This window comes from Parasaccharibacter sp. TMW 2.1888 (genome assembly GCF_023167265.1).
Lineage (GTDB): Bacteria > Pseudomonadota > Alphaproteobacteria > Acetobacterales > Acetobacteraceae > Bombella > Bombella apis.
This window is the reverse complement of the sequence record NZ_CP030979.1, coordinates 1,883,045-1,995,071: the sequence shown is the minus strand read 5'-3', so window position 1 is coordinate 1,995,071 and position 112,027 is coordinate 1,883,045. Positions and strand designations below refer to the sequence as shown.

The 112,027-nt window shown below is 54.8% G+C and carries 118 protein-coding genes and 3 tRNA genes (2 of these 121 cut by a window edge); 71 read left to right on the top strand and 50 right to left on the bottom strand.

Going from position 1 to position 112,027, the window contains the following annotated elements; all coding sequences use genetic code 11:
* On the bottom strand, positions 1-61 hold the 5' end (the start) of the coding sequence (nusB, locus tag DTQ13_RS09120; RefSeq protein ID WP_154981445.1) for a transcription antitermination factor NusB. It extends 422 nt beyond the left edge of the window; only the first 61 of its 483 coding nucleotides appear in the window; its start codon is at positions 59-61; its stop codon lies off the left edge, out of view.
* Entirely contained in the window at positions 58-537 is a 480-nt protein-coding gene (nrdR, locus tag DTQ13_RS09115) for a transcriptional regulator NrdR (protein WP_043560151.1), read from the bottom strand. Before nrdR ends, nusB begins: the two co-directional genes overlap by 4 nt.
* Before the next feature lie 151 nt (positions 538-688).
* Between nrdR and DTQ13_RS09110 the strand changes: the two genes are divergently transcribed.
* Complete coding sequence (locus DTQ13_RS09110) at positions 689-1,198, top strand: copper chaperone PCu(A)C (RefSeq protein WP_248460646.1); 510 nt, start codon at positions 689-691, stop codon at positions 1,196-1,198.
* Positions 1,199-1,209: 11 nt separating this feature from the next.
* Here the strand turns inward: DTQ13_RS09110 and recQ are convergent, their stop codons facing one another.
* The 4 genes from recQ to cydD all read right to left on the bottom strand — a co-directional run bounded on the left by recQ (position 1,210) and on the right by cydD (position 6,955).
* Complete coding sequence (gene recQ / locus DTQ13_RS09105) at positions 1,210-3,054, bottom strand: DNA helicase RecQ (RefSeq protein ID WP_248461254.1); 1,845 nt, start codon at positions 3,052-3,054, stop codon at positions 1,210-1,212.
* 41 nt (positions 3,055-3,095) lie between these two features.
* Positions 3,096-3,512: an OmpA family protein gene (locus DTQ13_RS09100; protein WP_043560156.1), complete on the bottom strand. Its 417-nt coding sequence runs from the start codon at positions 3,510-3,512 to the stop codon at positions 3,096-3,098.
* Positions 3,513-3,623: 111 nt separating this feature from the next.
* Positions 3,624-5,261, bottom strand: a complete 1,638-nt coding sequence (cydC, locus tag DTQ13_RS09095) for a thiol reductant ABC exporter subunit CydC (RefSeq protein ID WP_248460645.1) — start codon at positions 5,259-5,261, stop codon at positions 3,624-3,626.
* Positions 5,258-6,955, bottom strand: a complete 1,698-nt coding sequence (gene cydD, locus DTQ13_RS09090; protein WP_248460644.1) for a thiol reductant ABC exporter subunit CydD — start codon at positions 6,953-6,955, stop codon at positions 5,258-5,260. Before cydD ends, cydC begins: the two co-directional genes overlap by 4 nt.
* A 133-nt stretch (positions 6,956-7,088) precedes the next feature.
* Here cydD and DTQ13_RS09085 point away from each other — a divergent pair, with 133 nt between their 5' ends.
* A complete protein-coding gene (locus tag DTQ13_RS09085; protein WP_248460643.1) occupies positions 7,089-8,903 on the top strand; it encodes an ABC-F family ATP-binding cassette domain-containing protein in 1,815 nt (604 codons plus the stop codon).
* Positions 8,904-8,955: 52 nt separating this feature from the next.
* On the opposite strand, the gene DTQ13_RS09080 is transcribed toward DTQ13_RS09085, so the two are convergent.
* Positions 8,956-9,378, bottom strand: coding sequence for a superinfection immunity protein (locus DTQ13_RS09080; protein ID WP_248460641.1), 423 nt, complete (start codon positions 9,376-9,378; stop codon positions 8,956-8,958).
* Between the two features lie 47 nt (positions 9,379-9,425).
* On the bottom strand, positions 9,426-10,406 hold the full coding sequence (locus DTQ13_RS09075; RefSeq protein ID WP_043561244.1) for a Gfo/Idh/MocA family protein: 981 nt from the start codon (positions 10,404-10,406) through the stop codon (positions 9,426-9,428).
* 155 nt (positions 10,407-10,561) lie between these two features.
* Between DTQ13_RS09075 and secD the strand changes: the two genes are divergently transcribed.
* Positions 10,562-12,100, top strand: a complete 1,539-nt coding sequence (gene secD / locus DTQ13_RS09070) for a protein translocase subunit SecD (protein WP_192848197.1) — start codon at positions 10,562-10,564, stop codon at positions 12,098-12,100.
* Positions 12,101-12,105: 5 nt separating this feature from the next.
* A complete protein-coding gene (gene secF / locus DTQ13_RS09065) occupies positions 12,106-13,035 on the top strand; it encodes a protein translocase subunit SecF (RefSeq protein WP_248460640.1) in 930 nt (309 codons plus the stop codon).
* An 82-nt stretch (positions 13,036-13,117) separates the two neighbouring features.
* On the opposite strand, the gene DTQ13_RS09060 is transcribed toward secF, so the two are convergent.
* Positions 13,118-13,456 carry a hypothetical protein gene (locus DTQ13_RS09060; RefSeq protein WP_248460638.1) on the bottom strand — a complete coding sequence of 113 codons (339 nt, stop codon included), beginning with the start codon at positions 13,454-13,456 and terminating at the stop codon, positions 13,118-13,120.
* Complete coding sequence (mscL, locus tag DTQ13_RS09055; RefSeq protein WP_043560173.1) at positions 13,453-13,905, bottom strand: large conductance mechanosensitive channel protein MscL; 453 nt, start codon at positions 13,903-13,905, stop codon at positions 13,453-13,455. The genes DTQ13_RS09060 and mscL overlap by 4 nt, the downstream gene beginning before the upstream one ends.
* Positions 13,906-14,145: 240 nt before the next feature.
* Here mscL and rpmE point away from each other — a divergent pair, with 240 nt between their 5' ends.
* The 4 genes from rpmE (at position 14,146) to DTQ13_RS09035 (ending at position 16,876) form a co-directional block, all read left to right on the top strand.
* Entirely contained in the window at positions 14,146-14,373 is a 228-nt protein-coding gene (gene rpmE / locus DTQ13_RS09050) for a 50S ribosomal protein L31 (RefSeq protein WP_043560174.1), read from the top strand.
* Positions 14,374-14,615: 242 nt separating this feature from the next.
* Complete coding sequence (locus tag DTQ13_RS09045) at positions 14,616-15,227, top strand: DUF1013 domain-containing protein (RefSeq protein ID WP_248460637.1); 612 nt, start codon at positions 14,616-14,618, stop codon at positions 15,225-15,227.
* A gap of 21 nt (positions 15,228-15,248) precedes the next feature.
* Complete coding sequence (gene purE, locus DTQ13_RS09040) at positions 15,249-15,743, top strand: 5-(carboxyamino)imidazole ribonucleotide mutase (protein ID WP_248460635.1); 495 nt, start codon at positions 15,249-15,251, stop codon at positions 15,741-15,743.
* Positions 15,740-16,876, top strand: coding sequence for a 5-(carboxyamino)imidazole ribonucleotide synthase (locus tag DTQ13_RS09035; RefSeq protein WP_043560180.1), 1,137 nt, complete (start codon positions 15,740-15,742; stop codon positions 16,874-16,876). The genes purE and DTQ13_RS09035 overlap by 4 nt, the downstream gene beginning before the upstream one ends.
* Here the strand turns inward: DTQ13_RS09035 and DTQ13_RS09030 are convergent, their stop codons facing one another.
* Together DTQ13_RS09030 and DTQ13_RS09025 are read right to left on the bottom strand one after the other, a co-directional pair.
* On the bottom strand, positions 16,877-17,515 hold the full coding sequence (locus tag DTQ13_RS09030; protein WP_248460634.1) for a RadC family protein: 639 nt from the start codon (positions 17,513-17,515) through the stop codon (positions 16,877-16,879).
* A gap of 5 nt (positions 17,516-17,520) precedes the next feature.
* Positions 17,521-18,144 carry a JAB domain-containing protein gene (locus DTQ13_RS09025; RefSeq protein ID WP_248460632.1) on the bottom strand — a complete coding sequence of 208 codons (624 nt, stop codon included), beginning with the start codon at positions 18,142-18,144 and terminating at the stop codon, positions 17,521-17,523.
* A gap of 99 nt (positions 18,145-18,243) precedes the next feature.
* Between DTQ13_RS09025 and DTQ13_RS09020 the strand changes: the two genes are divergently transcribed.
* Genes DTQ13_RS09020 through DTQ13_RS09010 form a run of 3 tightly spaced genes read left to right on the top strand, consistent with a single transcriptional unit; the run spans position 18,244 to position 23,182 of the window.
* Positions 18,244-20,457 (top strand): ATP-dependent helicase, encoded by a 2,214-nt coding sequence (locus tag DTQ13_RS09020; protein ID WP_248460631.1) that lies wholly within the window; start codon positions 18,244-18,246, stop codon positions 20,455-20,457.
* A gap of 17 nt (positions 20,458-20,474) precedes the next feature.
* Positions 20,475-21,380: a 50S ribosomal protein L11 methyltransferase gene (locus DTQ13_RS09015; RefSeq protein WP_043561252.1), complete on the top strand. Its 906-nt coding sequence runs from the start codon at positions 20,475-20,477 to the stop codon at positions 21,378-21,380.
* Positions 21,381-21,412: 32 nt separating this feature from the next.
* A complete protein-coding gene (locus DTQ13_RS09010; RefSeq protein WP_248460629.1) occupies positions 21,413-23,182 on the top strand; it encodes an aminopeptidase P family protein in 1,770 nt (589 codons plus the stop codon).
* Positions 23,183-23,261: 79 nt separating this feature from the next.
* On the opposite strand, the gene DTQ13_RS09005 is transcribed toward DTQ13_RS09010, so the two are convergent.
* Positions 23,262-23,486, bottom strand: a complete 225-nt coding sequence (locus DTQ13_RS09005; protein WP_043560191.1) for a DUF3126 family protein — start codon at positions 23,484-23,486, stop codon at positions 23,262-23,264.
* A 140-nt stretch (positions 23,487-23,626) separates the two neighbouring features.
* Here DTQ13_RS09005 and DTQ13_RS09000 point away from each other — a divergent pair, with 140 nt between their 5' ends.
* Positions 23,627-24,322 carry a hypothetical protein gene (locus DTQ13_RS09000; RefSeq protein WP_227431435.1) on the top strand — a complete coding sequence of 232 codons (696 nt, stop codon included), beginning with the start codon at positions 23,627-23,629 and terminating at the stop codon, positions 24,320-24,322.
* Between the two features lie 53 nt (positions 24,323-24,375).
* Here the strand turns inward: DTQ13_RS09000 and DTQ13_RS08995 are convergent, their stop codons facing one another.
* Genes DTQ13_RS08995 through DTQ13_RS08980 form a run of 4 tightly spaced genes read right to left on the bottom strand, consistent with a single transcriptional unit; the run spans position 24,376 to position 30,721 of the window.
* On the bottom strand, positions 24,376-25,071 hold the full coding sequence (locus tag DTQ13_RS08995; protein WP_043560193.1) for a pyridoxine 5'-phosphate synthase: 696 nt from the start codon (positions 25,069-25,071) through the stop codon (positions 24,376-24,378).
* A 19-nt stretch (positions 25,072-25,090) separates the two neighbouring features.
* Positions 25,091-26,095, bottom strand: a complete 1,005-nt coding sequence (pdxA, locus tag DTQ13_RS08990; protein WP_248460627.1) for a 4-hydroxythreonine-4-phosphate dehydrogenase PdxA — start codon at positions 26,093-26,095, stop codon at positions 25,091-25,093.
* 17 nt (positions 26,096-26,112) lie between these two features.
* Complete coding sequence (locus DTQ13_RS08985) at positions 26,113-27,528, bottom strand: M20/M25/M40 family metallo-hydrolase (RefSeq protein WP_248460626.1); 1,416 nt, start codon at positions 27,526-27,528, stop codon at positions 26,113-26,115.
* The gene (locus tag DTQ13_RS08980; protein WP_248460624.1) at positions 27,521-30,721 is read right to left on the bottom strand and encodes a glycosyltransferase; all 3,201 of its coding nucleotides are present in this window, start codon (positions 30,719-30,721) and stop codon (positions 27,521-27,523) included. Before DTQ13_RS08980 ends, DTQ13_RS08985 begins: the two co-directional genes overlap by 8 nt.
* Before the next feature lie 237 nt (positions 30,722-30,958).
* Here DTQ13_RS08980 and DTQ13_RS08975 point away from each other — a divergent pair, with 237 nt between their 5' ends.
* The 4 genes from DTQ13_RS08975 to DTQ13_RS08960 all read left to right on the top strand — a co-directional run bounded on the left by DTQ13_RS08975 (position 30,959) and on the right by DTQ13_RS08960 (position 32,788).
* A complete protein-coding gene (locus DTQ13_RS08975) occupies positions 30,959-31,291 on the top strand; it encodes a hypothetical protein (RefSeq protein ID WP_043560207.1) in 333 nt (110 codons plus the stop codon).
* Between the two features lie 12 nt (positions 31,292-31,303).
* The gene (gene pyrF, locus DTQ13_RS08970; RefSeq protein ID WP_248460623.1) at positions 31,304-32,023 is read left to right on the top strand and encodes an orotidine-5'-phosphate decarboxylase; all 720 of its coding nucleotides are present in this window, start codon (positions 31,304-31,306) and stop codon (positions 32,021-32,023) included.
* Complete coding sequence (locus DTQ13_RS08965) at positions 32,020-32,673, top strand: phosphoribosylanthranilate isomerase (protein WP_248460622.1); 654 nt, start codon at positions 32,020-32,022, stop codon at positions 32,671-32,673. The genes pyrF and DTQ13_RS08965 overlap by 4 nt, the downstream gene beginning before the upstream one ends.
* Positions 32,674-32,697: 24 nt before the next feature.
* Positions 32,698-32,788, top strand: a tRNA-Ser gene (locus tag DTQ13_RS08960).
* A 96-nt stretch (positions 32,789-32,884) separates the two neighbouring features.
* Here DTQ13_RS08960 and nfsB read toward each other — a convergent pair.
* Positions 32,885-33,541 carry an oxygen-insensitive NAD(P)H nitroreductase gene (nfsB, locus tag DTQ13_RS08955; RefSeq protein ID WP_192848184.1) on the bottom strand — a complete coding sequence of 219 codons (657 nt, stop codon included), beginning with the start codon at positions 33,539-33,541 and terminating at the stop codon, positions 32,885-32,887.
* 359 nt (positions 33,542-33,900) lie between these two features.
* On the opposite strand from nfsB, the gene bfr reads away from it, so the two are divergent.
* The gene (gene bfr / locus DTQ13_RS08950; protein ID WP_081563135.1) at positions 33,901-34,395 is read left to right on the top strand and encodes a bacterioferritin; all 495 of its coding nucleotides are present in this window, start codon (positions 33,901-33,903) and stop codon (positions 34,393-34,395) included.
* A gap of 37 nt (positions 34,396-34,432) precedes the next feature.
* Here bfr and DTQ13_RS09255 read toward each other — a convergent pair whose 3' ends face one another.
* Positions 34,433-34,696 (bottom strand): (2Fe-2S)-binding protein, encoded by a 264-nt coding sequence (locus DTQ13_RS09255; RefSeq protein ID WP_227431460.1) that lies wholly within the window; start codon positions 34,694-34,696, stop codon positions 34,433-34,435.
* Between DTQ13_RS09255 and DTQ13_RS08945 the strand changes: the two genes are divergently transcribed.
* The 3 genes from DTQ13_RS08945 to gpmA all read left to right on the top strand — a co-directional run bounded on the left by DTQ13_RS08945 (position 34,644) and on the right by gpmA (position 37,386).
* The gene (locus DTQ13_RS08945) at positions 34,644-35,096 is read left to right on the top strand and encodes a hypothetical protein (RefSeq protein ID WP_248460621.1); all 453 of its coding nucleotides are present in this window, start codon (positions 34,644-34,646) and stop codon (positions 35,094-35,096) included. The genes DTQ13_RS09255 and DTQ13_RS08945 overlap by 53 nt on opposite strands.
* 51 nt (positions 35,097-35,147) lie before the next feature.
* Positions 35,148-36,443: an MFS transporter gene (locus tag DTQ13_RS08940; protein WP_081563132.1), complete on the top strand. Its 1,296-nt coding sequence runs from the start codon at positions 35,148-35,150 to the stop codon at positions 36,441-36,443.
* A gap of 190 nt (positions 36,444-36,633) precedes the next feature.
* A complete protein-coding gene (gpmA, locus tag DTQ13_RS08935; RefSeq protein ID WP_081563131.1) occupies positions 36,634-37,386 on the top strand; it encodes a 2,3-diphosphoglycerate-dependent phosphoglycerate mutase in 753 nt (250 codons plus the stop codon).
* Positions 37,387-37,456: 70 nt separating this feature from the next.
* Here the strand turns inward: gpmA and DTQ13_RS08930 are convergent, their stop codons facing one another.
* Complete coding sequence (locus DTQ13_RS08930; protein ID WP_248460620.1) at positions 37,457-38,758, bottom strand: LTA synthase family protein; 1,302 nt, start codon at positions 38,756-38,758, stop codon at positions 37,457-37,459.
* A gap of 387 nt (positions 38,759-39,145) precedes the next feature.
* Between DTQ13_RS08930 and DTQ13_RS08925 the strand changes: the two genes are divergently transcribed.
* The 4 genes from DTQ13_RS08925 (at position 39,146) to DTQ13_RS08910 (ending at position 44,066) form a co-directional block, all read left to right on the top strand.
* Positions 39,146-40,270: a hypothetical protein gene (locus DTQ13_RS08925; protein ID WP_248460619.1), complete on the top strand. Its 1,125-nt coding sequence runs from the start codon at positions 39,146-39,148 to the stop codon at positions 40,268-40,270.
* Entirely contained in the window at positions 40,263-41,627 is a 1,365-nt protein-coding gene (locus DTQ13_RS08920) for a capsule biosynthesis protein (RefSeq protein ID WP_408863027.1), read from the top strand. The genes DTQ13_RS08925 and DTQ13_RS08920 overlap by 8 nt, the downstream gene beginning before the upstream one ends.
* Position 41,628: 1 nt before the next feature.
* Positions 41,629-42,858 carry a glycosyltransferase family 1 protein gene (locus DTQ13_RS08915; RefSeq protein ID WP_248460618.1) on the top strand — a complete coding sequence of 410 codons (1,230 nt, stop codon included), beginning with the start codon at positions 41,629-41,631 and terminating at the stop codon, positions 42,856-42,858.
* 248 nt (positions 42,859-43,106) lie between these two features.
* Positions 43,107-44,066 (top strand): glycosyltransferase family 1 protein, encoded by a 960-nt coding sequence (locus tag DTQ13_RS08910; protein ID WP_248460617.1) that lies wholly within the window; start codon positions 43,107-43,109, stop codon positions 44,064-44,066.
* Here the strand turns inward: DTQ13_RS08910 and DTQ13_RS08905 are convergent.
* From DTQ13_RS08905 to DTQ13_RS08880, 6 genes are read right to left on the bottom strand one after another with little or no spacing between them, the layout of a single operon-like run.
* On the bottom strand, positions 44,042-45,337 hold the full coding sequence (locus tag DTQ13_RS08905) for a glycosyltransferase family 1 protein (protein ID WP_248460616.1): 1,296 nt from the start codon (positions 45,335-45,337) through the stop codon (positions 44,042-44,044). The genes DTQ13_RS08910 and DTQ13_RS08905 overlap by 25 nt on opposite strands.
* Positions 45,338-45,352: 15 nt before the next feature.
* Entirely contained in the window at positions 45,353-46,960 is a 1,608-nt protein-coding gene (locus tag DTQ13_RS08900) for a glycosyltransferase family 32 protein (RefSeq protein WP_248460615.1), read from the bottom strand.
* Position 46,961: 1 nt separating this feature from the next.
* Positions 46,962-48,176, bottom strand: coding sequence for a glycosyltransferase family 32 protein (locus tag DTQ13_RS08895; RefSeq protein WP_248460614.1), 1,215 nt, complete (start codon positions 48,174-48,176; stop codon positions 46,962-46,964).
* A 22-nt stretch (positions 48,177-48,198) separates the two neighbouring features.
* Positions 48,199-48,867: an ABC transporter ATP-binding protein gene (locus DTQ13_RS08890; RefSeq protein WP_284438450.1), complete on the bottom strand. Its 669-nt coding sequence runs from the start codon at positions 48,865-48,867 to the stop codon at positions 48,199-48,201.
* Between the two features lies 1 nt (position 48,868).
* On the bottom strand, positions 48,869-49,693 hold the full coding sequence (locus DTQ13_RS08885; RefSeq protein ID WP_248460613.1) for an ABC transporter permease: 825 nt from the start codon (positions 49,691-49,693) through the stop codon (positions 48,869-48,871).
* 7 nt (positions 49,694-49,700) lie between these two features.
* Positions 49,701-50,948, bottom strand: coding sequence for a capsule biosynthesis protein (locus DTQ13_RS08880; RefSeq protein ID WP_192848173.1), 1,248 nt, complete (start codon positions 50,946-50,948; stop codon positions 49,701-49,703).
* Positions 50,949-51,246: 298 nt separating this feature from the next.
* Here DTQ13_RS08880 and DTQ13_RS08875 point away from each other — a divergent pair, with 298 nt between their 5' ends.
* Both DTQ13_RS08875 and DTQ13_RS08870 read left to right on the top strand, forming a co-directional pair.
* On the top strand, positions 51,247-52,419 hold the full coding sequence (locus DTQ13_RS08875; RefSeq protein ID WP_248460612.1) for a polysaccharide biosynthesis/export family protein: 1,173 nt from the start codon (positions 51,247-51,249) through the stop codon (positions 52,417-52,419).
* Positions 52,420-52,572: 153 nt separating this feature from the next.
* Positions 52,573-53,241, top strand: a complete 669-nt coding sequence (locus DTQ13_RS08870) for a sterol desaturase family protein (protein ID WP_248460611.1) — start codon at positions 52,573-52,575, stop codon at positions 53,239-53,241.
* Positions 53,242-53,348: 107 nt separating this feature from the next.
* On the opposite strand, the gene DTQ13_RS09230 is transcribed toward DTQ13_RS08870, so the two are convergent.
* Positions 53,349-53,483 (bottom strand): hypothetical protein, encoded by a 135-nt coding sequence (locus tag DTQ13_RS09230; protein ID WP_256462231.1) that lies wholly within the window; start codon positions 53,481-53,483, stop codon positions 53,349-53,351.
* On the opposite strand from DTQ13_RS09230, the gene DTQ13_RS08865 reads away from it, so the two are divergent.
* The 4 genes from DTQ13_RS08865 to DTQ13_RS08850 are packed head-to-tail and all read left to right on the top strand — an operon-like array spanning position 53,471 to position 62,440.
* Positions 53,471-55,828 carry a glycoside hydrolase family 66 protein gene (locus tag DTQ13_RS08865; protein ID WP_248460568.1) on the top strand — a complete coding sequence of 786 codons (2,358 nt, stop codon included), beginning with the start codon at positions 53,471-53,473 and terminating at the stop codon, positions 55,826-55,828. The two genes, DTQ13_RS09230 and DTQ13_RS08865, sit on opposite strands and share 13 nt — an antisense overlap.
* The gene (locus tag DTQ13_RS08860; RefSeq protein WP_248460610.1) at positions 55,828-58,104 is read left to right on the top strand and encodes a hypothetical protein; all 2,277 of its coding nucleotides are present in this window, start codon (positions 55,828-55,830) and stop codon (positions 58,102-58,104) included. Before DTQ13_RS08865 ends, DTQ13_RS08860 begins: the two co-directional genes overlap by 1 nt.
* A 53-nt stretch (positions 58,105-58,157) precedes the next feature.
* Complete coding sequence (locus tag DTQ13_RS08855; RefSeq protein WP_248460609.1) at positions 58,158-61,094, top strand: hypothetical protein; 2,937 nt, start codon at positions 58,158-58,160, stop codon at positions 61,092-61,094.
* Entirely contained in the window at positions 61,091-62,440 is a 1,350-nt protein-coding gene (locus DTQ13_RS08850) for a hypothetical protein (RefSeq protein ID WP_248460608.1), read from the top strand. Before DTQ13_RS08855 ends, DTQ13_RS08850 begins: the two co-directional genes overlap by 4 nt.
* A gap of 7 nt (positions 62,441-62,447) precedes the next feature.
* Here DTQ13_RS08850 and DTQ13_RS08845 read toward each other — a convergent pair whose 3' ends face one another.
* On the bottom strand, positions 62,448-62,912 hold the full coding sequence (locus tag DTQ13_RS08845; protein WP_248460607.1) for a nuclear transport factor 2 family protein: 465 nt from the start codon (positions 62,910-62,912) through the stop codon (positions 62,448-62,450).
* Positions 62,913-63,008: 96 nt separating this feature from the next.
* On the opposite strand from DTQ13_RS08845, the gene DTQ13_RS08840 reads away from it, so the two are divergent.
* From DTQ13_RS08840 to DTQ13_RS08825, 4 genes are read left to right on the top strand one after another with little or no spacing between them, the layout of a single operon-like run.
* Complete coding sequence (locus DTQ13_RS08840; RefSeq protein ID WP_248460606.1) at positions 63,009-63,323, top strand: hypothetical protein; 315 nt, start codon at positions 63,009-63,011, stop codon at positions 63,321-63,323.
* Positions 63,320-63,559 carry a hypothetical protein gene (locus DTQ13_RS08835; RefSeq protein ID WP_086441135.1) on the top strand — a complete coding sequence of 80 codons (240 nt, stop codon included), beginning with the start codon at positions 63,320-63,322 and terminating at the stop codon, positions 63,557-63,559. The genes DTQ13_RS08840 and DTQ13_RS08835 overlap by 4 nt, the downstream gene beginning before the upstream one ends.
* Positions 63,560-63,564: 5 nt before the next feature.
* The gene (locus DTQ13_RS08830; protein ID WP_248460605.1) at positions 63,565-63,972 is read left to right on the top strand and encodes a structural protein P5; all 408 of its coding nucleotides are present in this window, start codon (positions 63,565-63,567) and stop codon (positions 63,970-63,972) included.
* The gene (locus DTQ13_RS08825) at positions 63,969-64,112 is read left to right on the top strand and encodes a hypothetical protein (protein ID WP_248460604.1); all 144 of its coding nucleotides are present in this window, start codon (positions 63,969-63,971) and stop codon (positions 64,110-64,112) included. The genes DTQ13_RS08830 and DTQ13_RS08825 overlap by 4 nt, the downstream gene beginning before the upstream one ends.
* A gap of 355 nt (positions 64,113-64,467) precedes the next feature.
* Here DTQ13_RS08825 and DTQ13_RS08820 read toward each other — a convergent pair.
* The 4 genes from DTQ13_RS08820 to gatC all read right to left on the bottom strand — a co-directional run bounded on the left by DTQ13_RS08820 (position 64,468) and on the right by gatC (position 67,886).
* Positions 64,468-64,560, bottom strand: a tRNA-Ser gene (locus tag DTQ13_RS08820).
* 94 nt (positions 64,561-64,654) lie between these two features.
* Entirely contained in the window at positions 64,655-66,115 is a 1,461-nt protein-coding gene (gatB, locus tag DTQ13_RS08815; RefSeq protein WP_248460603.1) for an Asp-tRNA(Asn)/Glu-tRNA(Gln) amidotransferase subunit GatB, read from the bottom strand.
* Complete coding sequence (gene gatA / locus DTQ13_RS08810) at positions 66,112-67,599, bottom strand: Asp-tRNA(Asn)/Glu-tRNA(Gln) amidotransferase subunit GatA (protein WP_248461251.1); 1,488 nt, start codon at positions 67,597-67,599, stop codon at positions 66,112-66,114. Before gatA ends, gatB begins: the two co-directional genes overlap by 4 nt.
* Positions 67,599-67,886 carry an Asp-tRNA(Asn)/Glu-tRNA(Gln) amidotransferase subunit GatC gene (gatC, locus tag DTQ13_RS08805; RefSeq protein WP_043560260.1) on the bottom strand — a complete coding sequence of 96 codons (288 nt, stop codon included), beginning with the start codon at positions 67,884-67,886 and terminating at the stop codon, positions 67,599-67,601. The genes gatA and gatC overlap by 1 nt, the downstream gene beginning before the upstream one ends.
* A 71-nt stretch (positions 67,887-67,957) precedes the next feature.
* Between gatC and ruvX the strand changes: the two genes are divergently transcribed.
* Positions 67,958-68,422 carry a Holliday junction resolvase RuvX gene (gene ruvX, locus DTQ13_RS08800; protein WP_043560262.1) on the top strand — a complete coding sequence of 155 codons (465 nt, stop codon included), beginning with the start codon at positions 67,958-67,960 and terminating at the stop codon, positions 68,420-68,422.
* Positions 68,423-68,493: 71 nt separating this feature from the next.
* On the opposite strand, the gene DTQ13_RS08795 is transcribed toward ruvX, so the two are convergent.
* From DTQ13_RS08795 to DTQ13_RS08785, 3 genes are all read right to left on the bottom strand, one after another.
* Positions 68,494-69,636, bottom strand: a complete 1,143-nt coding sequence (locus tag DTQ13_RS08795) for a Gfo/Idh/MocA family protein (RefSeq protein ID WP_248460602.1) — start codon at positions 69,634-69,636, stop codon at positions 68,494-68,496.
* 466 nt (positions 69,637-70,102) lie between these two features.
* On the bottom strand, positions 70,103-70,483 hold the full coding sequence (locus DTQ13_RS08790) for a VOC family protein (protein WP_081563114.1): 381 nt from the start codon (positions 70,481-70,483) through the stop codon (positions 70,103-70,105).
* A gap of 149 nt (positions 70,484-70,632) precedes the next feature.
* A tRNA-Val gene (locus DTQ13_RS08785) sits at positions 70,633-70,707 on the bottom strand.
* Between the two features lie 56 nt (positions 70,708-70,763).
* Here DTQ13_RS08785 and DTQ13_RS08780 point away from each other — a divergent pair.
* Positions 70,764-71,636 carry an N-formylglutamate amidohydrolase gene (locus DTQ13_RS08780; protein WP_408902117.1) on the top strand — a complete coding sequence of 291 codons (873 nt, stop codon included), beginning with the start codon at positions 70,764-70,766 and terminating at the stop codon, positions 71,634-71,636.
* Between the two features lie 29 nt (positions 71,637-71,665).
* Here the strand turns inward: DTQ13_RS08780 and DTQ13_RS08775 are convergent, their stop codons facing one another.
* Positions 71,666-72,022: a hypothetical protein gene (locus tag DTQ13_RS08775; RefSeq protein ID WP_043560268.1), complete on the bottom strand. Its 357-nt coding sequence runs from the start codon at positions 72,020-72,022 to the stop codon at positions 71,666-71,668.
* 142 nt (positions 72,023-72,164) lie between these two features.
* Entirely contained in the window at positions 72,165-72,539 is a 375-nt protein-coding gene (locus DTQ13_RS08770; RefSeq protein ID WP_081563466.1) for a VOC family protein, read from the bottom strand.
* Between the two features lie 208 nt (positions 72,540-72,747).
* On the opposite strand from DTQ13_RS08770, the gene DTQ13_RS08765 reads away from it, so the two are divergent.
* The 5 genes from DTQ13_RS08765 (at position 72,748) to DTQ13_RS08745 (ending at position 75,688) form a co-directional block, all read left to right on the top strand.
* Positions 72,748-73,110, top strand: coding sequence for a hypothetical protein (locus tag DTQ13_RS08765; protein WP_248460601.1), 363 nt, complete (start codon positions 72,748-72,750; stop codon positions 73,108-73,110).
* A 5-nt stretch (positions 73,111-73,115) separates the two neighbouring features.
* Positions 73,116-73,370 carry a hypothetical protein gene (locus tag DTQ13_RS08760; protein ID WP_248460600.1) on the top strand — a complete coding sequence of 85 codons (255 nt, stop codon included), beginning with the start codon at positions 73,116-73,118 and terminating at the stop codon, positions 73,368-73,370.
* Between the two features lie 7 nt (positions 73,371-73,377).
* Entirely contained in the window at positions 73,378-73,701 is a 324-nt protein-coding gene (locus DTQ13_RS08755) for a hypothetical protein (RefSeq protein WP_248460599.1), read from the top strand.
* Positions 73,702-74,490: 789 nt separating this feature from the next.
* Positions 74,491-74,925: a heme-binding protein gene (locus tag DTQ13_RS08750; RefSeq protein WP_248460598.1), complete on the top strand. Its 435-nt coding sequence runs from the start codon at positions 74,491-74,493 to the stop codon at positions 74,923-74,925.
* Positions 74,915-75,688, top strand: a complete 774-nt coding sequence (locus tag DTQ13_RS08745) for an SDR family oxidoreductase (RefSeq protein WP_192848164.1) — start codon at positions 74,915-74,917, stop codon at positions 75,686-75,688. Before DTQ13_RS08750 ends, DTQ13_RS08745 begins: the two co-directional genes overlap by 11 nt.
* A 295-nt stretch (positions 75,689-75,983) precedes the next feature.
* On the opposite strand, the gene DTQ13_RS08740 is transcribed toward DTQ13_RS08745, so the two are convergent.
* The 10 genes from DTQ13_RS08740 to DTQ13_RS08695 all read right to left on the bottom strand — a co-directional run bounded on the left by DTQ13_RS08740 (position 75,984) and on the right by DTQ13_RS08695 (position 81,187).
* Positions 75,984-77,078 (bottom strand): site-specific integrase, encoded by a 1,095-nt coding sequence (locus DTQ13_RS08740; protein ID WP_248460597.1) that lies wholly within the window; start codon positions 77,076-77,078, stop codon positions 75,984-75,986.
* A gap of 181 nt (positions 77,079-77,259) precedes the next feature.
* The gene (locus DTQ13_RS08735) at positions 77,260-77,448 is read right to left on the bottom strand and encodes a hypothetical protein (protein ID WP_192848152.1); all 189 of its coding nucleotides are present in this window, start codon (positions 77,446-77,448) and stop codon (positions 77,260-77,262) included.
* On the bottom strand, positions 77,445-78,047 hold the full coding sequence (locus tag DTQ13_RS08730) for a 3'-5' exonuclease (RefSeq protein ID WP_248460596.1): 603 nt from the start codon (positions 78,045-78,047) through the stop codon (positions 77,445-77,447). The genes DTQ13_RS08735 and DTQ13_RS08730 overlap by 4 nt, the downstream gene beginning before the upstream one ends.
* Positions 78,044-78,898, bottom strand: coding sequence for a recombinase RecT (locus DTQ13_RS08725; RefSeq protein WP_248460595.1), 855 nt, complete (start codon positions 78,896-78,898; stop codon positions 78,044-78,046). Before DTQ13_RS08725 ends, DTQ13_RS08730 begins: the two co-directional genes overlap by 4 nt.
* Entirely contained in the window at positions 78,895-79,347 is a 453-nt protein-coding gene (locus tag DTQ13_RS08720) for a siphovirus Gp157 family protein (RefSeq protein WP_248460594.1), read from the bottom strand. The genes DTQ13_RS08725 and DTQ13_RS08720 overlap by 4 nt, the downstream gene beginning before the upstream one ends.
* The gene (locus tag DTQ13_RS08715; protein WP_192848149.1) at positions 79,344-79,568 is read right to left on the bottom strand and encodes a hypothetical protein; all 225 of its coding nucleotides are present in this window, start codon (positions 79,566-79,568) and stop codon (positions 79,344-79,346) included. The genes DTQ13_RS08720 and DTQ13_RS08715 overlap by 4 nt, the downstream gene beginning before the upstream one ends.
* Positions 79,569-79,605: 37 nt before the next feature.
* On the bottom strand, positions 79,606-79,932 hold the full coding sequence (locus tag DTQ13_RS08710) for a hypothetical protein (RefSeq protein ID WP_248460593.1): 327 nt from the start codon (positions 79,930-79,932) through the stop codon (positions 79,606-79,608).
* Positions 79,929-80,207, bottom strand: coding sequence for a hypothetical protein (locus DTQ13_RS08705; protein ID WP_248460592.1), 279 nt, complete (start codon positions 80,205-80,207; stop codon positions 79,929-79,931). The genes DTQ13_RS08710 and DTQ13_RS08705 overlap by 4 nt, the downstream gene beginning before the upstream one ends.
* Complete coding sequence (locus tag DTQ13_RS08700) at positions 80,204-80,548, bottom strand: hypothetical protein (RefSeq protein ID WP_248460591.1); 345 nt, start codon at positions 80,546-80,548, stop codon at positions 80,204-80,206. Before DTQ13_RS08700 ends, DTQ13_RS08705 begins: the two co-directional genes overlap by 4 nt.
* Before the next feature lie 183 nt (positions 80,549-80,731).
* On the bottom strand, positions 80,732-81,187 hold the full coding sequence (locus DTQ13_RS08695; protein ID WP_248460590.1) for a helix-turn-helix transcriptional regulator: 456 nt from the start codon (positions 81,185-81,187) through the stop codon (positions 80,732-80,734).
* A 322-nt stretch (positions 81,188-81,509) separates the two neighbouring features.
* On the opposite strand from DTQ13_RS08695, the gene DTQ13_RS09250 reads away from it, so the two are divergent.
* Positions 81,510-81,716: a helix-turn-helix domain-containing protein gene (locus tag DTQ13_RS09250; protein WP_349815523.1), complete on the top strand. Its 207-nt coding sequence runs from the start codon at positions 81,510-81,512 to the stop codon at positions 81,714-81,716.
* Positions 81,713-82,345 (top strand): hypothetical protein, encoded by a 633-nt coding sequence (locus DTQ13_RS08690; protein WP_248460589.1) that lies wholly within the window; start codon positions 81,713-81,715, stop codon positions 82,343-82,345. Before DTQ13_RS09250 ends, DTQ13_RS08690 begins: the two co-directional genes overlap by 4 nt.
* A 119-nt stretch (positions 82,346-82,464) precedes the next feature.
* Here DTQ13_RS08690 and DTQ13_RS08685 read toward each other — a convergent pair whose 3' ends face one another.
* Positions 82,465-82,716 carry a hypothetical protein gene (locus DTQ13_RS08685; RefSeq protein ID WP_248460588.1) on the bottom strand — a complete coding sequence of 84 codons (252 nt, stop codon included), beginning with the start codon at positions 82,714-82,716 and terminating at the stop codon, positions 82,465-82,467.
* 49 nt (positions 82,717-82,765) lie between these two features.
* Here DTQ13_RS08685 and DTQ13_RS08680 point away from each other — a divergent pair, with 49 nt between their 5' ends.
* The 25 genes from DTQ13_RS08680 (at position 82,766) to DTQ13_RS08560 (ending at position 108,138) form a co-directional block, all read left to right on the top strand.
* The gene (locus DTQ13_RS08680) at positions 82,766-83,452 is read left to right on the top strand and encodes a KilA-N domain-containing protein (RefSeq protein WP_248460587.1); all 687 of its coding nucleotides are present in this window, start codon (positions 82,766-82,768) and stop codon (positions 83,450-83,452) included.
* Positions 83,449-83,931, top strand: coding sequence for a single-stranded DNA-binding protein (ssb, locus tag DTQ13_RS08675; protein ID WP_248460586.1), 483 nt, complete (start codon positions 83,449-83,451; stop codon positions 83,929-83,931). The genes DTQ13_RS08680 and ssb overlap by 4 nt, the downstream gene beginning before the upstream one ends.
* Positions 83,932-84,360: 429 nt before the next feature.
* On the top strand, positions 84,361-85,851 hold the full coding sequence (locus tag DTQ13_RS08670) for a DEAD/DEAH box helicase (RefSeq protein ID WP_248460585.1): 1,491 nt from the start codon (positions 84,361-84,363) through the stop codon (positions 85,849-85,851).
* The gene (locus DTQ13_RS08665) at positions 85,848-86,165 is read left to right on the top strand and encodes a VRR-NUC domain-containing protein (protein WP_248460584.1); all 318 of its coding nucleotides are present in this window, start codon (positions 85,848-85,850) and stop codon (positions 86,163-86,165) included. Before DTQ13_RS08670 ends, DTQ13_RS08665 begins: the two co-directional genes overlap by 4 nt.
* Positions 86,165-87,013, top strand: a complete 849-nt coding sequence (locus tag DTQ13_RS08660) for a bifunctional DNA primase/polymerase (protein ID WP_248460583.1) — start codon at positions 86,165-86,167, stop codon at positions 87,011-87,013. The genes DTQ13_RS08665 and DTQ13_RS08660 overlap by 1 nt, the downstream gene beginning before the upstream one ends.
* Positions 87,010-88,272, top strand: a complete 1,263-nt coding sequence (locus tag DTQ13_RS08655; protein ID WP_349815522.1) for a virulence-associated E family protein — start codon at positions 87,010-87,012, stop codon at positions 88,270-88,272. Before DTQ13_RS08660 ends, DTQ13_RS08655 begins: the two co-directional genes overlap by 4 nt.
* A 713-nt stretch (positions 88,273-88,985) precedes the next feature.
* Positions 88,986-89,333: a winged helix-turn-helix domain-containing protein gene (locus DTQ13_RS08650; protein ID WP_192848134.1), complete on the top strand. Its 348-nt coding sequence runs from the start codon at positions 88,986-88,988 to the stop codon at positions 89,331-89,333.
* Positions 89,330-89,776 carry a hypothetical protein gene (locus tag DTQ13_RS08645; RefSeq protein WP_248460581.1) on the top strand — a complete coding sequence of 149 codons (447 nt, stop codon included), beginning with the start codon at positions 89,330-89,332 and terminating at the stop codon, positions 89,774-89,776. The genes DTQ13_RS08650 and DTQ13_RS08645 overlap by 4 nt, the downstream gene beginning before the upstream one ends.
* Complete coding sequence (locus DTQ13_RS08640; protein ID WP_248460580.1) at positions 89,769-91,268, top strand: terminase; 1,500 nt, start codon at positions 89,769-89,771, stop codon at positions 91,266-91,268. Before DTQ13_RS08645 ends, DTQ13_RS08640 begins: the two co-directional genes overlap by 8 nt.
* 287 nt (positions 91,269-91,555) lie before the next feature.
* The gene (locus DTQ13_RS08635; RefSeq protein ID WP_248460579.1) at positions 91,556-91,828 is read left to right on the top strand and encodes a hypothetical protein; all 273 of its coding nucleotides are present in this window, start codon (positions 91,556-91,558) and stop codon (positions 91,826-91,828) included.
* Between the two features lie 203 nt (positions 91,829-92,031).
* Entirely contained in the window at positions 92,032-92,235 is a 204-nt protein-coding gene (locus DTQ13_RS08630) for a hypothetical protein (RefSeq protein ID WP_086431865.1), read from the top strand.
* Positions 92,236-92,290: 55 nt separating this feature from the next.
* Positions 92,291-93,982: a portal protein gene (locus DTQ13_RS08625; RefSeq protein WP_248460578.1), complete on the top strand. Its 1,692-nt coding sequence runs from the start codon at positions 92,291-92,293 to the stop codon at positions 93,980-93,982.
* 6 nt (positions 93,983-93,988) lie between these two features.
* Positions 93,989-94,255 carry a hypothetical protein gene (locus DTQ13_RS08620; protein ID WP_086431867.1) on the top strand — a complete coding sequence of 89 codons (267 nt, stop codon included), beginning with the start codon at positions 93,989-93,991 and terminating at the stop codon, positions 94,253-94,255.
* A gap of 1 nt (position 94,256) precedes the next feature.
* The gene (locus tag DTQ13_RS08615) at positions 94,257-94,718 is read left to right on the top strand and encodes a hypothetical protein (protein ID WP_248460577.1); all 462 of its coding nucleotides are present in this window, start codon (positions 94,257-94,259) and stop codon (positions 94,716-94,718) included.
* Entirely contained in the window at positions 94,718-95,326 is a 609-nt protein-coding gene (locus tag DTQ13_RS08610) for a hypothetical protein (protein WP_248460576.1), read from the top strand. The genes DTQ13_RS08615 and DTQ13_RS08610 overlap by 1 nt, the downstream gene beginning before the upstream one ends.
* Before the next feature lie 3 nt (positions 95,327-95,329).
* Entirely contained in the window at positions 95,330-98,134 is a 2,805-nt protein-coding gene (locus DTQ13_RS08605) for a transglycosylase SLT domain-containing protein (protein WP_248460575.1), read from the top strand.
* 352 nt (positions 98,135-98,486) lie between these two features.
* Positions 98,487-99,185, top strand: coding sequence for a hypothetical protein (locus DTQ13_RS08600; RefSeq protein WP_248460574.1), 699 nt, complete (start codon positions 98,487-98,489; stop codon positions 99,183-99,185).
* Positions 99,186-99,330: 145 nt separating this feature from the next.
* Entirely contained in the window at positions 99,331-100,017 is a 687-nt protein-coding gene (locus DTQ13_RS08595) for a hypothetical protein (RefSeq protein ID WP_248460573.1), read from the top strand.
* Positions 100,018-100,033: 16 nt separating this feature from the next.
* Positions 100,034-101,155 carry a major capsid protein gene (locus DTQ13_RS08590; RefSeq protein WP_248460572.1) on the top strand — a complete coding sequence of 374 codons (1,122 nt, stop codon included), beginning with the start codon at positions 100,034-100,036 and terminating at the stop codon, positions 101,153-101,155.
* Positions 101,152-101,589 carry a Bbp16 family capsid cement protein gene (locus tag DTQ13_RS08585; RefSeq protein WP_154981516.1) on the top strand — a complete coding sequence of 146 codons (438 nt, stop codon included), beginning with the start codon at positions 101,152-101,154 and terminating at the stop codon, positions 101,587-101,589. Before DTQ13_RS08590 ends, DTQ13_RS08585 begins: the two co-directional genes overlap by 4 nt.
* Positions 101,590-101,596: 7 nt before the next feature.
* Positions 101,597-101,872, top strand: a complete 276-nt coding sequence (locus tag DTQ13_RS08580; protein WP_248460571.1) for a hypothetical protein — start codon at positions 101,597-101,599, stop codon at positions 101,870-101,872.
* 8 nt (positions 101,873-101,880) lie between these two features.
* The gene (locus DTQ13_RS08575; protein WP_248460570.1) at positions 101,881-102,849 is read left to right on the top strand and encodes a hypothetical protein; all 969 of its coding nucleotides are present in this window, start codon (positions 101,881-101,883) and stop codon (positions 102,847-102,849) included.
* Complete coding sequence (locus DTQ13_RS08570) at positions 102,846-103,505, top strand: hypothetical protein (protein WP_248460569.1); 660 nt, start codon at positions 102,846-102,848, stop codon at positions 103,503-103,505. The genes DTQ13_RS08575 and DTQ13_RS08570 overlap by 4 nt, the downstream gene beginning before the upstream one ends.
* The gene (locus DTQ13_RS08565; protein WP_248460568.1) at positions 103,505-105,862 is read left to right on the top strand and encodes a glycoside hydrolase family 66 protein; all 2,358 of its coding nucleotides are present in this window, start codon (positions 103,505-103,507) and stop codon (positions 105,860-105,862) included. The genes DTQ13_RS08570 and DTQ13_RS08565 overlap by 1 nt, the downstream gene beginning before the upstream one ends.
* Positions 105,862-108,138 carry a hypothetical protein gene (locus DTQ13_RS08560; RefSeq protein ID WP_248460567.1) on the top strand — a complete coding sequence of 759 codons (2,277 nt, stop codon included), beginning with the start codon at positions 105,862-105,864 and terminating at the stop codon, positions 108,136-108,138. Before DTQ13_RS08565 ends, DTQ13_RS08560 begins: the two co-directional genes overlap by 1 nt.
* A gap of 81 nt (positions 108,139-108,219) precedes the next feature.
* On the opposite strand, the gene DTQ13_RS08555 is transcribed toward DTQ13_RS08560, so the two are convergent.
* Entirely contained in the window at positions 108,220-108,762 is a 543-nt protein-coding gene (locus tag DTQ13_RS08555; RefSeq protein WP_086431881.1) for a hypothetical protein, read from the bottom strand.
* A gap of 386 nt (positions 108,763-109,148) precedes the next feature.
* Here DTQ13_RS08555 and DTQ13_RS08550 point away from each other — a divergent pair, with 386 nt between their 5' ends.
* On the top strand, positions 109,149-109,952 hold the full coding sequence (locus DTQ13_RS08550; RefSeq protein ID WP_248460566.1) for a phage antirepressor KilAC domain-containing protein: 804 nt from the start codon (positions 109,149-109,151) through the stop codon (positions 109,950-109,952).
* Positions 109,949-110,203, top strand: a complete 255-nt coding sequence (locus DTQ13_RS08545; RefSeq protein ID WP_248460565.1) for a hypothetical protein — start codon at positions 109,949-109,951, stop codon at positions 110,201-110,203. The genes DTQ13_RS08550 and DTQ13_RS08545 overlap by 4 nt, the downstream gene beginning before the upstream one ends.
* Positions 110,204-110,350: 147 nt before the next feature.
* On the opposite strand, the gene DTQ13_RS08540 is transcribed toward DTQ13_RS08545, so the two are convergent.
* Positions 110,351-111,019: a hypothetical protein gene (locus DTQ13_RS08540; protein WP_248460564.1), complete on the bottom strand. Its 669-nt coding sequence runs from the start codon at positions 111,017-111,019 to the stop codon at positions 110,351-110,353.
* A gap of 270 nt (positions 111,020-111,289) precedes the next feature.
* On the opposite strand from DTQ13_RS08540, the gene DTQ13_RS08535 reads away from it, so the two are divergent.
* Positions 111,290-112,027: the start of a hypothetical protein gene (locus DTQ13_RS08535; protein ID WP_248460563.1), read on the top strand. Its footprint extends 1,110 nt past the window's final position; the window shows 738 of its 1,848 coding nt (coding positions 1-738); it begins with the start codon at positions 111,290-111,292; its stop codon lies off the right edge, out of view.

Genomic DNA, 112,027 nt, shown 5'->3' with positions numbered 1-112,027 from the left:
CTGCCATGCGGGCAATTGTCCGGCTGCGTTTACGTGATGTAGTGGATGACGGTTCGGTCATGGGGTCTCCTGAGAGGGGGGATTGGCGGGGCTGTTCATATCGACAAGAATTTTGGAGAACGCCTCAATCTCCCGAAAATCTTTATAGACACTGGCAAAGCGGACATAGGCAACGCCATCAATCTCACGCAGCGCATCCATGACGAGCTCTCCGATCCTGTAGGATGGGATTTCCTGTTCGCCGGAGGCTTCCAGCTGTCTGACAAGGCCATTCAGCAGGCGCTCCTGCTGTACCTCATCGACAGGCCGTTTCCGCAGGGCAATCCGGATGGACCGGGCCAGTTTGTCACGATCGAAAGGAATGTGGCGACCATCGGCCTTGATGACGGTCAGTTCACGCAGCTGCACACGTTCAATGGTGGTGAAGCGTTGCGCACAGGCACAGCAGACACGCCGACGGCGGATGGCAGCACCATCTTCTGCCGAGCGGCTATCCTTGACCTGCGTTTCCTGATTTCCGCAAAAAGGGCAGTACATGGCATAATCCGAAAAGCAACCAGAGCAGGGTCTTTCTTGACCCCGCCTGCTGCACAGTTTATCGGAAATGGCAGCATTGAGGAATATGAAAGGGCTTTTTTCTTTATGATTGCCCTGTCTTTTCCCAGGCCATATGGCAGGAGCGAGGATCATGAACAGGACAGGACGCAACTCCCTGACAATAGCAGCCCTGCTGATCGGTCTCGGGCTGGAAAGTGCCGCCGCCGCTACCGACAGCGGTGTAGCCCCCCCGCCTCTTTCCCTGAAGAGCATCATCATCAATGATGCCGCGCTGCACACACGCTACAGGGAAGCTCCGTTTGCTTTCGGGACATTCTCGTTGAGCAATCATGGGGTAACGGACATGCTGCTGCGCGGTATCACATCTCCCGGATGCAATTCCGTCACGTCGAACCGGAACAGCCAGGTTGCGATCCAGTCTCCCCGGCAGACATATGATATTTTCCAGCGCATGGCTGTGCCGCATGAAGGGACGCTCGTTTTTCCGACAAGTGGCTATCATCTGATCTGCCACGGACTGAAAGTCCCCTATCAGGCTGGCAGCAAACTTGATTTCACGTTTCATTTTCAGGATGTGGGAGACGTGACGGCTTCGTTTGTCATGCAGCCGATTGTGGAAGAAAAACACGTCGGCCCCTGATGCTCCCCTTTTCAGGGAGCTTCCTGCAGAATGGCCAGAACCGCATCGCCGTAACGTTCGATCTTGCTCTGACCAACCCCACGGATATCTCCCAGCTCCTGCCTGTTGGTTGGACGGGCCCGGATGATCTCCCGCAAGGTGGCGTCACGAAAAATGATGTAGGGCGGGATTTCCTGCTGATAGGCTTCTTCCCGCCGCCACATCTTCAGCGCCAGGAAATGGCGATATTCTTCATCGGAAAGCCCTTCATTGGGGTCATTCCGTGGCGTGTCCCCCATGCTGGCCATGTGGCGTGACGTTGCATCTTCCCTCAGGCTGACGGACACCTCTCCCCTGAGAATGGGCCGTGCTGTCTCCCGCTTCAGTCCCAATCCGCCATGATCCCCCACCATGCCAATCGCACCACGGGCTATGAGCTGCCGGATGACCATACGCCACCAGACATCCGTTCTGTCTTTCCCAATCCCGAAGACTGAAAGGTGCTGAAGGGCGTGGCGTTCCACCGCTTCTGTCATTTTGCCCTTGAGAACAGCAATGAGCTGCACGGCTCCAAACCGTTCGCCTGTCCTGTATATGGTGGAGAGAACCTTTTGTGCTGCTTCAGTGGCATCAAAGGTAGAGGGAGGATGCAGACAGTTATCGCAATGGCCGCAGGGTTCATGCAGCGTTTCACCGAAACAGGCCAGAATGGCCTGGGTCCGGCAACCTGTTGTTTCTGTCAGGGAAATCATGCTTTCCAGCCGTCCCTGCATCGCCCGTTTTTCCGCCTCCGGCACCTGGGCTTCTTCCAGCCAGTAGCGGGCTCTGGCGACACCTTCTCCGCTGTAAAGCAGAAGAGTATGCGATGGTTCACCGTCACGTCCAGCACGGCCTATCTGCTGGTAATAGCCCTCTGGTGACGTCGGCATGTCCAGATGGATGACGGTGCGGACATCTGGGCGGTCGATGCCCATGCCAAAAGCTATGGTTGCCGCAACGATCATGGGCTCACCAGAACGGAACCGCAACAGGACATTCTTCTTGTCGGCGGGGGACATGCCAGCATGAAAAGCAAAAGCTGTATGGCCTTTTTCACGCAGCTGCCGGGCCAGTGTTTCCGTCTTCTTGCGGCTACCGCAATAGACGATGGCCGCACCCTGTCCCATATGGTGGTCCAGTGCATCCAGAACCTGACGTGTCTCCGAGTGTTTGGGCTGGGCCTGAAGAAACAGGTTGCTCCTGTGGAAACTGCCCATCAGTATGTGAGCCTGGGGCATGTCCAGAGCCGCCAGCATGTCACTTCGTGTGCGAGGGTCTGCCGTGGCTGTCAGCGCAATGCGGGGAACTCTGGGGAACAGCTGCTTCAGATTGGCCAGCTCTCGATATTCCGGCCGGAAATCATGGCCCCAGGCGGAAACGCAATGCGCTTCATCAATAGCAATGAGCGACAGGCTGCATCGCCGCAGCAGGTTGAGGCTGTACGGTGTCAGCAGTCTCTCGGGTGAAATATAGAGGAGGTCGAGCTGATCACAGAGCAGATCCTCCCGGACTGTCTGCTGATCCTGATACTCCATTTCGGAATGAAGGGCTGATGCCCTCACCCCGAGCTGCCTCAACCCGGCAACCTGATCTTCCATCAGGGCGATCAGGGGGGAGATGACGAGCCCAACCCCTTTGCGACAGAGAGCCGGTACCTGATAGCACAGGCTCTTCCCGCCGCCTGTTGGCATGAGGACGAGAACGTCCTCCCCTTTCATGACGGCCTGAACGGCACTCTCCTGAAGGCCCCGGAAGCTCTCAAAACCAAAAACCCGGTGCAGGACAGCTTCAGGAGTTTCACCAACATGACGGGGAAAGCGATCAATGGGGTTCCCTATTCCTTCGCAGGGTTCCCCGTCATGCTGATCGTGCTCCTGAATCAATGTGCGCCCAGATGGACCGTGACACGACGGAAGGCGACGCGTGAATTCTCGACATCTGTTGGCACGAAGGGTTCCTTGCGGATATCCTCACGCTTGATGCCATCCCGCACCAGCACATCAACCACAGAATCCGCACGGGCATCTGCGAGTTTTTTCAGCACGTCCGCATCCTCATTTTTCCCGGCAGAACCGGAAACCGTGATGTGCGAGATATTCCGTTTGTGGGCGGCATCAACGGCGCTGGCGATGATGGCCTCCCCTGTGGGGCTGAGGGTCACAGACTCCGTATCAAAAAACACGACATAATCATCCCGCGGCGGATGCGATACGCAGCCAGCCAGAAGCCCGGCCACCATGAGGGAGGTCGCCCCCACGGGAGCAAGACGACGCATGAAAGCAGAAACTTTCTTCATGGGAGCATCCTTCTCGTTACCTATGGAAAATGATCATCTTTAACTGCCCGTGCTTTGAGCTCCGGTCAATATGGGTCTGGGCCCTGGGAGTGGTAAAAATGCATCCATGGCTCAAAGAGGCTGGGACTTCAGGCGTCCCTCATGGAGGGTCCAGAGGTGATCCAACTGTTCCACTCCTGTAAGACGATGGGTAATCAGCAGGATGGTACGGGAGCGGTCTAGCTGGTTGAGTGTTGCCAGAAAGGCACGTTCCGTCTCCAGATCGAGCCCGGTACCGGGTTCATCAAGGATCAGTACCGGGGCTTCAGAAAGCAGCACGCGGGCCAGAGCAATGCGGCGCCCCTGCCCGCCGGAAATGTGGGACCCGTTTTCACCAATCCAGCTATCCAGCCCATCAGGCAGGGAACGCACGAAATCAGCAATCTGCGCCTGTTCCAGAGCAGCCCAGAGGGCTTTGTCAGAAAAGCCCTCCCGTCCCAGAAGCAGATTGGAGCGGATTGTGTCGTCAAAAAGATGGCTTGCCTGAGAGAGCCATGCCACCTGCTCCCGCAGGGCCTCGGTCTGGATGGAAGCCATGTCCTGCCCACCCAGTGTAATGCTTCCTTCCTGAGGCGCCACGACCTTGAGCAGCAGCGCTGCAAGACTGGACTTCCCGGCACCTGATGGTCCGACAAGTGCGGCCCTTTCCCCTGCCCGGAGTCTGAAATTCACATTCTGCAGAACGGGTTTTTCCGGTGTCCAGCCAAAGGTGACGTCCCGCCCTTCAATCTCATGGCCAGCGGGGGCAGGCGCTGTTCCTTCTGCGGGAGTGCCTTCAGGCATGACCGTGGCATCCACCACACGTTCTGCCGCATGGCGGATGCGCCCGAAAAGAAGGCCTGCCCTTGGTAGATCCACGATGCTGTCCAGAGCAGTCATGACAACAAAAAGAATGGTGATGCCCATGACAGCCTGCTCTTCAGGGAAGAAGACTCCCGCACATCCTGCCAGAGCAAGGATGATCCCCAGGCGGGTCAGCAACAGGGAGATGGCATGGATGTGTGCCATGGCCTGTCCCTGGCGACGCTGCACGGTGTAAAAGGCTTCCTCTGCGGCCAGAAACCGCTCTGCAGCGGCATCTTCCTGCCCGAAGATGCGCAATTCACGCATCCCTCCCACGAGATCAAGGGCCTGATTGTTCATGTCAGCCTGCGCCTGTTGCAGCTCTGGCCCCCAGCGATAGGACAGTTTCGCCATGAGTACCGGCAAGGCAAAGGCGACCAGGCAGAAAATGACACCGATACTGAGTGCCAGGAGCAGGCTTCCCTTCAGACAAACCCAGATGACGATGGGCAGACTGAACAGCGCCGTTGCCAGCGGGACCAGAATACGCAGATAGAGGCTGTCCAGACTCTGCACATCGGCCACGAGGCGGGAGAGCAGATCACCAGAACGCCGGAAGCCCAGCCCAGCTGCGGCTCCTTTGGCCAGATTTCTGTAAAACCAGAGGCGGATGTCTGCAAGAACCCGAAAGGTGGCGTCATGCGTGGCCAGACGTTCCAGATAGCGGAGAATGATACGGGCGGCGCCAGCAAAGCGGAGGATGCCAAAGGCAACGACCCCACCAATGGCGATCAGCCCGAGGCGGGAGCCGGTCTGCCCCATGAGCAGGAAAGCGGCACAGACGGAAAGTTCGGCCAGAACCAGCCCGATAAGCAGGCGTCCCCCACGGGCTTTCCATACATTCCATAATGGCTGCAATTGCCTCATGCCAGTGTCTCCTGTTCCGTAAGCCGTCCCGTCTCCATGGTAAGACGCACGGTCTCACCAATATTGTGGAACTGGGGCGAATGGGTGGAAATCAGGGCTGTACGACCCTTCAGCAGCCTCCGGAGAGACATGAGAATGTCCTGCTCCGTCATGGGGTCAAGATGGGCGGTAGGTTCATCCATGATGAGCAGCGGGGCATCTTTCAGGAAGGCACGGGCGATGGCGATCCGCTGGGCCTGCCCACCTGAAAGGCCGAATCCTCCTTCACCCAGTCTGGTCTCCAGCCCATCAGGAAGCAGGGGCAGATATCCCGTGATGGAAGATGCTTCCAAAGCCGCCTGAAGCTGCTTTTCAGACGCTTCAGGTGCAGCGAACATGATATTCTCACGCAGCGTACCTGCAAAAATGACCGGCTTCTGACCAATCCAGCTGATCTGTTGCGTGATTTCTGCCGGGCCTAGCGCCTGGAGGTCGACACCGCCAAGACGTATGGAACCTTCGAGGGGCCTGATGAAACCCAGCAGCATTTCAATGAGGGTTGATTTTCCAGCTCCTGATGGGCCCGTCAGCAGGGCCACGTCACCCGCCTTGAGCTGGAATGATACATCGTCAAGCGCGAGTGGCCGATCCTTTACCCACTGATAGGAAACCCCCTGCACATCAAGCTCAATACCCCGAGCCGTCCGCTCGGCACGTGGCTGGTCAGCAGATGTGCCAGCTGCCATTTCTGGCAGGGTCGGCAGTTTCTGTATGGCCTCGCCGCTGCTGGTAATCTGTGCTCTGTCCTGATAGGCCGCTGAGAGTGCACGGAATGGCGCAAAGGCTTCTGGTACCATGAGCACGGCAAACAGGATGCTGGTTGTCTGCGCAACAGACCCGCCATGCATGAGACCGTGGCGCTGGTCGATCACGATCCAGACCAAGGCAACGATCATGGCAACATCAGTGGATGCTGATGTCAGAAAGGCCAGACGCAGCACTTTCATGGTCCGCTGTCGCAGTTCATCAGCAGCCCGCCCCAGGCCTTGGGCATCTTTTTCCGCATTGCCGGAAAGAACGATGGTAGCAATGCCCCTGATCCTGTCCAGAAAACGGACCTGGAGGCGGTTGAGGGCAAGAAGCTGACGGCGTGAGGCAATGGCTGTAGCAATGCCGAACACGGCCTGGAAAAAAGGAAGGGAAAGGCAGCATCCCCCCAGAATGAGCCCTGCCCGGTGATTCTGCCAGAACACGACAAGAACGACAGACCACTGCGCTACCACCCAAAGGGCCGAGGCAGGCAACCAGCGGGCAAAATAGCCCTCCAGCGCTTCGATGCGGTCTGTCAACAGAGACGCCAGTGCAGCACTGTGCTGATGCCGGAGCAGCGCCGGCCCCTGTGCAAAAAAGCGGGACAGCAGCTCGCGCCGCAGGCGTTTGCGGGCCAGCTCACCGCTGGAGACAGCCAAGTGTTCCTGCACATATCCCAGAATGACACGGACGACAGACATGAGGATGAAGATACCCAACCAGCGGGCATCCAGCCTCCCCCCGCCTGCCAGCAGGCCTGCCAGAATGGAGGCCAGGCTCCATACCAGCACCATTCCGGCAAGGACGTTGCACATTCCGATCAGGGCCATACACATGGTGGCTGGGCGATTGGCGCCATTCTGCTGCCGTACCCAGCCTTTGAGCATCTTCTTGTCTGCCTTCATGGGGAGACATATACAGAGGAAGCGGGGAAAAGAAAAACAGACAGAGTAAAAGTTTTCCATCGGAAAAATCTTTCTTTCACCTCTTCATCCGTTCCATATTGCAAATCTGCTCCGGTTTCTTCACATCAGGCCCATGTCTGCACCAATCCTCAATCTACAGAACATTTCATATACTCTGGGTGGCCGTCCGTTGCTGGACGGTGCCACGCTCTCCGTGTTGCCGGGTGAACGGCTCTGCCTTGTCGGGCGAAATGGCTCGGGCAAATCCACCCTGCTCCGCATTGCAGCGGGGGAGCTGGAACAGGATGATGGCGAGCGTTTCCTCCAGCCAGGGCTGAAAGTACATTATCTGCCGCAGGAACCCGACCTTTCTGGGTGGGACACGGTTTTCGATTATGTGACGGCGGATCTGGACGAGACAGCCCATTACCGGGCCCGAGCCATGCTGAGTGAGCTCGGCATGGATGGTCGTGAAAAATGTGCCAGTCTTTCTGGAGGGGAAGCACGCCGAAGCGCCCTTGCCCGGGCTCTGGCAACTGAGCCGGACCTTCTCCTTCTGGATGAACCGACCAACCATCTGGACCTCCCCTGCATCGCCTGGCTGGAGCGGGAGCTTCTGGCCTCGGGAGCGGGGATGATCATCATCAGTCATGACCGCCGCTTTCTGGAAACATTGTGCAAGGCAGTCATTTGGCTGGATCAGGGGGGCACGCAGAGGCTAGACGCCAGCTTCGCCCATTTCGAATCATGGCGGGACGAGCAGATTGAGCTTGCCGAACGGGCAGCGCACAAGCTGGACCGTCAGATTGCCCTTGAGGAAGACTGGATGCGCTATGGCGTCACAGCACGCCGAAAGCGAAATGTCCGTCGTGTTGCTGAACTGGCCGCCCTGAGGGCGGAGCGGCATGATCTTGCCTCCCGCCAGAGAGGCTCCCTGAAGCTGGAAGCCAGTGAGACGGAGAATACCAGCAAGATTGTCATGGCTGCGGAAGGTGTTGGCTGGGCCTATCCGGAGCGTCCCCTCATCCGTGATCTGACGCTGAAGGTGACCAGAGGCGACCGGTTGGGAATCTGCGGGGCCAATGGGGCCGGGAAAACGACGCTTCTGCGCCTGCTGACCGGTGAGATGACCCCACAGGCCGGTGAAATCAGGCGTAGTCCGTCCATCCAGATGGTGACGCTGGACCAGCAGCGCAGCGCCCTGGATGGCGACCAGAGTGTGGCCAGCTTCCTGACGGACGGACATGGCGAGATGGTACAGGTCGGCACGGAAAAACGGCATGTCATTGGGTACATGAAGGACTTCCTCTTCCGGCCGGAGCAGGCCCGCACGCCAGTCAGCCATCTCTCCGGGGGAGAACGGGGGCGGCTGGCGCTGGCGGCTGCCTTGGCCCGTCCTTCCAATCTGCTCGTGCTGGATGAGCCTACCAACGATCTGGACCTTGAGACGCTGGATATGTTGCAGGACATGCTGGGCGATTATGCTGGGACGGTTCTGCTCGTCAGTCACGATCGTGATTTTCTGGACAGACTGGCAACCTCAACTCTGGTGGCAGAGGGTGATGGCAGCTGGATTGAATATGCTGGTGGCTATTCAGACATGCTGGCCCAACGCAGGGGACGGTCTCCCGTAGAGAGACGCCAGAAAGACACGGCCCCCTCCTCCAGCGATACAGGTTCTTCCCCTGTACGTACTGTCAAACAGACCGTCAAACTGAGCTACAAGGAACAACGGGAGCTGGACCGGCTGCCTGAGCTTCTTGAAAAACTTGAAAAAGACGCCATGCTTTGCCGGAATGCTCTGGCTGACCCCGGGCTGTACAACCGGGACCCTGTCCGGTTTGAAAAGATTACGGCTGCGCTGGAAGACACCGAGACAAAGCTGCGCCAAGCGGAAGAGCGCTGGGTTGAGCTTGAAAGCAAACGGGAAGAACTGCTGGAAAACTGATCTTCGGCAAAGGTCCTTCCAGCCTGCAATGGCGGGCTGGAAGGACATGCCGTTACAGGCGGTTGATGAGACGTTCCTTGGCCTTGGCGAATTCAGCTTCTGTCAGGGCGCCACGGTCTTTCATCTGGGCGAGCTGCTCCAGCGTTTCAGTTGGCCGGTCAGAAAATGATCCTCCAAAAGATTGGGTCCGATCATGTGCCTGATAGGGGCCCCAGCCCTGTCCATCCTGAAATGCCACCAGTTTTTCTTTTGGCCAGAGTGCCCAGATGAGCAGGCCGATCCAGAAGAACCCTGTCCACCCAGCAAAGACATTCAGACCGATGAGAAGCCATTTCTGGGGATGCTGCCGCATGATGGCAATGATGCTGGGCAGGAAATACAGCGCCAGCATGGAGAGCATGAGGATGGCGAAGATCAGCAGGCTCAGATAAGGATTTATGGCGTTGATCTGCTGCGTGTAGTCAGTCATGTCCATGATGATTGTCCCTTCATGTCGTAAGGAAATGCACTATAGTGTCCTGATCAGTCGATCAGACCTGCATGCCGGATCAACTCCTGCGCAGCCCGTATCTCTTCACCAACTCTCAGGGCAGCGTCAAGAGCCCTGAGACCGGCCTGTCCATCCACCATCACGGGAGCACCATCCAGACAGGACGCCACAAAAGCATCATGCTCGGCAGCCAGGTTGTCATGGTCATGCCACCGCACACTCTGCCGCCGGAAGCCATTGCTGCCCGGGAGGGGTATTCCTTCATGACGGTTTATGAAAACCAGCTGTCGACTCATGAAATCCGCCGAGAGATAGCCTTCTTGAGAGAAAAGACGCATTTTCCGTTCGGTCTTGAGAGAAATGCGGCTGGCCGTAATGGAGGCAACGCAGCCATTGGCAAAACGGACACGTGCATTGGCGATGTCTTCATGAGCACTGGATACGGCGGCGCCCATCGCATCAATATGGAGGATGGGGCTGTCCACAAGGGACAGGATGAAGTCGAGATCATGAATCATCAGGTCCAGCACGACTGATACATCCGTGCCCCGCTCCTTGTAGGGAGCGATCCTTGTGGCCTCGATGTACAGAGGCTGTTTCATGCGGGCTGAAATGGCCTGATGCTCGGCCGAATAACGCAGCAGGTGTCCGACCTGGAGGATGCGTCCCTGCTCTCCAGCACAGCGTACCAGTGCGGCCCCTTCTTCTTTTGTGGCGGCGAGAGGTTTTTCAACCAGCACGTGGCAGCCGGCCATCAGGGCCTGTTGTGCCATCTGATAATGTGTTTCGGCAGGGGAAGCGATGATGACAGCCTCACACCGTTCCAGAAGCTCCTCGTAGTTTCTGAAGGCAGAGGTTCCCGTTTCTTCCGCAATGCTTTGGGCACGACCATGATCAGGGTCGTACAGCCCGACCAGCCGCTCCCGGGGGTGTCTGGCAGCCTGGAGGGCATGGTAACGGCCAAAATGCCCGGTACCCGCAATGGCGACATCAAGGAGCTTTTCCGTCTTCATGAAAGGAATCATAGCACCCGGAAATGCTTGTGCAAGGCGCCATGCAGCCATGCATAATGGTTGCAATAAAATACTGGAGAGGGCATGGTCGCACCCATCTGCGAGATTAGTTCTGGCCTCTTCATTTCCACGTTTTTGAGGTTCTCTGACCCCTTATGTTGTATTACAGCCGCCTCAGGATGTTAGGCGTGGTGGGCATCTGTCTGATCAGTGCCCTGCTCTGCCTGCCCAATTTCATGAAATCTCCCTCATCATCCCTGCCCTGGCATCAGGTACATCTGGGGCTTGATCTGAGGGGAGGCTCCTATCTCCTGTTGCAGCTGGATACGAAAACCCTCCAGCATGACCGGCTTCAGTCACTGGAAGGTGAGATCCGTCAGGGGCTGCTTAGTGCCCACCTTGGCTATCGGCTCATCCAGCGGGATGATGCTACGGCCTCCGTGCTGCTCACGCCCCGCTCCGAAAGTGAAAAGGAGAGCGACCGGAAGGTTCTGGAAGAACTGACGCCCTCCATTCCTGGTGAACTGGCCATCAATGAGAAAGATGGCCGCTTCGTCATCAGCCTGACACCGGAATCCATCCGGGCCCGGGCCCGGGAGGCTGTGTCACGCTCCATCGAGATTGTCCGCCGCCGTATCGACAGTACCGGTGCCATCGACCCGAGCATTGCCCGTGAGGGGGAAGACCGCATCGTGCTGGAACTGCCGGGCATCAGCGATCCTCAGCGTATCAAGACCCTGCTGGGCACAACAGCCCGCATGACCTTCCATCTCGTCTCTCCAGACCCGCTCCATGCTGGTCCCGGCACGACCATGCTGCCCCTGCCTGAGGGGCGTGGAGAAATCGCCGTGGAGGACAGGGTCGACGTGGATGGTGCCAACCTGACAGACGCCGCTGCCACAATGAATGAGGGGCAATGGGTTGTCGAACTGAAGTTTGACAATAAAGGTGCAGATGACTTTGCCCGCATTACGACAGAGAATGTCGGCAAGCCGTTCGCCATCGTTCTGGACGGTCACATCCTGACAAGCCCTGTCATCAACGGCCCCATCACGGCGGGGCGCGGGATCATCACCGGGCGCTTCACGGCTCGTTCCGCCTCCGACCTGGCGCTGCTGCTCCGTGCCGGGGCCCTTCCTGCTCCCCTTGCCGTAGTGGAACAGCGCAGCATCGGGCCGAGCCTTGGTGCGGCCTCCATCCATGCTGGTGTGGTCAGTCTTGTGGCTGGCTTTGTGCTGGTCGTACTGTTCATGCTGCTGTTCTATGGCCGGTTCGGCCTGTATGCGGACATTGCGCTGTTTGCCAATCTGGTCATGATCCTGGCCATCCTGTCGCTTTTTGGAGCAACACTGACCCTGCCGGGCATGGCGGGTATCCTGTTGACCCTCGGCATGGCGGTGGATGCCAATATTCTTATCAATGAGCGTATCCGGGAAGAAGTAAGGAACGGCCGGAAACCTCTTCAGGCGCTTCAGGCCGGGTTCCAGCGGGCCACAGGGACCATCATCGATAGCAATGCTACGGCCTTCCTCGCCCATGTCATGCTCTTTGTCTTTGGTACGGGGCCGGTCCGCAACTTTGCCCTGACCATCACCATTGGTATCGTCACCACGCTGTTCACGACGCTGGTGCTGTCCCGCATGCTGATTGTCCGTTGGTATGCTCATAAACGTCCACAGGAATTGCCGGTCTGATCGCCATGTTTTCTCGCCCTCTTCTCCGTTTCGTACGTGATGACCGACAGATCCACTTCATGCGTGGCCGTCATGCCGGTCTGATTGTCTCCGCCCTTCTCTCCATCGCCTCTGTGGTGCTGTTCATCGCGCCGGGCCTCAATCTGGGGCTTGATTTCCGGGGTGGAATCATCGTGGAAACCCACTCTCCAGCAGCGGAAGATCCCGCCCATATGCGGGAGGTCCTCAAGGCCGGTCACATCAATGCGGCCTCCGTACAGTCTTTCGGGTCTCCGCAGGATGTCCGCATTGCCATCAACCTTCCGCCAGGGGGTGAAGATGAGCATGTTACCCAGAAGCTGGTGGATCAGGTCCGCACGGTCATCGTGCAGGCTGTTCCTGGTGTCCAGATCCAGCGGGCTGATGCTGTCGGCGGGTCCGTGTCGTCCGAACTGTTTCGGGATGGTGTGCTTGCCCTCCTCTTCAGCCTCGGGATGATTCTCATCTATATCTGGTTCCGCTTCGAGCGCGAGTTTGCCCTGAGTGCTGTCATCACACTCGTGCTGGACCTGACAAAAACCATTGGTTTTCTAGTGGTTACACGGTTCGAGTTTGACCTCGTCATGGTTGCGGCACTGCTCACCATCTTGGGTTATTCCACAAATGACAAGGTGGTCGTGTATGACCGTATCCGTGAGAATCTCCGCAAATACAGGGCAATGCCTCTGCGGGAATTGCTGGATCTTTCCATCAATGAAACACTGAACCGGACACTGGGTACGTCCATGACGGTGTTCCTTGCCGCTCTGCCTCTGGCACTGTTTGGTGGAAGCACGCTGACCGGCTTTGCTACGGTCATGCTGTTCGGCATTGTCGTGGGGACATCATCATCCATCTTCATTGCCGCACCACTTCTGCTCCTGATGGGGCAGAAGCGACTGCGCAAAGCAGGCTGAGACCAGCCTTTTCACCGGAATATGGTCAGAAAAAAGGGGGCTCTGGAGCCCCCTTTTCTGTATCCTGTCCAGCTCCCGGGAACTATTTCAGGATAAGCCCAAGATAACGGGTCAGTATCTGTTCCGCCCTGAAGTCCGACCTGATCGTCTGTGAGTCCAGATTGTGGATCACAGCCTTGCGGGTCACCTCATCCATCTGGATCAGCGTGGGCATATCTTTCTGGTGCAGTTGGCCCAGCAGGAAAGCGCCACGGGCCATTCCATTGATGATGAAATATGAATAAAGGTGCGCATTGGGCGACAGAGGGACCCCGAAAGCTGTACCATCCGCCCTAGCGGAACTGGCAGACAGGACGCCTGCCAGAGCAAGACCCGCCAGGGCGCATAGTGCCGTCATTTTCATGGGGAAAAAACGGGTCATTTCTCTACTGCGCGTGCCGCCAGGAGGTCACGGATCTCCGTCAGCAGCACTTCCTCTTTGGAGGGAGCCGGCGGGGCGGAGGGCTGCGCTTCTTCCTTGCGGTGCAGCTTGCCGACCAGACGCATTACCCAGAAGATGAAGAAGGCAATGATGAGGAACTGGAGGACCGCATTGAGGAACAGGCCCACATTGATGGTCACGGCTCCGGCCTTCTGTGCCTCTGCCAGTGTATCCTTGACCGGCCCTTTCAGGGTGATGAAGATGTTGCTGAAGTCCACGCCCCCCGTCAGAAGACCCAGGATCGGGGTCAGGAGATCCTTGACGGCGCTGTTGACGATGGAGCTGAAAGCAGCGCCAACCACCACACCGATTGCCAGATCCACGACATTCCCGCGCATGATGAATTTCTGAAAATCAGAAACCCAGCCAGGTGTTTTGATAGGACTCATATAGCCTTTTCCTGAAATTTGAAGAATCTAGACCGCACGACAGGCATGATCTGTGCCATGTAGCCGAGCCCTGCCGTAGCATACAGCGTATTATGGCAAAACTGTATGAAGTCTTTAAGAATCGCTTTATCAACAAAAAGAATGATGCCCAACCTTTATTTTCCGAGCCATATCCTTTATGGAGGGCTCCGTCTGCTCCGGTCGGTATCGGAGCTTCTTTCATCAGGTTCAGGAAATATTATGAAACCCGGTATCCACCCCGACTATCATGAAATCACGGTCGTGATGGCTGATGGCAGCGAATATACAACGCGTTCCTGCTACGGCGAGCCCGGCGCGAAGCTGCGTCTGGACGTTGACCCCAAGACCCATCCGGCCTGGACGGGCGTTCAGCGTATTCTGGATACAGGGGGGCAGGTTGCCAAGTTCAACAAGCGCTTCTCCGGTATTGGCAATATCAAGAAGTAAGACAGTTTCCCTTTACGGGATGTCTGGATAGAGAAACCCTCCACCCTTTTCCTCGGGTGGAGGGTTTCTTTTTATTTCTTTCCATCTTGACCTCTCATGGTCTCTGACGCATCTTGGCGGCACTGTCGTGCATTGTCGCAGGCACCGCCCCTCATGCGGGTGGCGGGTGATTCTTTTCCAGAGTGGCCCGGGCCCTGCCAGATGCCGGACCATATTATCGCTCTGCAAAGGACTGCGTTGACATGACCCTGCCGCTAATGCCGAAGGCAACTGCCGTCTGGCTGATTGAGAAAACCGGCCTTACCTTTGACCAGATCGCCACTTTCTGCGGGATGCACCCGCTGGAGATTCAGGCTATTGCTGATGGTGAGGTTGGCGGCGGGATCAACGGCTATGATCCTGTAAAAAACAATCAGCTGACTGAGACCGAGATCAAGCGCTGTGAGGCCAATCCCGCCGCCCGGCTCAAGCTGACAGCCACTCCCAATCCCGTGGCCCGTCGTGCCAAGGGGGCACGCTACACGCCGGTGGCCAAGCGGCATGATCGCCCCGATGCCATCGCTTTTGTCCTGCGCCAGTTCCCGCAGCTGAACGATACCCAGATTGTCCGCCTGTTGGGCACAACCAAGGATACGATTGCCAAAATCCGCAACCGTGAGCATTGGAACAGCCCCAACATCAAGCCTCGTGACCCCGTCATCCTTGGCCTCTGCACCCAGACAGACCTGAATGCTGCCGTTCAGGCCGCCAATGACCGTCTCGTCCGGGAAGGCAAGCCGCTTGAGAATGATCATGAGGCAATCGACCCGGAGAGCCTCTTCCCGTCCCGTGATGAAACCGGCAACAGCTTCTGAGACAAAGAGGGGCAGAACACGATGAGTGTCTCACCAGCGCCGTCAGTCGGTGTGATCATGGGCAGCCAGTCGGATTGGGAGACCATGAAGCATGGTTGTGAGCAGCTGGAAGCTCTGGGCATCCCCTATGAGGCCCGGATCGTTTCCGCCCACCGGACGCCGGACCGGCTGGCTGATTATGCCAGAACGGCTCGTGAACGTGGCCTGAAGGTCATCATTGCCGGAGCGGGTGGCGCAGCCCATCTGCCAGGAATGTGTGCAGCATGGACGACCCTGCCTGTTTTTGGAGTGCCTGTGGAAAGCCGCACGCTCAAAGGGCAGGACAGTCTGCTCTCCATCGTGCAGATGCCTGGCGGGGTGCCTGTCGGCACACTGGCCATCGGCAAGGCTGGAGCCATCAATGCAGCTCTGCTGGCTGCATCTGTCCTTTCCCTCTCCGATGACAGCATAGCCGAAAGGCTTGAAGCCTTCAGGGTACGGCAGACGGCTTCCGTGGCTGAGGTTCCTGCAGGATGAAGACGGAAGCATTACAGCCTGGCGCCTGGATCGGCATTGTTGGGGGGGGACAGCTTGGTCGCATGTCTGCCGTGGCCGCTGCCCGGTTGGGCTATAGGGTCCATATCCTCTCCAACAGTGAGCCAAGCCCGGCAGCGGAAACATCGGCCCGTTTCACGGTTGGTGCTTACGATGATCCGGTGTGTCTGGAGCAGTTCGCCCGTTCCTGTGACGTCATTACGTTTGAATTTGAAAATATCAGCGCAGAGGGTCTGGCCCATCTGGCACGGTTCTGTCCGGTCCATCCATCCGGTCATATTCTGGAAACCAGCCAGGACCGTATCACCGAAAAGACCACTCTGGAATCCTTCGGCCTGCCGGTTGCCCCCTGGAGGGAAATCGGTTCGGCAGAGGAGTTTCATGCTCTTCCATCATTCGGCTTTCCCTGCATCCTGAAAACAACCCGTTTCGGTTATGATGGGAAGGGGCAGTTCCGTCTGGAGAATGAAGCCGCTTTCAACTCTCTGGCAGCAGAGGCAGACACCCTCCCCTATCCGCTGGTTGCGGAGCGGAAAATTGATTTTGCCCGTGAGGTCAGCGTGATGGTTGTCCGCAATGCAGCAGGCACCGTGCGCTGCTTTGATGTTACGGAAAATCATCATCGCCAGGGGATCCTCCGTGTCTCCATCACACCAGCCCCCATCATGCCCGATCTGGCTGAAAAAGCGCAGACCCTGGCCGCAACGTTGGCTGAAAAACTCGGGCTTGTCGGTATCATGGGGGTGGAACTGTTTGAGGATCGGGATGGCAGGCTCCTTGTCAATGAGATTGCGCCTCGCCCTCATAATTCCGGCCACTGGACCATGAGTGCCTGTCTGGTAGACCAGTTCGAAATGCATGTCCGGGCTGTGACCGGGCTGCCCCTGCCGCCTGCCCGACGCCATTCTGATGCCTACATGCATAATCTGATTGGCCCGGATGACATGGCGCTCCTGCCAGAGATCGTGGGGGAGGAAAATGCCTCCATCCACCTCTATGGAAAAGAGGAAGCTCGCCCGGGGCGCAAGATGGGCCATGTAAACCGCATCTTCCCTCGTGGAGGGCTGCCCGGAAGCATGGTTCTTTCCCGCTATCAGCCCCAGCTTGAGGACTGATCAGTCATCATCAAGAAGCCCAAGCTGGCGGAAGCTGGTCTGGGTTTTTCTTGTGATGATGACATGGTCTATCAGACAGACATCGATGACAGCCAATGCCTTCTGAATGGCCTGGGTCATGGTGATGTCTCCCCGGGATGGGTTTACCTGCCCTCCCGGATGATTGTGGACCATGATGATTCCGGCTGCGCCCAACGCCAGACATCGTTTTGCTATCTCACGTGGATAGACCGAAACATGGTTGATTGTCCCGTGGCTCTGCACTTCATCGCGGATGAGGTGTTTCCTGTCATCCAGAAAAAGAAGCCGGAACTGTTCCACTCTTTCCCTGGCCATCTGGACCATCAGATAGTCCTTCAGCAATTCCGGTTGCTCCAGCAGGTTGCCCTTTGGCAGCAGGGACCGTCCATACCGATGGGCCAGCTCTTTCAGCACAGCACAGAATACGGCCAGAGGCACATCATCCCGGCTTATGGCCTTTCTGTCCGTTGGCTGGGATGAAATGAGTTCAGCCAGTGAAGAATGATGCCGCAGAAGGCGCTCAACCAGTTCCTTGCGGGCATCTTTCCCGGCAACAACAAATGATGCGATTTTGTGAAAGCTCTCCCTGACGGAGGGCAGACGGTCCGTAATGGTCATCCTCCTCATAGAAGCCCGGATTCACTCATGCTGACATACCATCCCTCACCAATCAGGATGCCTTCATGGACGATGACATCCAGAGACCGCAAGGCCTGTCTCAGCCCCCGTACCTCTGGAGCCAGTGCCGTGGCTGGACTGCGTGGACGGTAATAGACGACGATGGCCGCAGTGGCGTGGCAGTTGAGAAGTGTCTGTGCAATTGATCGGTGGAGGGCATGAAGGTTACTGGCTGCTGGCAGCAGCTTTTCCATGATCAGGCCGTTGTTGCTGTCCAGGCAGATCAGACCGATGGCTGGCTCATCTGTCCTTTGCAATGTGCCTTTCAGATAATTCATCAGAGCCTTGGCATTGCCCAGCTGAAGCGGCATGTCTTCATCACTCTCCATGAGGGAGCGTGCTGCCAATACGGGCAGTTCCAGAAGGCTCATGATGCGCTCGCTCAGACCATGCTGCTCCAGTCTGGCAGAAGATGCCTGCAACAGCTTCCCTATCGACCCGAAAGCGGAAAGCAGCGCTTTGGCCTGCGGGTTGGTGTCCCTGCGAGGAATGGCGTAGAAAAGCAGAACCTCCAGGAGCTCATAGTCGGCCAAGGTCTCGGCTCCATGGGTGAGGATGCGCTCTCTCATCCGTGCCCTGTGCCCCTGTTTGGATGAAACTGCTTTTTTCACAATCTATGGTTATGTCCTAGCCAGCGGGTATGAGCCGCATTATACCAGATAATTGTGATGGATGATCTTTTTTCCCCCCGTTTTCCGTCTTCCGGTCCTGATTATCTGCACGGGCTGAATGAAGAGCAGCGTCTTGCCGTGGAAACGACGCAAGGCCCCCTGCTGATTCTAGCTGGTGCCGGTACCGGGAAGACCCGGGTTCTGACAACACGGTTCGCTCATATCCTGCTGGAAAAGCTGGCATGGCCCGAGCAGATACTGGCCGTGACCTTTACCAACAAGGCTGCCCGGGAAATGAGGGAGCGCATCAGCGCCATCCTCGGCCGACCAGTGGAAGGCCTCTGGTTGGGAACCTTCCACTCTCTCTGTGCCCGCATGCTTCGGCAGCATGCGCCACATGTCGGGCTGGAGCGCAACTTCACCATTCTCGATACGGACGACCAGCTCCGTCTTCTCAAGCAGGTCATCGAGCCCTGGAAACTGGACCTCAAGCGCTCTCCTCCGGCACAGATCATGCATCAGATCCAGTTATGGAAAGATCAGGCCCTGCTGCCCGATGGCATCACTGCTGCGCAGACACCTGAACTGGCCAATGGCCAGCTCCCGGCCATCTACGCTGCCTATCAGATACGTCTGAAGGAAATGAATGCCTGTGATTTCGGGGATCTCATGCTGCATGTGGTGACCATCCTCCGTCAGCATCCCGATGTACTGGAGCAGTATCAGAAACGCTTCCGCTATATTCTGGTTGACGAATATCAGGATACGAACACCATCCAGTATCTGTGGTTGCGTCTTCTGGCCAGAAGGCAGGATGGACAACCTTCTAACATTGCCTGCGTCGGGGATGACGATCAATCCATCTATTCATGGCGTGGTGCCGACATCGCCAATATCCTCCGTTTCGAGAAAGATTTTCCCGGTGCACGGATCATCCGGCTGGAGCAGAATTATCGTTCCACCCCCCGCATCCTGACCGTGGCTTCGCAGGTCATTGCCCATAATGAGGGACGGTTGGGCAAGGTTCTGCGGCCTGGGCTCGACATCATGGAGGGTGATCCTGTCGAGGTCATCAACATGCCGGACTCGGATGACGAGGCCCGTGTCATTGGCCGCCGGATACAGGAGTTTCACACAAAAGGTCATCCTTACGGTTCCATCGCCATCCTGATGCGGGCTGGTTTCCAGACACGTCCCTTTGAGGATGCCCTGATGAAAATGGGCATCCCCTATCAGATTGTTGGCGGTTTGCGTTTTTATGAACGGGCCGAGATACGGGATGCCATCGCCTATATGCGGGCAGTGCTGTATCCCGTTGACGATCTGGCTTTTGAGCGCATCGTCAATCTGCCCAAACGGGGATTTGGCAGTGTTGCCCTGACCCGTCTGCGGAATGCTGCCAGAGAGAGGGGGCTGTCCCTTCAACAGACGCTTCAGCATCAGCTGGAACAGGGGCAGCTGAAGGGCAAGGCGGCCGCCACGCTGTCGGACCTGATGGACAGCCTCTCCAGGGCCAGAGACACTGTCGGCAAGGAAGGCCATGTTGTCGCCACTGACATGGTGCTGGAAGAAAGTGGGTATCTCGCCATGTGGCGGGATGACCCGAAGACCATAGAAGCCGCCGGCAGGCTGGACAACATCCGGGAGCTGATCCGGGCGATTGGTGAGTTTCCAACAATGGATGCGTTTCTGGAACACATCGCCCTTGTGATGGACAGCGACAATGCCGAGGACGATCCGGACAAGGTCAGCCTGATGACGCTCCACGCCGCCAAAGGGCTTGAGTTCCCAACGGTTTTCCTGCCCGGATGGGAGGAAGGCCTTTTCCCGTCCCAGCGTTCTCTGGATGAAGGTGGAAACCAGGCTCTGGAGGAAGAACGGCGCCTCGCTTATGTCGGTCTTACCCGTGCCCGTGAGCGGGTAATCATATCCCATGCAAACAGTCGTCGGCTTTATACAAACTGGCAGGATTCCATACCAAGCCGCTTTCTGGATGAACTGCCTGAAGAACAGGTTTTACGGAATGTTGCAGAGGCCGGTCACGCCCTGCCCTCAAGGTCATTTTTCAGGCACAGGGCTCAGGTTCTGTCAGGACAGCAGCGGGCCAGACCGTCCGCTATGCAGCCTGCCGTCCCCATCGGAGCGACGGTGCGCCACAACCGTTACGGTGAAGGTGTGGTCATCGGGGTTGAAGGGGATCGTCTGTCCATCAATTTTGAAAATATCGGTCTGAAGCGGATCATGGCCGGTTTTATAGAGGTCGTATCGTGAAGACAAAACAGAGCCCTATTGCCCCCACCCATGTTGGTTCCCGCCATGCCCGGGCGCTGGAGACGCTTTCCATTGTGGTGGAGGAAATACACGTTCCACTTTTTGAGCAGGCCCTGCTTGGGGTCTGTGACACGGTCGGCATGTTCGAAGAGGATGATGAGCAGCGTTACTGGCGGCTGGAAGCCGTCAAGGAAAAAGGGCGGAATGAGGAGGAGCTGGATAACGCCCTGGCGCTTGTCCGTGCCATGACAGGCGTGGACGCCCCCCTGCACCGGCAGAACACCGAGGCTGAGGGCTGGCTGGCCCGTACGCAGGAAGCCTTCCCTCCCCAATATGTCGGACGGCGGTTCTGTATCCGGGGGACACATCTGAAGGAGACGTCACCTTCCAATCGGCTGGACATCATACTGGATGCCGGGATCGCTTTCGGGTCCGGTGAACATGGTTCCACCCGCGGGTGCCTGCGTGCCTTGGAACAAATTGCCCATCGGCGCCCCCGTCATATTCTGGACATGGGATGTGGGTCCGGTATTCTGGCCATGGCAGCGGCTCGCCTGCTGCATCGCCCTGTTCTGGCCGTGGATATCGAGCCATGGTCTGTCCGTGTTGCAGCTTCCAATGCCCGGCTGAACAGGCTCGGCCCCCTGCTGGACTGCCGCTTCGGCAATGGCTGGCATACGGAAGCTGTTCGCCGCAATGCTCCCTATGATCTTGTTTTTGCCAATATTCTGGCTCGTCCTCTCTGCCGCATGGCCAAGGATCTTGCCCGCAACCTTCAGGCAGGGGGAACAGCCATCCTGGCCGGACTGCTCAATACCCAGGCCCGCATGGTGCTGGTTGCCCACCAGAGGCAGGGCCTGATCCTTGAAAAGCAGCTCAGGGAAGGCCCCTGGAGTACCTTGATCCTTCGGAAACCAGCCTGACTGTTCTCTCCCATTTTTCCATGGTGGCGTCTGTGTCTCTTTCATCCATTCCTTTGCAGGACCGTCCTGCTCTCGTCCGCCAGCAATTCGACAGACTTGGCATTTCCGGTGTCATCGTCACCCGGGGTGATGAATATCTGGGGGAATATGTTGCGCCCCATTCTGAAAGACTGGCCTGGCTAACCGGTTTTACGGGCAGTGCTGGCCTTGCCATCCTGCTGGCAGAAACCGGCTGTGTTTTTTCCGATGGCCGCTACACCGTACAGATGGCCGAGCAGGCTCCTGCCGCATTGTGGGAAACCCGTCATGGCGGCCAGCATCCTCCCCGGCAGTGGCTGGCTGAGAAAGCGCAAGGGCTGCGCATCGGGTATGACCCCCGGCTGACCAGCCAGAGAGACCTCTCATCATGGGAGACGGATGGTATTCAGCTCGTACCCCTGTCTGACAATCCAATAGATATGTCATGGCATGATCAGCCTCCCTCACCAGCCAATCTGATCCATCACCAACCATTCGAATTTACAGGGGAAACAAGCCGGAGCAAGCGGGATCGTCTGGCCCGGCAGCTGCATGAAGCGGGGCAGGATGCCATGATCCTTGCGGACTGCCCGTCCCTCGCCTGGCTGTTGAACATCAGGGGAAGTGACATTGCCATGACCCCTGTCGCCCATGCGTACGGCCTGCTTCATGCTGATGGTTCGGCCGACATTTTTGCTGATGTGACCCGTTTCCATGATGCCCCGGAAGATTCAGGCATACGTCCATTCCCTCCTTCCGAACTGTCGAAGGCCTTGCAGGCCCTGGCCGGAAAAACCGTACGGCTGGACCCTGCCACGACGCCAGTCTGGTTCAGCATGGTCCTGAAGGACGCCGGAGCTCACATCGCTGATGGGCCGGACCTGTGCACTCTTCCCAAAGCCATCAAAACAACCGTGGAACAGGATGGCAACCGTCGGGCGCATGAACTGGACAGCATTGCTCTGGCCCGGTTCCTGCACTGGCTGGAAGAACATGGCCCCGGCCATCGTGAAACAGAATTGGCCGATCGCCTTGAGGCGTTCCGGGCCATGTCCCCTGATTATCGGGGCCCCAGTTTTGAGACAATTTCTGCGGCTGGTCCCAACGGCGCTTACCCTCATTACCGGGCCGAAGCCGGGCATGACAGCATCCTCCAGAAAAACAGCGTCTATCTGGTTGATAGTGGGGCGCAATATCCTTTCGGCACCACGGACATCACACGGACTATCTGGACTGGCCCGGATGAAGCACCTGCCGCCATCCAGAAAGCTTTCACGGCAGTTCTGAAGGGGCATATTGCCCTGAGCCGCCAGCGTTTCCCCATGGGACTGCCAGGTTACAGGCTGGATACTCTTGCCCGGGCGGCTCTCTGGAATCAGGGACTGGATTTTGATCATGGTACCGGCCATGGCATTGGCAGTTATCTTTCCGTCCATGAGGGGCCTCAATCCATCTCCGTAGCGCCACGGCCGACCGGCCTTGTACCAGGGATGATCCTTTCCAACGAACCGGGCTATTACGAGGTTGGCGCTTACGGCATCCGTATCGAGAACCTGCTGCTCGTTCGGGAAAGTTCCCTGCCCGGAACCGTACGGCCCTCCCTGGAGTTCGAGGTGTTGACCCACACCCCCATAGATCGCCGTCTCATCGCCATGGAGCTTCTGACAGCAGAAGAACGGCACTGGCTGGACCAGTACCATGCCACGGTTCTGGAAAAGCTCCTGCCACTGCTGGAAGATGAGCTGCACCCGTGGCTCCGTCAGAGCTGTGCACCTCTGCTTTGAAAGCAGTACCTGCATATGAAAAAACCTCTCACCATCAAGGATGAGAGGTTTCCTGCTGTACCGGTAAGACCGCTACAGGTCAGGCAGGAGGGAGGTCTTCTTCCAGCACTGTCATGTTGACGGCATAGGAGACCTCGCCCTCATCCTCATCGCGATACACAGTCCCCACGACTTCACCAGCCACTGCGATTTCCACACTCATGCCCTTGCGTGGCGGGACCTGAACTGTCAGCTCCGGAGAGCCCAGCAGACGGCGCAGTGCCTTTTGCAGGCGGGGAACCTCAGCAGCGGAAATATCGGCCATAAAGCAAACTCCAAAAAGGGAAACGGCTCCTCCTTCTCTAACCGATTGCACTGGAGACTAAAACCCATCTTTCAGACAGAAAGAAAAACATGATAAAGCAGTCCCCCCATTGCCTGCCTTTCTACTCTGATGGAGAGAGAATGACATTTCAGAAAATCCTGTTCCGGCTTACCTGTATGCTGCCGCTCGGCCTCTCTGCCTGCGGTTATTGGGATGCCCATGAGGCTCACAAAGCTCAATATGAAATGATCGGCATGACAAGCTATGATCTGCAGGCTTGTGCGGGGGCTCCCAATTCGACCAAATCACTGAATGACAGTACGGCGATCTGGGAATACGACATTTCCCGTTCGATCGCCCCTCTCCCCAGCTCTGGCCTTCTTCCAGTAAGTTCGGCTATCAGCGCCTATCAGTCTATTTTCGGTGGAGCTGGCTCAAGCTGCCGGATGCTTGTCCGTATGGATCATGATCGGGTTGCCGAGATCCATTATGCGGGCGACGATGACGAATATATTGGCGAAGATGGTATCTGCTCCATGCTGACACGCGGCTGTGCACGACAGCCTGAAGGAACAATGCGTGATGCTCCGGGCGTCTGGCCCATGGGGCCGATTTCGGCATTTCATTCCATGCCCACGGAAGAGCAGCGGCCAGAGGCCACCTATTCCGACAAATCAAGTAAATTTGTTCCGAATTACGATCATAAGCCGAACGAACCTCTTATCCAGCCAGCTCCTAAAGACGGGAGCATCCCTAAGGTCCGTCGTAACAATGGGCTATTCAGTATCCAGCAGGGCAATAATGGATTGCCCATCTTCAACACACAGCCCAACTGAATCCTGAGAGAGGTCCCAGTGACGGGACCTCTCCATGACGGTTGATGAAGTCTTCAGGAAAGCAGATCTTTCATCCGCCGCACGGAAGCTCCCAGCCCGACAAAGACGGCTTCGCTGATCAGGAAATGGCCGATATTGAGTTCTTTCAGCCCAGGCAGTTCCGTGATGGGAGAGACATTCTCATAGGTCAGACCATGACCGGCATGAAGTTCAATCCCGCATTCAGCTGTCATATGGGCAGCCCTGTGGAGACGTTCCAGCTCGCCTTCTTTCCCCAGAGCGTAGGCTCCCGTATGCAGTTCAACTACCGGAGCTCCCAGAGCAGCCGCCGTGCGAATGGCTTCCGGCTCTGGATCGATGAACAGCGAAACACGGATGCCAGCTTCCAGAAGGCGGCTGACATGCGGGGCCAGACTTTCTCGTAATCCTACGACATCAAGCCCACCTTCTGTTGTCAATTCCTCCCGTCTTTCGGGCACAAGGCAGCAGGCGTGGGGCTTCAGTGCGCAGGCCATGGTCACCATTTCGTCCGTGACAGCCATTTCAAAATTGAGTGGAGCCGAAAGCGCCCGGAGGCGACGGATATCCTCATCCCGAATGTGGCGGCGGTCCTCACGCAGATGGGCCGTAATACCATCAGCCCCATTCTCCAGAGCCAGCTCAGCAGCACGGACAGGGTCGGGGTAGCGCTCACCCCGTGCGTTCCGCAATGTTGCAACATGATCAACATTGATACCAAGACGGATCATGGGCTGTTCCTTTCCCTCTTCATGGAGTCTGCGCATCACTCATGACACGCTGGCTTGCCATATCATGGGCCATGGCAAGCGCTGATGAAAGGCTTGAAATGCTTGCCTTTCCTGTCTCACCCGGACCGACGGCAATATCAAAGGCTGTTCCATGATCTGGCGATGTGCGGATGATGGGCAGACCCAGTGTGACGTTGACACCTCCAGCCATGTCCAATGTCTTGACCGGGATGAGGCCTTGATCGTGATACAGGCAGATTGCCGCATCGTACCGGGGACGGACAGCGGCACTGAACATGGTATCTGGTGGCATGGGGCCACTTACCTCCAGCCCTTCCCGCTGCAAGGCCTCTATAGCGGGTTTTATGATGCAGCTTTCCTCATCCCCCATCATGCCATTTTCACCTGCGTGAGGGTTCAGCCCTGCAATGGCAAGCCGAGGCTGGACCAGACCGAAATCACGTTGCAGGGCAGATGCCGTTACCCGGCTCACAGCCATGATGCGGTCTGCCGAAAGCGTCTCGATAGCCTGTCTCAACGATACATGAATGCTTGTCAAAGCAACCTTGAGCTGCTGGCAGGCCAGCATCATGACTTCCCTGCCACGGGCACCACACAGAGCTGCCAGAAACTCTGTATGCCCCGGATGGGGAAAACCGGAAGCTGCAAGCACATGCTTGGCAATCGGGTTGGTCACGACAGCTCCGGCTGCCCCTGACAGAGCGTAATGAACAGCTTTTCTGATGCTCTCGATCACCGCTACGGCATTGCCTGTTGAGGGATGCCCGGGTTTGACCGGTTCCGGACAGGAAAGCGCCAGTACGGGCAGGGCTTCTGCAAAACAGGCGGCTGCCTCGGACGGATGGCATATTTCCCGGTAGGGTGTGTTGCCTCCCAGCAGCACCGGGTCCCCTATCCAGAAAAAAGGTCGCCCAGCCGTTCTGAGACACTCCCAGACACGGCGTGTCAGTTCCGGCCCCACGCCAGCCGGGTCTCCCATGGTCAGGGCAACAGGTTGCGCCATGCCTGGTCTTATACGATTCATCGGGCCAGGGCAGCCAGGATGCGGACCCATGAGCGTATCCCGTGGAAGAATGAATCAAGACCATACTGCTCGTTGGGAGAGTGTATCCGATCATCAGCCTGAGCAAATCCCACCATGAGTGCATCCATGCCCAAAGCTTCACGGATTTCCTCTGCTACCGGGATCGAGCCTCCACAACCAGTCATGACGGCCGGTTTGCCCCATTCCTTACCCAGAGCGTCCAATGTTGCCAGAAGAAAGGGATTGTCCTGATTCACGGCAAAACCGGATGAAGCTCCATGCCCCGTAAAGACAACCTCGACATCTTCCGGCAGGGCTGCACGGACATAAGCCCGGAAGGAGTCCCGAATCCTGAGTGGGTCCTGCCCCGGTACCAGACGGAATGATACCTTCGCCGAAGCCCGGGCCGGAATGACCGTCTTGAAGCCATCCGCCTGATACCCGCCAGCAAGGCCATTGACCTCAAAACTCGGACGGCACCATGTCTGCTCAATGGCACTGAAGCCCCGCTCACCAGCAGCATGGGACAGGCCGACATCTTCCAGCAGGGCTGCATCATCAGGATAGAGTGTCCGCCACTGCTGGCGGGTATGCTCATCCGGCACGGTCACACCGTCATAAAAACCGGGCAGTGTGACCCGCCCCTGCTCATCACGCAGGCCACTGATGATCTGGCAGAGCAGAAAAGCCGGATTGGCCGCAGCATTGCCATACATGCCGGAATGAAGGTCCTGGCTGGCAGCAACGAGCTCGATTTCCTCGGCAACCGTGCCACGCAAAGAGGTCGTGATGGCCGGGGTCTCCCTGTCCGGCATGGCGGTATCACAGATCAGGGCAATATCAGCTTTCAGCTCTTCCTGATTCTCCTTGAGAAAGGGAAGCAGATTCTCACCACCGGATTCTTCTTCACCTTCCAGAAGAAAACTGACAGCCACGGGGAGATCCCCATGAACAGCTTTCCATGCCCGACAGGCCTCGATGAAGGTCATCACCTGCCCTTTGTCATCGCTCGCTCCCCGGGCCACGAGGACCTTCCGGCCATCGCCGGTTTTCTTCAGGCAGGGTTCGAACGGATCCGTTAACCAGAGGGCTTCGGGGTCTGTCGGCTGAACATCGTAATGACCATAGAAGAGAACGTGGGTCTGCCCGTTCCGTACCTTCTCTGCATTGGCATCATCATGCCCGACAACCATTGGATGCCCCGGTTCTGCCCATGAAACATCCCGCAAAGACGCCGTAAAGCCAAGCCCCTGCAATTCGTCCGCCAACCAGCGTGCGGCTTTCCGGCAATCATCCCTGTGCTGCTTCTGTGTGGAAATGCTGGGAATCCGCAACAGTTCACAAAGCCGCTCCAGTGCCGTCTCCTTGGTGGCCTCCACATGCTGGAGGACTGCGGCCATACGTTCAGTCATTGTCAGCCTGTTCCTTCTGATTCTGGTCTTCTTCAGGCAATGTCACACCCAGATGAGTGGGAAGCGGCATGAATTCATCCTCCAGCCCGTCTTCCGACTCTTCATCTTTATCTTCGGCGGCAGGGGGGTCTCCAGCCGGTTTCAACACGATGCGCAGAGGGGCTGGTGCAAAGGAGCGATGTAGCGACACCCCTTCCTTCCCGGCAGGGGGGGCTACCGTAGCGGGCCCATTCAGTAATGCCTCGATGAACCGCCCAAAAGCTTCATGCAGGCGACCATGGCCGTGCCTCTCCCTGACCGTTTCATGCGCTTTGCGCCGTATCCGGTCCCAGAGAGTCGGGTCTTCATACAGACGGATGATCTGCCGGGCGAAATGCTGCGGATCGTTGAAACCACCATCCAGAGCTTCTTCTTCATCCTTCCAGCCCAGACGTTCCATCTGAACCTTGTTCAGCACGGCCGGGATGCCCTGACCGGCGGCCTCCAGTATCTCGGTAGCCTGTGTGGCCGGGACCCGCGAGGGGTCCATGAGAATACGGCATCGCTGCATCATCCTGGGCAGCGTATCCATTTCGGCCAAGCCATCCAGTGGTGCCAGGCGCTCATAAAATCCCAGATCGACCAAAGGATGATGATACCCTCCGATCCCGATGGAAGGTGGCAGACTGAAATGACGTTGCAAGTGGGGCATCACGGCAAGGCAGAACCAGTCAAATCCGTCATGTCCGGAATCCCCTGCCCGGTAGATAGAAAGAGGGAACAAAATACCCTGCCGCCGTTCAAATTCGTCCTGTTTGCCCAGCTGCCGGCATGAAACAGCATAAGGCAGAGCTGTGACATTGCCGTAGCCCAGCCTGTGCAGCAGTGCGGTTGTCTGCTCATCACCCGTCACGATGCCTTGGCAGAGCCACGCATAATCCAGTTCTTTTCTGGCTTCCCTCATGAGACGTGCCGGCTCATCCACAATGCCAACGAGACGTCGCAGATGCTCTTCCACAGCTCTGAGGGCCGTGCCGTCCTGATTGACAGTATCAAGAACGATCAGCTTGTCCTGAAGGGAAATGTCCCCTGTGGCAAGAACCGGCCCCAGACGGGACAGAACATGCGTTCCACCAATCCAGAGCAGTTTCATGTCGGTCAACCGGTCCCGCAGGAAGGATGAAAAATCATCCACACCCCGCCAGCATTCCACATCAGCTGGATAATCATGAGGAATGACGAGCCTGTCTTCTTCTTTCCGGTCCAGACCGACAACCAGCACCTGCCAGCCCAGCCAACGGAAAGCATCAATCTGCTGCATGACCCGCCGTGCTGAACCACCTTCAATCAGGCGTGGAAGATGGGGGAAAACCATCATGACAAGAGGGCGATAGCTCTTGCCCATGCGGGCGTCCCCTCGGGCCACGGCATGTCTGGGCAGAAAAACGGGGAATAGACGCCGCAAGGCATCCTTTCCCATGGTCCGCCTCGCATAACTTTCCGGCGTGGCATTCAGCAGTCTGGCCTGTACGGTTGGCCAATAAGACAGGGTCCGCCCCGTGGCCCGCAACGCCATGGAAAAACAGGTAAAGAAAGGCTCCACCCTGTGCCCTTCCAGGTAGTGCAGTGCCTGTTCCATCGCTGTGCGATGGCAGAACAGCAGCCCCCCCTGAATGGCTTCCACCATCTTCTGGAAACTGACAGACTGGGCCTGTCCTTTTTCTCCCTGACCATGGCACGTGATGCTGCCATCACGCCATACAGCGCTACCTGCTTCCAGTACGGTATTGGTGCTTGTAAGAAGTTTGCCGCCCCCCTCACTTTCTTCAGCCATCATGGAAGCCATGGCAAAGGACAGGGCCATGGGCAACAGCTGCACGCCGGATTCCAGAAGCAGGATGCGCTCACCGGCAAGAAAAGGCAGACTCTCCCGCAACTGCTGCGCCAGGGGCTGGAGCTTGTCGCTGACAACGTGCCGCAACCCCTCTACTGCCTGATCCAGCCGTTGCCGGGAAAGGGTGTTGCCCGTACTGGCCACGACGACCTGCATGTCGGGAATACCCTGCGCATGCAGGGAAGCAAGCGTTGCAATATCGAGCAGATAATTGCCCTGTGAAAACAGAACGACACTCAGCTGGGGAGACGCCTGATTCACGAACCTCAAAGGCTTCCTGAACAGGGAGGGCAGACTGGCTTCGACCTTGCATAACGCCAGCCTGTTGGCGGCAGTAATGGAAATCCCGGGAATTTCGGCACCTGTCCGCCCTTCCTGCTGTAAAATCCAGAGCAGAAAGGGATTGTCCACGTGTGCCTTGTTGAGTGACTGGGGCATATCCAGCGTGGCCACAAACGCCCTGAAATCCAGATCAGCCGATGGATTGCGCAGCTCACTGATCCCTGCCCGGATGAAATGGGCATAACCATTGCGGAACATTCCGCTTTTCACAGCATCAGCTACGTCAGGATTCTGTGCCAGATAATAGGATTCATCAAAATAAGGGTTCGGATCATAAGCGCTGGGATTGTCACATCCCATGTAATGGTGAAGTGGCCCTGTAAATACGCCATCCTCTATCAGCTTGAGAACATCGGGATATTTTTCAAGATACCAGACAGGATCGAAGTACCAGGACGTCCTGACTGTTTTCATGTCAGGATGTTCGAGGGCCAGATATTGGCTGAAGGCCCCCTGGGAGGGATCAAACGGAATGTTTTTCCCCAGACATTCACGAATGAAGAGTTCGGCATCGAAAAGGAAATGAGGCGACCGGAAACCATAATCCCCGACACGGAGAAAATGGTCATAGGCATTGACATGCCCTGCCTCACGCATGGCCCGGAGACTGTAGTCCGAATTCACCTTGAAGTAGTATTCTGCCGAGAAAAGCCAGTGTCCAGAGCAGCTCTGGCAGCCTACATCTACATAATGCTGGAACCCGCTCTGAAAGATACCTTTCTCCTGCACGCCACGCCGGACATCAGGATAGACATTCAGGTACCATTCTTCATCAAAATACCTGTTGGGTGAAGTTCCTTCCCGTCCCTCACCGCTCTGCCATCGCTCGGCAAGCTGTCCGTCCGTCCAGACCGTCCCCGCCTCTGCCAGCTGCCGGGCATAACGGCGACGGTACCAGGCGGCATCAAATTCACTCCAGACAGGAGCCCTTGCCCGATCATTCGCTACCGCCTCGAAAAAGGTCCCATCCGTGTCCATCTTGCTTCTACCAGCCTTTCCAGCATTGAGACGACGCCTGAGCGCCTAATACCAGAGTTTCCCCTTTTTAGGGAGGATAACTACACCTCCTTTCATCAAGATCATGTAAAGACAAAACAGATGGATGACAGAATGGGCGAGTTCTTCTAGAGTCCGCCAACAACATTCACCAGCATTCTTCATGACCCTCCTGGTCCATCTTGTTTACTGCCACGAGGCAGGGTAGGAGCAATCCGCATGATTCGCCTTCTGATCATCGTTCTTTTTCTGGCCTTTACGGCCATTTTCGCCATGAGCAATCTTGATGATGCCACCGTCTGGCTGGCCTCATTCGGCTTCTCCATCAAAATGGGAAAACTCATCACCCTGCTTGCCGTGCCGTCCCTCGTGCTGGGGCTGCTGCTTGGCCTGACAGGCGAACTGCGCCAGCGTCGCCGCGCCCGCAAGGCCGAATCACAGCTGCGTACATCCCAGAAACAGCTGATCGAGCTGCATCAGCGGCTCGACCAGCTCAAGGCGGGCAGTGTTGCTCCCACTTCTGATGCGATCCAGCCTTCTTCACAGAAATAAGACCATTTCCTCATGTCTATTCGTCGTACCCGCCTCATTGCCGCATTGGATACCGCCTCCCACGACCAGGCCCAGCACTGGGCAGCAGCGCTGGAAGGCAAGGTTGATGCCATCAAGCTTGGTCTGGAATTCACCTATGCCTGCGGGCTGGATGCCGTAAAAAGTCTGGCCGCCCGGCAGGAGCTTTTTCTGGATCTGAAGCTGCATGACATTCCCAACACGGTTGCCTCTGGCCTCCGGGCTCTGGCTCCCATCCAGCCGAGCCTGATGACCATTCACGCACTTGGGGGTGCCGAGATGATCAGCCGCTCCCGTGCAGTTCTGGAAGAGGCTTTCGATGACGGGCGGAAGCGCCCCAAGCTCCTTGCTGTGACTGTACTGACCAGCATGAATGAGGAAAGCCTTGCGGAGATAGGCATCAACACCACACCGCTAAAGGAAGTGGTACGGCTGGGCCGGATGGCTGTCCGGGCCGGAGCTGATGGTCTGGTCTGTTCAGCTCATGAAATTACGGCGCTGCGTGATGCTCTGGGTGACGAACCAGCACTTGTCGTTCCGGGCATTCGTCCCGCAGGCAGCAGCACGGATGACCAGAAGCGCATCATGACACCAGCACAGGCAGCACGGGCTGGTGCCGACTGGATCGTGGTTGGCCGTCCCATCACCCGGGCGAATGATCCCGCCGCCGCCGCACAGGCCATTCAGGATGAATTGCAGGCTGCGACCTTGTGAAGGTTGACGTCAAAATCTGTGGTCTGACACGGGCAGAAGATATGGAAGCCTGTGCCGTATCGGGTGTGCGCTGGGTTGGTCTTGTGTTCCATTCCGCCTCCCCCCGTTTTGTCCGACCGGAACAGGCAGCCCGGCTGCATGAGGCCATAGCGTCTCCCTCTGCGGGGGGGCCTCTTCGTGTCGGGCTTTTTGTGCGGCCAACCCATGAGCAGATTGCTGCCGTTCTGGAGCGTATCCCTCTGGATATTCTGCAACTCTATACAGATGAAGCCACTGCTTTCACCCTGAAAGAGCAGGCAGGTCGGCCCGTCTGGTTGGCCCGTGGCGTCGCCCAGCAGCACGATCTGCCTGTCTCGAAAGCCATGGATGGGTATGTCATCGAAGCACCGGCCCAGAAAGGAGATACCCGCCCCGGTGGGCTGGGGCGGGTGTTTGACTGGACGCTGACACGCCAGTGGCAGGCTCCTGCTCCGTGGCTTCTTGCCGGTGGACTGACCCCTGACAATGTGAGCGAGGCTGTACGGGTCAGCTGCGCCCAAGCCGTTGATGTCTCATCCGGAGTGGAAGAAGCTCCTGGGATCAAGTCTGCGCTTCTTATTGAAAAATTTGTGAAAAATTCTCAGAAAAAGGCTTGCACTCGCAAAGAATAATGGTATTGTCCCCCCATCGCTTGCGGAGAGATGGCCGAGCGGCTTAAGGCGCACGCTTGGAAAGCGTGTGTACGTTAATAGCGTACCGAGGGTTCGAATCCCTCTCTCTCCGCCACTTCCCCTTGAAAATCTGCTTTCCGTTCAGCGCTCCGAGTACATGCCTGTAGACCCCACCGGAAGATCGTAATCCCCCGGTGAAGCCTTGTGTTGCTCAGGCCTTCGAAAAGATGCTCTCAGGTGCCAGGCGGGATTTCGGGCATGTCGCATTGGCATCTTTGTCAGAATGATAGCCAAGCGCAACAATGACCAGAGGTGTCAGCCCTTTTTCTTTCAGGCCGAATTCTTCTGAAATGACATCCGGCAGGAAGCCCTCAATTGGTGTTGCATCAACACCCAACAGCCCCGCGGAAAGCAGCAGAAAGCCCTGTGCCAGATAAACCTGTTTCTGGTTCCAGTGGGCGACATCGCCAGCATCCAGATGCTGCTGGACATACCCGGCACGGGCTGTATCCAAACGCTCACGGGCCGCAGCATCAGCGTAGCGTCCGTCCTGCTCTTCTTTGTCGAGCACTGTCTCAAGATAAGATTCCGGCAGCTCATTGCGGGCGCAGAGAACCACTACATGAGAGGCCTGCGTGATCTTGGGCCGATTATAAAACAGGGACCCGGAAGCTGGTGTTGCCTTGGCCAGACGCTGCTTGCCTGCATCATCATCGGCAATGATGAAATGCCAAGGCTGGGCATTGACCGAAGACGGGCTGTACCGCAGGGCTGCCAGCAGCTGCTGCACTGTCTCCTCCGGGATACGGCGAGCCGCATCGTAGGCCTTGGTCGTGTACCGTGTTTTCAGAACGTGGAGAAGATCCATGACATCCATCCTTCAGTTATGTGGGAATATGTTCCATTTATATCAAACAATAAGGATTTAGCAAACGATTCCATCCTGTTCCCAGTATCAAGATGGGGGGTGTGGGCATCAGGAGCAATGAAAAGAAAAACTTATGGGATAAACAGGATTTTTAAATATATATCGAAATGACAAGAAAAACCATGAAATACTCACCGTGCGATTTTGATAATCTTTCTTATAAAGTCTCTTTGATAATGATTATCAAGTACGAATACACCGTAATTTAATTTTTATATTGCAATCCGTAAAGTTGAAGACTATACCGACCTTCGTTGGAGATAATCCTACAGTTCATACTTCATGCGATGGAGAGAAAAATGGCCGCAAAAGACCCGAAAGTAATTGAATATCTCAATGCTCAGCTTGCCAATGAGCTGACAGCCATCAACCAGTACTTCCTTCATTCCCGCACCCTGAACCATTGGGGCGTCACCAAGCTGGGCAAGAAGGAATATGAAGAGTCCATTGAAGAAATGCGTCATGCCGACTGGCTGATCGAGCGCATCCTCTTCCTGGGTGGACTGCCGAACCTGCAGCATCTGAACCCGCTGCACATTGGCGAGAATGTCAAAGAGATCCTGGAATGTGATCTGAAGGTCGAGGCTCTGGCTCTGGAGAAAATCCGCGAGGGCATCGCCTATTGCGAAAGCGTCCGTGACTTCGTGTCCCGCGACCTGCTCTTCCGCATCCTCGCTGACGAAGAAGCCCATGAAGACTTCATCGACACCCAGCTGGACCTCATCAAGCAGATCGGCCTGGAACGCTACATTACGCTGAACTCTGAAAGCGCCGACCAGAATAGCGGCCACTGATCACTGTCAGAAGCCAGACTGATGAAAGAAGCCTCTCTTAAAGGGAGGCTTCTTTTTTTTGTATCGGGTCATCACCATTGGCTATCTGTGCAGCCATCCCCTGCTCTATTGCCATAGTTGTCGGGCAGGGACAGGTTTTCCGCTTTGCTTCTTTCAGAAGGCAGGCGACTCCCTTTACACAGTTGCCGCATTTCACCTGACACTTACGGGCAGAGTAAACCTCGGAGACTTTCACAACTCCGGCCTGAATGGCCGCCTGCACGTCCCTGTCAGACAATCCGTTGCATGAGCATATAATCATCTGGAGCCCGCCTTCCATTCTGCTGCACTCCTGTGACGCTAATGATAATGACATTCTTTCGCAACTTAATTCTCTCCTTTCTTTTTCGAAGGATTTTCAGAATGATAGCGAAATGGGTATGAAAAAATTCAGGTTTCACCGAAAACAGAAAGTGATTCATGACACGACCATGGAATATCTCTACCATTCGCCAGATATCCCGGGCGATAAGGGAGAACTGGTCGCTGAATATACAAAATTGAAAAAAAATCATCTTTATGATATCAGAAGCGTACTTCTGCGTCTGGACAGGCATACTGAATTCCTATTTCAGGGCTCCAATAAAACGCTTCCTGTACGGACGCTAATTCAAGGGCCTGAGCACTCTCGTAAGGCCAGTCAATCATCTATTGAGGAATGAAGCGCCACGGACTGGCTTTTTTCATCCCTCCCCAACCAATGGAGAGATTTCATGGCAGGCACGCCAGACAAGAAACCACACTTTGTTGAAAAAATAGGCATACCGGCCGCCCTGTTCTGGGCCTTTGTCGGACAGCTTCTCTTCATGGTCGGCGATGGTGTCGAGGCGGGATACCTGGATACGTTCATGCTGCACACCGGCCACCCCCAGAGTTTCGTCAACGAGCTTTTCACTTTTTACGGCATCACCGTGATGATTGCCGCCTGGTTTGCCGGGCCACTATCCGATCTCATGGGACCTAAAAAGGTCATGTGGAGCGGTCTGGTCCTATGGGCTGTCCTGGAGGTCTGCTTCCTTGTTTTTGGGCTTACCCCCAACAACAGTACATGGATATTGACGTTCTATGCTCTCCGCGGGTTTGCCTACCCGCTGTTCGCCTATGGTTTCCTGGTCTGGATTGCTGCAGCGACACCAACATCCATGCTTGGAGCGGCAGCCGGCTGGTTCTGGTTCTCTTTCTCTGCCGGCCTGCCTACTCTCGGCTCCCAGTTTGCCCGTTTTGCGATTCCTGCCATCGGTGAAATCAACACCTTCTGGTGCTCTCTGGGGCTGGTTGTTCTCGGCGGACTGATCGCCCTGCTTTTCACAAGGGAGCCAACCGGCAATCGCCGTCTTCTACCTGCCGATGTTCCTGCCCGACAGATCTTTCTGGGCTCCATCAGCATCATCTGGCGTGAGCCCAAAACTCTCATTGCCGGTATTGTCCGCACGGTTGATACATCATCGGAATATGCCTTTCTGGCCATCATGCCCGGCTTTTTTGTCGATCATCTGGGGTTCACGCTCGGGCAGTGGCTCAACCTGCTGTCACTCATCTTTTTGAGCAACATCATCGTCAATCTGATTTCAGGCATGGTGGCGGACAAAATGGGCTACCGCTTCGTCGTGGCTGTTTTTGGAGGTATCGGTGGCTTCATCACCATTCCCCTCTTCTATTATGTTCCCCTCTGGTATCCGGGCAATTTCGCAGCGGCTGCGGTTGTGGGCATACTTTATGGAGCCTCCATCGCTGCCTTCGTTCCTCTCTCCGGTCTTATGCCCCAGATCTGCCCACGGGAGAAAGCCGCTGCGCTGTCCATACTCGGGCTGGGCGCTGGAGCGTCGACATGGGTAGGGCCTGCCATTGTTTCCCTCTGCGAAATGATTTTCGGCGTCGGCATGGCCTACGTCATCTGGACATTTGCCATCATCTATCTGCTGACCGCCGGTCTGACCATGACACTGACCGTTTCATCAGAGGCTCGCCGTTTTACCGAAGAGCAGGAAAAGAAGCAGGGAACCCCCTGATCATCCCTTCCATGCCCGATCAGAACAAAGGCCATCCCCTGCGGGTGGCCTTTTTCTCTCCGTCCCTGTCATGCCTCATAACGGCTATGCTCTGACAGACGGCATGAAGTGAGGCTGAGCCCTTGCAGTTCAGGCTGTAGTGGCGCAATCTCCCAGTGTTGCTAAAACCTTATACATTAAGGAGATCATCATGGCCGTAACAAAGCTTGTTCTGGTTCGTCACGGGGAAAGCCAGTGGAACCAGGAAAACCGCTTCACTGGCTGGTATGACGTCGACCTGTCAGAGAAAGGGCGCAGCGAAGCCAAAGCTGCCGGCCAGTTGCTGCACAAGGAAGGCTATTCCTTCGATTACGCTTATACCTCCGTGTTGAAGCGTGCCATCCATACACTCTGGAACATTCTGGACGGTGTGGATCAGGCATGGCTGCCCGTTGAGAAGAACTGGCGTCTGAATGAACGTCATTATGGTGCTCTCCAGGGCCTCAACAAGGCTGAAACAGCCAAGAAATATGGCGATGAGCAGGTCAAGCAGTGGCGCCGTGGTTTTGCTGTCACGCCGCCTGCTCTGGAGCGTTCCGATGAGCGTTTCCCCGGTCATGATCCGCGTTATGCCCATCTGAGTGCTGATGAGCTGCCCGTCACGGAAAGTCTGGCCCTGACCATTGAGCGTGTGATTCCCTACTGGGAGAAGACCATCCTGCCGCGCATCAAGAAGGGCGAGAAGGTCATCATCGCTGCTCACGGCAATTCCCTTCGTGCTCTGGTGAAATATCTGGACAACATGACGGAAGATGAAATCCTGAACCTGAACATTCCTACAGGTGTGCCGCTGGTTTATGAGTTCGATGAGAACTTCAAGCCGGTCAAGCACTACTATCTGGGTGATGCCGAGGAAATTGCTGCCAAGGCAGCAGCTGTCGCCAACCAGGGGAAAGCCAAGTAATCCTCTCTGGCATATGAAAAGAAGAAGGGCGCCTCTTCATCAGGCGCCCTTTTTTTTATAGCGTATCTTTTCAGGAGCTGACGTGATGAAGAATGCTCCGATGGAGCTCGGCAGGTGTTACATCTACAGGCTCAGATGATACGCGACTTCCCTCTGGCCCATTGGGCCGCAGTATGACATAGGGTGTCCCCCTCTCCAGTCCTTCAACAGCAGGCAATGCTTCCAGCGCCGGACGATGGTCCCCAAAGAATACCAGCATGATGTCCCGCCCGCTCCCTTTGATCTCTGCAAGCAGTTCCCGCAACATGGCATCACCATTCTGCACGTGCTGATGCCACGCTTCTGCACCACTCGATTGCTCCAACCGCCCTTTCTTCCAAGGACCATGATTTTCGATTGTCACACAGTAGGCCAGAAAATGATCGTTTTTCTGGAGATATGTCAGCAGCCGTGCTGTTAGCGCAGCATCACCTACATACGGGCCAACCCTGTCCTGCTCGGAAAAACATTCCCGCCCGATGACGTCATTGAACCCCCATAAGGGCAGCAGACGATTCCGACCATAAAAACGCAGATCATAGGGATGCAGGAAAAGAGCCGTTTCATAAAAATGTTTCAGACGATTCGGCAGGGCATGGGACGGAGACTGATCCGCTGTCAGGAATGGATCAAACCGGCGATATGAGAGCATCTCCTCATCATCGCCACACAGAACCCCATATTCACTACGCATCGTATAGGCACCTAATCCGCTAGGCAGGAGCCTTCCCCATTGTACCGCTTCCTGCCGACATCGGACGAGCTCTGGCAGAGGCGACCACTCATTCTTCAGCTCCGCAGGATCGGCAAATGATTCACACTGGATGACGATGACAGACTCTGGTGCGGCAGCCGTCCGCAACAAGGCAGGCCTGACGGGTAGCGGTGCCAGCTCATGGCAGCGCCAGGCATAAAGCAGCAGTGTTGGCAGCAGCCCTCCCTCACGCACATCCCGCCACACGTCCGGCCCTGTTTCATCGGAACGACTTCCCCGTGCCAAGAGCCACCAGAGGCATAGTCCCACGGCGACTGCCTCGATACAGCCCATCAGCCGTAACCCGACAGACAGTGATGAAGCCCATGCAAGCAGGTAGAGCACCCCTGCACCACCAGCTACGACAACACACCGCACAGCAGGCGGAATGCCCTGAAGATAAAAACGTGGATGCTTCATGAACGCATCGATCAGGGCAAAGTCCGTGAAAACCAAAGGTTCATTCAACAGGCGCAGCTTCAGGTTGGATGCCGTTACCAGAAGCCCCATCAGGATGGCACTCAGCAGCAGGGAAAGCCAGATGACACCTGTCAGGCAAAGAAAAATACCGGTTGCCATTATGACTGGAAAACAGCGTAAAAGGACCAGGGAGGGCTTTCTTACAATACGGACAGGGTGAACAAAAAGGTCGATACCTTCTCCAATGACAAGGCTCCCTACAATCATCAAACATAATTCTGTAATGTAATGTGACATTGAAGATACTGAAACTCCGAAATAAATGACAGAATACACGGATTCATGAAGTTTTCCCTGGACATTTCAGGGATGGATTGATCAATGAAATGGAAATTTTGCCAATAAACTCCACTTATCGGTCGAATTATTATTCAATCGTGGAAATTAAATTATATTCACCACCCCTCTCTTCCCAAAAAAAAGACTTCCTGATAACAAGCTAGTGTTTCTACCACCTGTCCGGTATGGAAAAGGCCCCATTTCACCATGTCATGCCATGTCCCTGCGTCTGGAGCCAGAGCCATCAGGCCTGTCGTAGCCTGCCATGGAATAGCATGGTGGAAACAGCGCCGCATTCGTTCTTTTCTTGAAGGAAGAGACCCCATCCGGTTTTTCTGGTCGTCCCGTCGGGCTCTGGCCTATGCCCGGAAAAAGAATGCTGGACTGGCTGTTTGGGCAAACCGCATCACACCAGCCCTGCAGGCACAGGCTTATGCCATGCGGGTGCCCCTCTTCTTCGTGGAAGATGGCTTCATCCGGTCCATGGGACTGGGAAGCGGGTTTCTGCCTCCATGCTCCATTATCCTGGACAGCCAGGGCGCTTATGTTGATCCCTCCCACCCCAGTGATCTGGAGGACATGCTGAGGGATATCAAGGTTGCACCGGCCCTCCGTGGAAGAGCCGATACTCTCATGGAGCGCCTCAAAACGCTTCATGTTTCCAAATATGCCGTTACGCCTGATTCATCTCCCGTCAAAATGGAGCCTCCTGAGGGGGGGCCGGTCATTCTGGTTCCGGGGCAGGTTGCTGGAGATCTGTCTGTCGTAAGAGGCGGAGGCAAGATTACGGATAATCTCGCCCTGCTGCGTGAGGTTCGCCGCAGGAATCCTGGAGCATGGATCATCTATCGGCCCCACCCTGATGTGGAGGCCGGCCATCGTTCCGGTCATCTTTCCGAAGCAACCATTCTTGCCTACGCCAACAGCATTGACCGCAGTGGCAGCATGAGCCAGCTCCTTACACATGTTGACGAGGTACACACCCTCACATCCCTGACAGGTTTTGAGGCGCTGATACGTGGCAAAAAGGTTACAACATACGGTGCCCCCTTTTACGCTGGCTGGGGACTGACAACACATCTGGGACCATCACTTCCCCGCCGGGGGCGTCAACTGGATGTAACAGACCTTGCTGCAATCGCCCTTATTCTGTATCCGCTCTATATCAATCCAGAGACAGAACAGCGATGTGACGTGGAGGAGCTGATTGACTGTTTTGGCAAGACTGAGCTCTGGAAGCCAACATACGCCATGAAATTACGGCAGAGGCAGGGCCAGCTACGCCGTTGTTTCACACATTTCATTTCATCATGCCGGGCCCCTCATGCTTGACAATACCCAGACAACATATTCTGGCCACCCTCCCGAAGAGACGGAACACGCCGAATATCCATCCAATTTTTTTGAAGATCCGAGCCTGACAGAGACCAGCACGCTTGTGCCCATGTCGCTCCAGATCCCCCCAAAAACAAAACGCAATTTCCTGCTGCTCCAGGGGCTCATGGGGCCTTTTTTCCAATCCGTTGGCCGTGCCCTGAAAAAACGGGGGCATAATGTGTGGAAAATCAACTTCAATGGAGGGGATGAGCTTTTCTGGCGTCTGGGAGGTGGTATTGCCTTCCGCAGCAATTATGGGACATGGCCCGCCTTTCTGGGGCATATCCTGCAAAAACATCACATCACGGACGTGCTGCTGTTTGGTGACTGCCGGGAACTCCATCGGCAGGCCATCCTCATCTGCCGTGAAATGAATATTGCCGTCCATGTTTTTGAGGAAGGCTATATTCGGCCAGACTGGGTCACCCTGGAACTTGGTGGCGTTAACGGTAATTCCACGCTACCCAAAGACCCTGACTGGTACTATCAGCGTGCCAGCCAGCTGCCTCCTGCCGCCCCACATGAGCCTGTCCCCTCCTCCTTCCCACGTCGTGCACTGGAAGGCGTGGCCTATAATGCGGCCACCATTCTTCTGAAGTGGCGTTTCCCGCATTGGACAGATTATCGCCCCTGGCCGCCCCTAGTGGAAGGCGTTGGGTGGTTGCGACGCCTCTGTCGCCGTAAAAAGGCTCAAAAACGCAGTCACGAACTGACTGAATGGCTGGTTGAAGGGCCCAAGCCTTACATGCTGCTCCCTCTGCAACTGGATGCCGATGCCCAGTTACGCCTGCATTCTTCCTATTCAGGTGTGGCGGAAGTCATCACCGAAGTTCTTGTATCCTTTGCCAAAAATGCCCCACTGGAGATGCGTCTTGTCATCAAAGAGCATCCGCTCGACAATGGTGTGCAGGACTGGAAGAAACTTGTCCAGCGACTTGCTGCTGCGCATGGTGTCAGCAATCGTGTGGATTACATGGAGCTTGGAGATATAGCCAGGCTTGTGCGTCATGCCCGTGGGGTCGTAACCGTTAACAGCACGACTGGTACCCTAGCTCTGGCTCATAACGTCCCTGTCATTACCTTGGGTCACGCCATTTACGACATGCCGGGACTGACTGCGCAATCGACATTGAAAGCTTTCTGGCAGGCACCCCAGCGACCTGACCCACTCATCTTTGCGGCTTTTCGTCGTGTGCTGATTGATCAATGCCTAATCCCTGGAGGTTTCTTCTCTGAAGAAGGTCTTGAAAAGCTGACGTTAAGTACCATTTCCCGTTTGGAAAATTATTCCACATGCAGAAGGGTACAATAAAATGACAGTACCATCAATTTCATTTATTCTTGACATATCACGCTTGCTCTCAAGAGCAGGATCTGCAGTTCCTACGGGGATTGATCGAGTTGAACTCGCTTATGCTGAATACCTTTTAACACATCATCAAGATCAAACCTATTTTGTCGCCCTTTCTTTAACTGGACGCCTTGGAAGACTTCCACGCAGTACTGTTACCACGTTTATCTCAAATTTACTTAATGGATGGAATTTAGGTCACAAAGAGAAAATAGCGGAAGCAAAGAATATTGCAAAAAAACTAAAAATATATTTGTTTTTTCCTAACTCTTTGCCTGATATTAATGGTATAAAATTCTATTTTCTAGTATCTCACCATCATTTAATGCATAAAAAAATAATAAGAAATTTTCTTTCTAAGACAGGATCCTACTTCATACCCATGGTACATGATCTTATTCCTATTGAATATCCAGAGTACTCACGACCTCGCGAAAAAATACGTCACAAGGCCCGTATGGATAGCGTCATAGAACTGGCTCGAGCTGTAATTGTACCAACTGACTCTGTGAGAGAATCATTAAAGCCATTTTTCTCCCAAGCAAACCGCCATGGCATCCCTATTTGGAAAACACCACATGGGGTCCATAAGCAGGCCATCTATCATACTAATCAAGAGTGCAAAAATTATAAATATAAAAAGCCATATTTCGTGTATATCAGTACAATCGAACCGCGTAAAAACCATCTTTTGTTGCTCCATTTGTGGCGTTACCTTGTCCAGCAACGTGGGGAAGAGGCCGTCCCCTATCTTATTCTTATTGGTAAGCGTGGATGGGAAAATGAAAATATTCTAGACCTATTAGAAAGGTCACCAGCTTTGCAGAATCTTGTTATAGAGGAAAGTGGTCTTTCTGACGAATGTGTTGCCTCCTTATTAAGATATTCTAACGGTCTTCTTTTCCCAAGCTTTACAGAGGGTTATGGTTTACCGCTCACAGAAGCTATGAGTCTGGGAGTGCCCAGTATTTGCTCCAACATTCCTGCATTACGTGAGATAGGCCAAAATATTCCATCCTATGTGTCTCCACTTGATGCAACAGAGTGGGAAAAAATAATAGACGACTTTTCACAATACGGCCCTCTATGGCAGGCTCAAAAAGAGCGCCTTAAAAAATGGTCTCCCTTTTCATGGTCTCAGAGCGTAGCTCTCACTCTCTCTCACTGTCTCACACTAACCCAAAACGACTAATAAAAATAATGGATAATTCTTTTCTTTCATCCCACAGAAGCCACTCGACAATATGGTTTGATGGACGCAATATTGGACGTAGAAATGGGACTGGCGTTCAGTATTACGCAATCAATCATAGTAATGTAACTAGAGAACTTGGGTATAGTACAGCGTGGCTATTAGAAAGCGTGGAGGGATATTCTAGCCTATCGATTGTATCTCGCATAATCGCTGCTCTACTTTCCCGTGCTCCTACAATAAGCAATATGTTTCAATCCGTCTGGGGAGATGCTTTCCTAGCAAACGACCTCTATCGTGTAGCACATCTTCATTATCGATATCATAAGCGACTTTTAAGACTAACCCCTCTTTCTCCACCAGACATAATGCACTGGACATATCCACTTCCTCTTTTTATGGAAGGATGTCAAAATGTAGTTACAATTCATGATATAATTCCGCTTACACATCCTTCCTTAACAGGTATCGATCCTACTCGGTTCCGTAGAATTTTATCTTCTTTAATAGAAAGTCCTGTCCATTTTGTCGCCGTTTCAGAAACAGTTCGAAATCAAATAATTAATTTACTTTCTGTGCATCCAGATCGTATAACGACTCTATATCAACCCGTTGAATTTAGTAAACAAGTAAGAAATTCTATATCGAATGCTCCCCGAATTGCTCCAGCTGATTCATTTGTATTTTATGGTCGCATTGAACATCGAAAAAATATTGAAAGATTATTGGAGGCCCATGCTCTTAGTGGAACAAAAACTCCACTTATTTTAATTGGTCCTGATGGAGATGATAGACCGAATTATAAGCCGTATGGTTCAAGTAGCCAAGTAATTCGGTTACCATGGAGCAATCGTTTCTCTCTGTTACGGACTCTTCAAGAGTCTAAAGCCCTTCTTTTTCCAAGCCTTGCAGAAGGATTTGGACTTCCAATTATTGAAGCCATGTCATTAGGTGTTCCAGTTCTTACTAGCCGTGGAGGTGTTACAGAAGAAATTTCCGGTGATGCAGCCATGCTATGCGATGCTACTAATATAGTAGAGATGGCAAATTGCATAAATATACTCGATCAGCTAAGTAAGAACGACAAAAAAAGAATGATTAAGGCAGGATTAGAGAGAGCAAAATTCTTCTCTTCCAACCTGTATAAAAGAAATATTTCTTCTTTTTATGAAAAGATCAAAAGCTATCCTTCTAATACTATACTATAAAATTCCAACAACCTCTTTTTATAATTCTCTTCATCAAAATAAACTGCACGCTCCTTACCCTTATCTTTTAATAAGTTGCAAAGAAAATCATCTTTATCTAATCGTTCGATTCCGGCTTTTATCGCATTAACATCATATGGATCAACCAATAGAGCTGCATCAGAAGCAACTTCTTTCAAAGCTCCAGTATTAGAGGTGAGAACAGCTGTTTTTAAATTAAAGGCTTCCAAAATAGGTAGACCAAAACCTTCAAATATGGAGGGGAATAATACAGCACGTGCATGTTGTATTAAAGACCTTAGTAATTTAACGGGAACATATGGAATATGAATAATCACCCCCATAGCAATTCCCTGCTCAAGAAATCTCAATTCCTCTTCTTCTTTCCACCCATTAGATCCTACCAATACTAAAGGACGATTAGTTTCAGATAATAAGAAGGCTTCTAATAAACGACCGATATTTTTTTTAGGCTCAAGCTGGCCAAAATATATAAAGTACCCCCCATCAGAAATACCAAATAGTTTATTTATTTCTCGCTCTGTCCGTTCATAAGAGATATCAGAAAGAGTAAATGGTGTCGATTGATATGTGTTGAAAATCTTATTTCGAAACTTTGGAAAGAAATCAACAATAGTATCCTTAGAATATTCAGAAACCGTACAGATATAATCAGCCTCATTAGCTAATGAATTCATTAATTTATAATAATAAATCTTATTATCTAAAGTCGTATAAGGCATCTTCATTGGAACTATATCATGAATAGTATAAATATTTTTTGCTCCAATAACCTTAATAGGTAAAGGATACGTCCAATGCACTATATCTTGATTCATTGTATTTTTTATTTTTAAAAAGCATCCAGTTTTCTCAAAAAAACCAGCTGCCATCTGGAAAATAAAAGGAATATTAAAAATACAATCAAACGTAGGCATGTGCTCCTCAAAGGATCGTGCCTCCACGCAATTATTAAATCTAATCAACTCAGCTTTATGCCCCAAAAAATTGAAAGCCGTTTGTCGCCACCACCTAGGAGAATACAGCCGAGGCCTCCTGTATCGCATATCTGCAGCTAATTGGTTAAAAAACATAACTTCCTGTAAATTCTCATTCAACCTCCTAGGGATATTTAGTCCATATAGTACGTTTACCTTAAATCCCATACTACTTAATGTCCTAGAGAGAACGCGACCGTAAGTAGCAACCCCCGTCCCTTTAGGAAGAGCTAAATTGAATCCATCAACTAGTACTCTAGGCGCAATTTTCATAAAACATCCCCTTTTCTAATCTGAAAACCTAAATAGATTCGTCCTAAATTTTAAGAAAGAAAACTTACTATTTTTTTCATGTTTCTCCTCTGGGGCGGCCTTTACCTTTTCAAGAGAGAGTTGAGAAATTCCACCTTGAAAATCCCCGTCAACATACAATACGAACTCAACAAATTCTTTCCTCTTAGATAGAAAAAAATCATACGTCTCGTTAGAACGTTCCACTTCAGTGGGATACCTGGTTTCAAAATTTTCGATTGATTCCTGAGCAAAGGCAGCAGTTACTGCAATCTTTAGATTTTTAAAAACTGTTCCCTCAATGAATTTAATATTAAGTCGATAAAATCCTGCTTCCAAATCAACATGAGGGCCATACAAAATCTTACCAAGATCTTTTTTGGTAACAAGAATAGAATTCTCATCCTTCTTACCTCCATCAGCCAGACGTAGAGTAGGATGTCTAGCATCCCAAACATAATTGGAATTATCTTCAATAACTATACCCGTTACCCCTCCAAAAAAATCTCCAAAAGCACTCATCCTAAATTCAACGGATTTTTTATTAGAATCAAAATTAAAGAAAAAAACTTCTTTATTGTGCTCACTTACAAAGCCATAGTCAAAATCATATTCTCTATATATCGTATTTTCGGTTGCAATATCTAAAAAAATACGTCTATACTTGGTATTCGGCAAGAAGTTAAGAGTTATCTTATAGCTACCCGCAGGCAAATCAACATATGGGCCAAAAAAAACTCTTCCTCGAGCATGGGAAACATAAATCACCCCATTTTCCTTTTTTATTTTTTTATTCCCTATAGGAATAATATGCTGATCACTAGCAAGCCACTCATAATTCTTTTCTCCAAATACTTTTTTTTGCTTCCAAAGAAGGCAGTAACTATTAGCTCCCTTAACACCCAATTCTGATATATTGCCCGCTACGCTCTTGTTTCTCAATGCGACAACCCTTCTATCAGGGCTTACAAAAGTAACATTCTGCACAAACCTTTCAGGCGTTATGTATCTAACTTCTCCAATATATTGATCGTCGATATCCAACATATTAGAATTCTCACTAATAACAGTAGCAAAGCTACGTCCCAAAAGAGGTGAGCCTGTAACATAATGATCATGTGGACCATAATATCTATTACGACAATTATTTACAATTTTTTCAATAAGTACCTTCCACTCCTTGCGTTTAGGTAAAGACCATAAAAGGCTATTTTGCAAACTAGCCCAACATTCCATTCCATCATATGTTTCATAAAAAGCGGCTACACCACACTGTCTCGGAATCTGCCATCTATTTAGCATGTATATAGAAAGATCAAAATATAACCCACCGTAAATATACATTAGACAATATCTAGCCAAATCACTTTTATAGGCATAAGGCGTTAAGGTATCAAAAGCTTTCAAAACATCTTTTGAAAAATGACGTTTAATAAATTCTCTTATTTCATTGCCAGACCACATTTTATATGCGGCTTGAGGATATAATGAACGAGCTACATCAATATGATGCTGAATAGTAGGAGAAAAACTACGGGGCAAGACAAAGTCATCAACAATAAATATTTGATGAAGATATTTTATTTCATGAAACTCATTTGACATTTTAAATTCCTCTCACAAATTTAAAAAAACCACCTAAAAGTCCAGAGGATACCCCCTTTTCTCCTGGAAGGGGAGGAAAAGACCTCTCTTGATTCTCTATTAGAATTTTCTTTATCCCCCCAAAAAAACCATTTGGCGTATAAATTTTAAATTCCACCTTCCGCCACAGTTCCTCGACATCAAACGTATAGGAAAAAACATTGGAGACAAGCTCATCACAGGAAAAAACAATAGAATGGTGATCTATTTCAGAATAATTAGACACTATAGATAACTTTATTTCATCAAAAAAACTTTCCTCCTCAAAGACAATAGAGAATCTATATCTCCCTTTTGGGAGAGAAACGTATGGCCCATACGTCATACCCTCCTTCCTATCTAAGGAAATAATCTGCCCGCTTTCCGTTTTACTCAATCCACCTTTTACAAATATAAGAGGATCATCTGAATTCCATATCATAGGATTTTCAGCATAAACCTGCCGTGTATGCCAAAACTCATTATAATTATTAGAATTTTTGAGACCTATCTCCTTCAAATCTCCACCTGTTTTCTTATTCCGAATCGCTACAACGATACCCTCTCTTGATACGTACGTCATATTAATAATATCAGCCTCCGCAGTAACGCAACGTGTCTGACTTACATACTGACTATCTGCTTCTAAAGTATCCTTCCTAGAAGCCATAACAGACAAAAAGACCTTTCCCAACAAAACCGGACCTGTCGGATACAACGGATTGAAGCCGTAATATTTTTTACGACAGTTTTCCACTATGAGATCAATTGCCAAACGGAATTCTTCCCGTCGAGGCAACGCCCACAAAAGGCCAGTTTGAATTGCCGACCAACTCGGAGAAATAAAAGAAGGCTCCTTAAAGGCCGCAACATCCTTAGAGAAAGGTATATTCCAAGGCTTTAACAACAAGACACCAATATCAACACACAACCCTCCATAAACATACAACAAAGCATATTTAACAAGATCTGCTTTATAAGCATATGGACATAACGTCTCATAGGCCTCAAAGACAGAAGTAGAAAAATTTTTCTTCAAAAATTTTCTAATCGTCCTATCATTCCACAGCCTATATTTTGCCTTCGGATATATCTTTTTGATCGCTCGTCTATTATTTTTCACGAAATCAGGAAGTTTCCCGCTTTCCTTGTCAAGAATTAAAATTTGATGAACAGCTTCTATTTTATGTGCTTTCATTAACGCTCACCTCAGCAAGTTTTCATAAATTGTAATATTTTTCAATTCCCTCGTCAACAGAAGAAGAGAGAAATACCTTCTTGTCATGAATCAGAGCGGCCCTATTGCAGGTATGCTTAATAAAATCAGTATTATGCGAAACAATTAAGAGTGTCCTATCCGCACGTTTTGCAAAAAGCTCATCTTCACACCTTTGCGCAAAACGTGCATCTCCAACCATAATTACTTCATCAATCAAATAACAGTCAAATTCTATCGCCAGAGAAAGCGAAAAAGCCAATCGCGCATGCATACCTGATGAATATGTTTTTACAGGATCATAAAACTGTCTACCTAACTGGGCAAAGCCTTGCACATAATCCAAGGTTTCTTCATAATCTAAATGATAAACACGACAAATAAAACGCAAGTTATCATGCCCAGAAAGACTACCTTGGAAAGCCCCTCCAAAAGCCAACGGCCATGAAACCGTCATCCCATAATGAATTGTTCCACTAGTCGGCTTTTCAATTCCACCAATCATCTTAATTAAAGTAGATTTTCCTGCTCCATTTCGTCCCAATATTCCCAGCCTATCTCCATAATTAACCTCTAAATTTACACGATCTAAGATGAGTCTTCTTTTTTTTCCAACATGATAAGCTTTCGAAAGATCTTGACATATCAACTTACCCATCAACTTCGCCTCCATATTACGATAACTCTATATGAGGTCTAACTCTTAAACAAAGATACAACCCAACCATAAACGTAAGTAAAGACGTATAAGTCATAAAGCATATAGAATAATGTGGAACAACTTTAGAACCAAAAAATCCAGACCTCATCATTTCAATTCCATTGGCTATAGGAGAGGTATATTCAAGAACCCACCTATATTTTGGAGGGATCCAATCAATCATCACAAAAGCCCCAGTCCACGGCAGGGCAAGATATGTCAAAACACTAACCGTTTTCTCCAACAAATCAGAACGTTCAGTCAAATAGGAAAATATAAACGAAATACCATAAGTAAAAAAAACAACAAATCCAAACCCAGAAAGTGTTAAAGCCCAATCCTCTGGGAGTTCCATGTACCCCAATGAAACAGCACCGCAGAGAACAAGGATAGCAGCCATCATGACACCTATCACTTCCAAAGTAATACGTGCAGTAATGATATCTAGAGGAGTTACCAACCTATGATAAAGCAAGCTTGAATTAACAGCATAAGCTTTCGTTGATCTAACAACAGCATGCCGAAAAAGTACCAAAGGAACATATCCCGTAACAACCATAGCAGTCATCCGAAGACCATGCTCATGCGAAGGACGAACAAGTGTCCACATAATTGTCACCCCTCCGCAAAAAAGAATAGGTTCTCCCACCACCCAAAGAAATCCTATATTCTCACGACCATACCTTGTTAACGTTTCTCGCATAATTAACGCATAAATCACACGCAACTGCGTTAAAATGGACTGAGACAATGTCAAATTGACATGTTTTTTAGCGCTTCGTACCTTCTTATTAACCATTTTTCTCTCACTGAAGAGTATGCTCTTTCGCACCTGAGACAAGAAGAGACCCAATAACATAAAAAATCAGCATCGTTATGAAGGTCAACACAATAAACACAGCAGTTCGTGGATAAGCAGCATAATCTGGCAGACTGGGTTGAGCTACAACCGTGACATACAACATTTGACGATCCGCTTGAGCCTTCGCCATTTCCAAGGCCGTCGTCTCTGCTGCCAATTTTTTCTCAATTATCGTTTTTTTGACTGCCAGTTCATCATAACCAAGCAATTTAGGTACCAACGACCCAGAATTCATCTCATGACCAGTTATATGAGCCTGGGCATTTTTCATTTGCGTTTGAATTGATGCAATCCGCTGGGCATATACCTTCCTCAAAGGGCTATGCGGCGCCGTAAGATCCAGTTGTTTTTTTTCGGCTTCCATCATGGAAAGCGTTGCTTCTAAAGAAAGAGCTGTTCCCATCATAGGAACAGCCTGCTTCATTGGATCAATTGTTTCATTGCTATACCGATAAGCCGCCAACTGCATCTCCGTCTCGTGCAGTTCCTTCAAGGTTACGTCAAGCTCCGACTGTACAGCGTGTAAAGTATTATAGCGCTGCCGATCGTTCATCTCATTGACAAGTTTTTCACCAGCATCCAAGAGAGCTTGCGCCACCTTTTGCGAGTCTTCAGCTGAGAACGTGCGAACCTTTAAATGTGAAATCCCAGTCTCCTCATCAATTTGGGCTTTCACATGTGTTAAATAAAAAGAGTAGAAGCTCTCAAAATCATTGCGGGTAACTATAGAAGGAAATTTAGCCAAAAAATCCGCATATGACCGGGAAAAAACAGCCCTTAGATCAACCTTCTGAATCAGCATACGCAGCGCATCACGCGACATCATATAATCTTGAACAGCATACGTGTCCTGCGTACCTCCATGATTAGCCTCCAAAAGACCAACCATTCCACCAAACCCTGAACTATTTAATGATTTTCCACGTACCAAAAAATGTGTTTCTGAAACATACTGGGGGGAGGCAAAAAACCACAAATAAGAAGCAACCAGCAAGGTTGGGAACAAAACAACGACAGAAAACATCCATTGCTTGCGGAACCACCTTGGCACCTTCATGATGAGCCCATTTACCACATACTCACCTAAGTATCGGATTGTTGATTTTGCAGATCCAGATGACAGCTCAATGTTTCTCTCCTGAGAAGAAATCATCCGTCCCTCACTTTCAACCTCTGAAGCCGTATCACCCAATCTCCTGCCCTCCCCAATCATCCGCACAGAACTCATCCCGACGGGAGCCAGCACGCTCTTACCAATGCCAATCTTTACTCGTCAAGCTTCCTACAAAAATACCACTCTTAATATGGTCTTCCCTATATGCCGACGATACATGCTGGGCTTGCATCGTTTATAAAAAATGGATAAGAACGGGGCATCTTTTTAGAATTATCATCATCAGGACGATAAAATGATCCGGTTTTCCTCGTGTAGAAAAGCGTTCGCTCATAACGTAAGAGCATCTGCGTTGCTTTTCAGAGGTACAACTGGTTTGGCAGCTTTGCTTTTGGCCAGCTGCAGCTGGGTTCCACGCTCCAGCCCAACACAAAAACAGGTCCACCAGTATACTAAATCTTCTGCCAATACGACGGCCCTTCATTATAGATTGTTTCCCGTAACACCCGAAATCGCCGACATACTCGCCTCCCAGGTGCGTCCACTAATCTCGACATTAGATAAAAGCAATCTTAGAGTTTCTCTTAATGACCACATCGGCGCAGGAGACATTTTGGGGATTACTATATTCGAACTAGGAAATGGTCTCTTTTCTTCATCCGACAGAAGTGTAAGCGGCACCAGCTCCAATGGTGAGAGTGTAATTGGCGCAGCACCTCGTATTTCATCGCAAAATCTCCCTCCAACTCAAGTGGAAGGAGATGGTACAATAATGGTACCATATGTTGGGAGAATGAATGTTTTGGGGAAAACTCCAAGCCAAGTGGCAATGATTATCCAAAGTCATCTAAAAGACAAATCTCAAGATCCACAGGTTATGGTCCGTATTCAGAATGATATAGGGAATACTGTAATAGTTTCGGGAGAGATATTGCGACCAGGTCGTGTCGTTCTTTCTCTAGCGAATGAACATTTGTCAGATGTGATCGCTATCGCTGGAGGGGCCAAGTACCCACCAAAAGATTCACAGGTGGAATTGGTTCGACAAGGCAAGATTGGCGCAACTGATTTAGCAACTCTTGAGGATCATCCTGAGGAAGATATTAGAGCTGATCCTGGTGACCGCATCCGTGTTATCTATCAACCGCGTACCTTCACTGCTTTTGGAGCTGTTGGACAAACCCAGCAAAGGAACGAAGTACAGTTTGGAACAGCTAATCTAAGCTTAGCGGGAGCCATTGCTCGAATTGGCGGACCAGCCGATAATAGAGCGGATGGAAATGCCGTCTACTTAATCCGCTACGAAGATGCAGAAATTTGTCGTCGTCTCGGGGTACCCATCAAGGAAGGTGAGCACTCAGCTCCAGTCATTTATGAAATTGATATGCTGAACCCTACGCAATATTTCTTGGCTCAGAAAATTCCTATGAAGGATCATGATGCTATTTTGATTGCTGATGCTGCTACGGATGCAATTTACAAGATAGATATGTTGATAGGCACATTCATGGGACAGGCCGCCACTATTGGTCTATATGGTGTTCGTTAAGAATCTGAAATATGGTATTGAAGGTCACTCTGGGTAGTACGCAGGGTTGGATTAGTCTGTTTTCCTATGACGGGATTCTCGCAAAGAGCGTAAGCTTTCGATCCTAAAAGTAGCTAATAATCGTCGATGTTGCCGGTTTGGAGCAGTGTAGTCATGTCAGAATCTTCTTCCAGACTTATTAGAACAGCCGATCCAACACAGCCTTCGATTCCACATCATAAGCTTTCAAAAAAAGCTCCTCCCGTTCGAATTTTTCGTCAGGATTGGATGGAGTCTTTGACATTTATCTCCTTTCGGACCTTCCTGTGTTGTTGTTTTGTATTTGAAAGCATAGTGTTAACTATAACAGTAGAATACAATGTGCACTTTTGGCATACCATACTATATATAGTCTATGGTTTGTTTATCTGGCTTTTGACAGAATATACACTCCATCGTTTTATCTTTCACTTTTCAAGTGAAAGAAAGATGATACAACGTCTTGTTTATATTTTCCATGGCAATCATCACATTCAGCCCAATCACCCTTATCGTACTTTGATGCCTGTCATAGTAACCCTTCCCGTTGGTTTGGTCATTTGGGCCCTTTTTGTCTTTTTATTGAAAATTGGTTTAGGGAGTGCTCTCTTTTTAGGTTTTTATCTTGGTTATATTTTTTATGATTCTGTACATTTTGCAACACATAACTTTCAAATGAAACGTTTTCCTTTTTCTCTTTGGAAAAGACACCATTTACTTCATCATTATCGAACTGAAGAGCATAACTATGCTATTAGCGTACCTTGGCTCGATAAGGTATTTCGTACACACTTTAAGTTGTAGCTTATTTATTTAATAAATTTTACTCTTTTGTTGAGATTCTCATTTATAAAATTTAGACTACACATAGTATCAGTATACCGTCTTTCAAACTTGAGATACTTGCTCCATCAACTTTCTCTTTCAAAGGACAGGACACCGGTGAGCCGACCAACGCCGTGACGGACCGTGACGTGGAGGATGCCGCCTCCATCAGCCTGTCCGGCTGGTATCAGATTGAGGATGAAGACTGATGAAAAAGACACTGACCGCCACGGCCCTGCTGCTGGGCATGGCCGGGTCCGCCCATGCCGGTATCCTGAGCGGCCCCCTCATCAGGAAGGTGATTGATGACCGGGCCTTCTATCAGCCCGGAGACAGGGCCACCATCAGCATCGAGATGACCAACACCACGGGAGCCGATTTCAACGGCAAGCTCAACCTCACAACATGCTCCCGTGGCCATCTGCTGGCCATCGACGCCCACAATGTCAGCATCCCGGACGGGGCCAGCCAGACCAGCAGCTTCACCATCACTGTGCCATCCCTCGTGGCCAACGGTTACCAGCTCTCCATCAATGCCCTCCAGGCTTCCGACAGCGGGTACGCCATGTGCACAGGGACGGGAAGCTCTTCCTCAGACCCGGTCGATGTCGCAAGCGGGGCCATCAACGTGGCCAACCATGCCCAGGATGACCCCATCGAGGGCTTCGTCGATCCGCAGGCCATGCAGTCCGTCACCGATTACGAAGCCGTCGCCCGCAACATGGCGCAGTATCACATCAACATCGTCCAGTTCTATGACTGGGGATCCCGCCATGATGCCCCCTACACCGACGCCGCCTCATGGCGGAACCTCCAGAACGTCACCGTCACCCGTGAGGAAACGGCCGGGCTGGTCGGGGCCTTCCGCCGACATGGCATCTTCTCCCAGCTCTATACCCTCTGGAACGGAGCCTATGCGGACTGGCCTTCCCGGAACCCCAACGTCACCATCGGCATGGGTGCCTTCCGGAACCGGTGCGGCCTGAAAGGCACCTGCACGTCCGCCGACCAGATCAGCATCGGCGGCAACTGGAAAGACTGGGGATGGGCCATCGACGGGATCGTGCAGGAAAACCCGGCCAATGGCCGCTGGCAGAAATGGATCACCAGCCAGTATCTCGCCGCCATGAAGGGCTGGGGCTTTGACGGGGTCCATCTGGACACGCTCGGAGATCCGGGCATGCCCGCCCATGACGCAAAAGGCCGCCTGATCGACGATTTCGGCAGCTACCTCGCCGACTTCGCCAATCAGGTCCAGGCTGCAACGGGCGTCTGCACGGACATCAACCAGGTATCCACATGGAACCTTCAGGACGAGGCCGTGCGGGGCAACAGCTGCAACCTCTATGTCGAGCCTCACCCGGAGTTCGGAGACAATGCCTATTTCCCCTCCTTCAACGGGCTGATGGAGCAGGCGCATGAATGGACCAGCCGTCCCCTCATCGTCGCCTATTACCCCCAGCAGGTCATGAGCGGATCCCTGGAACCGGACAAGGCCCTGAGTGGCGACACCGTGCCTTTCTGCAACCCGGAGGATGACGGTGGCCAGAAGGTCTGCCCGGCCAGCAGTCCCGGCATCGAGCTCCTTCTGGGGCAGGTCGCCGTCTCGGGGGCGTCGGAGCTGATACTGGGGGACATCGACCACCTCATCCCCGGACCCTTCTTCTCCCGCCCTACCCTGAAAATGGGAGCCGACCTCCAGCAGTTCATGGCGGATTACTACAACTGGTTCGTCGCCTTCCGGGACCTGCTGCGGGGCCATTCCGTGGACACGCCGGACATCGTCTTCATCTCGGACAGCTCCGGCCAGAACATCGGGGCATCCGATGGCAATGCCGGGAAAGTCTATTATCACCCGTGGGATAGGGCCGGCGTGGCGGAAGGTGTCTCCCTGACCAATCTGGTCGGGCTGAAGGACAACCGCATCGACGACCCGGATGGAACCCACAGCCCGGTCGAGCAGAAAAACATCCGGATCACCATGCAGCTCTATGGCGGCAGGCCGACCGGGCAGGCATGGTATGCCGCACCGGACTACAATCATGGTTTCCCGCAGCCCCTCTCCTACAGCGTGGGCACGTCCGGCAGTGACGGATTCGGCAACCCCGTCTACACGGCCACGTTCACCATTCCGTCCCTCAAGACCAGCGGCATTGCGTGGGTCGAGGGCAACACCCTGAAAAACCGGACGGACTGGACGCTGGACGGCACGGCCAGTGACCTCATCCGGGGCGGTACCCCCTCATGGTCACCCAACGGCATGGGAGGGCGTGTGGCCGCAACCGTGCATGGCTGCTGTGGCAGGGGCATCTACTGGGATGGCATCGACTTCGGACAGGGCGTCTCATCCCTGGCCGCCGTCACATACAGCCAGCATGGCGGGGTGATGGAGTTCCGTCTCGACAGTCAGGACGGACCCGTGCTGGCCAGGCTGACCGTGCCACAGTCAAAGGGCGGGAATGTCGACAGCAGCCAGACACAGATCATCCAGTCTCCGACAGGTGTGCACCGGGTCTGGGTCGTCTTTCCCGGGCAGGATGTCAGCCTCTACGGATGGAGACCCTGATGTCACAGTCTCCTTCTGGCCCGCAGGTCGGCCTGACATGGTTCAGCTCCTTCAGCGGCGGCGTGATGGCTCCATTGGTCGGATACAGGGCCGACATGGAGAAATGGCATTCCGGTGCCGCCGAGCTGACCAATTTCTTCGTGCATGTGCAGGGCGGCATCTCAAACCGCCCCGGCACACAGTATGTCGGCACGTCAAAGGCCGATGCCTCAGGTCCCCCACCGAAGCTGATCGCCTTCATCTACAACAATACCCAGTCCTATGTGCTGGAGTTTGGCGACCGCTATCTCCGCTTCATCAGCAACGGGGCCTATCTCGCCAATACTGATGGCAGCCCCTACGAACTGGCCACGCCTTACAGCATCGGGGATGCCTTCTGGCTGCGCCATGCACAGTCTGCCGACGTGATGACCCTGACCCATTCCGGCTATCCGGCCATGAACCTCTCCCGCCATGGGGAGCTGGACTGGACGCTGGATGTGATCTCCTACAGTGCCGGGATAGAGGCCCCTTCTGCACTCGTGGCCTCTGCCGTGGAAGGAAATGCTGGCAATACGGGCACGGCAACCAGCGTATCAAAGGTGACGTATGAATATGCCGTCACCTCCGTCTCCAATGAGAGGAACACGGAGAGCAACGCCACGTTGGCGCCGTCCCAGACGGAAATGACCACCCAGACCAAGACCGTCACTGACCCTGTGACTGGCAGGACCAGTACGGTCACGTCGCAGGTACCGGTCGAGGTCGGCAGGTTCGTGACCAACTACAACATCGGCTACTACACGAATTACGGGAACTACAACACGCTCTCATGGCCTGCCGTGACGGGAGCGGACTATTACAACGTCTATCGCCGCTTTGCCGGACAGTGGGGGCTGATCGGCAACACCACGTCTCTCAGCTTTGATGACGTGAACTATGCACCCGATACAGAGAATGGGCCGCCTGCCCACCGCAATCCATTTGATGGCAGCAACAACCCGGTTTCCGTCACCTATTTCCAGCAGAGGCGTGTCTTTGCCGGGTCTCTCGCCTATCCCCAGACCGTCTGGATGAGCCGCTCTGCCAACTACACCAATTTCGACATCCACACGCCGGTCGTCTCCGATGATGCCATAACGGCCACCATCGCCAGCCAGCAGGTCAACACAATCAAGCATCTGGTGCCGATGGCCGACCTTCTGGCCTTCACCGGAACGGGCATCTGGAAGATCTCCGGCGGCCAGACCGGCACGCCCATCACGCCCAGCAACTTCACCGCCATACCGCAGATGTTCGTGGGAAGCTCGGACGTGCAGCCCCTGCCCATCAATACTGACGTGCTGTTCATCGAGAACAAGGGCAGCCATATTCGTGACCTGCAATATGACTGGTACGCACAGATCTATCAGGGCAATGACCTCTCCGTCCTGGCTGACCATCTCTTCTATGGCTACACGATATCAGACTGGTCCTTCGCCCAGTTCCCCTTCAACCTGATCTGGGCCGTGCGGTCTGACGGCACGATGCTCGGCATGACATACCTGAAGGAACAGAACGTCATGGCATGGCACCAGCACAGGACGGAGGGCGGTGCCTTCCAGTCCGTTGCGGTCGTGCCGGAGGAGAATGGCTACGGTGCCATCGAGGATACGCCCTATGTGGTGGTGAAGCGCAGCCTTGCCGGGCGGCAGAGCTACACCATCGAGCGCATCCAGTCCCGCCAGCTGGGAATGGAGAATGACGACATCACCCGCTCATGGTTCGTGGACTGCGGCCTGCGCTATGAGGGGAAGGAAACCGGCACCGTCTCCGGGCTGGGGCATCTGGCAGGGGCAACCGTGTCAGCCTGCATTGACGGGCGGGGCTTCACGGGACTGACGGTGGGGAATGACGGCACCCTCACCCTGCCACGGCCCGGCAGCGTGGTCACGGTCGGGCTGCCCATCCATGCACGGGCCGTCACCCTGCCGCTGGATCTCGGAAATCCTCCACAGTTCGCCCGGCGCAAACGGGTCAGCAAGGTCTATGCCTCGCTCTACAACAGCTCCGGACTGAGCGTCTCCACAGACGGAGGGAAGACATTCCACGGGCTGGACGGTCAGGGTGCCGCCGCCGGTCCGTCAGCACCCAATCCCTACCAGAAGAAAGACACCGGCCCTGCGCTCATCTCCGGCCTGACCATGCGGATACCCACGCCCAACTGGACCCAGAAGGGCAGCTTAATCCTCCAGACCGACCAGCCTCTCCCCGTGACTGTCACCAGCATCAGCGTGGATGTGGAGCTGGGGGGCTGAGATACTCCAGAATTACAAACACCTGACATGCTCTCCCACCACAGGGAGGGCATATGTCACTTTTTTCAGGCGGACTGAACACGCTCAGGAGCGTTCAGGATGAAGGGCTGGCAGGGCAGCAGTCATCCCTCGACCAGTCGCTTGGTGCATCCGTCATGGCGGGCATCAATGACATGCCGGTCGTCCGCATCGGTGACTGGCTGCGCCATGAGACGAAAAGCACCGAAGGCGATACCCTAAGCCCGGAAGATGCCAATGCCCGCTATGGCATCAGGGGTGTTCTGAACTTCGACAGGCCTGTTTCTTCTGCACTTGCCCAGACCCTCAATGATGAGAAGCAGGCTGACCTCATCCGGCAGAACACCATCCGCAACGGGCCTGACGGCATCATCAGCGGCACCCTGAATACCGTGGCCGGGGCTGCCCCTGCCTTTCTGGACCCCATCAACTATGCCGCCGCCTTGATCCCCGGCCTTGGGGAGGAGCGCATCGGTCTCGCCTTTGGCAGTGCCGCCGCCCGTGCCGAAGGATTTGGCATGGAGCGTGTGGCGGACGGGCTGCTCAGTGCCGAAGGGCTGAACCGCCGTGCCGGGGCGGCCCTCTCCGGCAGCCTGCCGGGACGTGTGGTACAGGGTGCCAGCCAGGGTGCCATCGGCATGGTGGCCCTCGAGCCGCTCAACATGTATCTTGACCGTGACGAGCACAATGACTGGAGCATGGGTCAGGCCCTCCGGGACATCGGCTTCGGCAGCATCATGGGGGGTGGCCTGCATGGTCTGGGCCATGCCTTTGGCCGGCGTCTCGAGCGGGCCGGAACCAGTGCCAGGGGGCATGTTCTGGCCGATGGTCTCGCTTCCATGGCCAGCGACAGTCCCGGCAATGCCGAAAGCCTGCTGAACATCCATGAGGTCCAGAACGCCAGAGACGAGCTTGACCGCACCATGGCCGGACATGGTGCCGAGCCTGATGAAACGGTGTCTCAACCTCCCCTGCGGGACAGGATTGCTGATGACCTGTCCCAGCTCCGGCAGAGCCATGCTGACACGCTGGATGAGGCGGCCCTGTATGAGCGTCCCGATGATGAGCCGGAGCCGCCAGATGCTGCTGCGCCCCAGCCCGCCATGCCGACCGGGAAGCCGCCATCAGCTCCATCCCTCTTCACCTTCCTGACCCGCCACGGTGGGGTGCTGGATGAAGGCGGCGAGCTGAAGGCCAATGACATCCACCGCCAGCGCATCGGCCTTGTGCGCCGCAATGGGGGCATGTCTCTGGATACGGCACGGGAACGGGCCATAGAGCACGGCTATCTCAGGCCCGATGCCGACATCAGCGACCTTCTGGATGCCATGGTGGAAGAAAGCCATGGGCGCAAGGTCTTTCCCAATGGCGAACAATCAGGCCAGGTGACTGACCTTTCCGGCATTGAAGACCATCACCGGGAAAGAGCAGCAGATGATGCTGATGCAGCTGCCCGGGCGGCAGACGTCACCCTCACACCGGAAGAGCATGCCCATGCCACGGAGGCCATCCTGTCCGGCCTGCACCCCGATGCCGCCATGGAGGATGCCCTGCGGGTATCCGGCCATGCCACATGGGAGCGGTATGCGGACATGCTGGACCATGGCCGTGCCACCCACATGGAGCGCATCGGGGCAAGGCAGGAGCTTCTCCATGCCCTCACCCGCCAGCGTCTGGGCCGCTATGCCCAGCATCTTGATTCAGGCCTTGAGGGGCTGGACCTTTACGATCTCGCTGGCTCCATCCTGAAGAAGGGCAGCCCGGAAGATGCCGTGGAGCAGGCCCTGCGCCTCATCGAGGCAGAACGGGAAAAAGGCCACGACGCCAGCTGGCAGGGCCATGTGGAAGAGGCCTATCAGAACGCAAGGCAGCGGCTCGATGCCATCCAGCAGGATGCGGCAGAAGCCATCATGAAAAACCTCCATGGTCATGAAGATCATGAGGTCACGCAGAGCCGTGCCGGTCTTGCAGCCCAGAGGGAAACAGCCCCCAGCCCGGAACAGGGCCAGGATGTTTCCCCACTCCCGACCAGCGGTATTGAGCATCTGGACCTTTCAGCGGCAGGGAATAACCCGGCCATGGTCGGACGGATGCCTTCCGGTATTGAGGGCGTTCCGGACTGGCCAGTTCTCATAAGTGATGGTGAAAAAGCCCACACACCATACAAGAAGGATGGAAAGACGGTCTATTACGCTACGGGCCGCCATCACATCATGGAGCGGCATGGACACCAGCTGAAAGCATCAGGATTTGACGATGCCGACAGTTACATCAGCCATATTCTGAAAAATGCAAATGAGGTAAGGCTGGATGAACGGAATGGCTCATATTTCATCATCGTCCGTGGTGAGAAAAACACCAGCAGCGCAAAGCATGATGCCACTGTCACGGAACTCAAAAAAGAAGACGGCTATTACCTCGTCAAAACAGCCGCACCGTTCAAGTCAGGTTATCTGAACAAGAAGACACTTCTTCAGGAAGGGCGTCGCACTACCCCCTCAGACCGTAATGGGCAAGATCATCCCCTAAATCCGGCTGGCCACATGCCCGATGACCAAAAACCTTCAGCGACTGTCGGAGCTGAAGAAGTGTCTTCCGGTACTCTAGCTACTGAAGAAGACGGAAATCAAGAAGGAAAACTGCTATGGGACGGAAGCCGCCCCAACCTGTCGCACCCTGCCGAAAAGAGTGCCGACCTTCCCCCGCCATCACCTGAAAAATCCGGCAGTGATGGCGTGTATACCAGTAGTCGCCACAGCAGCTCCTCTGACAGTGGAAATACTGCCCCGAAAAGTCAAGCCATCACCGAAGCACAGTCCTATTCCGACCAGATCGACCGGCAGCTTGCCGCCCTGGGCGATCAGATCAGTCCCGAAGAGCTGGCAGAGATCCGCCGTGAAAAGGATCTCTCCGATGGCAATGCCGATGCCCTCACCTCCGCCGCCGCCTGCCTTACAAGGAAAGCCCCATGACCCACGAGAACCCGTGCTACAACGAAGCCGAGAAAGCCGCTGGCCGTGAAATGTCCAAGGCAGAGCTTGACGAGATGTTCGGGCGGCTGGAGAAGGAAGCCGGACGCTACATGAAGCAGGGCCTGTCCCCACGGGAGGCACTGGAAAAGGCCGGTGCCCGCCTAGCCGATGAGGAGCGTCTGGCTGCCATCATAGAGGCCAATTCCCGCAAGAAGAACCTCATCGTCCGGGCTGCCCTGCGCCGCCGCATCGTGCCCGGCGATGAAGCAGCATCCCTTGAAGGCATCCTTGCCGGGAAGCAGACCGGGGAGAATGGCGCCGCCCTCTCTGTGGATGCCAGCAGCCACGCCCGCACTGCCCAGCTTCTCGGCCCTCTCATGCATGATCTGGACAAGGCAGGCGTCTTCAAGGCGCTGCTGGAGCGTGATGAACAGTTTGATGCCGATGTGGCCCGTGAGATGTGGCGGCTTGATGACCCGGAAGCCGGGGAACCAACAGGCAACAGGCTGGCTGCCGAGGCCGCCCGCATCCTGTCCGGCTATCAGGACACCGTGCGTCTGATGCAGAACAGGCAGGGCGCATGGATTGGCAAGGCCGACCATTACGTCACCCGCCAGAGCCATGACATGTGGAAGATACGGGGCGACGGATCGGACAGGGCCTACCAGAACTGGCAGGATACCATCCTGCCCCTGCTGGATGACCGTACCTTCGAGATGATGCCCGCCAGGCAGTCGAAGGAAGATTTCCTCCGCAATGTCTGGCTTAACCTCTCCACCGGTGAGCATGATAACGCCAACGGGCGGGACTGGCTTTCCGGCTTCAAAGGAACATCCAACAAAGCCAAGAAGGTCAGCCAGAACCGTGTGCTGCACTTCAGGGATGCTGATGGCTGGCTGGCCTATAACAGGAAGTTTGGCCAGGGCCATGTGGTGGACAGCATCTTCAAGGGCCTCATCAACGGGGCACGCAACGCTGCCGTGATGGGCGATCTGGGCACGAACCCTGAGAACATGTTCCGCAGCATGATCGAGGAAAGCGTGCAGGCCGCCCGTGAGAGGGCTGATGCCAAAATGGTTGATAAGCTCCGCCGGTTGGAAAGAGGTGCCTTGATGGACGTCGTGACAGGCCGGGCCAGACAGCCGGCCGATCTTGTCCGTTTTGCCTCCGGGCAGATACCGTTCGGCAACCTCCCAAGCATCAATACCGCCCTGAAATATGGCGTGATCTACCGCCTGCAGAACATGATAAATCCCGGCTACACGGCCCGCTATGAAAAGCTCGTCCAGCACAGTCAAGGGCAGGGCTTCCTCGTATCGCCGACATGGAGCCCCTATGGGCGATGAGGCCGACTTACAGTCCCAGATCACTTAACCCCGGGTGCCCATCCGGCCTCCGTCCCAGTGGCCAGTGATACTTACGCTCCCTGCACTCGATGGGAACATCATTGATCGAGGCGATGCGGTTTTTCATCAGCCCGTTTTCATCAAACTCCCAGTTCTCATTCCCATACGACCGATACCACTGTCCTGCTCCACTACGCCACTCATAGGCAAAGCGTACGGCTATGCGATCATCGGTGCAGGCCCATAATTCCTTTATCAAACGATATTCCAGCTCAGTGGCCCATTTTTCCGTCAGAAAGGCCGTGATCTGATCCCGGCCAGTGATGAAACGATCACGGTTCCTCCACTTACTATCTAGCGTATAAGCCAGAGCCACCTGTTCCGGGCTGCGACTGTTCCAGGCATCCTCAGCCAGACGAACTTTCTGGGCAGCTGTATCTATGGAAAATGGCGGAAGCGGCAAGCGGACCATGAGATATCTCCATCAATGCTGAACCGAACATAACGCCAATCTCCATCAAACACACACAGGAATTACATTCCCCTGTTTGGATGACAACCATCACAGATGGAGACCTTCCATACCCCGCCTCTTGCCGCCCTCCTTCTGGCCAGTCCAGTCCTTGCGGACAGCATCCCCGTCTCCCCAGCTCAACACGGCCTGTTTGACCGCAGCGCCCTGCCGCCGGAAGCACAGGGGTTTGCTCTGCTCGGAGCTGATGGGGGCACAGGCCTGAAGGCCCTTCCCTACTCCGCCCTACCTCTTCGGCTCCTATCCGGTACGGCCTTCTTCTGCACGGATTGCGCCGGGACGGGTCAGCCCGTCTTCTTCAATGGAAGTGCATGGGTGGATGCCTCCGGGACTGGAGCGAAACATCCATGAATGACCAGTATCTGACCCGTGCCGAAGGGCTGGAGATCAAGAAGGACATTCGAGAGATCGAGACGGATATGGCCGTTGTCAAGGACAGGCAGGCCAGCCAGCAGCAGATGCTGGAACAGATACTGTCCCAGGTCAGGCACGGCAACTCATGGCGCAGCATGTTCATTGCCGGTGGGTCAGGAGCGGGAGGGATCATCCTCGCCATCATCATGAAGATTTTCCACATCGGAGGGTAAAACCCATGAAAGTACGGGGCATCCGCAACAACAATCCGGGCAATCTGAACTATGTCGGACAGGCCGGGGCGCATCTCGAAAAGGGTGTTCATCCACGCTTTGCCGTGTTCGCAACACCTGAAGCCGGGCTGATGGCCCTGCGAGGCCAGCTGCTGCGCTACAACCAGAGGGATGGTCTGGACACGGTGGCGGGCATCATCGGCAAATGGGCACCGCCCAGCGAGAACGACACGGCCAGCTACATTGAAGGCGTGTCCCATGCCCTCGGCGTCACACCGGACCAGAAGCTCGGCCCCTTCACACCACATCTCGTGGCGGGTCTGATGAGGGCCATCATCCTCATGGAAAACGGGAAAAATCCCTATGGCCCGCTGGTCGACAGGGTGGCCGGAGTGCAGGAAGCCGCAGCATGAAGCCCCTGCACTGGCTGCGCCAGCCGACAACCCTTCAGGACCTGTCCCTCATCATTGCCGGTGAGGCCAATGCCCAGAACGCAACCATGGTCCGCATAGACGAGGCAGCAGCCAGTACGCCACAGACCGAGGGCCAGTGAAAACCTTCTCTGGTTGTACGTCCCATACGCTCTAGTACAGACCTGTGGCCTCACCCTGCTAGGAGGGTGCAGCGAGGTCCACATCCGCCAGCAGTTGCCTCAACCTGCGAACACCTACGATAGAACAGCAACGGAGTGCCTATGCAGAGACGGTGGCTCACCCAGAGCTGAAGAACGTCCACATCCAAGCGGCTGATCTCGATTATACCCTGCGGGAAAATGCGGCCTGCTGGGGAATTACAGCTCATTCTGAGCCCCCTCAAAATTCCCCACAGCACGACTGAGACAAGCACGATAAACGGACCTAAAACCGTTACACGATCATCCAATTTTTTGCTATTTTCTGAGAGAACCGTGGCGGAGGGGATGGGATTCGAACCCACGATACGGGAGTTACCCGTATAACGGTTTAGCAAACCGCCGCCTTCAGCCTCTCGGCCACCCCTCCGCTGTAAACGGTTTTTACACGGCGTTTGTAGGAGTGTTTGTAGGGGGAAATGACGCTGACGTAAACCCCCCTACAGCACTCTTTTTCATAATTTTCAGGAGGCAAGCAGCTTCTTCAGCAGCTCGTTCACCATGGCAGGATTTGCCTTCCCCTTCATCGCCTTCATCGTCTGCCCGACAAAGAAGCCGAAAAGCTTGTCCTTGCCGCTCCTGTACTCTTCCACCTTGTCTGCATTGGCCGTCAGGATGTCACTGATGGCCGCCTCGATGGCTCCCGTGTCGGTCACCTGCCGCAGGCCCTTGCGATCCACGATGACAGAGGGCTTCTCCCCCGTCTCCACCATGTCCTCGAAGACTTCCTTGGCAATCTTCCCGTTGATGGTGGAATCACTGATCAGGGACAGAAGCTCACGCAGGGCCTCGGCAGAAACAGGACTATCCTCGATGCTGCGCCCCGTACGGTTCAATGCGGCGAAGAAGTCACCCAGAATCCAGTTCGTGGCCAGACGGGCATCAGCCCCACGGGCAACCGTCTCGTAAAAATCCGCAACGGACTGCTCCGCCGTCAGCACGCCAGACTCATAGCGGGACACGCCATATTCTTTCTCCAGACGGGCACGCTTGTCCTCTGGAAGTTCCGGCAAGGCAGCCTTCAGCTCATCAACCCAAGACTGCTCGATGACCAGCGGAAGAAGATCCGGCTCCGGGAAGTAGCGGTAATCATGCGCATCCTCCTTCGTCCGCAGAGACCGTGTCTCGCTCTTCACATGGTCGAAAAGACGGGTCTCCTGATCGATCTCTCCACCAGACTCCCAGATGTCCACCTGGCGCTGCGCCTCGACCTCGATCGCCTGCATGACAAAACGCACGGAATTGACGTTCTTGATCTCGCAGCGCGTGCGATACCCTTCTTCCCCCTCACGGCGGACGGAAACGTTCACATCCGCACGCATGGAGCCTTCCTCCATGTTGCCGTCACACGTCCCCAGATAACGGAGAATCTGACGCAGCTTGCGGAGGTAAGCCCCAGCCTCTTCCGGAGAGCGGATATCCGGCTCACTCACGATCTCCATGAGAGCAACACCCGCACGGTTCAGATCGATGAAAGAGCGTGTCGGGTCCTGATCGTGAATGGACTTGCCTGCATCCTGTTCCATATGCATGCGGGTCACGCCAATATGGCGGATCTCACCATCAGAAAGTTCGATCTCGACCGTGCCCTTACCAACGATCGGATGCTCAAACTGGCTGATCTGATAGCCCGTCGGAAGATCAGCGTAGAAATAGTTCTTCCGGTCAAAGCGGCTGAAAAGATTGATCTGTGCCCGCAACCCAAGGCCCGTCCGTACGGCCTGCGCCACACACTCACGGTTCAGGACAGGCAACATGCCGGGAAAACCGGCATCAACCAAGCTGACGTGCGTGTTGGGCTCCCCACCATATTCCGCAGAGGCACCAGAGAACAGCTTGGACTGGCTGACAATCTGGGCATGGACCTCCAGCCCGACAATGACTTCCCATTCGCCAGTTTCACCCGTGATATGATATGCGCTCATGCTGACACCCCTGCATGAATGGTGGGACGATGGGTAAAGGAAGCGGCCCGCTCCAGAACGGAGCCGACGGCCAGCAGCGTTTCTTCATCAAAGAAACGGCCGATCAGCTGGAGCCCGAGCGGCACGCCACGGCCATCCAGCCCGGCCGGAACGGACAGGGCCGGCACACCTGCCATGCTGGCCGGCACCGTAAAGACGTCATTCAGATAGACCTGAACCGGATCGGTCGGCTTTTCATCCCAGGCAAAAGCCCCGGAAGGAGCCGTTGGTGCCAGGATGACATCAACCGTTTCATACGCCTTCAGGAAGTCACGCTGGAGCAGCGTACGAACCTTCTGGGCACGAAGATAGTAAGCATCGTAATAGCCGGAAGACAGCACATAGGTGCCCAGCAGGATACGGCGCTTCACCTCATCCCCAAATCCGGCAGCACGGGTGGCTTCATAAAGTGCATCCAGAGACGCACCGCTGACACGCTCCCCAAAGCGGACACCATCATACCGGGCGAGGTTGGAGGATGCCTCTGCCAGAGCGGCAATGTAATAGGCTGGCAGACCATACTTCGTATGCGGCAGGGAAATGTCCACCACTTCGGCACCAGCCTCTTTCAGCCAGTTGATCCCCTGCTGCCAGATGGCTTCAATCTCGGCAGGCAGACCATCGATGCGATATTCCTTTGGAATACCGACCTTCAGCCCCTTCACGCCACGTCCAAGAGCCGCCTCATAATGTGGGACGGGCCTGTTCACGCTGGTGGAATCCTTGGGGTCGAACCCTGCCATGGATTCAAGAAGAATGGCACAGTCCTGAAGGGTACGGGCCATCGGCCCCGCCTGATCCAGAGAGCTGGCAAAGGCGATCGTCCCAAACCGGGAGCAGCGGCCATAGGTCGGCTTGATTCCCGTAATACCGCAGAAAGCCGCAGGCTGACGGATAGAACCGCCCGTATCCGTCCCGGTCGCTCCCAGAACAAGCCCTGCCGCCACAGCAGCAGCGGACCCGCCAGAAGAGCCACCCGGCACAAGCTTTGCATCGGAATCACGACGCTTCCACGGATTTTCCACACCACCAAAAGCAGAGGTCAGGTTCGTGGAGCCCATGGCGAATTCATCAAGATTCAGTTTGCCCAGAGAAATGGCTCCATCACGCTTCAGGTTCGCTGTCACTGTGCTTTCGTAAGGCGGCACAAAATTACCCAGAATCTTGCTGGCAGCCGTCGTACGAACGCCTTCCGTTGCAAAAAGGTCCTTGATCCCGATGGGCAGGCCACAGAGGCTTCCACCTTCTCCCTTCGCCAGAAGGGCATCCGCTTCTTTGGCGGCCAGACGGGCCTGCTCGGGCGTGCGGGTGATGAAGCTGTTCAGCCCACCATCAAGACGTTCAATGGCATCAATATGGGCATCGACCAGCTCGACGGCAGAAATCTTGCGGGACCGGAGAGCCTCACGGGCAGAAGCAAGAGTATGATCAAAAATGCTGCTCATCATTCCACCACCTTCGGCACGGTATAGAAGGGGCCTTCACGGTCCGGTGCGTTGGAGAGCACCTTGTCCCGACAGTTGCCATCTGTCACCTGATCGTCCCGCAGACGTGGCTGGGCCAAACCAGTTCCAATCATCGGTGGAACGTCGGTCACATCAACCTCATTGAGCTGGTCAACCCAGCCAATGATCCCCTGCATCTCTTTCTGATAGGTGTGAACCTGCTCTTCCGAGAGGCCAACCCTTGCCAGCCTGGCCATTTTTGCCACTGTTTTCGCATCAAGCGACATGTATAATCCTGCTTTCAGACATCAATCACATCAGCCTATTACGGCCATGGAAGCGATCATACCCCTTTGCCATGACACTATTCAATCCACATGACCTGCGTAATCAGCTCCCTGCAGCACATTCCATCTTGGGGCTAGACCCCGGCAGCAAACAGATTGGCGTGGCGCTCTCCGACACTGCTCTCATGCTGGCCTCCCCCCTGACCGTGCTGGCCCGTGGTAAAATGAAGCAGATGGTTCCCCAGTTTCAGACCCTCTGTCGGAAACATGAAATTGGCGGGATTGTGGTCGGCCTTCCGCTTTCACTGGATGGCAGCTTTGGCCCGGCGGCACGTGCCGCCAGTGACTGGGCCAATGACCTTAGTGAGCGGCTGGGCCTGCCTGCCTGCCTGTGGGATGAGCGGCTTTCGTCCAGTGCCGTAAACCGTTTCCTCGTTCAGGAAGCCGACATGACCCGCAAGAGGCGTGGCGAGGTCGTGGACAAGATGGCCGCCGCTTACATGCTCCAGGGCTGGCTGGACGCCACTGCGGCCTGATCCTGCCGATACAAAAAAGAGAGGCCGCATAAATGCGGCCTCCCCTCCTGCATGACATCCAATCGAAATGATCAGATGGTCTTGCGCCAATCACCCCAATCGGTGGAAACCGGGCGGCTGCCAGAATGGGCAGACTGATACATGGCCTGAATCAGACGGACATCCTGCATCCCTTCCTCACCCGTGGCTGCCAGCGGCGTATTGTTGGCAACGCTGATGGCCAGATGATCCAGCTGTGCAGAGAACTGGTTCAGGGCCGGGATGGTGAACATCGGGGTGGACCATGTATGCGTGTCACCAGTGGTGCAGTGGCTGACACTGTTGCACCAGTAACTCGTGGCCGGGTCCATCCGCAGGGAGGCGTCCGTCCCCTGAAGGTTGAAGCGGGACATGGCATTCACGTTGAAGGAGGCGCTGCCATGTGCCACGGCACCGGAACGGTACTTCATGATCCAGACGATGGTCTCGTCGATCTCACGGAACATCGGGTCAGACGGCGGCATGATGGTGGCCTGGACCTCGATTGGATCTTCATTCAGCATGTAGCGTGAACCGTTGACGCCATAGATGCCCAGATCCATCAGCGCACCACCACCAGACAGGGAGCGGGTCAGACGCCACTGGTAGGTCGGATCCGTCGGGTCGGTATTGTCACCGTTATCCGTGGTAATGATCTGCGGCTTGCCAATGCTGGTACGGGCCAGCTCGATAGCCTTGTGAGTAACGGGGTCAAAGTGGCAGCGATAGCCAATCATGAGCTTCTTGCCAGCCTTCTTGCCGGCAGCAATCATGCGCTGACACTCTTCGACCGTGACGGCCATCGGCTTCTCACACAGCACATGCTTGCCGGCACGGAAAGAACGCTCCGTGAAGTCAGCATGCAGGGAGTTGGGCAGGATGATGTAAACGGCGTCAACCTCCGGGTCCTGCGCAATCTTGTCAAAATTGTCGTAGGTGTAGAGGTGCGATTCCTCGATCCCGTAATGCTTGCCCAGACGACGGGCCTTGTTGATGTCGCCGCTGACCAGCGCCGTCACCTTGGCATATTCACACTCGGCAAAAGCCGGCAGGATCTGATTGACGGCATATTTGCCAAGACCCACGATGGCATAGCCAAATTTGCGGGGACCATCATTCATCGGGCGAAGCAGATTCGGATACGGGCGTTTGCCCAGCCCGGCAGGCGGTGCGGGGAAACCGAGAGACTGGGCCACAGCCTTTCCAGCGCCGCCAGCCAGAATAGAAGCACCGAGTGCTCCAAGAACATGCCGACGACCTGCATTTACTGGTTTATGTGGTGAGTGAGAGCTCATTATGAATACATCCTTTTCACTCAAGTAAGCAGCCCCGCACGATTACAAAGGCTGGTGACGAACGGAAAATTCCATTACTTCCCGCTTCGTTTCCCCGAAGTTAAGACTCCAGACGGGGTAATTGCAATTAACCTTGGGAAAGGAATTATTTTTGAAGGCAAGAAAGGCAATAAATAAAATTTATCTTAAAAATAAAATTCTTATTTTACAATAAGTTAAAATCAGATAAGGCGCAGTCCAGTTTCATCATGGCAACTGTATGGATGGGCTGCATTTTTATCATGTCATGAACAAAAATGGCCGCATCCCCCGTTCCAGGAGATGCGGCCACTTCACAAAAACCGAATAATCCGGTCTGAATTACCCGTTACATTTTATGAAACGCACAGAGCTTGTTTCCGTCCGGGTCACGAAGATAGGCCAGATAAAGCTTCATGCCCATCACCACACGCTCACCTGGCGGATTTTCAACAGCTGTTCCCCCTGCCCTGATGCCAGCTTCATGCCACCTGCGTACATCCTCGGGAGACGACAGGCCGAGACCAACCGTACCGCCATTGGCAGCCGTAGCAGCCTCCCCGTTGATCGGACGTGTGATGATGAATATCTGCCCATCCTTCTGGTACACGATCCTGTCCGGATTATCCTGCGGGCAGAAATCAGCTCCCATGACACCGAACAGGGCATCATAGAACGCCTTGGCCTTTTCCAGATCGTTCGATCCCACAACAATATGACTCAGGAACATGATCTCTTCCTTTCCACACCAATACACAATTCTCTGCGCGTACCAGAAAATCTACAGGCTAAGTGAAATTTTCGCTAGAATAGAAAGAAGATGGCTATACAGCCACCTGCACTTCAAGCATATTTTCAGGGAGGTAATCACCAGAGGGGTGGTGGGCGCAACAGGGATTGAACCTGTGACCCCTACCATGTCAAGGTAGTGCTCTACCGCTGAGCTATGCGCCCCCGTCTGGTGTGAAATGGTGTTTACCTCAGCCTATGGATTGTGGCAAGCCTTTATTGTGAAAAAAAATCAGAAACTTCCATGCACCAACACTGCCCGCCCGTCTTCCACTGTCGGGATCCATCTTCCTTCCTGCCGGAAGCGGACACCCTTCCTGCTTTCCTCTCCACATTCAGGGCGCAATTACCCCCAGCATTTCCTGGAAATGGCCGTCCTGCCCATAACAGAGCTGGAACGCATGGAGGACCGATTTACCGATCAGCTCCTTCGATATGCCCCTGAGAATGGCCTGAGCCTCGTGCAGGCCCTGTTTCCTCGCAGTTTCTGCGATGTAAACCGGGACTGGAGAGAACTGGATGCCACCATGTTTTCTCCTCCTCTCATTGAGAAGGACCTCATCCTCAGCACGAAAGTCAGCGCAGGTTATGGTGTCATTCCCCGCTGCACATCGCCAGGCAAGAGCATCTACCGCTATTGCCTGCCTCTCGAAGAGGCGGGACATCGCCTTTCACAATATTGGGAGCCATACCATACAGCGCTCCAGCAGACGCAGAAAACACTGCACGCACAGTTTGGCGCTTCCATCCTGCTGGACATCCATTCCATGCCACCACTGGCACAGTCCCGCCCCTGTGATGTCGTCCTGGGGAACAGGCATGGGAAAACCTGCTCCGACAGACTTATCAGCCTAGTGGAGCACCTTTTTCTCGAGAAAGGGTACCATGTCCAGCGAAACACACCCTACTCGGGCGGCTACATAACGGGCAGATACGGCCAGATGGAAGAAAATCGGCAGACCCTGCAGGTGGAAATCAACCGTGCCTGCTACCTGAACCTGCAGACGTTACAACCCAACCGCCATTTTGAAAAAGTACAGAAAGACATCACGGACATTCTGTCCGAAATGGCACGGACTCACCCTGCCCCATAAACCGGGCAGGGCAAATCAGAGAACAGAACTTACCTGCCCAGAAGAAACGCTATCCCGGCAAGACGGTTGTTCTGTGCAACCTGAGCCACAGCCACCCCCTTGGCATTCCGTACGATTCCCTTCGAATCGATCGACCCTACCACCGTGCCCGTGTTGTCATACACGACACCGGTCCGATCAACTTCTCCGATGATCTTCCCCGTACTGTTGTCCTCCACCGCTCCTGCAGGACTCACAGAACCAGAAAACGGCGCCGTTATCTGCTTCAGCCCTCCCTGCTGAGCCGTGGTATTTCCCGAAGCAGCGAACCCTATGGAAGAAGTACAGGCCCCAATGGCCATTCCTCCCAGCAGAAACATACGGGCCAGCCTGGATGATAAAGACATGGCTATCTCCTCCTGTTTTCCTTCATCAGAACACACTGAAGGAAAAGAAAAAACCTCACATACACAGGAGCCTCGTATGATCCAATCAATCATACCCCACGGGACTCGCAGTAATTCCCGCCCCCCTGCAATTATCCCACGTTCACATATCGTGACGGGCACAAAGCTTATTGCCATCGGGGTCCCGGAGATAGGCCATGAAATATTTCCTGCCTCCGATGGTCCGCACGCCAGGTGCGTCTTCTATTGCGGTTCCACCATGCTCAACACCAGCCCTGTGCCAAGCCTCCACCGCCTCCACGCTCGAAAGGGCAAAACCAAGAGTAAAGCCATTCGCAGCTGTGGCAGGCTGCCCATCAATGGGGCGCCCAACCATGAACATCTGACCATCCTTCTCGTAAAGCAGCTTACCCATCAGTTCCCCAAGGGCCTGCCCTCCAAGAACGTTGAAAAGGGCATCGTAGAAAGCCTTGGCCCGTGGCAGATCATTCGTCCCGATGACAACGTGCGTATACAGCATAACCCCTCCATCCACTTGCAGGCATCCAACCATCTTTGAAGGTGGGGACCACAACAGGACAGTTCAATCCCTCAGATAGAGGCTACGCATGATCACCCTATCTTCTAGGCACAGGCCATGACATCCTGCACGGTGACGGCTGGCATCAATCTCGATGTTCCCGCCCAGATCGCCTACCCCAAGAACTACGTGGCGTGAGGCGATCATGGCAAGATATCGTGTCATCCAGAACAGCTTCATCAACGGTCATTTTCTGACCGTTGGTGAGGAAGTGGATTATGCAGGCATCCCCGGCTTCAATCTGGAGCCGCTGGATGATGAGGCCCGTTCCGCCAAAGAAAAGGCTGGCCAGCTGGCCCGGAGGGACGTGAACAGTCGGGCCTTCCAGGAAGACCTGACACGCCCTGACGGTGCTCCTTCCCGGCAGGAACATCTGACCAGTCCTGACGATGTGCCGCCCCGGCATGAAGACCTTCCTGCGGCCAAAGCTGATGAAGCAGAAGCGGAAAAAACTGATGAACCGGCTGCCGATGAGAAAGCTGGCAAGAAGACAACCGCAAAAGGGTAAGGCCAGTGACGACAGCCATTGACCTGTGCAGGCGGGCACTGATGCGCCTCGGCACGCAGAGCGGCATCACGGCGTTTGATGATGGCTCCGTGGAGGCCAGTGTCTGCGCCGCCTATTATGCCGCCTATTATGACGACGTGCTGCTCGGCCTGTTGGCCCATCCGGCCAGCTTTGGCGGACCAGCCTACACATGGCAGTGGCCCCGCTGCGTGGGCACAGGCACGGCTGTGGCCAGTGACAGCCCTTTAATGGCGGTATGAAATCCTCATGCCGGAGGACAGCGTGCGGGTTCTGCGGGTCGATGACGGAAAAACCGTCAGGCCCGTGGACCAGCGCATGAAGATGTTCGACCGGCGGGACAGTTTTGGCGAGGGCATGGGCAAGGCTGGGGGCACAGTGCTGCGCCCTGTCATCCTGACGGACAGCCAGACCGTCAGCGTGACCTACATCACCCGGAACGTGGACATCGACTACTGGCCGCCCGCTTTCCGCCGGGCCTTCTGGCTCTGTCTTGCATCTGCCATCGCCACCACGCTGAATATGATTATGAAAGGACAGGGATGCCTGATCGTTTTGCATCTGCTCCCATGAAGAATAGATTTTTTTCTGAGTGTCATCTTGGCCCTGCTTATGTTTCACACCGCCCATACAGGTTCATGGTGGAAAGTGAACGGTCAACGTGTTTACGTGCCAAACAGAGCCAAGCATTCCATGCAGGACGTCCTTGCCGCAGCAAAACAAGCTCCGCTCCCCCATCCGACGGAAGCCCTTCGCTTGCTGTAAGCCCGAATATTGCCTGCGAGGCCGCTCTTTGCCTGATGGAATTCTCACCCGCAGGAAGATGGCAGCCCTAGATGGTAAACCTTCACAGGAACTCTCTTTCAGCATCAAGGTGATCTATCCCCCCCAGAGGATTTGATGAAAACCTGACAGACTCTGCCCGTGGCCTGTTTCTAAGCTTCTGCCTGACAGGAGAAGACCCAGATGAGAGCGCATATTGCGTACTGAAAATGCGCCTCTTAGATGGCGTGAAGATACTCCCGGCTGACTGGGCCAGCATCATTCCCCAATCGATCATTCCCTGAACAAACGGGAAACCCATCCGACATACCCGGCAGTGACAGGTAGAAATCATGAAGCGTCCTGAACCAAGACGGCACCTGAATATATGAAGCCCCTCCCCTCAATGTACGAGCATAACAAACGCATCAAGACACATGACATGAAAAATAGTTCAACATTCCAGAAGATAACTAAAAATTATATTTTCAATCCTACGGTAAGATGGAGCCTAGTTTATCACTCTGCCTTCGCAAAGGTCTTCAGGCGTGAAAACGGCGCACACACCACCTCATAATCATAAAGAGAAAGCATTACCTCATGAACGGGCAGATGATCTCATATCTATGGGGGTTTCTCGAAAACCTCCTCAAAGAACACCAAGCCTCCTCATGTCTGGAGATTCTTGACTCTGTCGGGCAGCGTCTCCTGTTCCTGACCTGCGGCGACATCCTACCCGTCAGCCTCAGTCTCAGCGGCCGCAAGGCATATACCAGCTATGTATTCCGGATGCCCAGTGACAGCGTTATTGCTGGTCTCTCCAATTTTGGTCATGTCTCGCTTCTGGACGCCCCCTACTGCTTCCTTCCCGGTGGTGACATCTACCAACCGGGCAGTAGCAGCCCCCCTTCCCTTTTCATCGGGCTGTCAACCAACCGTCCTGATAAAGACAAAGTCTTTGTCAAGGATCTCGTCTCAGGGCTGGCTGATGTCAGCTCCGATTCAACAAAAGGATCATCCAGAAATGACAAATGAAGCGCGAAAAATTCTGGTCACAGGTGCGGGCAGTGGGCTCGGCCTGCGTTTCAGCATCGAACTGGCAAAGCGCGGCCATCGTGTCATCGGGGCAGTTCATCTGCACAGCCAGATGAACTGCCTGGAAGAAGCCGCCAAGGAAGCGGGAGTGACCGTTTCCGTCATCAAGGCTGACATTACGGACCCCGTTGACCGTGCCTATCTGGCCCGGCACGACGTTGACATTCTCGTCAACAATGCCGGCATCGGTGAGGGCGGTGCCTTGGCCGACATGCCGATGCCTGTCCTGCGCCGTCAGTTCGAGGTCAACTATTTTGCAACAATGGAGGTCTCACACCCCTTCATCCGTCGCTTCGCAGAGAGGAAACGAGGGCGGATCGTCTTCATCAGCTCCATTGCTGGCGTCATCACAGGCCCCTTCACGGGTGCCTACTGTGCCTCCAAACATGCTCTGGAAACCTCAGCCCGCAGCCTTCGCAATGAACTGAAAGACCTCGGTGTCTCCGTAGCCTGCATCAACCCTGGGCCTTACGAGACTGGCTTCAATGACCGGATGGTCGAAGCGCACAAGAACTGGTACTGCCCGGAAGAAAGCCTCGTTTCTCACGAAGACCTTGAATTCACCAAGCCTCAGATTGACCCCGACAGGGACATCTCCGAGATGGTGGACGTGATACTGGATGACCACTCCAAAGCCCGGAACGTCTCCCCCAAGGAGATCATCCCCGAAATCCGGAAAATGCAGGACAAGGAATGGGACTGACAACCCCATGACGGCCCGGTCTCTATCCCCGGCCTCGTGGCAGGATAGAGACCCCCTGAGGGACGGTAGCTTGCCGCTCGTTCAGCATTCGACTTCCAACCGGCAGCTCTTCCACCTGCAGCGAAGAACACTTCGTCGCTCACAGCAAAACAACATTTTTCAGGAAATCCATGGTGGATGCGACAGGGATTGAACCTGTGACCCCTGCCGTGTGAAGGCAGGAGCCACAGCCTAATTTTCCTTTATTTTCTGCCGATTGCAGCAGAAGAGGAAATGAAAGTGTGTCAGTTGTGCGTCAATCAGTTAATTCTGAGAAGTCACTCTCCAGAAAGGCCCTGATCTCATCGCCATACACGTCAGGCATGGTCTTGGCGTAACGGGTCACGACCGTGATGCTCTCCCATCCCCCTTCCTCTTTCAGTCTCAACAGATCACGATGCAGGCAATAATGCCATGTTGCCCATGTGTGGCGCAGGTCATGCGGTGTATGGTCAGGGACGAACTGCCTCCGTTCGTGCTTCTGCCCCTGCGGCACCCACACACGTTCCTGCCCTGGCATACCTGCCCGACGACAGGCCCCTGCCCAGCCCTTCTTGAACTGGCCGCCGCTGGTCCTGCCGTTGTCGCTATATCCATCCGTAACCCTGCCATGATGGACAGGTCGGAACACACGTCCCTGCCTATGTGGCAATGAATGTAAGGCGGTCATCACGACTGAGGGAAGTTTAACCCGCCTCTCTGTCCCCTGCTTCTGCCATAGGATGGCACGTCGGCCTTTCAGGTCAACCTTGTTCCAGTCCAGTTCCAGAGCCTCAGATGCTCTGGCTCCTGTCCCAATGAGAAAGACCAGCAGAGGCTGAAGATGATCGTCTGCATTCCTGATGATATCTCTGACCTCTTCAGGCAATAAGAAGACAGTTCGGGGTTTCTGCACCTTGGGCCGGTCAAATGCTGGGCGGTCACACCAGCGACGGATGGCAGCGAATTCAAGCACGGCCCGTAACGGCGTAAGGACGCCCCTGATCTTCGTTGCTGGACTGGCCCCCGTTCCATCCCGGAGAATTTTCCCATACGCTGCATCAAGCTGGGGCTGGGCAATATCAACAAGCCTCATTTCCTTGAAATGCTCCAGAAGACGGGAAAGGTGGAACTTGGTTGTCTCTGATCTTTCCTCTGCCTCAAGATAGGCCGCCACCGCATGGGAGAAAGTAACTACTGACCGGGCACCATACACGCTTTCGTGCCACGCCTGGCTTTCCCTCTTGGCCCGGTATTCCTCCGCCCGCTTTTTCCCAGTAGTGCCTGTGCTCTCTCGTATGCGCTGTCCGTTGACCGTACCAACGATATACCAGAACGGCGAACCCGGGCGTTTGATGAGTTTGAGGGGCATGACAGGCTCTGCTTCAGTGCTTCGTATTGCTGTTCCGTGAAGATGTATTTGCTTCCCCACCTTCCATGGGTAGGCGTTCCCTCATATGAGGGAACCGTTTTCAGATGATGAAGCAGACGTGTCCTGCCCACTGGAAGGCGTGCCAGAACGTCCTTCATGGTGAGAAGTTCAGGTGTTGCCGTCACGCCATTCTCTCCCGTACCCATTCTTTCAGTTCAGCGGCGCCAATCAGCGGCCAGAGTGTCACGCACACCACGGCGCTGGTCAGGCCGGGGCGGTATCCGTTGCTCGTCCGCAGAAGGCTGATGCGCCAGAAGTAGCCAACACCAATGTGAGACAGTGCCAGCAGGCAAATGATGAGGCCTGTCATTCAATTTCCCCCTTACTCTTCAGAGCGAAGAAAACCTCCATGCAGGCCCGTGTATCGACCAGGGCATCATGAGCGTCCTCAAGCACCTTCCCGGTGAAGTGGTGGTATGCCTCTTCCAGCTTGGGGTTTTTGTACTGGGTAAAGCCAGCCGTCTGCATGCGGGCCGTCGGCGGGATTTTGAGAATGTCCCGGCTCGCCTCCATCGTGCAGGTGACATTCAGATCAGGAACGGTGTAGCCATACCGGGCCGCAGCAATCTTCAGCATCTTCATGTCATAGGCTGCATTATGCGCCACGAACCGTCGGCATACTCTGGTTCTGCCCATGAACCGGCTGATCGCCCACCTCTGCGGTGTACCGAAATGCAATGAGAATTCAGTGCTGATACCGTGAACCGCTGATGCCTGCTCCGGAATGACAAAATCTTCGCCCTCGCATATCCGGGCATCGAAAATCTCCGAATGCTGGCTGATGATTTTCCCTTCATCAGTTGCCTCAATCATCGCCAGCTGGACGATACGGGGCTGGCGTGGGTCATCCAGCGGTGCTCCCTTTACAGGGAAGCCCGTGGTTTCTGTATCAAAGAACAGGATGGTCATTCCGGCATCTCCTGCATGGCGTCATTCTGATGATCCGTATTCTGAAGGCGGGTTCTGACAACCTCGACATTGTCTTCAACAGTGCTTGCCCATTTGGGAAGAACCTTGCGGACTTCAGACAGATATTTATTGTAGTTCGGACTGCCGATAAGGTTTTCAAGCTGAGGCAATGTTTTTGATGCCTGAACACGATTTATCAGTTCATCAGCCAAATTCTTTGCATTATTCTCCTTTTCTTCCTTGTCATTCTCGGGAGTTGCCTGCTTCTGAGGGCGTGGATCTTCTTCAACATCAATGACATCATCGGACTGCTGCCGATTATGGTTCGATGGAGTATCAAACTCCTCAGGAGAATAGACGCCCAGCATGACTTCCGGCGCATGCCGTCTGGCCCAGACACGGGAAGAATGATAGGCCAACATCTGGTCAGGCGTTTTGCTCCACCAGACATTTTCCGTGCGGGCAGCCTCCAGGGTTACTTCAACCGTACGGGGCTTCTTTTCTCCCCTGATCGTGCCGGAACAGATGACCGTCCGTTCCTTCCCATCCCCAGTGAACTCATAATTCAGACGCCCATCCAGCACACCACTGCTATGGATGGCGGCAGAGACCAGCTTGCCTTCAAAGCACAGCTTGCCCTTGACCACGCTGGTTGCCTGCGCCACGGCAAAGGGGCTCATCCGCCAGCGCATGGCCTGCTCGATGACCATGAGGCAGTCCCCGGGGCTGCCCTGGAGGCACTGCGGAACCATTTTTGCAGAAGCCATTGCCTTAGCCAGCTCGAAGGCCTCCCCCATCCCGTTGATGGTCATGCTATTGCCGTGAGTGGATGTTGTGATTTCATTGCTCATTTCGTCTTTCCCTTGATTGTGATTGTCGGCTCGCCCTCGACCAGCTGTGCCCCTGCCAGTTCTGGTCTGACCTTCAGGGCCTGTCCCAGCAGGCGGGTATCGACCTTGTCTGGCTGGGGCTTGAACAGTTCAGGAGCAGCCTCTCTCAGGGCCTTTTCATCCGTGACCACGGCACGAGTGGCCCCCTTGCGGATGCTTGCCGTGTATGGTCCTGCGTCCACCTGAAACTCACCATCCGCCATCATCTGGCTGACAATGGCGGCCTTGATGTCGGTTCTCGCTGCCTTCGCAATGGCTTCGATCTGGCCCAGAACTTCATGGAGCTGTACGGCTGCCGGGAGAATGTCATTGGCCTGTCTGGCCTGTGTCAGCAGCGGGATATAATCGTCGATCGCCCGTTTCAGCGTGCCGTGATTATCGTTGATGATGGAAATGAGGTTTGCCATCATAGAGCTCCCGCCTCGATCAGCTCGGCCAGGGCATCCATCACCCGTTTCTGGCAGTGTTCTGCCAGATCGTTGCGGCCCATCATTCTGAATGCATGGAAAGAGAAGAGTTCTCCGGTAACTGTTGATTTCAGCTCTTTCTGCTTCTCTGCTGAAATTGCTGGAAATTCAGGTAGGAACACGTCAAATTTTGGCACAGCCATCCCGTTTGCTTCTTTCAGCATCTCAAAAAATCCTCGTTTTACTTGACGTTTTTGAGCTTTACTTGCCCATGGCCTCGGCAAGGCGCCTGTCGTAATAAGCTCCGATTTCGTCCTGCCGTTTATTCATGTCTGTGATGCCCATTTCATCCTCATAAAGGGATTGAGACATCTTCCCCCTGAGCGTGTCCAGTGCCGTGAAAGCCACATAGTGCTCGTCTTCCATGCGCTCACTGGTATAGTCATTTCTTTCCAGAATATCCGCTACACGGCTTATCAGGGCCAGCACAGCGAATGAAGACGGATGACGGTCTCGTTCAACCCGCTCCAGCAGGCCGTTGTCAGTCGGGCGGTTCTGATGGGCGATCTGCTCGGAGATCATGCTCATGGCTCATTCCCCGCACGCACTGAAAGGGCAGTCAGAACCTCGGCAAGTGCCGCCGTGTTGAAAGGACCGATTGCCGGGAACGAGGCCTCCGTGATCGGCTCATTGCGCTCATATGGGTAGGTCAGGCTGTCGATCAGCCTTTCCATTGCCAGCATTGCCTGCGTCAGCTCATTCCTCTCGCTGATCGTCAGGCCGGTTCCCTCTGACACTATCTCCAGCTCGTCATGGGCTGCTTTGATGCGGGTTAGGGCTGTGTTCCTGCTTTCGGGTGTCATGATGCCCCTCCCAGCTCATCGACCGCAGACAAAATGGACCGCTGTGCATCCCTCAGACGTTCCTTTGCTCCCTCCGGTAGCCGATCGTTCCCGACTGCCCAGCGCAGGACGCACCTGACGGCATCAATCGTGTAGCGGCACATTTCGGGTGTCCCATACTGGGCTTCCCAGCACATGGTCAGCCCATAAACCGTTATCCGGTCTTTCCCCGCCGGGAACCCTGACCGCAGCATATCGTGTATCTGATCGAGGGCCTCTGCGTTGGCCCGGTCAACCTCGTCCTGCGTATCCACCTCATCACCTCCGTGTTTGTGTGGTGCCTGAGGTGAATGTATGTGCATCTTTGCACACTGTCAAACATTATTTTGCAAGTTTGCACAAAAGTCTATGAGGGGCCCTCAAACATTGCACAAAAAAACCGCCCCGAAGGGCGGCTTAGGAGAGAAAATGATGGAAGGGGTATGATTCGAGCGGTTGCCACGCATCAGACGCTTCCGCCAATCCCGCATGAATCAATGATCCTGCTAGCGTCTCTGCCACTTGGCTGCGACTTTCCCCTTAATTTCTGCCCTGTCCAGCGTAATTTCCTGCGGGCAATAGATCGGGTTTGCGCTAACCACCAGAAGCTTCTTTGGATCACTGTCCAGAACAAGCTGGAGATGCTTCACAACGAGACCGAAACCAAAATCCAGAACATACACACCATCGTGCGTGAAATTACGCAGGGACGTGTCAATGACGATCTTCTCACCGGGCCTGTAATCTGGCTCCATTGAATCCCCTTCAACGGTGATAATCCGCAGAGAGCGGGGGTTATTACTGATAGCAAGAAGGTCGATCAGCGGTATCATCCACTGACGCTCTTGTCCCCCCATTTCATCAACCAGAACACCGTCACCAGCCGCCGCCCTGACATCAAGTTCGGGAATTGCCACCAAGCCGTGCGTGCCGTCTAGGTAGCTCTCCTTGGGATGTGCCATACCCCCAGAGCGAACCACTTCTGCATCAGGCATCTTTTCCCCAGTCAACCTCTCTACCGCCTGAGAAACCATAAGCAATGTCCTGTGCGTAGGGGCGCTTTGCGGTGACGCTCCCATTAACCTGGTTAATGTAGATTCTGCGAAACCGGCTTCTCGGGCTAAACTGGAGGCGTTGAGTCCAGTCATGTCCATCGCCAGCTGTATACGCCTGCGAGCGTCGATGATTTCCTGTCTCATGATGTGCATAGTTGCACCTTTCCGGGAAAAGTCTATTTGAAACTTTGCACTTTATTTTGTGCAAGTTTGCATATATCATGCACATATGAGCAAAATCCTGACCATATCTGAGATCGAGCGACGAGCCAGATCGTGCGGCATCTCTCGTTCAGAACTGTGCGAGAGGGCCGGTATATCGCCCTCCACGTACACCCGTTGGAAGAACGGCACGTCAACCCCGCTCGTCAAAACGTATGAGCGGCTGATCGCCGCAATAGACAAACCTGACCCCACCCAGAGGAGCGCACCATGAGCCTGAGTGAAAAAACACGTCTTGAGCTATTGGAGCTAACGTTCCAGTTCATCACGGACAATTACCGCATAAATGGGGAACGCATTGAGACTGCCCGCCAAGTTGCCGAATTCTACAGGGTATTAGAGGAAGTCCTCTCCCTTAATCCCACTTCCCGCAAACTTGGAAAAATTGGGCAAACTTCCCCTTTTTCTTTTTGGATCAGCGAGAGGGCCTTCGTTCCGTTCTGCTTCCTCAATAAGGGAATTGGCACGCTCCAAAAGCTCATTTGCAGAAACTTTCTCGCTTTGATTTTTCAAAAATTCGGCCAAGGCAATGACGGTTCGCATTCTTTCGTAAATAGAAACAGTCACTGTGCATCTCCTTCTTCTGATGAACAGCACCCTGCGGACTCACACTCCACTGGGCGCACAGGGAGCGTAGCAGTCTCCACTGAGCAGCAGGCAGAGCTGGAAGAGCAGGGCAGCCATGACTGGATGGAAACGTCCGTCATCCCATTCATCAAACGGCTCTCTGATGCTGACCTTGCGGCCATCAATGCCGGTGTGATCCCGACATCGCTCATGAAGCTGATGGGCCGGGTTGCCTACAACGAAATCGAACGCCGGAGGGAACGTGATGAAACGTAAAAACGGAACCCTGCGGGCCGCACGGCTGGCCTGCATGGATATGGATGAAGGCCTGCCCCGCAATCAGGTCTTTGACCGCTTCCTGCAATATCATGCCTGGATCGTGCGGGGCACGGGCTTCATTTCTGCTGAAGACGCCCGACGAGCCAGCCGTGCCATTCGGCTTCGGTCATGGTTGGCAGGTCATCAAAGAAGGCTTGTACGCTCAGGCGTATGGCATCTGGGCCGCATCCTGTTCTCGTGGTTCGCCGCATCACCTCGTCCGGAATGGCCGTGCAGTCGTACTGCGTGTCCACGAGGCGCACATCCAGCGTCACCAGAAACATCGGGCCGACACGCTCGCTCTTCATGTCTGCGATGTGGAACTCCATCAGCCTCACTCCCTGCCGAAACAGCCACCCTGCCAAAAGGACATGCACGATGACCGCCACCACTCTTACCATCATCTCCACGGCCATCAAGCAGGATGCCGAGGGCCGCTTCTGCCTGAATGACTGCCACCGGGCTTCTGGGGGAGATCCCAGCAAAAAACCATCCGAGTGGGCAAGAAATGTCCAAACCAATGAATTGGTGGCAGAAATCAGCCAAAGTGGGAATTCCCACTTTGCTCCGTTGGAGACAAACCGTGGCGGCAACTCTCCCGGCACTTATGCCTGCCGTGAGCTTGTCTATGCCTACGCAATGTGGATCAGTCCGTCCTTTCATCTGAAGGTCATCCGGGCCTTTGATGTGCTGGTGCGGGGCAATGTTCCGGCTCCGGCAGGCCGTGCCGTCCCCAGGCCACGCAGGCCCTCTCTGGCAACCACATTCCAGACCGGCATGAAGCTGGCCAAGACGGCCGGGCTTGAGGGAGGCCATGCCCAGAAGGCTGCCGCCCGCTACTGCGAAAGACTGGGGCTGGAGAACCCGCTGGAACTGATGGGCATGGCACCGGACCGGGACAGCATGGGCGTATCCTTCGCAGATGTTATCCTCTGGTTCTTCCAAGGGATGGGTAATGATGACATCCAGTACTTCGCCCAGAACGAGGTGCCAACCGCTTATCGTTCCCTCGCCCGTGATGAGTGCAAGCGGCGTGGTTTCCCCGTTGGAAGGGGGCGCAGATGACCAGCAGCGTTAACAAGGTCATTCTGGTGGGAAATCTTGGGCGTGACCCGGAGGTCCGGAACACCCAGTCCGGCAGCAAGATCGTCAATCTGGCCATCGCCACAAGCGATACATGGAAAGACCGCAACACGGGTGAGAAGCGTGACCGCACGGAATGGCACCGTGTGGCCATTTTCAATGAGCGTGTCGGTGATGTTGCCGAACGCTACCTGCGCAAGGGCGGCAAGGTCTACATCGAGGGCGAACTCCGCACCCGCAAATGGAAGGACCAGCAGGGTGTGGAGAAGTACACGACCGAGGTGGTGATCGCTCAGTACCGTGGCGACCTCGTGCTGCTCGGAGATGGGCAGGGCCGGACCAACGGTCAGCCCAGACAATCCACCAGCCAGAACAATACCCAGCGTTACCAGAGCGGGAGCTCGATGAGTGATGCCGCTGGATGGGGCGACCAGACGCTTGATGATGAAGCGCCATTCTGAGTGAGGCAAAAATGACCAAAAACAATCGCAGCATATGGACCGATGAGCGGCGCCGTTTCCTCACTTCCCTGAAACAGGCTGGCCTAACGCATCATGAAGTTGCTGTCCGAATGGGGTTGACGTTCTCTCAGGTCTGCTGGGGCTGGAAACTATGCCGGGAGAATGCTCCGGCCCGCAAAGTCGTTAAAGTGGACGCTGCATTCATCCGCAAAGTATCCGTTCTCAGAAGTCGTGGTCTCTATCGGCATGAGATAGCTGGAAGGCTTGGTGTTCCACTATCCCGTATAGACGCTGCCATATCATTGGGGCGTGAGCGGGGAATGGACATGGAAGTCAATGCCCGAATTTACAGTGAGAGACAGCAGAAGCACGGAATGCGCTCAAGAACACGTGTGTAATACGGCCTCTCATTACTGAGCTTTAAACAAAATGATCACATTACGAGACTATCAGGAACGCCTGATCAAACAGGCGCAGGAGGCGTTTGCGTCCAACATCCGGCGGGTTCTCATCCAGCTGCCTACTGGTGGTGGCAAGGGGCGCATCCTGCCACGGCTGGCCAGACTGCGGGCCGAGACCGGACGGCGTGTCCTCATCGTGGCCCATCGGGCGGAGCTGATCGACCAGATCAGTGCGGCCCTGGATGATGAAGGACTGATGTATGGCCGTATCCAGCCCGCACATCCCCGCATGGATTTCCCTGTTCAGGTCGGCATGGTGCAGACCGTCTCACGGCGGCTGAAAACACTGCGGGACTTTGACGACATCATGGTCGATGAAGCGCACCACATGCCAGCCGGTCAGTACACAGCAATGCTCAAGGCGTGGCCCAATGCTGCCCTTACCGGCCTGACCGCAACGCCCATCCGCACCGATGGGGCCGGTCTTGGTGACTATTTCGACCAGATGTTCTGCGGCCCGACCACGGATGAGCTGATACGGCGTGGCTATCTGGCCGGGTTCGACTACTACATGCCCTCCCGCCAGCTGGACCTTTCTGGCGTGGGGAAAAGCATGGGGGACTATCAGCGTGATGCCGCCATGCGGGCCATGACAAAGGCCCGCATCGTGGGCGATGCCGTGGCGCATTACCGGCAACATCTCAACGGACGCCCCGCCATCGTGTTCTGCATGGGCGTAAAGCACACCCACGAGGTTGCAGCGATGTTTTGTCAGGCGGGCATCAAGGCGGCTGGCGTGGATGGCAGAATGGAAATGTCCCTGCGCCGGGAGAGGCTGGCTGGTCTGGCCTCTGGTGACCTGCAGGTCGTCACGGCGGCGGACGTCATCAGTGAAGGCGTGGACATTCCTGCCGTGGCGGGGGCCATCCTGCTGCGCCCCACGGTGTCCACCAGCCTGTATCTACAGCAGGTCGGGCGGGCTTTGCGGCTGAAACCAGATGGAAGCCGGGCGATAATTCTTGACCATGTGGGCAATGCTCAGCGGCATGGCATCCCAACAGACCCCCGTCTCTGGTCGCTGGATGCGGAGCAGCAGAACGGCAAGGCCCAGAATGTCGTGACCTGCAAGCTGTGCCATAGGGTCTTCCATGAAGGCACGGCCCGGAAGATTGCCGGTGCCGAGTGCCACCGCTCCCCCTGCGCCATCCTGAAGCCTGAGCCCAAGGTGACGGAGGAGAAAACCCCTGATGTGGTGAAAGGAGCACTGGAAGCGGTTGCTGATCGTTGGGCATGGGCCAAGGGCATCGACCCGTATGTCGCCCAGGGGCCAGAGCTGACTGCCCTGATTGCCCATGCCGGGGCAGACAAGGAACGGCTGGAGATGATCGCCCGTGCCCGTGGCTACAAGCACGGATGGGTTCGGCATCGTCTCCGTGCCGCTGGAGCCAATATCCCCCTGAACCGATGGGAGAAACAGCAGGCTGCGAAGAAGCCTGCACGGCAGGAGGCACGGGTATGAGACAGAACCCCGAAACCATCATCATGAACGACATCCTTGTCGCCATTACCGCCCTGCCCTGCGCCTTCTTTGAACGGTGCAACACGGGAGCCGCCAGAGGATCCAATGGCCGGCTCATCCGGTTCGGAACACCCGGCTCACCGGACATCCGGGGGACCTACCGGGGCCGGTCAATCGCCATTGAGGTGAAAACAGCACGGGGACGGCTGAGCAAGGAGCAGGAACGCTGGCGGGATTCATTCGTGGAGGCAGGCGGCATCTACATCGTGGGGCGGGATGTTCCGGGTGTCATGGCGGAACTGGAGGGAATGTAATGCCCATCCCACCAGACATAGAGAACGTGGCCCTGCTGGGATGGCATGTCTATCCGATGAACAACCGCACAAAGGCAGGGTGCTTCAAAGGGGCCCATGCTGCGGCCAGCTGCGATCTGGATATCATCGAACGCTGGTGTCGGGAGTATCCCGGCTGCAACTGGCGTGTGGTGACGGGGCCGTCCCGGCTCTTTGCGCTGGATGTGGACCGGGCTGGAAAGACCCACAAGGCAGACGGATTTGCGGCCCTGCGTGGTCTGGTAGAGAAGCATGGCCCCCTGCCCCCACGACCCATGACACGCACCGGTGGTTCTGGCGGTGCAGTGCTTTTCTTCCGGCATAATGGAGAAGAGCTGAGGGGTGCATCAGGTTGCCCGGCTCCTGGGCTGGACCCGCACCGCAACGGACAGGCCATCGTCATCCCTCCATCACGCCATCCGATAACTGGCGGGGCCTACACATGGCGGCGGGGATGCGCTCCATGGGAGGTTGCGCCTCCCCCCATCCCCGACTGGCTGGCCCACATGCTGAGGCCCCCGCCGGAGCCTGAGCGGGATTACAGCAGGAACCCGTTCTACGTCACGAATGACCGGGCCTTTCAGGTGCTGATGAAGGCCGTCCATGAGGTCGAGACGGCACCGTCTGGCGGCAGCAATGATACGCTGAACAAACAGTCATATCGCATAGGCCGCTGGTGTGGTGCTGGGGTGCTGGACCCATCTGAGGCCCGTGAGAGCCTGCTAGTGGCAGCACGGGCACGAGGTATCCCCTTCCGGGAGGCCAGAGACACGATACGCTCCGGGCTGCGGGGCGGCATGAGAAACCCACACAGGGAGCGCACGGCATGAGCAATGTAACAAAAATGCCGGAGCAGCAGGGTATGAAATGGCAGGCCGACCTAACCCGTACTGATAAGGGAATGCCTCATGCAAACGTGCATAATGCAATGGTTTTCCTTCGTCACCTCCCAGAGGTTTCAGGGTTAATGCAGTTAAATGAATTCACCTGCGCTACTCTGACAACACGAGAGCCGCCCGCTCTTATTTCTGATGGCCCTACACTGTCCGGACCGTATCCACGGCTAGCCACTGAGGCTGATTACACAGCCGTTCAGGCTTTTCTTCAGAGGCGTGTAGGTGTCAACTTCACTTTTCCTGTTATATCCCAGGCGATCAACACAATGGCATCATCACAGACTATTCACCCAGTAAGAGAATGGTTGTCTTGCCAGCAGTGGGATCTTGAACCACGCCTGCGTTCCTGGCTTTCCATCGTGTTTGGCTGTCCTGACGACAAATACCATGCTGATGTCGGCATGAAATTTCTCGTAGCCGCTGTCTCACGGATATACCGGCCCGGCTGCAAGTTCGATTATGTTCCCGTATTCAAGGGTTCCCAGGGCATTGGGAAATCTACCGCCCTACGGGTTCTGTTCTCGGATGAGTGGTTCAAGGAGGACCTGCACAAGGACCTCGGCAGCAAGGACGCCGCAGCCGGGCTGGTAGGTGCCTGGGGTGTCGAGCTGGGCGAGCTTCAGAGCATGATGAAATCCTCCATTGAGGACACGAAGGCCTTCCTCTCCCGGCAGGTGGACAAGTACCGCCCGGCCTACGGACGGCTGGAGGTCGTGCGTGAGCGGCAATGCGTCTTTGCTGGGACGACAAACTCAGATGGCTATCTGACGGACAGCACGGGCAACCGGAGGTTCTGGCCGGTGGACTGTGAAAAGGCCGACGTGCAGTGGCTACGGGACAACCGTGAACAGCTCTGGGCGGAAGCGGTGCATTATTTCAGGCAGGGCAAGACGGAGCTGTATCTGGACGATGATGCCGTCCGCCAGATGGCCGAGCGCAAGCAGGCTGACAATATGGTCGTCGATGCGTGGGAAGAGCCGATCAGGGACTGGCTGGAGCAGCGGGGTTCGCTTGTTGATGAAGGTGTGACCATCCATGAGGTTCTCGCTCATGGAGTCGGTGTGACCAACGAACGCATGACCATGGCCCAGCAGAGACGGGCAGGAGACGTATTGCGTGCTTTGGGACTTGAAAAGAAGGACAAGAGAATAAGGGGGAAAGGTATCCAGAAAATATGGTTCAAGAAGGAATGAATGGGCAATTTCCCGCCCATTTTTTTTATCAAACATGTTGCCCGTGTTGCCCCTTTTGTTGCCCCTGTTGCCCGTATTTTTTTCGCAGTTTTCTGCCTGTGTTGCCCCTGTTGCCCCTTAATTTATAAGAAATGGCATGAAATTTCTTAATAAGAGTATGATTATCCTTCTTATGGTTAAGATGGGCGAAATACGGGCAACAGGGGCGACATGGCAGTTTTCAGACGTTTTTACGGGCAACAGGACGGGCAACATAGGGGTAACAGACGGGCGACATAAAGTTCACCCATGGTCACGGAGAAACATTCGCTCATACACTTACATAATAAATGAGATTAACCGCAGAAGCAGAAACGCAGAAAAGTATGTAAAAAGCATCAATAATTGCAGAAAATGTTGTATTTTTCGGTTGTATATTCATATACTTCGACAATGTTATTATAATAAGAAATATCTCAATAATTAATATTGCTATATCATACCCAAGGTGATGCGGACCTTTCGAGCAGCTTAACATATATGCTATATCAAATATCACCTTCATTAGAAAAATTATATTTATAATTGCCCATATGCGAACAATGGTAACGTAATTGAACCTCATGACAAATCTCCGAAATCAGATTCCCTGCGTATCTCTAATTATAAGGTTATAAGGCTTCTGTCCCTTCTCCTACCCCATTATTTTGAGGCGTGGCTTTATGGAGGAAACAATGCCACGCCTGACGTTCGGACAGATACAGCTCGACAGTGAAACACAGATACTCAGCACCCCGAGGGGTTCAGTTCGTCTGGCGAAGAACGACTTTCTTGTCATGCAGGCAATCATGCGTCGGAACGGGCGTCTGGCATCGGTCTCGGAGATTGCTGAAGAAGTCTGGCAGTATCCCCGCAATGAGCCTGAGTTTTCCAACGTCGCCGTGCGCCGTTCCATCAAGAAGCTGCGGGGCTTCATGGAGCTGACCGTAGGATCCCAATGTGCAATCCGATGCGAGCGGGACTGTGGATATTATCTGGTTGATGAGCGGCGTGAAATGACTGCCGTGGAGAACGTAGCATGAGCCGTACTGATGACAGGATGAACAGGTCAACGCGCGTATTTCTGGATACTCTGGCAAAATGTGGCAACATCTCCATGGCGGCCAAGGCGGCTGACCTGTCACGCCCTGGACTGTACGCTCGCCGTGAGCGTGATGAACAGTTCGCCCGTGAGTGGGATGAGGCGATGGACCGGGCCATCGACACGTTGGAAGCAGAGGCATGGCGGCGTGCACGGGATGGCGTGCCGGAGTTCGTCACGACCGGGAAAGGTCTGGTGCTGGACAAGGAAGGACAGCCTGTCACACAGAACCGCTATTCTGACACGCTGCTCATCACCCTGCTCAAGGCCCACAGGCCTGAACGCTATAGGGACCGGGCCAGCGTGGACATGAACGTCACGGGCAATCTGGCAGAACTGATTGATGCCGGCCGAAAGCGGGCACAAAGGCGTGACGATGGCTGACATCCAAACCCAGCTTGCCGAGGCCGTGGCATCCTACGCCCTGGACCCTGAAGGTTTCGTGCTGTTTGCGTTCCCATGGGGGGAGGCTGGGACTGATCTGGCTGATGCTGATGGTCCCCGTGCATGGCAGCGTGACATTCTGCGCTCCATCGGGGAGAAGCTGCGGGCCGGATATGAGCCGGGTGCCGTGCTGATGCCTGCCCTGCAGGCCGTGGCGTCCGGCCATGGGATCGGCAAGTCCGCCCTCGTCTCCATGCTAACCGCATGGGCACTCTGCACATGCCCTGATACCAAGGCTGTCATCACGGCCAATACCGAACCACAGCTGCGAACGAAGACATTCCCGGAAATCTCAAAATGGTTCCGGCTGCTCATCTGTTCACACTGGTTCAAAGTGCATGGCATGAGCATCCACAGCACCATGCCGGGCCACTCCAAGACGTGGCGGGCCGATGCCGTGACGTGGTCAGAGACGAACCTTGAGGCATTCGCCGGGCTGCACAACGTGGGTCGGCGCATCCTGCTGATTTTTGATGAAGCCAGCGGCATCATAGACCGTGTCTGGGAGGTCGCAGAAGGTGCCCTGACCGATGAGGGTACCGAGATCGTCTGGTGTGCGTTCGGGAACCCTACGCAACCTTCTGGCCGCTTCTTCGAGTGCTTCAACCGGCAGCGTGACCGCTGGTCTGGCAGGCAGGTGGACAGCCGGACGGTGGACGGCACAAACAAGGCCCTGTTCGAGCAATGGGCGGAGACCTACGGGGAGGACAGTGACTTCATGCGGGTGCGTGTGAAAGGCCAGTTCCCACGGGCCGGAAGTATGCAGTTCATCGGCACGGACACGGTGGCAGAGGCAGCCCGGCGTGAGGTGTCCGCCATCATCACCGATGCGCTGGTCATGGGCGTGGACGTGGCCCGCTACGGGGACGACCAGAGCGTGATATTTTTCCGCAAGGGGCGTGATGCCCGCATGATACCCCCCATCTGCCTGCGGAAGGTGGACACGATGCAGCTTGCCGCCCGTGTGGCTGATGAGGCCCAGCGGTACGGGGCAGATGCGGTGTTCATTGACGGCGGAGGCGTCGGGGCTGGCGTGGTGGACCGGTGCCGCCAGCTGCATGTCAGGGGCCTGATGGAAGTACAGTTCGGGGCCAGGGCGGACAGGGCCAACTACGACACCAATTCTGAACGATACGCCAACAAGCGGGCCGAGATGTGGGGCACCATGCGGTCATGGCTCCAGACAGGCGGCATACCAGACGACCAGACGCTTATGACTGACCTCTCAGGCCCATGGTACTTCTTCAATCCCCGCAACGAGATCGTTCTGGAGCGCAAGGAAGACATGAAGAAGCGTGGGCTGGCAAGCCCCGACATGGCTGATGCGCTGGCCCTCACTTTTGCCTATCCTGTGCTGAAGAGCCATCAGGCTGGAGGACCTTGGGGAGGACGTCCGCAGCAGATGCAGGATTATGATCCTTGGAACAGGTAGGTAAAATATTTTTTCTCTCTGGCAAATAGAATATATTATCCATAAAATAAAGAAATCTATTTAAATTCTCAGACGTTAAGTGAAAATTTGATAAAATCAAAAAAAATACAGGAGAAAACACAACAAAGAACAAAGTGATCATATAATAACAAATTCCTAATAGAGATGCGTTGCCAATCTTATAAAGAAACTCATACTTGTCTTGATTCATCACATTCAGCATAGGTTTGATACTGAATACAAATAACGAGCAAAAATATACACAACCTGCATTAATAAAGTATCGTATGACTTTATCAAAAAATGATTTAAAACTTTCAAATGTTACCCCTTTAATATTTCTATACGTTATAATATCTGCTATAAAACCGATTGCCGATAAGAATACCAACGAAGAAACGATCTTCACTATATCCAAAGGAGACAACATTATTTTAAGAAAAGAAATAAATAATACACCGTTAACGACAGACTCATTACCAACAATAAATATTAATAAAAACACCGAAAATAATATGAAAAACATTATAAAATACAATAATTCTCTTCTCACTTTTTGAATCAAAGCTACTTGACATGAATTATCTTGCGTTGCTCTGATAACATGACAAAAAAATTTATAAGCTGCATAAGTTATTACTAATAGAATTAATATTCTAATCATTAGATCGCACATAGGACATCACCCTTCCTAAGATTTTCCTCTACTAGAACATACTCAAGAACACACCAGAATTACAAACGCCCCGCACGATAGCCAATTATGTGCTCATCTGCTCCACACCTCTCCACCCCGCTCCCTACTCCGTCCCCTGCTGCTCAGGTCACGCAGGCGGGCAAGCAGCAGTCGCAACAGGCTACCAATGCCGCAAAGCTGGCTGGTGGTTTTGGCAGCACCTTGCTGACCGGATCGCAGGGCCTGACCCAGACGAACAACAGCGCACCGAAGACGCTGCTCGGCGGCTGAAATGGCCCAGCGTCCCGTCACAACGCATAACCCGTTAATGCGTGATGAAGCAGGCATGCAGTCCCTCCGTGACGAGGCGGACCGCAGGCTCGTCATGCTGCGTTCTGACAGGCTGGTCTGGCGGGACACGTGGCGGGAGATCAGCCACTATATCCTCCCTACACGGGGCCGCTATTTTCATGTGCCGAACCAGTCCAGCCGAGGGCGTGTCAAAGGCCCACAGATCGTGGACAGAACAGGCAGCATTGCGCTGGGCAATCTGGCGGCCTTCCTCATGGCGGGCATCACGTCCCCGGCCCGTGACTGGTTTAGGCTGGAGACGAACAATGACCAGCTGAATGACGATGACCGGATCAAGCGCTGGCTGTCCGACACCAAGTCCCGCCTCCAGCGGGTGCTGGCAACCGGCAATTTCTATGCCGCCATGAGCCAGACCTACGAGGAGCTGGCCGGATTCGGCACGGCGGCCTGCATCATCCTTCAGGACTATGAAGATATCGTCCGATTTTATCCCCTCACCGCAGGGGAATACTACCTCGCCCAGAATGACCGGGGCGAGGTCGATACCCTGTTTCGTGAATACGTCCAGAACGTGGCCCAGATCGTCCAGCGGTTCGGGCTGGAGAACGTGTCTCCTACAGTCCAGTCTCTCTGGGAGAGCCGTCAGCTGACGGTAGAACTGCCCATCGTCCATGCCATCATGCCCAACAGTTCACGTATTGCCGGGGCATTCGGCTGGCAGGGGGCACCCTATATCGGTATCTATTATGAGTACGGCAACGATACACACCCCGCCCTGCTTATCGAGGCCTATCCCCGCAAGCCCTTCATTGCGCCCCGCTGGTCCACGGCCAGCAATGACGTGTACGGGCATGGCCCCGGTGAAGACGCCCTGCCGGACATCAAGTCGCTACAGGTGGCGCAGGTCAGGCTGGCCGAGGCGATCGACAAATATGCCCGTCCTCCCACGATGGCCGATGCCTCATTGCAGGAGAGCATGGTCAATCTGCTTCCGGGCGGACTGAACTTCATTCCGGGCCTCAATGCCTCCGGTTCCGGGGCTGGCATCCGGCCCGTCTATCAGGTCAGCCCGAACGTCACGCCGCTGCAACAGCGCATTGCCGAGTTTCAGGACCAGATACGCAAGACGCTGCGGAATGACCTGATCCTGATGGTCTCGCAGGGCATGGAGACGACCCAGCCCGTGACGGCGGCTGAGATCAATGTCCGGCAGCAGGAGAAGATGCTCACTCTCGGCCCGGTGCTGGAGCGGTTCCACAACGAGGCCCTGGACCCGATCATCACCACGACGCTGGAGATCATGGAGCGCCACGGCCTCATCCTGCCCCGTCCTGATGAGCTGAACGGTCACAACATCAAGATCGCCTACAGCTCCATCATGGCACAGGCCCAGCGGGCCACGGAGACGACCGGCATAGAGCAGATCGTCCGCTTCGCCGGGTCTCTGGCCGGTGCCGATCCGTCCATCATGGACAACCTGGATCTCGATGCCGCCATCGACCGGTATGGCGACCTGCTGGGTGTGGACCCGTCCATCCTGAGGGACCCGGATTTCGTGGCCCAGCAGAGGCAGCAGCGGGCCTATCAGCAGCAACAGCAGCAGATGGCCGAACAGGCGCAGCAGATGGCAGCCGGGGCCAAGACGCTCTCCGATACGGATGTGGGAGGCGGAACGAACGCCCTGCAGGCAATCATGGGCAGTTTTGCAGCAGGTTCACAGGGGTGACAGGGAATGACGATCGACCCGCATGATGAGGAACAGATCAGGGACCATGGACGCCGCCGCCGGGCACGGGCCACGCAGGAGCAGGCTGACATTCAGGCCGTTCTGGAACTGCCGGAGGGGCAGCGTCTTCTCCGGCGCATCATCGAGGCCACAGGCCGGGACCGTGCCTCATTCGTTCCCGGAGATACGGGTGCAACAGCCTACCGTGAGGGACAGAGAAGCATCGGCATCCAGCTGACAGACTGGATGACTGACGCCGTTAGAAAGGCCTGACATGCTCACATTCCGCTTCGCAGAACCGGACGATGCCGACCTGATTGCACCCATGCTTCGCCGGAATGATGCGCTCGAGGTCATCCGGGCCGGGCATGGCCACATCCTCCCCGCCATGCGCCGGAGCGTGGCGGAATCACGAAATGGCGGCATGGCAGGCCTGTTTCTGGATGACGGACAGCCCGTTGCTTTGTTCGGTATCGCTCCAAAGATGGATGTTGGCATCCCCTGGCTGGTCGGGACTGATGCCATCAGCCGCCACCAGAAGGTCTTCCTGCGGGAGACACGCTTCTGGGTTGACCAGTGGCGGCAGCAGCACGCCCTGCTCATGAACCATGTCGATGCCCGTTACACCGGGGCCATACGCTGGCTCTCATGGCTGGACTTCACCATCGGCGCACCACAGCCGCATGGGCTGGACGGCGCCATGTTCTGCCGTTTCGAGATGAAAGGTTTTGCCTGATGTGCGTCATCACCGGCACCATTGCCGCCATCGCAGCAGGTGTTTCCGCCGCTGCCAGTGCCTCTGGCGCACTCATTGCCGCTCAGGGTCAGGCGGCATCGAACAAGGCGCAGGAAGAGCAGAGCCGCCAGCAGGCCCAGATTGCCTCTCAGGCATCGCAGAACTCCATCGACCAGGGCTATCTGAACGCACAGAGGGACTACCAGCAGGGCGACCAGCATCTGGCAGCCCAGCGGGCCTTCATGGCGGCAAATGGCGTGGATACGTCCAGCGGGTCCGCCCTCGACGTGCAGCAGTCCACAGCCCGCAATACCGGCCTTTCCGTGGGGACGGACCAGTATGATGCCAGTACGCAGTCCACGGCCTACAGCAATCAGGCGATCTCCTACAACAATCAGGCCCGCATTGCCGCAGCCGGAACGCCTGCCGCATGGGCCTCCGGTGCGCTTGGTGCCACGGGGTCACTGGCGCAGGGCGTGTCCGCCTTCGCCCCGAAATGGAACGACATGGCCAGCAGTGCCCGCTCCTCCTTCACTGATCCATTCAGTGGTAACGGCCACACAATAGCCGGTGCCTCCTCCTCCACCCCATCCCCATGGAGGGCGTAATCCATGCCGCAGGTTCCTTACACGGATGACCTCTACAAGCTGCCGGACAGGGTCACAGCGGGCGGAACAGAGGTACTGAACGTCCCCAATTATGGCGGCATGATTGCCCGTGGTCTGGGACAGTTTGGGCAGGGTGCAGGCGATGTGGCAGATGCCGCCTTCCGCCTGCAACGGCAGGACGACATCACCGCCGTGCAGAACGCCATGAACAGCCTGCGTGAACAGGGCAAGGTCGTACAGTACGGAGATCCGTCAGACCCGATGAAGCCGGGTTTCCTCGGCCTGAAGGACAAGGCGGCACTGGATGCGTGGCAGCCAACGGCTGACGGTTTCAGGCAATATCAGCAGTCCCTCATGAACGGCCTGACACCCGCACAGCAGCGCATCTTCGCCCAGGAAAGCGAGCCTTTCATGAATGGTGCGCTGGGCAGTCTGGCCGCCCACGCCGCCGGACAGCGGCAGAGCTATCAGGACAACGTGCAGGATGCCACGCTCTCCTCCCTTGCCAGCAGCGGGGCCGCCAACAGCGACAACCCGGCAGCGTTCGCCAATGCCTACGCTCAGGGCAGGCAGAGCATCATCGCCCGCAATGCCACGCTGGGTTACGGGGCGGACCATCCTGTCACGCTACAGAACATCCAGAAGTGGAATGACAGCTATTTCCACACGGCCATCATCACGGCGGCCCAGAAGGGCGACGCCATCAGTGCCCGGAACATGCTTCTTTCCAACGAGAAGAACATGTCCGCTCCCGCCTTCGCCCAGACGATGGCCGCCATCCGGCCCGAATATGACAGGCAGGTCGGGGACAACCTCGCCAATGAGGTCTGGAACGATCATGGTGGACCGCAGGCCGTGCCGGCCGATGCCGACCCGTCCGCCACCATGCAGAACATGCTGCTTGCCGAAAGTGGCGGGAGGCAGAAAGATAAAGATGGCAACACCATAACCTCTGGCAAGGGTGCCATTGGCATATCCCAGATGCTCCCGGCTACGGCAGAAGAAACGGCCCGGCGCATCGGCATCCCGTGGGATGAGAACCGCTTCCTGCATGATGAGAATTACAACCGTGCGCTGGGGCAGGCCTACTTCCACCAGCTCTGCGACAGGTACGGCAACAACCAGACACTGGCCTGTGCCGCCTACAATGCAGGGCCGGGAACGGTGGACAGATGGCTGAAGCAGTATGGCGACCCACGCACCGGGGCCATCAGTGACGAGCAGTTCGTGCAGGCCATACCCTATGCCGAGACGCAGCGTTATGTCTCCCGGGTGGCCTCCGCCCTCTCCCGCAATGTTCCCGCCCCGTCTGCCACGCCACCTGACCTTTCCGCCAAGCTGGCAGAGATCCATCAGGTGGCGCAGGAGCGTGGCTATGGGCAGGAAATTGAAGATCACGCCATGTCCCGGGCCATGCACAACAATGCGCTGTGGGAGGCTCAGACACGGGATGCCAGGGCGTCCCTGCATGGGCAGATCAATGACCTTTCCGCCGCCTACATGGACGGCAACACGCAGGATCAGGTGCCCGAACAGCAGATCAGGTCGCTCTACCAGCCGGATGAAGCTGACCGCATCGTCTCTGGCCTGAATGAGAGGCGGCAGGCTGGCCTTGCCCTCAACGCTCTGAAATGGGCCTCTCCTGCACAGGTCGGGTCCTACATGCAGGCGTCTCAAGCCGATCTTGGTGATGCGAATGTGGACGACTATACCACCCGTGCCCAGATCAATGCCCATCTCCAGCTTGCCATGACCAGACGGGCGAAGGCCCTCAGGGATGACCCGGCAGGCTATGCCGCCGGGCACCCCTCCGTGCAGCAGGCATGGCAGGACTACCAGCAGAACCAGACGCCGGAAGCCTTTGAGGCCTATGCCGGAAAACTGCGGGCCGTGCAGCAGATGATGGGCGTGGCCAGCCCCCGCTATCTGACGGACGATCAGGCGCATGGCATCATCACCGGTCTTTCGGACATCGACCCGACAAAACAGGCAATCGCCCCCATCATGGACGGAATGAAGCAGCATTACGGCAGGTCGGCATGGAATGGCATTCTGGACGAGCTGGTGCAGAAGGGCCTGCCCGCCCCCTATGCGGTCATTGCCGACATGGACACGCCACAGCAGGGAGCCGCACGGGCTGTTCTCCAGCGTAATATCCAGACCGGGACGGATGACCTCAAGCGTCTGGCTGGGCCTGATGCAGCCCAGCTCAATGCCACGGCCAGCAACGACCCTGTGGGCAACAGTCTGGCCGACCTGCGCCAGACCATGCTCCTCCAGCAGGGCGGACCAGCCAGCTACAGGAACTTCTATGACACGGTGAAGATGCAGGCTCTGGGCTATATGGGCAAAGGCATGAACGTGAATGATGCCCTGGCTCAGGCCCGCAAGGACATGGTGGACCTGAAGTATGACACGTCAGGCTACCTGCGGACCCCGAAGGGCGAGATGGACACGACACAGGACGCCCTCGCCACCTTCATGTCCCGGCTGACGCCTGATGATGTCTCGGTCAAGCCACTGCCCGGCGTCAGTGAAAAGCTCTCCAACGAGCAGGTGCTGGCCAATGCCAGAGCATCCGGCAAGTGGGTCTCCGTTTCGGACAACAGCGGCTACAGTCTCGCCATTCCCAGCAAGACAGTCCCGGGAGAATGGCAGTACCTGCAGGGGAAGGACGGCAACCCGATTGTTGTCCAGCGCGGCGACATCATGGCCGGACGGTATTCCAGCCCGTATGACTGGCAAGCCCAGCGTGATCTTGAACTCCTAAGAACTGGAAAGAAGCGGCATATTGGCGGTGATTATTAAGTGTTCTCCGCCCCGTCTAGGGTTTGGGGCGGGTTACTCAGCCCCTTTCAGTATATCCGTTACGAGGGAAAACTTCTTCTCCAGCATGGACAACAAGACCATGCCGGGGCCGGTTCGCCTGCGCCTACCCTGCTCCCAGTTCAATAGCGTACCCTCTGCAACGCCAATGGTCCGGGAGAACTCGGACGGAGACAGAACCGTTCTATTATGAATTTATCAACCCTCAATTTTAAGGGCAACTACACCTGCAGCGAACAACATTACCTTTACATGAGAGAAAAATATAAACAAAATGGGGTACCCGACGCCTCGCCAATGAAGGCGTCATAAATATGAGCCTAGGAAGATAACAATGAACAGGATAGAACTTGTTGATTTATTTAGTGAACCATATGATGAGAAAGGGATGGGAATATCAAGCTATGATGAAGCAATTTCTTTCTTCCATAATAATATAAATTGGGGTGGGTCAATCTTCAGAGAACTTCTCAATAACAACATACCTTATAAAGAAATTTTTGATAAAAATACTCATAATAAATCATATCACCTTGAAGAATACAAAAATGCATACACCTGTTATTGTAAAAGCCATATGGAATCCAACTTCTCAGAATTAGATGCTGCCATAGAAAAATGCGGCTCTTTTCTATCAGAAGGCCAAATTTTATTTCACGCAGGAACATTAAAAAATGCAAATGGTAGTCCCCTTAACACGGGAAGTACAATGCGCTTATATCGTCCGCTTTCCACCTCTTTTTCACCTGAACCAGCTTATAATAACGCCCTTCACAAAAGTAAAGCATATGATAATGTGGAAATATGCCTCATAAAAATCACAATAAAGAGCCAAAATATAAAAGCTTACGTATACGGGGATGGAGAGTTTAACCATGAATTCGAAGTTATAATAAAATCAGGCCCGAATATAATTATAAATAATATTAAGACTATTAATCATATAAAGGTAGAAAAAATGCTAGACCCAACTGTAAGACCTTTAGAAAATTGGGTTCCATATAAATTTATTGAAGCTTCAATTGAGCAATGAAAATTTTATTTTTATCTTTCTATAATTATCTTCATACGGATATAGGCAAAAGAAATTTTTCCCATACCTATTTGCCTCATAAAGACACACCAGAATTACAAACGGCTGCCACACTTGCCTCCATCACGAATGATGGAGTGCATGTATGCCATCGGAAACCCCGACATCTGATGCACCGGCGACTGATGCCGGGGCCGGTCAGACCACGACAGAAGCGACAGACAACACCAGCCTGACGGGAAATGAAGTCCCGTCTGGCGAAAAGAGCGATACAGCCGCTTCTGGCGAGAAACCTGCCGAAAAACCGGCAGAGAATGAAGAGGCCGAGGGCGAAGACAGGCCCAAGGCCCCTGAAAAATACGAGTTCACCCCGCCCGAGGGCATGGAGATCGACAAGGAAGCCCTGTCTTCCTACGAGGCTCTGGCCCGTGAGCATGGTCTGTCTCAGGAGCAGTTCGATGCCATCACGAAACACGGGCTGGAGTTCTTCCAGAACCGCCTGACCGGACTTGCCGAACAGCACGCCTCCATCCAGCAGGGCTGGCGTGACACGGCCCTGAAGGACAGGACGCTTTCCGATGGCGAGAACCTGAAACCCGAGGTCATGCAGAACGTGGCCAACGTTTTCAGCCAGTTCGGGGGTGAGAAAGACGCCCTCCGCAAGGCTCTGGTCGAGACCGGGGCGGGCAATCACCCTGCCGTCATCCATGCCTTCAATGCCATCGGCAAGGCCCTGGGAGCTGCACAGACGCCAGACCGGGGGAAACCCGCCAGCGAGCTGAAAGACAACAGCTACGAGGCCATCGCCCGCCGCCGTTATGGCTCCAACTGACAAGGACAACTGAACCATGTCGCTCAACAGCAGCACATTTCTGACACTGGCCGACTGGGCCGCCCGCCGTGATCCGAATGGCGGCATTGCCGATACCGTCAACCTGCTCTCCCAGACCAACGAGATTCTGGACGACCTCATCTGGAAGGAAGGCAACCTGCCAACAGGCAACAAGACGACCGTCCGCACAGGCCTGCCAGCCGCTACATGGCGCATGCTCAACTACGGTGTGCCCCGTGGCAAGTCAACCACCGCACAGGTGACGGACACATGCGGGATGCTGGAAACCTATTCCACCATCGACAAGGACCTCGCCAAGCTTGAAGGCGATGTCGCCGCATTCCGCCTGTCTGAAGACCTCGCCTTCCTTGAGGGCATGAACCAGCAGATGGCCCGCACCCTGTTCTATGGAAACGAACAGAAGGACGTTGCTGCCTTCACAGGTCTCTCACCCCGATTCAACACGCTGGATATCAGCAAGGCACCGTCTGCCGCCAACGTGATGGATGCGGGCGGTCGTGGCAGCACGAACACCTCCATCTGGCTCTGCTGCTGGGGGCCTACAGCGGGCTTCGGCATCTTCCCGAAAGGATCCGTTGCTGGTCTCCAGCAGAAGGATGTCACGACTGATGCGCCCATTCTGGACGAGAACGGCAACCCGTATCAGGCCTACCAGATGCACTACAAATGGGACTGCGGCCTGACCAACGGCAACCCGTATCAGGCCTACCAGATGCACTACAAATGGGACTGCGGCCTGACCATCCGTGACTGGCGGTATTTCGTCCGCATCGGCAACATCGACGTGCCAAAGCTCACTGGTCCCGATGCAGCCAACCTGATCGCCCTGATGGCCGCAGCCTGCTTCAAGCCGCCGACCATGCCCAGCTCCGCCTCCAACGTGCAGTCCGCCACACGGGCTACGGGCGGTACGCCGCTCTCCTTCGGTCGCCCGGTCTTCTATGTGAACCGCACGATTGCCTCTGCCCTGTCGATTCAGGCCATGAACAAGACCAACGTGCTGCTCACGCAGGACCAGTTCGATGGCAAGCCGGTACTGCGCTTCCGTGGCATCCCCATCCGTGTGGTGGACGCCATCATGAACACTGAAGACACCATCACAGGATTTGCATCATGATCACCGACAGACTTCTCAATTTCTCCAACGCCCAGGACCTGACACAAGCTCCCGTCGGGCAGGACACACCCTCCACCAATGCCATCGACTTCTCACAGGCACGTGACTTCGGGCCGACCGAGGGCTTCAAGGTCTGGGTAGAGTTCCCCAACACGCCCTCTCCGAACAGTGGCAGGCTGGATGTGAAGATTCAGGTCTCCACGGACAACCAGAACTGGACCACGCTGGAGGAGCTTCCGGGCATCGACCTCTCCCTCATCGGGCCGGGCAGCCCGTTTGCCGTGCGGGCCAAACCGGCCTTCTCCAACACGCCCTACCGCTACATGCGCCTGACCTACAACCCGGCACAGGCCATGACATCCTGCACGGTGACGGCTGGCATCAATCTCGATGTCCCCGCCCAGATCGCCTACCCCAAGAACTACGTGGCGTGAGGCGATCATGGCAAGATATCGTGTCATCCAGAACAGCTTCATCAACGGTCATTTTCTGACCGTTGGTGAGGAAGTGGATTATGCAGGCATCCCCGGCTTCAATCTGGAGCCGCTGGATGATGAGGCCCGTTCCGCCAGGGAAAAGGCTGGCCAGCTGGCCCGGAGGGACGTGAGCAGCCGGGCCTTTCAGGAAGACCTGACCCGTCCTGACGGTGCGCCATCCCAGCATGATGAACCGGCTGCCGATGAGAAGGCTGGCAAGAAGACAGTCGCAAAAGGGTAAGTCACACCATGACGACAGCCATTGACCTGTGCAGGCGGGCACTGATGCGCCTCGGCACCCAGAGCGGCATCACGGCGTTTGATGATGGGTCCGTGGAGGCCAGTGTCTGCGCCGCCTATTATGACGATGTGCTGCTCGGCCTGCTGGCCCATCCGGCCAGCTTTGGCGGACCAGCCTACACGTGGCAGTGGCCCCGCTGCGTAGGCACAGGCACGGCTGTGGCCAGTGACAGCCCTTTATGGCGGTATGAAATCCTCATGCCGGAGGACAGCGTGCGGGTTCTGCGGGTCGATGACGGAAAGACCGTCAGGCCCGTGGACCAGCGCATGAAGATGTTCGACCGGCGGGACAGTTTTGGCGAGGGCATGGGCAAGGCTGGGGGCACAGTGCTGCGCCCTGTCATCCTGACGGACAGCCAGACCGTCAGTGTGACCTACATCACCCGGAACGTGGACATCGACTACTGGCCAGCCGCCTTCCGCCGGGCCTTCTGGCTCTGTCTTGCATCTGCCATCGCCACCACGCTCGGCATTGATGGAAGCACGGTTGCAGCCGTGGAGCAGGAAGCCAGCCGTGAGGTGGAACGGGCCTGTCTGGCTGACCAGCGTGTGGATGTCGTCAGCACCGAGACCATGCCGGACTGGCTGGATGTACGCTTCTCTGGCCTGGGCCATGGGCAGCACATCCATCAGAGCAGCAATACGCTGGATGCTGGCTATGTGGCAGGGGGCAGCCAGCCTCCTTCCCAGGCTGCGGCGCCCTATGCGCCTCCCATGGGGCCAAACGGTGTCATACCCACTGGCCTGACCTCACGGGATATTGCTGAAGGTGACCATCAATACATTCCAGCTGATACCCCTGACGGAAGGGTCGGCATCCTGACAATTGGCCGCAGCCCTGTCGGCTGGCGGCGTCCCTATCACACCACCACCATCAATCCGAATGCTGATGATGCTTCCGGAGAATATGACCGATGAGCATGGCAAAAGGCCCCTTCAGGCGACCAAAGTGGAGGGATGATTACATACCAACCTGCGATGAATGGCTGTTCTGGTGGTCAATCAAATGTGATCAGGACTGGGTTGTTGATTTTTTTGCTGAATACAAGGTCTCTTCCGAAAAAAACATCTCTGAAAAATTTGAACAGATCAAATCATCCCTGCTGGCCTTGAAGCAGGATATTGAGAGTGAAACGAAGACTTCATTACAGTCATATTTCAACAAACTCATCATGCCGGACTGGCAGGAATGGGCGCCGAGCCTTCTGTTCGGAGCGGCCAGTACCGGTCAGGAGATGAGCACCCGTCCCGGGGGATACAGGGTGCTGGGGAATCATTGCGACTGGTGGATCACAGCAAGCCTGACAGCCCGAGGAACAGCAGAGGGCGTGATGACGCTGACCGGCCCTCCTCCGCCCCCTCTCGGCAATGCCCGGTTTGGCGTGACGGTGGTCAGTACCACCGGCGTCAACACGGACGGGCGGGGCCTGACTGCCGTCCTCAATGGCGGCGTGATTTCGTTTTTCAAGGGACAGGACACCGGTGAGCCGACCAACGCCGTGACGGACCGTGACGTGGAGGATGCCGCCTCCATCAGCCTGTCCGGCTGGTATCAGATTGAGGATGAAGACTGATGAAAAAGACACTGACCGCCACGGCCCTGCTGCTGGGCATGGCCGGGTCCGCCCATGCCGGTATCCTGAGCGGCCCCCTCATCAGGAAGGTGATTGATGACCGGGCCTTCTATCAGCCCGGAGACAGGGCCACCATCAGCATCGAGATGACCAACACCACGGGAGCCGATTTCAACGGCAAGCTCAACCTCACAACATGCTCCCGTGGCCATCTGCTGGCCATCGACGCCCACAATGTCAGCATCCCGGACGGGGCCAGCCAGACCAGCAGCTTCACCATCACTGTGCCATCCCTCGTGGCCAACGGTTACCAGCTCTCCATCAATGCCCTCCAGGCTTCCGACAGCGGGTACGCCATGTGCACAGGGACGGGAAGCTCTTCCTCAGACCCGGTCGATGTCGCAAGCGGGGCCATCAACGTGGCCAACCATGCCCAGGATGACCCCATCGAGGGCTTCGTCGATCCGCAGGCCATGCAGTCCGTCACCGATTACGAAGCCGTCGCCCGCAACATGGCGCAGTATCACATCAACATCGTCCAGTTCTATGACTGGGGATCCCGCCATGATGCCCCCTACACCGACGCCGCCTCATGGCGGAACCTCCAGAACGTCACCGTCACCCGTGAGGAAACGGCCGGGCTGGTCGGGGCCTTCCGCCGACATGGCATCTTCTCCCAGCTCTATACCCTCTGGAACGGAGCCTATGCGGACTGGCCTTCCCGGAACCCCAACGTCACCATCGGCATGGGTGCCTTCCGGAACCGGTGCGGCCTGAAAGGCACCTGCACGTCCGCCGACCAGATCAGCATCGGCGGCAACTGGAAAGACTGGGGATGGGCCATCGACGGGATCGTGCAGGAAAACCCGGCCAATGGCCGCTGGCAGAAATGGATCACCAGCCAGTATCTCGCCGCCATGAAGGGCTGGGGCTTTGACGGGGTCCATCTGGACACGCTCGGAGATCCGGGCATGCCCGCCCATGACGCAAAAGGCCGCCTGATCGACGATTTCGGCAGCTACCTCGCCGACTTCGCCAATCAGGTCCAGGCTGCAACGGGCGTCTGCACGGACATCAACCAGGTATCCACATGGAACCTTCAGGACGAGGCCGTGCGGGGCAACAGCTGCAACCTCTATGTCGAGCCTCACCCGGAGTTCGGAGACAATGCCTATTTCCCCTCCTTCAACGGGCTGATGGAGCAGGCGCATGAATGGACCAGCCGTCCCCTCATCGTCGCCTATTACCCCCAGCAGGTCATGAGCGGATCCCTGGAACCGGACAAGGCCCTGAGTGGCGACACCGTGCCTTTCTGCAACCCGGAGGATGACGGTGGCCAGAAGGTCTGCCCGGCCAGCAGTCCCGGCATCGAGCTCCTTCTGGGGCAGGTCGCCGTCTCGGGGGCGTCGGAGCTGATACTGGGGGACATCGACCACCTCATCCCCGGACCCTTCTTCTCCCGCCCTACCCTGAAAATGGGAGCCGACCTCCAGCAGTTCATGGCGGATTACTACAACTGGTTCGTCGCCTTCCGGGACCTGCTGCGGGGCCATTCCGTGGACACGCCGGACATCGTCTTCATCTCGGACAGCTCCGGCCAGAACATCGGGGCATCCGATGGCAATGCCGGGAAAGTCTATTATCACCCGTGGGATAGGGCCGGCGTGGCGGAAGGTGTCTCCCTGACCAATCTGGTCGGGCTGAAGGACAACCGCATCGACGACCCGGATGGAACCCACAGCCCGGTCGAGCAGAAAAACATCCGGATCACCATGCAGCTCTATGGCGGCAGGCCGACCGGGCAGGCATGGTATGCCGCACCGGACTACAATCATGGTTTCCCGCAGCCCCTCTCCTACAGCGTGGGCACGTCCGGCAGTGACGGATTCGGCAACCCCGTCTACACGGCCACGTTCACCATTCCGTCCCTCAAGACCAGCGGCATTGCGTGGGTCGAGGGCAACACCCTGAAAAACCGGACGGACTGGACGCTGGACGGCACGGCCAGTGACCTCATCCGGGGCGGTACCCCCTCATGGTCACCCAACGGCATGGGAGGGCGTGTGGCCGCAACCGTGCATGGCTGCTGTGGCAGGGGCATCTACTGGGATGGCATCGACTTCGGACAGGGCGTCTCATCCCTGGCCGCCGTCACATACAGCCAGCATGGCGGGGTGATGGAGTTCCGTCTCGACAGTCAGGACGGACCCGTGCTGGCCAGGCTGACCGTGCCACAGTCAAAGGGCGGGAATGTCGACAGCAGCCAGACACAGATCATCCAGTCTCCGACAGGTGTGCACCGGGTCTGGGTCGTCTTTCCCGGGCAGGATGTCAGCCTCTACGGATGGAGACCCTGATGTCACAGTCTCCTTCTGGCCCGCAGGTCGGCCTGACATGGTTCAGCTCCTTCAGCGGCGGCGTGATGGCTCCATTGGTCGGATACAGGGCCGACATGGAGAAATGGCATTCCGGTGCCGCCGAGCTGACCAATTTCTTCGTGCATGTGCAGGGCGGCATCTCAAACCGCCCCGGCACACAGTATGTCGGCACGTCAAAGGCCGATGCCTCAGGTCCCCCACCGAAGCTGATCGCCTTCATCTACAACAATACCCAGTCCTATGTGCTGGAGTTTGGCGACCGCTATCTCCGCTTCATCAGCAACGGGGCCTATCTCGCCAATACTGATGGCAGCCCCTACGAACTGGCCACGCCTTACAGCATCGGGGATGCCTTCTGGCTGCGCCATGCCCAGTCTGCCGACGTGATGACCCTGACCCATTCCGGCTATCCGGCCATGAACCTCTCCCGCCATGGAGAGCTGGACTGGACGCTGGATGTGATCTCCTACAGTGCCGGGATAGAGGCGCCTTCATCACTTCTGGCCTCTGCCGTGGAAGGCAATGCCGCCAATACGGGCACGACACCAGGCGTATCAAAGGTGACGTATGAATATGCCGTCACCTCCGTCTCCAATGAGAGGAACACGGAGAGCAACGCCACGCTTGCGCCTTCCCAGACGGAAATGACCACCCAGACCCAGACGGTCACTGACCCTGTGACTGGCAGGACCAGTACGGTCACGTCGCAGGTACCGGTCGAGGTCGGCAGGTTCGTGACCAACTACAACATCGGCTACTACACGAATTACGGGAACTACAACACGCTCTCATGGCCTGCCGTGACGGGAGCGGACTATTACAACGTCTATCGCCGCTTTGCCGGACAGTGGGGGCTGATCGGCAACACCACGTCTCTCAGCTTTGATGACGTGAACTATGCACCCGATACAGAGAATGGGCCGCCTGCCCACCGCAATCCCTTTGATGGCAGCAACAACCCGGTTTCCGTCACCTATTTCCAGCAGCGGCGTGTCTTTGCCGGGTCTATCGCCTATCCCCAGACCGTCTGGATGAGCCGCTCTGCCAACTACACCAATTTCGACATCCACACGCCGGTCGTCTCCGATGATGCCATAACGGCCACCATCGCCAGCCAGCAGGTCAACACAATCAAGCATCTGGTGCCGATGGCCGACCTTCTGGCCTTCACCGGAACGGGCATCTGGAAGATCTCCGGCGGCCAGACCGGCACGCCCATCACGCCCAGCAACTTCACGGCCATACCGCAGATGTTCGTGGGAAGCTCGGACGTGCAGCCCCTGCCCATCAATACCGACGTGCTGTTCATCGAGAACAAGGGCAGCCATATCCGTGACCTGCAATATGACTGGTACGCACAGATCTATCAGGGCAATGACCTCTCCGTCCTGGCTGACCATCTCTTCTATGGCTACACGATATCAGACTGGTCCTTCGCCCAGTTCCCCTTCAACCTGATCTGGGCCGTGCGGTCTGACGGCACGATGCTCGGCATGACCTACCTGAAGGAACAGAACGTCATGGCATGGCACCAGCACAGGACGGAGGGCGGGGCCTTCCAGTCCGTTGCGGTCGTGCCGGAGGAGAATGGCTACGGTGCCATCGAGGATACGCCCTATGTGGTGGTGAAGCGCAGCCTTGCCGGGCGGCAGAGCTACACCATCGAGCGCATCCAGTCCCGCCAGCTGGGAATGGAGAATGACGACATCACCCGCTCATGGTTCGTGGACTGCGGCCTGCGCTATGAGGGAAAGGAAACCGGCACCGTCTCCGGGCTGGGTCATCTGGCAGGGGCAACCGTGTCAGCCTGCATTGACGGGCGGGGCTTCACGGGACTGACGGTGGGGAATGACGGCACCCTCACCCTGCCACGGCCCGGCAGCGTGGTCACGGTCGGGCTGCCCATCCATGCACGGGCCGTCACCCTGCCGCTGGATCTCGGAAACCCTCCACAGTTCGCCCGGCGCAAACGGGTCAGCAAGGTCTATGCCTCGCTCTACAACAGCTCCGGCCTGAGCGTCTCCACCGACGGAGGGAAGACATTCCACGGGCTTGACAGTCAGGGTGCCGCCGCCGGGCCGTCAGCACCCAATCCCTACCAGAAGAAAGATACCGGCCCCGCCCTCATCTCCGGCTTGACCATGCGGATACCCACGCCCAACTGGACCCAGAAGGGCAGCTTCATCCTCCAGACCGACCAGCCGCTCCCCGTGACCGTCACCAGCATCAGCGTGGATGTGGAGCTGGGCAGCTGAGACGCACCAACTGTTTCAGCCTACCTCACAGACCCCAGCACGGCGGCGGCGATGAGAAGGAGATTTTTCATGGGGCGGTTCCTAGAAGGGAAGTTCTTCCCCACAAGTACCAAACTTTTCATGCATTAGCCCTGCTTTAATCAATGCCTTGTCCATCATAATTTTTACTTTCTCGCGATCTGTTGCCTTTGTTTCTTCCCAAACAGCCAAAAATTCTGGCATCAGAGGCCAAAGAACATCAAGTTTTTCTTTGTCCGGGGAGCCATCTCCCCCTTTAAAGAAATAATTATTATGATCTTCCATAAATTGAAGGCAAAACTCTTCCTCAAAAGTTGGATTTGTTTCTTTTGCTCTTGCTAAATTTATAAAACGGACGGCTTCATTTACATTCCAGTAATCCTTCCATGTTCTTTTCTCTTTAACCTCTCCGTCATTCCAATCAAAAGTTTCATGAATAACAAACTCATTGTCTGCTTTCTCCATTACAGCCGTTTCAATTACTTTAGTAATTGTCTGTCCCTTCATGCGAGCAACAAAATCTAAAGCAAAACGCATTTTAGGATCCAACCTAATAGTCAAAGACTCCGTCTTAGGCGTGCGCTTTTTCTTACGTTCTGCCGCCATTTAACCGCTCCTGCAATTTTGTGTGTGCAAAGATGATATAGGCACATAAAAATAATTGCAAATCGGTCTTGACCTCCAAGAATCTAATATGCCAAAAACGTAATGCACAAGATGTGCAAGTAAGCATTTGGAGAAATTATGGGAAATTCACCACGCCCAACCAGCACACGCATTGATGCTGATGTGCATGAATGGATCAGAAAGCGGGCTTTTGATGCAAGGCGGACATTCACAGCTGAGCTAAACTTGCTTCTGCGGGAGATCTACGATCAAGCCAACAGGAACAATGATGAGAACTGAACAGCAAATAACAAAAAAGGCGTTGGAAAGCCTGCAAGCCAATCCCAACGCCTCTGAACAATGAACCTCGAAAGGAACACTCTGGGATGAGCAATAGCACCAATAATGTGTCAAAATCCAGCACGATCGTTGCCTTTGAGTTTGGCGATACTGCCGTAACGGCCTTTGAGCGCAACGGAGACGCTTGGTTCGTAGCTGGGGAAGTGGCAACGGCTCTCGGTTATAGAGATGCCGACAAAGCAGTAAGAACCCACTGCAAAGCCGCAGAAAACTGCAAAGCCGCCGTTTTGGCGGGTTTAGGAATCCCCTGCTCCTCCCCTCGTGGAATGAGCATCATTCCTGAACGTGACCTTTACCGTCTGGTCATGCGCTCCAAGCTGCCAGCAGCGGAACAGTTTGAAGAAAAAGTGGTCTCTGAAATCCTCCCCGCCATCCGCAAGACCGGCGGCTACATAGTGGCTACCCCGGAGGAAACGCCGGAGCAGATCATGGCCCGTGCCCTACAGCTGGCCAACGACACGCTGGCACGGCAGAGGGCAGAGCTGGAAGCCGCTGCGCCCAAGGCTGCTGCTTTTGACGAGCTGGCCAACACGAACGGACTGTTCACCCTGCGGGAGAGTGCCAAACTGTGCGGATGGCCGGAAAAGCTGTTCATCCGGCAGCTTGTCATGTCGCCGATCAAATGGCTGTACGTCCACTCTTCATCTGGCCGAAAGCTGGCCTATGCCGCCCCAATCAAGGCCGGGTATATGGATGTGAAAGAAGTCACGATCTTTCACAACACGACCGGACGGGAAACCTACGGCCAGCCCATGATAACCCAGAAAGGCCTGACCAGACTGGCGCAGACGCTTGGCACGTTTAACCCCAAGAAGGGAGGCGTGGCATGAACCCGACCAACGCCTTCACAGCCTCCACGCCAGAGGCTCGTCTTGAACGGCTGCTCTCCACCTGCCGCTACGTGCAGCAGAACTGGGACAACCTGATATCCGCCCTCTCTGTCGTGGAAGGGTGCGTGCCCGACCGTGAATATGACGGCGCAGGTGTCGCCGGGCTGCTCCGCCTGATTATCAACAACCAGAACGATGAATATAGCGATTTCGTCTCTGAAATCAGACGGGCAGCGGGGGAAGCGGCCTGACCATTCTGGGGGCCTGTGCAGAAATGCACAGGCCCTTCTTCCCCAGTTGGAGGAAATAGGACCAGACCAGAAGAGTGTTCCCCGCCCTCGCTAGGGTTTTGGGCGGGTTAGTCAGCCCCTTCCATTAGTGGATATCCCGCCTATAATTCACTCCTCACGCTTCATCATCTCTTTGAAGTGACATTCAAGCTCACTAAAAAACTCATCATTTGAAAAATTAATTTTTTTATCTTCCCCCCTAAACTTGTTAAAAAATTCATTATCCCAAAATTCAATATCAAGATTTCCAAATGTATTTTTATACAACATCTCCGCCTCTTCTATAGATGGACGAGGCTCCTGATTATTTAGTACCCCACAGTACAAAACCATTATGTCTCTTACATTCTCATCCCCCTGATTCACAGCGTCTCTGCCTGTTCTAACAGGAAATAATTCTTTTTTATTTATATCGTCATATAAAAAAGTATGATGAATCTGAGCCCCTCTACTATTCCTAAGAGGAGTCGTGTTATCTCCTAAGACATAATTTACTGTAATCCCTAAACTGACATAGCCTTCCTTCGAAAGAGAAACGTATTCCGATTCATGGAAGTACACAAAGGAAATAAATTCTTCTTTTTCCAAGGATAATAAAACTTCATCAAAATAATTAACATCTTTCTTATAAGAACTATCAGCAGGAACATGGTTTAATATTACCTCTCTTGTGGCATTTACTTTATATATAGGTAAAAATACTCGTCTGTTTTTTATTTTATATAATTCGTATATAGTTTTAAGAATTTCTTTTCTTGGATCATCTGAAGACAACATAAAAACCTCCTGAGAATTCTCTAACTTTCCAAAACACCCATCTAGAAACGTATAATAATTTTTTATATATCCAAGTGACTTCACATTAAATTCATGCTGCTATGTTTTTTAATAAAATAATCCGATCTTACCTCCAAAAATTGGACATATTGACGATAAAATTCTTACCTAGACACAGTTTACGAACTATTTTCTTGGAGCATTTCTTCCTCATAAACACACACCCGAATTACAAATCCCTGACATGCTCTCCCGCCACAGGGAGGGCATATGTCACTTTTTTCAGGCGGACTGAACACGCTCAGGAGTGTTCAGGATGAAGGACTGGCAGGGCAACAGTCATCCCTTGAGCAGTCTCTTGGTGCATCCGTCATGGAGGGCATCAATGACATGCCGGTCGTCCGCATCGGTGACTGGCTGCGCCATGAGACGAAAAGCACCGAAGGCGATACGCTCACCCCAGAGGATGCCAATGCCCGCTATGGCATCAGGGGTGTTCTCAATTTCGACAGGCCTGTTTCTTCTGCACTTGCCCAGACCCTCAATGATGAGAAGCAGGCTGACCTCATCCGGCAGAACACCATCCGCAATAGGCCGGGCGGTGCCATCAACAGCATATTAAACACAACGGCAGGTGCCCTTCCTGCTTTTCTGGACCCCATCAACTATGCCGCCGCCCTGATCCCCGGCCTGGGGGAGGAGCGCATCAGCCTTGTCCTTGGCAGTGCCGCCGCCCGTGCCGAGGGATTGGGCATGGAGAGTGTGGCGGACGGCCTGCTCAGTGCCGGAAGGCTGAACAGCCGTGCCGGTGCGGCCCTCTCCAGCAGCCTGCCGGGACGTGTGGTGCAGGGTGCCAGCCAGGGAGCCATCGGCATGGTGGCCCTCGAGCCGCTCAACATGTATCTGGACCGTGACGAGCACAATGACTGGAGCATGGGTCAGGCCCTCCGGGACATCGGCTTCGGCAGCATCATGGGTGGTGGCCTGCATGGTCTGGGCCATGCCTTT

What these genes read in the sequence shown, in the direction of transcription:
- DTQ13_RS09100 (WP_043560156.1), bottom strand. Translation starts at nt 3,512, where the DNA reads ATGAAGAAAGTTTCTGCTTTCATGCGTCGTCTTGCTCCCGTGGGGGCG.
- DTQ13_RS08565 (WP_248460568.1), top strand. Translation starts at nt 103,505, where the DNA reads ATGAAAAAGACACTGACCGCCACGGCCCTGCTGCTGGGCATGGCCGGG.
- purE (WP_248460635.1), top strand. Translation starts at nt 15,249, where the DNA reads ATGAGTGTCTCACCAGCGCCGTCAGTCGGTGTGATCATGGGCAGCCAG.
- DTQ13_RS08630 (WP_086431865.1), top strand. Translation starts at nt 92,032, where the DNA reads ATGTGCTCATCTGCTCCACACCTCTCCACCCCGCTCCCTACTCCGTCC.
- DTQ13_RS08570 (WP_248460569.1), top strand. Translation starts at nt 102,846, where the DNA reads ATGAGCATGGCAAAAGGCCCCTTCAGGCGACCAAAGTGGAGGGATGAT.
- DTQ13_RS08870 (WP_248460611.1), top strand. Translation starts at nt 52,573, where the DNA reads ATGTCAGAATCTTCTTCCAGACTTATTAGAACAGCCGATCCAACACAG.
- DTQ13_RS08650 (WP_192848134.1), top strand. Translation starts at nt 88,986, where the DNA reads ATGCCACGCCTGACGTTCGGACAGATACAGCTCGACAGTGAAACACAG.
- DTQ13_RS08995 (WP_043560193.1), bottom strand. Translation starts at nt 25,071, where the DNA reads ATGATCCGTCTTGGTATCAATGTTGATCATGTTGCAACATTGCGGAAC.
- DTQ13_RS08840 (WP_248460606.1), top strand. Translation starts at nt 63,009, where the DNA reads ATGGAGACCTTCCATACCCCGCCTCTTGCCGCCCTCCTTCTGGCCAGT.
- DTQ13_RS08550 (WP_248460566.1), top strand. Translation starts at nt 109,149, where the DNA reads ATGAGCAATAGCACCAATAATGTGTCAAAATCCAGCACGATCGTTGCC.
- secD (WP_192848197.1), top strand. Translation starts at nt 10,562, where the DNA reads ATGTTGTATTACAGCCGCCTCAGGATGTTAGGCGTGGTGGGCATCTGT.
- gatC (WP_043560260.1), bottom strand. Translation starts at nt 67,886, where the DNA reads ATGTCGCTTGATGCGAAAACAGTGGCAAAAATGGCCAGGCTGGCAAGG.
- DTQ13_RS08975 (WP_043560207.1), top strand. Translation starts at nt 30,959, where the DNA reads ATGATTCGCCTTCTGATCATCGTTCTTTTTCTGGCCTTTACGGCCATT.
- gatA (WP_248461251.1), bottom strand. Translation starts at nt 67,599, where the DNA reads ATGAGCAGCATTTTTGATCATACTCTTGCTTCTGCCCGTGAGGCTCTC.
- DTQ13_RS08640 (WP_248460580.1), top strand. Translation starts at nt 89,769, where the DNA reads ATGGCTGACATCCAAACCCAGCTTGCCGAGGCCGTGGCATCCTACGCC.
- DTQ13_RS08690 (WP_248460589.1), top strand. Translation starts at nt 81,713, where the DNA reads ATGAGCCTGAGTGAAAAAACACGTCTTGAGCTATTGGAGCTAACGTTC.
- DTQ13_RS09045 (WP_248460637.1), top strand. Translation starts at nt 14,616, where the DNA reads ATGACCCTGCCGCTAATGCCGAAGGCAACTGCCGTCTGGCTGATTGAG.
- nfsB (WP_192848184.1), bottom strand. Translation starts at nt 33,541, where the DNA reads ATGGATCTTCTCCACGTTCTGAAAACACGGTACACGACCAAGGCCTAC.
- ssb (WP_248460586.1), top strand. Translation starts at nt 83,449, where the DNA reads ATGACCAGCAGCGTTAACAAGGTCATTCTGGTGGGAAATCTTGGGCGT.
- gpmA (WP_081563131.1), top strand. Translation starts at nt 36,634, where the DNA reads ATGGCCGTAACAAAGCTTGTTCTGGTTCGTCACGGGGAAAGCCAGTGG.
- DTQ13_RS08700 (WP_248460591.1), bottom strand. Translation starts at nt 80,548, where the DNA reads ATGCACATACATTCACCTCAGGCACCACACAAACACGGAGGTGATGAG.
- DTQ13_RS08835 (WP_086441135.1), top strand. Translation starts at nt 63,320, where the DNA reads ATGAATGACCAGTATCTGACCCGTGCCGAAGGGCTGGAGATCAAGAAG.
- DTQ13_RS08625 (WP_248460578.1), top strand. Translation starts at nt 92,291, where the DNA reads ATGCAGTCCCTCCGTGACGAGGCGGACCGCAGGCTCGTCATGCTGCGT.
- DTQ13_RS08660 (WP_248460583.1), top strand. Translation starts at nt 86,165, where the DNA reads ATGCCCATCCCACCAGACATAGAGAACGTGGCCCTGCTGGGATGGCAT.
- DTQ13_RS08920 (WP_408863027.1), top strand. Translation starts at nt 40,263, where the DNA reads ATGCTTGACAATACCCAGACAACATATTCTGGCCACCCTCCCGAAGAG.
- DTQ13_RS08895 (WP_248460614.1), bottom strand. Translation starts at nt 48,176, where the DNA reads ATGAAAGCACATAAAATAGAAGCTGTTCATCAAATTTTAATTCTTGAC.
- DTQ13_RS08775 (WP_043560268.1), bottom strand. Translation starts at nt 72,022, where the DNA reads ATGTCTTTATCATCCAGGCTGGCCCGTATGTTTCTGCTGGGAGGAATG.
- DTQ13_RS08755 (WP_248460599.1), top strand. Translation starts at nt 73,378, where the DNA reads ATGCCGGAGGACAGCGTGCGGGTTCTGCGGGTCGATGACGGAAAAACC.
- cydC (WP_248460645.1), bottom strand. Translation starts at nt 5,261, where the DNA reads ATGAGGCAATTGCAGCCATTATGGAATGTATGGAAAGCCCGTGGGGGA.
- DTQ13_RS08825 (WP_248460604.1), top strand. Translation starts at nt 63,969, where the DNA reads ATGAAGCCCCTGCACTGGCTGCGCCAGCCGACAACCCTTCAGGACCTG.
- DTQ13_RS08745 (WP_192848164.1), top strand. Translation starts at nt 74,915, where the DNA reads ATGACAAATGAAGCGCGAAAAATTCTGGTCACAGGTGCGGGCAGTGGG.
- DTQ13_RS09000 (WP_227431435.1), top strand. Translation starts at nt 23,627, where the DNA reads ATGACATTTCAGAAAATCCTGTTCCGGCTTACCTGTATGCTGCCGCTC.
- DTQ13_RS08720 (WP_248460594.1), bottom strand. Translation starts at nt 79,347, where the DNA reads ATGATGGCAAACCTCATTTCCATCATCAACGATAATCACGGCACGCTG.
- DTQ13_RS08685 (WP_248460588.1), bottom strand. Translation starts at nt 82,716, where the DNA reads ATGGAGTTCCACATCGCAGACATGAAGAGCGAGCGTGTCGGCCCGATG.
- DTQ13_RS08765 (WP_248460601.1), top strand. Translation starts at nt 72,748, where the DNA reads ATGGCAAGATATCGTGTCATCCAGAACAGCTTCATCAACGGTCATTTT.
- DTQ13_RS08910 (WP_248460617.1), top strand. Translation starts at nt 43,107, where the DNA reads ATGTTTCAATCCGTCTGGGGAGATGCTTTCCTAGCAAACGACCTCTAT.
- DTQ13_RS08710 (WP_248460593.1), bottom strand. Translation starts at nt 79,932, where the DNA reads ATGAGCATGATCTCCGAGCAGATCGCCCATCAGAACCGCCCGACTGAC.
- DTQ13_RS09075 (WP_043561244.1), bottom strand. Translation starts at nt 10,406, where the DNA reads ATGAAGACGGAAAAGCTCCTTGATGTCGCCATTGCGGGTACCGGGCAT.
- DTQ13_RS09110 (WP_248460646.1), top strand. Translation starts at nt 689, where the DNA reads ATGAACAGGACAGGACGCAACTCCCTGACAATAGCAGCCCTGCTGATC.
- cydD (WP_248460644.1), bottom strand. Translation starts at nt 6,955, where the DNA reads ATGAAGGCAGACAAGAAGATGCTCAAAGGCTGGGTACGGCAGCAGAAT.
- DTQ13_RS08715 (WP_192848149.1), bottom strand. Translation starts at nt 79,568, where the DNA reads ATGCTGAAAGAAGCAAACGGGATGGCTGTGCCAAAATTTGACGTGTTC.
- DTQ13_RS08575 (WP_248460570.1), top strand. Translation starts at nt 101,881, where the DNA reads ATGACGACAGCCATTGACCTGTGCAGGCGGGCACTGATGCGCCTCGGC.
- DTQ13_RS08600 (WP_248460574.1), top strand. Translation starts at nt 98,487, where the DNA reads ATGAACAGGATAGAACTTGTTGATTTATTTAGTGAACCATATGATGAG.
- secF (WP_248460640.1), top strand. Translation starts at nt 12,106, where the DNA reads ATGTTTTCTCGCCCTCTTCTCCGTTTCGTACGTGATGACCGACAGATC.
- DTQ13_RS08945 (WP_248460621.1), top strand. Translation starts at nt 34,644, where the DNA reads ATGGCCGCCTGCACGTCCCTGTCAGACAATCCGTTGCATGAGCATATA.
- DTQ13_RS08790 (WP_081563114.1), bottom strand. Translation starts at nt 70,483, where the DNA reads ATGTTCCTGAGTCATATTGTTGTGGGATCGAACGATCTGGAAAAGGCC.
- DTQ13_RS08740 (WP_248460597.1), bottom strand. Translation starts at nt 77,078, where the DNA reads ATGCCCCTCAAACTCATCAAACGCCCGGGTTCGCCGTTCTGGTATATC.
- DTQ13_RS08850 (WP_248460608.1), top strand. Translation starts at nt 61,091, where the DNA reads ATGACCCACGAGAACCCGTGCTACAACGAAGCCGAGAAAGCCGCTGGC.
- DTQ13_RS09020 (WP_248460631.1), top strand. Translation starts at nt 18,244, where the DNA reads ATGGATGATCTTTTTTCCCCCCGTTTTCCGTCTTCCGGTCCTGATTAT.
- DTQ13_RS09080 (WP_248460641.1), bottom strand. Translation starts at nt 9,378, where the DNA reads ATGGACATGACTGACTACACGCAGCAGATCAACGCCATAAATCCTTAT.
- DTQ13_RS08585 (WP_154981516.1), top strand. Translation starts at nt 101,152, where the DNA reads ATGATCACCGACAGACTTCTCAATTTCTCCAACGCCCAGGACCTGACA.
- DTQ13_RS08750 (WP_248460598.1), top strand. Translation starts at nt 74,491, where the DNA reads ATGAACGGGCAGATGATCTCATATCTATGGGGGTTTCTCGAAAACCTC.
- ruvX (WP_043560262.1), top strand. Translation starts at nt 67,958, where the DNA reads ATGACACTATTCAATCCACATGACCTGCGTAATCAGCTCCCTGCAGCA.
- DTQ13_RS08615 (WP_248460577.1), top strand. Translation starts at nt 94,257, where the DNA reads ATGCTCACATTCCGCTTCGCAGAACCGGACGATGCCGACCTGATTGCA.
- mscL (WP_043560173.1), bottom strand. Translation starts at nt 13,905, where the DNA reads ATGAGTCCTATCAAAACACCTGGCTGGGTTTCTGATTTTCAGAAATTC.
- DTQ13_RS08930 (WP_248460620.1), bottom strand. Translation starts at nt 38,758, where the DNA reads ATGGCAACCGGTATTTTTCTTTGCCTGACAGGTGTCATCTGGCTTTCC.
- DTQ13_RS08830 (WP_248460605.1), top strand. Translation starts at nt 63,565, where the DNA reads ATGAAAGTACGGGGCATCCGCAACAACAATCCGGGCAATCTGAACTAT.
- gatB (WP_248460603.1), bottom strand. Translation starts at nt 66,115, where the DNA reads ATGAGCGCATATCATATCACGGGTGAAACTGGCGAATGGGAAGTCATT.
- DTQ13_RS08845 (WP_248460607.1), bottom strand. Translation starts at nt 62,912, where the DNA reads ATGGTCCGCTTGCCGCTTCCGCCATTTTCCATAGATACAGCTGCCCAG.
- DTQ13_RS08860 (WP_248460610.1), top strand. Translation starts at nt 55,828, where the DNA reads ATGTCACAGTCTCCTTCTGGCCCGCAGGTCGGCCTGACATGGTTCAGC.
- DTQ13_RS09025 (WP_248460632.1), bottom strand. Translation starts at nt 18,144, where the DNA reads ATGAGAGAGCGCATCCTCACCCATGGAGCCGAGACCTTGGCCGACTAT.
- pyrF (WP_248460623.1), top strand. Translation starts at nt 31,304, where the DNA reads ATGTCTATTCGTCGTACCCGCCTCATTGCCGCATTGGATACCGCCTCC.
- DTQ13_RS08580 (WP_248460571.1), top strand. Translation starts at nt 101,597, where the DNA reads ATGGCAAGATATCGTGTCATCCAGAACAGCTTCATCAACGGTCATTTT.
- DTQ13_RS08730 (WP_248460596.1), bottom strand. Translation starts at nt 78,047, where the DNA reads ATGACCATCCTGTTCTTTGATACAGAAACCACGGGCTTCCCTGTAAAG.
- DTQ13_RS08900 (WP_248460615.1), bottom strand. Translation starts at nt 46,960, where the DNA reads ATGTCAAATGAGTTTCATGAAATAAAATATCTTCATCAAATATTTATT.
- DTQ13_RS08980 (WP_248460624.1), bottom strand. Translation starts at nt 30,721, where the DNA reads ATGGACACGGATGGGACCTTTTTCGAGGCGGTAGCGAATGATCGGGCA.
- DTQ13_RS08725 (WP_248460595.1), bottom strand. Translation starts at nt 78,898, where the DNA reads ATGAGCAATGAAATCACAACATCCACTCACGGCAATAGCATGACCATC.
- DTQ13_RS08695 (WP_248460590.1), bottom strand. Translation starts at nt 81,187, where the DNA reads ATGGCACATCCCAAGGAGAGCTACCTAGACGGCACGCACGGCTTGGTG.
- DTQ13_RS08985 (WP_248460626.1), bottom strand. Translation starts at nt 27,528, where the DNA reads ATGACTGAACGTATGGCCGCAGTCCTCCAGCATGTGGAGGCCACCAAG.
- DTQ13_RS08680 (WP_248460587.1), top strand. Translation starts at nt 82,766, where the DNA reads ATGACCGCCACCACTCTTACCATCATCTCCACGGCCATCAAGCAGGAT.
- DTQ13_RS08635 (WP_248460579.1), top strand. Translation starts at nt 91,556, where the DNA reads ATGACTTTATCAAAAAATGATTTAAAACTTTCAAATGTTACCCCTTTA.
- DTQ13_RS09085 (WP_248460643.1), top strand. Translation starts at nt 7,089, where the DNA reads ATGTCTGCACCAATCCTCAATCTACAGAACATTTCATATACTCTGGGT.
- pdxA (WP_248460627.1), bottom strand. Translation starts at nt 26,095, where the DNA reads ATGGCGCAACCTGTTGCCCTGACCATGGGAGACCCGGCTGGCGTGGGG.
- DTQ13_RS09030 (WP_248460634.1), bottom strand. Translation starts at nt 17,515, where the DNA reads ATGACCATTACGGACCGTCTGCCCTCCGTCAGGGAGAGCTTTCACAAA.
- DTQ13_RS09250 (WP_349815523.1), top strand. Translation starts at nt 81,510, where the DNA reads ATGAGCAAAATCCTGACCATATCTGAGATCGAGCGACGAGCCAGATCG.
- DTQ13_RS08655 (WP_349815522.1), top strand. Translation starts at nt 87,010, where the DNA reads ATGAGCAATGTAACAAAAATGCCGGAGCAGCAGGGTATGAAATGGCAG.
- DTQ13_RS08885 (WP_248460613.1), bottom strand. Translation starts at nt 49,693, where the DNA reads ATGGTTAATAAGAAGGTACGAAGCGCTAAAAAACATGTCAATTTGACA.
- DTQ13_RS08540 (WP_248460564.1), bottom strand. Translation starts at nt 111,019, where the DNA reads ATGTTGTCTTCAGATGATCCAAGAAAAGAAATTCTTAAAACTATATAC.
- DTQ13_RS08670 (WP_248460585.1), top strand. Translation starts at nt 84,361, where the DNA reads ATGATCACATTACGAGACTATCAGGAACGCCTGATCAAACAGGCGCAG.
- DTQ13_RS08555 (WP_086431881.1), bottom strand. Translation starts at nt 108,762, where the DNA reads ATGGCGGCAGAACGTAAGAAAAAGCGCACGCCTAAGACGGAGTCTTTG.
- DTQ13_RS08735 (WP_192848152.1), bottom strand. Translation starts at nt 77,448, where the DNA reads ATGACAGGCCTCATCATTTGCCTGCTGGCACTGTCTCACATTGGTGTT.
- DTQ13_RS08855 (WP_248460609.1), top strand. Translation starts at nt 58,158, where the DNA reads ATGTCACTTTTTTCAGGCGGACTGAACACGCTCAGGAGCGTTCAGGAT.
- rpmE (WP_043560174.1), top strand. Translation starts at nt 14,146, where the DNA reads ATGAAACCCGGTATCCACCCCGACTATCATGAAATCACGGTCGTGATG.
- DTQ13_RS08595 (WP_248460573.1), top strand. Translation starts at nt 99,331, where the DNA reads ATGCCATCGGAAACCCCGACATCTGATGCACCGGCGACTGATGCCGGG.
- DTQ13_RS08705 (WP_248460592.1), bottom strand. Translation starts at nt 80,207, where the DNA reads ATGACACCCGAAAGCAGGAACACAGCCCTAACCCGCATCAAAGCAGCC.
- DTQ13_RS09035 (WP_043560180.1), top strand. Translation starts at nt 15,740, where the DNA reads ATGAAGACGGAAGCATTACAGCCTGGCGCCTGGATCGGCATTGTTGGG.
- DTQ13_RS08925 (WP_248460619.1), top strand. Translation starts at nt 39,146, where the DNA reads ATGTCATGCCATGTCCCTGCGTCTGGAGCCAGAGCCATCAGGCCTGTC.
- DTQ13_RS08620 (WP_086431867.1), top strand. Translation starts at nt 93,989, where the DNA reads ATGACGATCGACCCGCATGATGAGGAACAGATCAGGGACCATGGACGC.
- DTQ13_RS08905 (WP_248460616.1), bottom strand. Translation starts at nt 45,337, where the DNA reads ATGAAAATTGCGCCTAGAGTACTAGTTGATGGATTCAATTTAGCTCTT.
- DTQ13_RS08645 (WP_248460581.1), top strand. Translation starts at nt 89,330, where the DNA reads ATGAGCCGTACTGATGACAGGATGAACAGGTCAACGCGCGTATTTCTG.
- DTQ13_RS09255 (WP_227431460.1), bottom strand. Translation starts at nt 34,696, where the DNA reads ATGATTATATGCTCATGCAACGGATTGTCTGACAGGGACGTGCAGGCG.
- DTQ13_RS08940 (WP_081563132.1), top strand. Translation starts at nt 35,148, where the DNA reads ATGGCAGGCACGCCAGACAAGAAACCACACTTTGTTGAAAAAATAGGC.
- nrdR (WP_043560151.1), bottom strand. Translation starts at nt 537, where the DNA reads ATGTACTGCCCTTTTTGCGGAAATCAGGAAACGCAGGTCAAGGATAGC.
- DTQ13_RS08915 (WP_248460618.1), top strand. Translation starts at nt 41,629, where the DNA reads ATGACAGTACCATCAATTTCATTTATTCTTGACATATCACGCTTGCTC.
- DTQ13_RS09060 (WP_248460638.1), bottom strand. Translation starts at nt 13,456, where the DNA reads ATGACCCGTTTTTTCCCCATGAAAATGACGGCACTATGCGCCCTGGCG.
- bfr (WP_081563135.1), top strand. Translation starts at nt 33,901, where the DNA reads ATGGCCGCAAAAGACCCGAAAGTAATTGAATATCTCAATGCTCAGCTT.
- DTQ13_RS08665 (WP_248460584.1), top strand. Translation starts at nt 85,848, where the DNA reads ATGAGACAGAACCCCGAAACCATCATCATGAACGACATCCTTGTCGCC.
- DTQ13_RS08865 (WP_248460568.1), top strand. Translation starts at nt 53,471, where the DNA reads ATGAAAAAGACACTGACCGCCACGGCCCTGCTGCTGGGCATGGCCGGG.
- DTQ13_RS09005 (WP_043560191.1), bottom strand. Translation starts at nt 23,486, where the DNA reads ATGGCCGATATTTCCGCTGCTGAGGTTCCCCGCCTGCAAAAGGCACTG.
- DTQ13_RS08560 (WP_248460567.1), top strand. Translation starts at nt 105,862, where the DNA reads ATGTCACAGTCTCCTTCTGGCCCGCAGGTCGGCCTGACATGGTTCAGC.
- DTQ13_RS08890 (WP_284438450.1), bottom strand. Translation starts at nt 48,867, where the DNA reads ATGGAGGCGAAGTTGATGGGTAAGTTGATATGTCAAGATCTTTCGAAA.
- DTQ13_RS08590 (WP_248460572.1), top strand. Translation starts at nt 100,034, where the DNA reads ATGTCGCTCAACAGCAGCACATTTCTGACACTGGCCGACTGGGCCGCC.
- DTQ13_RS08610 (WP_248460576.1), top strand. Translation starts at nt 94,718, where the DNA reads ATGTGCGTCATCACCGGCACCATTGCCGCCATCGCAGCAGGTGTTTCC.
- DTQ13_RS08545 (WP_248460565.1), top strand. Translation starts at nt 109,949, where the DNA reads ATGAACCCGACCAACGCCTTCACAGCCTCCACGCCAGAGGCTCGTCTT.
- DTQ13_RS08605 (WP_248460575.1), top strand. Translation starts at nt 95,330, where the DNA reads ATGCCGCAGGTTCCTTACACGGATGACCTCTACAAGCTGCCGGACAGG.